Origin of the sequence: Syntrophobacter fumaroxidans MPOB, from assembly GCF_000014965.1 — a bacterium.
In the GTDB taxonomy this organism is placed as follows: domain Bacteria; phylum Desulfobacterota; class Syntrophobacteria; order Syntrophobacterales; family Syntrophobacteraceae; genus Syntrophobacter; species Syntrophobacter fumaroxidans.
In genome coordinates this window covers 4,655,057-4,768,592 of the sequence record NC_008554.1, presented here as the reverse complement: position 1 = coordinate 4,768,592, position 113,536 = coordinate 4,655,057, and the positions used below count along the sequence as shown (strand labels likewise).

Below are 113,536 nucleotides of genomic sequence, written 5' to 3'. Positions count from 1 at the left end.
AGCCGGGCCAGCAACGTTCGAGTCGCCTCGAGCCCCGCTTCGTCCGGAATCGGATGGCCGGCCTCCATGACATGGGTTTTTTTCAGGGAGAGGCCGTGACCGTATTTGACCGTAATCCATCCGGCGGCGAGCCGGTCGCCAAGAACGTCCTCGACCGCTTTGGCCATCGGAGCGGCCCCCTTCCCGGCTCCCACCAGAATGATCCTCTCGAAATCATCCAGGGCGTAGGACCGCTCTCCCACGTGGAGATCGTTACCGGACCGCCGAAGGTGAACTTTCACGGCATTCTCCGGCTCCACGGCCCGAAGCCCCGCAAGGTGGATTTCAGTGAGCGCACGGCGCTGCTTGTCCCTCATCGAAGTGATCCTCGAACCGACCGACGCTTCAGAGCCTTGGAGAAGGGCTCCCGGTCCATTGATCCATGGAGCGGCGCGCGCATCCCGTTCCGGTTTCCCGGAACCGACGCAACCGCCCCCGCCCGCTTCATCTCCCTTTTACGCCCATCACCGAGGACCAGTTCAGGCAATTCGGCGGCTGCTCGCCGCGCAGTCCGACCAGGAGGTTTTCCACGGCCATGAGCGCCATTTTCGTTCGCGTTTCGATGGTGGCGCTCCCCACGTGTGGAAGGAGCACCACGTTTTCCAGCCCGGAGAGTCCCGCCGCCAATTCGGGTTCGTTCTCGTAGACGTCGAGGCCCGCCCCGCCGATTCGCCCCTCCTGCAGCGCCTCGACCAGGGCCGCCTCGTTCACCACCGGGCCGCGCGACGTATTGATCAGGACGGCCGAAGGCTTCATGAGCCGCAATTCCTCGAGGCCGATGAGATGGCGGGTCTCGGTGGTCAGGGGCACGTGAAGGGACACGAAGTCGGCTTCCCGCAGGAGCTCGTGCAAGGGCAGGTATCGTGCCCGCAGTCGCTGCTCGTCGGCCGGGTCGAGCCTGTTCCGGCCGTGGTAGACGATCTTCATGTCGAATCCCGCCGCCCGCCTGGCCACCGCTTCCCCGATGCGCCCCATGCCGACGATCCCCAGCGTCTTCCCGCTCACCTGCCTCCCGAGGAAGTGGAACGGAGCCCAGAACCTGAATCCCCCCTCCCTGGTCATTCGGTCCCCTTCGACCACCCGGCGCGAAACCGCCAGAATCAAGGCAAACGCAATATCGGCCGTCGCGTCGGTGAGAACCCCCGGCGTGTAGGTCACCGGAATCCCGCGCCTGGAAGCGGCGGCAATGTCGATATGATCGAACCCGACTCCGAAGTTCGCGATGATCTTGAGACCCGGGGCGAGCGCCAGGAACTCCTCGTCCACACGGTCCGAAATACTGCACAGAACGCCCTGTTTGCCCGCTATCCCGGCAAGCAGGGCACCCCTCTCCATGGGTCGATTTTCCCGGTTCATTTCAACTTCATGGTCCTGCTCGATGAGCGACACCACATCGTCGGACAGCCGCGCGGTCACCAGGATTTTCATGGGTTCCTCCATCGTCGAGTCAAGAGCGGCAGTCAGGCCGACCGGCCTTTTGCGAACGTTGAGGACTACGACCGGCCTTTCCGGGCGTGAATGCCCGCTTGCGATTCTCCAACGAGAATCGCATCCGGGTTCGATCATACTTCAAGGCGACGGCTTCAGCCAGAGGAATGGCAACCGGACGCCTGCCGGCAAGGGCAAACGAACGGTCCGCGTGCCGTCACAGGGACCGATTGCAGGTCCCGAAACGAACCGGGGACGGCCCTCGATGCGTGCACTGCGGGAAAACCCGACTTTTCATGCGGACTTGCGTTCAAGGTGGTCGTATTGACGGGAGGGCACAAAGCTCTCCCCCCAGTATATTGGCTACGACGGCAGGGGCAAGGGTATTGGGACCGTGGGCTGCGCTGCCGCGCACCCCACCCTACGCGACTCAGATATTGACAAAGAACGCAGTTTCCACTAACGACCGGCACACCTCCGCGGACGATCTTCTCCGGAGAGGGAACATGGCATGTCCCCTTCGCCGCAAAGTCGGGCGAACGGTTGTTGCGCGATCTTAAATGCGACCTGGTATCACGAGGCTCGGTCCATGGACCCTCGGCCCCGGACGAGATCGATTCGAGGCGGGAGAGCACCCGATCTCGGGCGGCCTCGGAGGACGCCCTGCCGGGAGACATCCGCCCGCTCCTCCGAAGTCCTTTGTTTTCAGGAAAAGAGTGGCTGGCGCAGGGCAAAAATGCTAATGTGATTCGGCCGTAAGACCGGCGTTGAGGAAAACGACGAACAGGCAGTTGCAGCGAGTCGACGCAGAGACTTTCTACCGACGATGGTCCCTCGTGGGCTGTTCCTTCAGTTCAGCCGCCCACTTGCGAAGACCGGCGGCGTCTTCGGCCCACCCGCCTTCCTGAAGGATGTTCGCCTGCGCCTCGAAGTGCTCGACGAGCTCGCTGAGATTCGTCGGATTCTTCTGCTTCTGCTGGCCAACCAGTTTGGGGGCGTGACCAATTGCCATGCTTCCATCCTCCACGCAAATGAGGTTCCCTCGCTTCGGGCGGCGCCGTGCGACACGGTCCGGTCCGTCTCGCGGGCTCGCCCACCCGGTCACCGGCGCGACGGGCGTCTCGACCCTGCAGCCGGCGCTCCGATGAGGCAGAATTCATATTAGAGTCACTTTATAATATAGGAAAAGAATAATCAACACTGTAAAACGAATGTCCCGGGGATTCGAGAGCCGCCCCCCGGCGGCGGCATCGGCCCGGGAACACCCTTGTGTCGTCGCGGGCAACGCCCGTGCACGAACCGGTCAAAATGAACGTTCAGCCCAGGAGTCGCGCATGTCTTTACGGGACATCGAAACCAGATTCATCCACGCGCTCAGTCTTCATCGCAGGAAGAAGCACCGCGTGCACCAGGACTTGACGAAAGCCCATGAGCTCTATCAGATCTCGACTATGAGCGTGCTGATGGAAGGCCTCTACGACGGGCACACCACGTATGAAAAACTGGCCGAACACGGGAATTTCGGATTGGGAACTTTCAATTCCCTGGACGGTGAGATGATCGCCTTCGACGGTTCTTTTTACCAGATCCTCGCGGACGGCAAGGCACGGCTGGTCGAACCCTCCATGAAAACCCCCTTCGCCGTGGTCATCTTCTTCGAGCCGGACATTCAACTGGACCTGCCCAACCGCATGCCCTGGCATGAATTCGAAATCCTGCTCAAACAAGTGGCGCCCAGTCACCTGGTTTTCTACGCCATAAGGCTGGAGGGGACTTTCGAATACATCAAGCTTCGCAACGTCACTCGGCAGCAGGAACCGTACGCGCCCCTGGGAGACATCGTGAGAGGCTTCCCGGTGCTCGAGCTGCGGCATGTCAAGGGGACCATGGTCGGTTTCCGGTGTCCGGATTACAGCAGCGGCATCAACGTGCCCGGGTATCACCTGCATTTTCTCGACGAAGAACGGGAAACCGGCGGCCACGTGATGACCTGCACGGCAAACGGCGTCAGGCTTCAAATCGACCACACCTTCAACCTGCGCATGGAGATTCCCGAGATGTTCGTATTCGACGAACAGGCACGCCGGCAGCCCCCCGGGGAGGGCCAGAGCGGCACAGCGGGTCGCTGATCCTTCGCGCGGAAGGGAGCGCGCGGCGGCACGCGCCCTTCCGTTTCCGGGATGGTTGCCCGGACCGTGCGGGGCTCCCTGTCACTTTATGTCCGCGTGGTATTCCTGGAGTGATTTGGCGGCCTTCCAGCCCTTCCGGAACGCTTCGATCCCCCTGGCCGCGGCAACGGCGGCGGCGATGGTCGTGATGTAGGGCACTTTGTAAGTGATAGCCGCCTTGCGGATGTAGGAATCGTCGTGGAGGCTGACCTTGCCGTCGGGTGTGTTGATGACCAGGTGGATCTCCTTGTTCTTGATGGCATCCACGATATTGGGCCGTCCCTCGTGCAGCTTGTCGATGCGCTCCGTCCGGATGCCGTTTTCCCGCATGAATCTGTGGGTGCCGCGCGTGGTCATGAGCTTGAATCCAAGCCCTTCGAAATGCTTGGCCACCTGCAGTGCGGCTTCCTTGTCCTCGTCCGCGACCGTGATGAGCACCGTTCCGGTCGGCGGGAGGCCCTGGAGTGTGGCCTCCTGAGCCTTGAAGTAGGCCAGGCCGAAAGAATCCGCCATTCCGAGGACTTCGCCGGTTGAGCGCATTTCCGGCCCGAGCACGGGATCCACTTCCGGAAACATGTTGAAGGGAAACACCGCTTCCTTGACTCCGAAATGCGGTATGTGCCGGCTCTTGACGCCAAGCTCGCCGAGTTTTCGGCCGAGCATGATCCAGGTGGCCATGCGGGCCATGGGGATATTACACACCTTGGACACCAGGGGAACGGTGCGGGATGCCCTCGGGTTGGCTTCCAAGACGTAGACCGTGTCCCTCGCAATGGCGTACTGAATGTTCATGAGGCCGACCACGTTGAGCTCGACGGCGATCTTGCGCGTGTATTCATAGATGGTTTCGAGGTGACGCGGCGGGATGCTGATGGGTGGAATGACGCACGCCGAATCGCCGGAATGAATCCCCGCCAGCTCGATGTGTTCCATGACGGCGGGCACGAAAGCGTCGGTCCCGTCGGAAATGGCGTCCGCCTCGGCCTCGATGGCGTTCTCGAGGAACTTGTCGATGAGGATGGGCCGATCGGGGGTGACGCCCGTCGCCGCCGCCACGTAACGCTCGAGCATCTCCTCGTCATGGACGATCTCCATGCCGCGTCCGCCGAGCACGTAGGACGGCCTCACCATGAGCGGGTAGCCGATTTTGCGCGCCACCTCCAGGGCTTCTTCCAGGGTGCTCGCCATGCCCGATTCCGGCATCGGTATGCCGAGCTTCTTCATCATCCCGCGGAATCGATCCCGGTCTTCCGCAAGATCGATGGTGTCCACCGTCGTTCCCAGGATGTTCACCCCCTCGTCGCAAAGCTCCCGCGCGATGTTCAACGGGGTCTGCCCGCCGAACTGAACGATGACGCCCTCCGGTTTCTCCTTTTCATAGATCGACAGGACGTCTTCCACGGTCACCGGTTCGAAATACAGTTTGTCCGAGGTGTCGTAGTCGGTGGAAACCGTTTCCGGGTTGCAGTTCACCATGATGGATTCGAAACCTTCGTCTCTGAGGGCGAAGGCGGCGTGCACGCAGCAGTAGTCGAACTCTATTCCCTGGCCGATCCGGTTCGGACCTCCCCCGAGGACCATGATCTTGCGGCGGCTGCTGGTTTCGACCGCATCGGGAGCGTTATAGGTCGAATAGAAGTAAGCGGCGTTCTCGACCCCGCTGACCGGCACCGCCTGCCACCCCTGGACGATTCCAAGCTCTTTTCTTCGATTGCGGATCCGGGCTTCGGGCACTTGCAGCAGTTGCGCCAGGTACTTGTCGGCAAAGCCGTCCCGCTTGGCCCGGGCGAGCAGATCATCGGGCAGCTCGCGCCCCTTGTGGGAAAGGATCGTTTCCTCAAGTTCGACCAGTTCCTTCATCTGTTCGATGAACCAGGGCTTGATGTGGGTCTTGGCGTAGATTGCCCCGACGTCGGCGCCTTTCCTCAAGGCTTCGTACATGAGGAACTGGCGTTCGCTGGTGGCCGTGCAGAGTGCTTCCATCAGTTCTTCCAGCGGCCTGCCACGGAAATCCCCGGCAAAACCGAATCCGTGCCGGCCGATTTCCAGGGAGCGGATGGACTTCTGAAGGGCTTCCTTGTAGTTCTTGCCCAGGCTCATCACCTCTCCCACCGCACGCATCTGCGTGCCGAGGCGGTCCTCGACGCCCTTGAATTTCTCGAACGCCCAGCGGGCGAACTTCACGACCACGTAGTCCCCCCAGGGCGTGTATTTGTCCAGGGTGCCTTCGCGCCAGTAGGGGATTTCATCGAGGGTGAGGCCTCCGGCCAGCATCGAGGAAATCATGGCGATGGGGAAACCGGTCGCCTTGGAGGCGAGTGCCGACGAGCGGGATGTTCTCGGGTTGATCTCGATCACCACCACGCGGCCGGTTTTCGGATCGTGCGCGAACTGGATGTTGGTTCCGCCGATGACCTCGATGGCTTCGACAATGTCATAGGAATACTTCTGCAGCTTCTCCTGCAAAGCAGGGGAGATGGTGAGCATGGGGGCGGTGCAGAACGAATCCCCCGTATGAATCCCCATGGCGTCCACGTTTTCAATGAAACACACGGTGATTCGCCGGTTCTTGGCGTCACGCACCACTTCGAGCTCCAATTCCTCCCACCCGAGCACCGATTCTTCGACGAGCACCTGTCCCACCAGGCTCGCGGAAATGCCCCGGCCGGCAATGGTGCGCAATTCCTCCACGTTGTAGACGAGTCCTCCGCCGGTGCCCCCGAGCGTGTAGGCCGGCCGTATCACCACCGGATATCCCAGCCGGGCGGCGATCTCCTCGGCCTCCTTCACCGACAGAGCCGGCTCGCTCCTCGGCATTTCAATGTTGAGCCGGTTCATGGTCTCCTTGAAGGCGATCCGGTCTTCCCCGCGTTCGATGGCATCCGCCTGGACGCCGATGATTTTGACCCCGCAGGCATCCAGGACGCCCTTGCGGTGAAGCTCGGCCGTGAGGTTCAGCCCGGTCTGACCGCCGAGATTGGGCAGGATGGCGTCCGGGCGTTCCTTTTCGATGATCTTTTTCACCGATTCGAAGGTCAGCGGCTCGATGTACGTCACATCGGCCATTCCCGGATCCGTCATGATGGTCGCCGGGTTGGAGTTGACCAACAGAATGGAATAACCCAGTTTTCGAAGCGCCTTGCACGCCTGGGTTCCCGAATAGTCGAATTCACAGGCCTGGCCGATGATGATCGGCCCCGAGCCGATGATCATCACCTTTTGAATGTCGTTGCGTTTGGGCATACGGGTCTCACCTTTCCTGAACCGGTAAAAGGGGGGGAGCGGCAATGTCGGAACGAATCCGGATCACCGAATGATATCGATCGACAGTTATATTTGTGCTTAATTATTTGGTCAAGCTATAAGATGTGCCATAAATTAGCTGGGATGAACCGGTCCCGATCCGGCCATGACCGGAGGGGGCAAACGAAAAATCTTCTGTGCGAGGGGTTCGTTATCGGGCATTATAGCGAGTTGAGTCGCGATGCGTACCGGGGGCCGGCACATTCCCGGAACGGGACCGGGGCAAAACCGTCCCATACCGGCCGGTTTATCCTCAGTCGGAGAGCGGGCGGGCGGGCCTTTTCGGCCGCGCTTTGCCGCCGATTCGGAGGGCGAATGGCCAAGGGAGCGTGAACCATGGATACGGGTGAGCAAGACATCGTCGAACTGATCGACCGGGCCGATGAGCTCTTCAGAGCCCTGCCGCGCGTTACGGAACAGGCACTGGCCCTGTGGGAACAGGGGCTGGAACGGCTGAGCGGCGCACTCTGGCTCTACGAAAAAACCGTGAAGGAAGAATAGCGCCGGAACGGCCATGGGTGGCGCTTTCCCCGGGTCCGTGCGAACGATCCGTTCGGTCCCATGGCGATTACGCGATGCCGAGCCGACCCGGGAACCGGAGGGGGCGGACTCAGCGCCCTCGCCCACTGCCGCCGTCTTGAACGCAAGCCGGCATGAGACGCCGCGATTCCACAACCGTCAGCGTGTCGATCGGGGACATTTCAAGCCATGAGCGATTCCACATCCGGCCGAAGCATGGCGGCTGAATTTTCTCTTGCCAAGGAATTCCTCGAGCGCCTGGTGGCGCCCGCGCTGATGATCCTGTGCGCCTTTCTGTTCGGGACGATAGGTTTTTACGTCATCGGGGACGGACGCTGGAGTTTCTTCGAGTGCGCGTACATGACGAGCATCACTCTCACCACCGTGGGGTACGGCGAGGTCCTCGACCAGATCAGCTCGGGCGGGAGAGTCTTTGCGATGATTCTGATGTGGTCGGGAATGGGAGTCACACTGTACGCCGTATCGGCCATCACCGGCTTCGTGGTGGAAAAAAACCTCGCGCGTTTGCTGAAGGAGCGGAAGATGGAGAGGCGCATTGCCGCGCTGAAAGGTCACATCCTTGTTTGCGGAGCGGGCAAAACCGGTTTCAACGTGCTTCGAGAGCTGCATTCCACGAACCGATCGTGCGTGGTGATCGAGGAGCTTCCCGACCGGATCGCGTTCGTCCGCAAGCATTTCGAGGACGTGTACTGCCTGCAGGGCAACGCAACCGAGGAGGAGGCGCTGCACAAGGCGGGAATCGATCGGGCATCCGGCATCATCTGCGCTCTCAACAACGACAGCGACAACCTGCTGATCACCGTCCAGGCACGCTACATCAATCCAGGCATCAAGATCGTGGCGCGCTGCGAGGAGAACAACCTTGCCGACAAGTTCTACCGGGCGGGGGCCAATTACGTTGTGAATCCGTCCTTTATCGGCGGCATGAGGATGGCCAGCGAAATGGTTCGTCCCAACGTGGTCTCCTTCCTGGATCGTATGCTTCGCGGCCGGGAACAGGCTTTCCGGGTGGAGGAGGTCGTGGTTGGCGAGTCGTGCGCCCTGATCGGCTCATCCCTCTCGGCCTCGGATATTTTCCGCAAGACCGGGCTGGCGCCGATCTCCATCAGACGACCGGATGCCGAGGAATTCATTTACAACCCCTCCCAGGGGGAAATAATCCAGGCGGGGATGGTGATCATCGTCATCGGAGAGCCCGCCCAGGTGTCGAAACTGAGGCAGCTTTGTTCGGATTAGCGTGATGCGCCGGAACCTTCATCCTGTCGGAGGCCGAACAAACGTTCACCGGCGCGCATCGCGGCCCGGCTCCGCCTTCCCTCCGCATTTCGGACCGTCTCCGGCAAACCCCGGATTCCCGCCATCGCCTGCAAGCGCGCCCTGGGGAACGCGAGGTGCTCCCATCTGCCGAACGGATGAATCGATGCGAACGAAGTGGTGTTTCCCAAGGTTTGAGGCGTGGGCCGCGCTGGTGCTGGTCCTGGTCTTCCTTTCCGGCGCCGCGGCGGCGCAGTCCCGGACCTTTGCCGTCATCGCCGACAGCCGCTCCGAACACTCCCGCCTGCGCAACGTGCTCGAGGAAGTCCGCGACATGAAAAACGGCGCAATTGCGGACATCGCCGGGATCGGAATCGTCATCGCCCTTGGCGACATCGATCCGGTCTCGCAAACCCGCACGCTTTACAGGGAGGTTTTCCAGGCCGATGCCCCTCCACTGCTCCCGGTGCGGGGCAACCACGAGAAACCCGCGGATGTCCGGGTCATTCTCGAAGACATGCTCCCGGCGCTGACGCCGTCCGTCAAGCTCCACGTTCCCGGAACCGTCAACTATGTCTTCGACTGGAACGACGCCCGGTTCATCGTGCTCGACCAGTATTCGGAATTCGCCCGCAATCCGCACGGTTCCGCCGTGCTGGAATGGCTGGAGAACGCCATCGTCACGGCTCCGGACGCCCGGCATGTCTTCGTCTGCCGTCACGAGCCCTACATTCCGGACGATCCCCGCAACGATCCCTTCTGGAGCGTGCTCCTCAGGCACAACGAGAAGGTGCGGGCATTTTTCGCGGGGCACACCCACGTCTACAATCGCCGCAGGATTCCGGATGAGCCGGGCGGCATTCCGTACGTCAACGTTGGAAACGCCGGCCAGAGAAGCCACAACGACCTGAAGCAAACCATCGTGGCCGTCACGATCGGGGAAGACCGGGTTTCCTTCAGAGCGGTTCAAACCCCGACGGGCACGAAGGCGTTCCGGACGACGGACCGGTTTCAGGTGACGATCCCTCGGCGCCCGGAATATGGCCGGCAGTCACCCGCGGAGCAGCCGCGGGAGTACCCCGCCATCGACTGAGGATGTCAGCGCGCAATCGCTTCGAGCGCCGCGGACAGGCGCAGGGTGTTCCTTTCGAGGTTTCTTTCCTCTTGGATGAATCGTTCACCGTTGCGGCCCATCGTCAACCTCGCCTCCCGGTCACCCAGCAGATCGTCCAGGGCCGCGGCCATGGCTTCCCCATCGTCCCTAGGAACGAGCCGGCCGGTTTCCCCCGAGCGCACCACCTGCGGCACGCCGCCGGTATCGAGGGCAACGACGGGAAGACGACACGCCTGGGCCTCCAGGAAAACCATTCCCAGGGATTCGCCGATCCCCGGAAAGGCGAACACGTCAGAGGCTGAATAGTACTCGAACATCTTTTCTCTCGGAACTTTTCCCACGAACAACGCCTGCCCCGGCAGCAATTCCCGGGCCAGTTCCTTCAAACGGCTTTCCATGGGACCGTCCCCGGCCACGAGCAGGCGAAAGCGCGGCCGGCGCAGCCGAAGTTTCGCGAGAGCGTGAAGCAGGTAGACCAGGCTTTCGTACTTGACGTCGGCCCTGAACCTTGCAGCCGTCATGATCACCGGGACATCGGAGCCGATGTGCAGAGCGCGCCTCATCTCGAAACCGAGGTTCTCGTCCCTTGCGAACTGCTTGGGGAAAATACCCGGCGGCAGATAGGTGATGTTCCCGCCGGGAACGATTCTGCGCATCGCTTCGAGGTCGTCGAGGTTGTTCACGAACGAGTGGCATGCCTGTTTCAAGGCGATGCGATTCAAGTAGAACCCGCCCCGCGTGCGCGGGTCTTTTCGTCTTCGGGTCCCGTACATGGGCTGGAAGAGAACGTAAGGGATGCCGAGCGCGCGGCTGACCCAGGGGCCGACGACGTCCGGGGACTTATAGTACGAATGGTACGTCAGCCACACGCGGGGGGCCAGGCGGTAAGCGTTCAGAAAGCCGCGCGTCAGCGCGGCGGCGGCGCGGCACCATCCTTCGGGCGATTTCCAGAACCATCGAGACCGGAACTGCAGCACTTCCTCGCATTGGTGCCCGAACCGGTTGAGCGCGTTGTGCAGCCCCCGGGCGATGATCAGGTCTCCGGAGGGGTTGGGATGCGTCAGCGGTTTGTTCGGACAATAGAGAGCTATCTTCACGGAGCGTCCAGGACCCGCTTGAAGAGCGCATGCAGTTTCAGGATGCAGCGGCGGTTGTCGAAGTCTTCTTCGACGCGTTTCCTGGCCGCCGTCACACTGGGCATCCGCTGTTCCGGGTTCTCCAGCACCCGCCGCAATGCCCGGGCCATGGCCGCCGGATTGCCCGACTCCACCAGCGTTCCGGTTTTCCCGTTTTCAACCAACTCGGGAATGGCCGAGACGGCGGTTGCAACCACCGGCAGCCCCACTGCCATGGCTTCGATCAGGACGTTGGGGATTCCGTCCCGGTCCCCGTTTTCGGCAACCTTGCAGGCCAGGGCAAAACAATGAGCCCGGCGGTACCGATCGATCACGTCCCGGTGGGGCAGTGTCCCCAGCATTCGAACCCGCGGTGACAAACCGAGATCTCGGGTCAGTGTTTTGAGCCGGGGTTTTTCTTCACCGGAACCGATGTGGGTGAACCGGAAATCGAAGCCCTCCCCGTCAAGGATTTTCAATGCCAGAAGGAGGTCGTCATACCCTTTCTTGGGCACCATTCGCCCCACCGACAGGATCTCGTAGGGAGGCCCGGCGGGAGCTTCGGTTCCGAACGCGAAAAGCTCCGGATCGATTCCGTGATAGATCGTGTGGATGGGGGTCCGGATCGCCGCATCGCCCGCGATTTGCGCCAGGTGCGCGGCGTTGTATCGGGTGCAGGTGACCACGAAACGGGCCCTGCGGATTTTTCGGGAAAGCTGTTCGGGATCGGACGTGTAGATGTCCTTGGCGTGCGCCGTAAAGCTGAAGGGAAGACCGGTCAGCCCGGAGGCGAAAAACGCCACCGACGCCGGCGTGTGGCAGAAGTGGGCGTGAATGTGCGAGACCTTCGACCCCGCCAGCCGCGTCGTCGCAAGATGGCCGGCCTGCAGGAAATGCCTGACCGTGGCGACGGCGCGGCGTTCATAAGCCCGCTTGAGCGCATCCCGAAAACATCCCGGGTAGTGAGCGCCGAGCGTGCGCCAGAGCCTCATGTTGCTGCGGAACAGGGTGGCCAGGTTGGGCAGAACGTATTCGGGCAGATAAGTCACGGGAGCCGCGATCTTTGTGACATGATCGTGGCAGAAGGTTTCCCTGGGTTGCCTCAGGGAAAAGATCTCGATGGGAACGCCGAGCGACTCGAGCAGGAGGATTTCCGTGCTGATAAAGGATTCCGATATGCGCGGGTAACCCTTGAGGAGCATCCCCAGGCGGTTGGTTCCGAAGCTCACTCCCGATTCCCTTTTCTGTCCTCCGAAATGCGCTTGCGGATGACATCCAGGGCGGTGAAGGGCAGATCCCCCGCCTGGTGGCATGTTGCGCCGCCGTTGAGCAAATTGAGGATCTTGTCGCGGAGGGATTGCGGGTTCAGTTCCCGCGGGTCCAGGTAGTCGCAGAACCCCAGGCCGCACAGCACCTGGGCCCTGATCAACTGCTCCTCGCGAGGCACCGCCCTGGGCACGATCAGCAGCGGTTTCTTCTGGCTCGCGATTTCACATACCGTATTGTACCCCCCCATGCTGACCACAACCTGGGCGGCGCCGATCAGCCGTTCCATGGAGCGGTGGAATTTCAAGGAGGTGAACCCGAGGGCCTCGCACCGCCTCACAACGTCCTGGTAATCCGCCGAGGAAACGAAGGGGCCCGTCACGATGACCACTCGAGTGCGCGGCGGGACGCCACCCCTTTCATTCTCAAATGCCGAAAGGAACGTATGCACCACCGGATGCCCGTCTCCCCCGCCTCCGGTCGTCACCACGATCAGCTTTTCCTTGGGGCCGATTCCCAGGGATTGCCTCGTGGCCATAATCTTGTCCCTGGTCGGGATCTGCCTGGGAATATACCCGGTGAAATGGATCTTCCGGGCCACAGGCTCCGGGATCTCGTACTCCTTGACGGGGTCGTAGTATTCACGGCAGCCATACACCCAAACCTCGTCGTAGAGCGCTTCCATGGCATCGTATATTCCCTTTTCCGTCCAGTCCTCGATGGTGGACGTGGCGCTGTCCATGATGTCCCGCAACCCGAGGATGGAGGTGCAGGAGGGACAGTCCGTCTTCAGCCAGTGGAGGGTGTCCACGACTTCCTTTTTCAAACCGAGCGGAGCCTTGTCGACAATGAAGAAATCCGGTTGGAAGGCCATGGCGGTGGCAAGGATGATCCGCTTTCTGATCTCGAGCACTTCCGCGGCATCCAGTTTCATGGAAAGCGGCATGTACTCCTCGTTGGTCACCTTGATCATGCCGGGAATCCGCACGAAGTCGATGCGGCTTGGAATCTTGAACCGACCGGCAAGGATGGAACCCGTCAGGATGAGGACGTTCGCCGGGCAGTTACGAAGGCTGCGGGCAATGGCGAGACATCTGCGGATGTGCCCGAGGCCATATGTATCGTGGGAGTAAATCAGGATTTTCAGTGGCTTGACTGCGCTCAATTAAGCTCTTCCATTGGTTCCAGAGCACCTGCACCACAATTCATATATCCACTTCAGCCTGGAAAATCTGTTCGAGACATAATAAATTCAATGATTAGACTTGGCAACAAAGATCTCCGGGAGGACTTCAAGACAAGCCCGGAAGCGGGTGCAGGCGGAAAGGCCCCGCATTTCATGGAGAAAATCCCGCATTGAACCGTCGGGAACCATCGGTTGGACAGGATCATCAAAGGAGAACACCATGAGCTTGAGAGTGATTCGGACGGAACACGCCCCGGCAGCTATCGGACCTTATTCGCAAGCGATTGTGGCAGGCGGCTGGCTGTATGTCAGCGGCCAACTCGGGCTCGATCCCGCGACCGGGCAACTGGCGGCGGGAGGGTTCGCCGCCCAGGCCCGGCAGGCCGTCGAAAACCTGCGGCACATCATCGAAGCGGCCGGATACCGTCTTGCGGATGTGGTCGCCGTGGACGCGTATCTCACGGATATTGCCGAATTCGCCGCTTTCAACGCGCTGTACGAAGGGGTCTTTACGGCGCACAAGCCGGCGCGCGCGGTGGTGGAAGTCAAAGGCCTTCCCCGGGGCGCCCTCGTGGAAATCAAGTGCACCGCCTATCATACCGAGTGAACCCGGGACCGGCACGGCGCCGCCCCCCGGAACTCGAAGCTCCCGCTTTCTTCTTGATACCTCAACGGTCATTTGTTATTGTTGCGCTGCCTCGTCTTCCGAGAATTCTCCAGGTGTGTGAAGCGGTGAGTTACATAGGTTTGCAGCGATCCAGGTTTTCCGGCAACGCAACCCCATCCAGGGAAGGAGAAGCAAATGGGAAAGAAGGTTCTGGTCTGTCTGGTCTGCGCCCTGTCCATGCTGTTGTTTGGAAATGCGCCATCGGGCATGGCCCAGGAGAAAGTCTACGTCAACGGCATCGACGCCAACTTTCCGCCTTTCGCCTTTGTGGATAAGACGGGCAAACCCGACGGTTTCGACGTGGCCGCCCTCGACTGGATCGCCAAGGAGATGGGATTCAAGGTCACTCACAAGCCTATGGACTGGGACGGGATCATCCCCAGCCTCAATGCAAAGAAGATCGACATCATCGCCTCGGGCATGAGCATCACGGAAGCGCGCAGGAAAGAGGTCAATTTCACCGAGCCTTACTGGAAGATCACCCAGGTGCTGGTGGCGAAGAAAGACTCCGCCGCGACACCCGAGACCGCCATGAAGGACGGGCAGAAGATCGGTGTGCAGCGCGGAACGACCGAAGCCAAGTGGATCGAGGAAAACCTGATCAAGGCCCAGGGCAAAAAATTCGAGCTGGTCTACTACGATTCCGCTCCCCTGGCGGTTGAAGACGTGGTCAACGGGCGCATCGTGGCCGCGGCCATGGATGACGCTCCGGCCAAAGACGCCGAGAAGAAGAAGCCCGTGAAAATCATCGGCTCCTTCGGCATGCCCGACGAGACGTTCGGTTACGCGGTTCGCAAGGAAGACACGGAACTGCTGAAGAAACTCAATGAAGGTCTGAAGAAGCTCCAGGCTTCTCCCGAGTGGGATGTGCTGAGGAAGAAGTACGAACTCTAGCCGCCTCTCCCAAAACCCGAAAACCGCGGCATGATCCGGAAGGACTCGGGGCCGCCCGAGCCTTCCGGTTTTTTTGACTTTTTTCCCGGACGCCGCAGGCGCCCCAGATCGAACGGTATCGATGCCCGAAGGTTTGATTGCGGTCATAAATGCTCTGCCTTATATGCTCGAGGGTTCGCTGGTCACCGTGGTCGTGGTCGTCGGCGCGATGGCGCTGGGTCTCGTTCTGGGAATTCCTTTCGCCGTCGGCCAGGTATACGGCGGGCCCGGCGTGCGCCTCGCAATCGCAGCCTATGTCTGGTTCTTTCGCGGAGTTCCCCTGCTCGTTCTGCTCTTCCTGTTTTATTTCGGTCTCTGTTCGCTGCTCGATTTGAACCTGTCCGCTTTCACCGTCGCCATTATCGTTCTGGGCAGCATCAGTTCGGCCTATCAGTCCCAGATTTTTCGCGGCGCGATCCTGTCGCTCCCCGAAGGCCAGCTCAAGGCGGCAAGAGCCCTGGGAATGAGCGATGCGAAGGCGGTCTTTTTCGTGATTCTGCCCCAGGCGCTTCGACTGTCGATCCCGGGCTGGTCCAACGAGTACTCCATCGTTCTGAAGGATTCGGCCGTGACCTATGCTCTCGGAGTGGCCGAAATAATGGCCAGGACCCACTTCGTGGCCACCCGGACCTATCAGCACCTGCCGCTCTACATGGCCGCCGGCGCCATCTATCTTCTGTTGACTTATGCGGGCGTGAAAGGGCTGAGGCTCCTGGAATCCAAAGTGAGGATAAAGGGCTACGGCCGCTGAGGATTTTGACCCTACCATGCAAACGGAAAACGATCCGATCCTCCTGGTTGAAAACGTCCGGAAATCCTACGGAAACCGGGACATTCTGAGAGGCGTCTCCCTTGCCATACGCAAAGGGGAACTGAAGGTGCTCATCGGCCCTTCCGGCGCGGGCAAGAGCACGCTGCTTCAATGCATCAATTTCCTGGTCGTGCCGGATCAAGGGCAGGTGTGGCTCGAAGGGCGGAAGGTGAATTTCTCGCGCAAACGCGAGCTTTACGCCTATCGGCAGCAGGTCGGAATGATCTTCCAGGATTTCAACCTGTTCGACCACCTGACGGCGCTGGACAACGTCGGGATCGGGCTGGTGCACGTCAAGGGGATGAGCAAGAAAGCCGCCGGCGAGAGAGCCATGGCCGAAATCGAACGCGTGGGTCTCAAGGCCCACGCCGGTCATTATCCCGCCCAGCTTTCCGGGGGGCAGAAGCAAAGGATATCCATCGCCAGGGCGCTTGCCATGGACCCGAAGGTGATGCTGCTCGACGAACCGACTTCGGCTCTCGACCCCGAGTTGATCGGAGAAGTGCTCGCGGTCATTAGAGACCTGGTCGCCAACGGCATGACCATGCTCATGGCAACCCATCAGATCGGGTTCTCGCGGGCGATGGCCGACGAAATCATTTTCATGGAGAACGGCGAGATCCTGGAACAGGGTCCGCCGGGCAAGATTTTCTCTTCACCGGAATGCGACAGGACCAGGGAATTCTGTTCGAAAATCACGGAACTTTACGGGGAGGCCCTCTGAGCGCGATGGAAGACCTTCTTTTCGTTCGCACCGATGTCCTGCCCGCCTTCCTGAAGGGATTGAAAGTCAGCCTTCTGCTCATCGCGCCGTCCGCTTTTTTCGGCCTGTGCATCGGCATCCTGGTGGGGGCCTGCAGGGTTTACGGGAGCCGGCTCGTCATCCTGCTGAGCGACCTCTACGTCGCCCTGTTCCGGGGTGTTCCCCTGGTGGTCCAGCTGTTTGTGTGGTACTTCGGGCTGCCGCACCTCAAAATCTATCTTTCTCCCTTTGTGGCCTCCGTGCTGGGGTTTTCATTGTGCAGCGGGGCCTACCACTCGGAATACATCCGCGGCGCCTTGCTGTCCATCCGCAAGGGACAGATGCTCGCCGCCCAGGCCCTCGGCTTTTCGAAGCTGCGCATGGTGCTCTCCGTCATCCTGCCCCAGGCGCTGCGCCGAGCCCTTCCCGGCTGCGGAAACGAAATCATTTACCTCATCAAGTATTCGTCCCTGGCCTACATGGTCACTTGCATCGAGCTGACCGGAGAGGCGAAGATCCTCGCTTCGCACTCGTTCAAATACACCATCGTCTTCTTGAGTGTCGGAATCGTGTACCTGTTCCTCGTGTCCCTGGCGAGCTGGCTGCTCCATCACATCGAGGACAAGGTGTCTCTGCCTGGATTCGAACAGCACAGGACTTGATTTGAACGCCACAGATCTCCCCTATGGCCCCATAACGCCCGAAATCATCGATCTCATCCGCAAGGCGGCCGGGAGCGATGCGCTGGTCGTCGACCCTGAAAAACTGAAGGATTTCGGCAGTGATGCGACGGATTACCGCCGCATCCCGGAACTGGTGGTCGAAGCCACGACCGACCGGCAGGTCCAGGCCGTCATGCGCCTTGCCTCGGAACACCGGTTTCCGGTCACGCCGCGGGGGCTCGGCACCGGGCTGGCCGGGGGCGCCGTGGCTCTCCGGGGAGGCGTCATTCTGTCCCTTGCCAGGATGAACCGCATCCTTTCCATCGACCGCGAAAATCTCATCGCAACCGTCGAGCCGGGCGTGGTCACCATGGATTTGAAGAAGGCCGCGATCGCCCGGGGCCTCTGCTATCCGCCGGACCCGGCCAGCCTCGACACCTGCTCCATCGGGGGCAATGCCGGGACCAATGCCGGCGGCCCATCCTGCATCAAGTACGGAACCACTCGCGATTACGTGCTCGGCCTCGAAGCCGTGCTCGCGTCGGGAGAGAAGATCCGCGCGGGCGTTCAAACCCGCAAGGGAGTGGTAGGATACGACTTGGCCCACCTGCTCGTGGGATCGGAGGGCACCCTGGGGATCATCACCCGCCTGTACTTGAAGCTCATTCCAAATCCTCCGGCCATCACCACCCTCGTTGCCCTCTTCCCGGAACTTTCCGGAGCGATGCACGCCGTCTCCACCGTGCTCGCATCCGGCTACGTTCCGTGCGCGATGGAATTCCTGGATCGGCACTGCATCGAGCTGGTCGGGGATTTGCTTCCTTTCGAGGGAGTGCGTGAGGCCGGAGCTTTCCTGCTGGTGGAAATGGACGGAGCGCCCGGCGTGATCGCCCGCGAAATCGAGGAAGTCGGGGGAATCTGCATGGAGTGCGGGGCGGCCGACGCCCTGCTCGCTCCCGATTCGCAGAAACGCGCGCAGATGTGGGAGGTGCGCAAGCAGGTGTCGCTGCGCATCGAGCACAATTCCCCCCTCTACATCCCCGAGGACGTGGTCGTGCCCATCGGCCGCATCGCGGAATTCGTGGAGGGGCTGCCCGAGATCGAGCGGCTGTACGGCATGAAAATCTATTCCTTCGGTCACGCGGGAGACGGCAACATTCACCTGAACATCACCGCGGATACGCGCGACCGCGCGCAACGGGTGGAGGAAGGAATACGCGCCGCGCTGGAGAGGGTCCTGTCGATGGGGGGAACGATCTCCGGCGAACACGGGATCGGCATCGCCAAGATGCGTTTTCTTCCGATGGAGCTCTCCCCCGAGAGCATCCGGATTCAGGAGGGGATCAAGAAGGTGTTCGATCCCCTGATGATCCTGAATCCGGGAAAAATATTTCCTCAGGAGCGTGAAACGTGATGATGAACAGCGGTTCCAGATCGGCGCTGGTGGCCTCGGGGAAAAAATACCGAACGCGCGGGATCAGCCGGCGGGTGAGCCGGATCACCATATCCGCCATCAAGGAAATGCCGCTTCTCGCCAGCAGGATCGGCGGCTGCGTGTCGCTCGGCCAGGGCATTCCGTCTTTTCCGACTCCCGGGCACATTGTGGAAGCCGTCTGCCGGGCGTTGCGCGACGACCCCGACAGCGGCAAGTACACCCTCGGCCCCGGAATGTCGGAATTGCGCCAAGCGGTGGCGCGCGACCTGGGGGCGCGGGGAATCGAGGCCGATCCGGACCGGGAGATCTGCATCACGGTGGGAGCCATGGAGGCTCTCTCCGAGGCGGTGCTCACCGTGGTGGAGCGCGGCGACGAGGTGATCCTGCCCTCTCCCAACTATGCTTCCCACATCGAACAGGTCCTCCTGGCGGAAGGGGTCCCCGTTTTCGTACCCCTGACCCGGGAGGACTGGCAACTCGACGTGGAATCGATCCGCAATGCGGTCACCCCCCGGACCAAAGCGATCGTCCTTTGCAACCCGCACAATCCGACCGGGGCCAATTTCGCCGAAGCGGATCTGCGCGCCCTGGCACAGATTGCCCTCGAAAACGACCTGTTCGTCATCTCCGACGAAACCTACGACTTCCTGGTCTATGACGGGCAGAGGTGCTTCAGCCTGAGCACCCTGCCGGAGCTCCGGGGTCGGATCATCGCCACTTTCAGTTTCTCCAAGAAATACGCCATGACCGGTTGGAGGGTCGGGTACGTGTATGCGTCGGAGGAAATCCTGGACCAGATGATGAAGATCCACGACGCCATGTCCATCTGCGCTCCCACCGTGTCCCAGTTGGCAGCCCTGGCGGCCTTGCAGGGGCCCCAGGACTGCGTGGAACAAATACGGGCCGCGCTGACCCGGCGCAGGGACCTCATCTGCGCCCGCCTGGACCGTCTCCCGGACGCATTCGGCTACGTGAAACCGCGTGGGGCGTACTACCTCATGGCACGGTACCGATTCCCCGGCACGGATTCCATGACCTTCGCGCTGCGCCTGCTCCACGAGGCCAGGGTCATCGGCATTCCCGGCGCCGCTTTCGGCCCGGACGGGGAAAATCACATCCGCTTTTCGTTTGGAGGCGCCGAAGAGCAGATCGAGGAGGCTTTCGATCGCATGGAACGCTGGTTTGCCGGATCTCCTTTTTCCCGCTGATCGTTTTACTGACCGCTCCTCTTCACCCGATTCGAGCCTGCCTGCCGTATCCGCATGTGCGGCGTCGCCGAAGGTGCCGGACGCATACGCGCCAGAGAAGGCGGAACGGGGCGAACGGTTGCTCGATAAGGCGTTGATGCCGCCCTCATGAATGGAGTCTCACACGGATGACCGAATGGGGCGGACCGGGACAACGAGTATGAATGGAGAATGGATCGGGATAGACGTCGCCTGCGGTCCGGATGTCGCGGACGACGTGGCGGCGGAGCTTGCCGGGACGTTCGGGGTGAGCGTGGAGTTCCGGAGCACGGGCATCCGGTTCTACCTGGACGCCGGCAGTGCGCCGCACGACTGGCGAACCACGCTTGAAGGCATCCTTCGGGAGATGGGTACGCGTCGGTTTCCGGGAGCGTCCTTCCCGTATTCGGTATCCACCCTGGCGGGAGACGACTGGGCGGACGGCTGGAAGGCGTACTTCAAACCGCTCCGAGTGGGAAAGCACCTGGTGGTCTGTCCCACCTGGGAGGAATTCGCGCCGGATGCCGGGGACAGGATCATCCGCATGGATCCCGGCAGGGCATTCGGCACGGGACAGCACGAAACCACGAGATTGTGCCTCGAGTGGCTGGAAGACCGGGCGTTGCAGGCTCTGCCGTCCGCGCCGGGTTCCCTCCTGGACGTGGGAACCGGCTCGGGAATCCTCGCCGTTGCGGCCGCGCTGCTCGGCTTTCATCCCGTGCAGGCCGTTGACGATGATCCCGAAGCCGTCGAAGTGGCCGCGGAAAACATCGCGCTGAACGGAATGGAGTCCGCGATCGAATTGCTCGCAGGCACGGCCCGGCAGGCCAGCGGCGCGTTCGACGTCGTCATCGCCAATATCCAGGCGATTCCGCTCGTCGGAATGGCTTCGGAGCTCGTGAGGCTGACCGCGCCCGCGGGCCTGGCGGCGTTGAGCGGCATCCTGGTCGAACAGGGGGAGGTTGTGAAGAGCGCCTACCGAGACCTGGGGCTCCTGCCGCGAAAGATGCGAACAGCCGGTGAATGGTGTTTGCTGGAATTCAAGAAACCATAAAAGGAATGGAACATGACGGATCACAGGGGAAATGGGACGTGGATCGATTTGGACCGGGATCGTAACCTGGTGGTGCCGCCCGACCCGATCATCGGGTTCATCGAGGGCGACGGCATCGGACCCGATATCTGGGCCGCCACCCGACTGGTGCTGGAGTCCGCGGTCCGGAGGGCCTACGGCGGGTCGAAACGGATCCGCTGGCATGAGCTTGCAGCCGGCGAGAAGGCCCTCGCGGCCGTCGGCGAGCCCCTCCCCCAAATCACGTTCGACGAAATCCGCAAGTGCGTGGTGGCCATCAAGGGGCCGCTCACCACTCCGGTCGGCAAGGGATTTCGCAGCCTCAACGTCACATTGAGGCAGGTGTTGAACCTCTACGCCTGCGTTCGGCCAGTGCGGTATTTCCCGGGATTGCCCTCCCCGGTCAAGCACCCCGAAAAGGTGAACATGATCGTGTTCCGCGAAAACACCGAAGACGTTTACGCCGGAATCGAATGGGCGTCGGGATCGAAGGAGGCCCGCCGCCTGGAAGCCATCCTGAAGGAGGAGTTCAAGGTTTCGCTGCCCCCGGATTCGGGCATCGGCATCAAGCCCATCAGCCGCGCGGGAACCCAGCGTTTGGTACGGCGGGCGATCCGGTACGCCATCGAAAACGGGTTGCCTTCGGTCACGCTGGTCCACAAGGGCAATATCATGAAGTACACCGAAGGGGCGTTCAGGAACTGGGGCTACGAGCTGGCCGCCACGGAATTCGCCGATCTCGCGGTGACCGAGACCGACCTGGAGCAGAAGCACGGCGGGCACGTCCCGGAGGGCAAGGTGGTCATCAAGGACCGCATGGCCGATTCCATGTTCCAGCAGGTGCTCCTGCGCCCCGAGGAATACAGTGTCATCGCGACTCCGAACCTTGACGGCGATTACCTTTCGGACGCTCTGGCCGCGCAGGTCGGAGGGCTCGGCATGGCCCCCGGCGCAAACATCGGCGACGAATGCGCGGTCTTCGAAGCCACGCACGGGAGCGCTCCCAAGTACGCGGGTCTGGACAAGGTCAACCCCGGTTCACTCATCCTTTCGGGCGTCATGATGCTCGAGCACATCGGCTGGCGGGAAGCGGGGAAGCTGATCGAGGATGCGCTTACGCGCACCATCCAGGCGGGTGTGGTGACCTACGACCTCGCCCGACAGATGGACGGGGCCAGGGAAGTCAGGTGCTCGGAGTTCGCCCGGGCCGTCGTGGAGCGCATGGATTAGGGCCGTGGCGGGCATTGGCGTTTTCATTGAGAATCCCGCAACGGAAGGGATGCAGACGGCCTGAGCGACCCCGATTTTGCCGGGGCGGGTTTCACATTCGGGAACCATCCCAGGCTCCAAGGTGGGAAGACCGGAAGCGGACTTGTTGTGCGGCGGGTTCCCCGCCGTCCCCGGCGGATGGAGGGTCGTTCCGGTGCACGGCCATGAGCCGGGGGCACACCGGTGCGGGATGAACATGCGCCGTCGTTCCCGCGAAACCCGGAATCCGGATTCTGTGACCGGTCTTCCGGAAGGTTCGACGGAACACGCCGGACGCCGGACTTCGCCGGCACGGCACCCGGTCGGAACGCATTTGCATGAAAGTGCCCTCGGTGCGAGGGGTCTTCATGCTTCGTTGTGAGCCCCCGGTTCCTGGAGATTTGTGAAAAGTGTAGGTTTGACCCCACTTGGCTTGGCCCTGCTCGACCTTTTCCTGCCGCGCCGCTGCGCCGGATGCCGGAATACCTGGTTGCGCTCCCAGGAAGGCTTCTGGTGCGAACGGTGCCGCGCCGAGCTGCCCTGGATCACCCACCCGCTCTGCCCCCGGTGCGGGCGCCCGTACCCCGGGAGCCCCGCTTCTCCCGATCATCGGTGCGGCGACTGTTTGCTCGGCGCCTATCCTTTTGATTCCGCCCGTTCGGCGACCCTCTACACCGGCGTGGTGCGGGACCGGATCCACCAGCTGAAATTCGGATGCCAGGTCGAATGGGCGCCCGCCCTGACGGAGCTCCTGCTCGATGCCTGGGGCAGAGCGCCGTTGCCGGAGGTCCGGCTCATCCTGCCCGTCCCCCTCCACCTGAAGCGGCTGCAGGAACGAGGATTCAACCAGTCGGGACTCCTCGCCAAGACCCTGGCAAAGCGGCTCGGGTTGCCGTTCTCTCACGATTTGCTGCGCCGAGAGCGCTGGACGGAGCCCCAGACCCGTTTGAGCCGCCAGGAACGGCTGACCAACGTCAAAAACGCTTTCCGCGTGAAGGATGAAACGCGAGTGGAAGGGAAATCGATCCTCATCGTGGACGACGTTTTCACGACGGGCACGACCTTGAGCGAATGCGCGAGGGCGCTCAAGAAGGGCGGCGCGGCGTCGGTGCACGCCCTCACGGTGGCGCGGGCGCTGCCGGACGGGAACTCATCAAGCCAAGGGCTTCACAACGGAGAATGAGAGGGAGACGACGCTGTGGCCGGGGAGTCCTCTGTGAATCCGGTCAATCTGCATCAAAGCCGATCTTGCCCCCAGGGTTGTGCGGGGGCTGGTTGAATACCCCCCGTGGGTGGCGTGCAGCCCCTTCTGCACATTACGTAAAAGGTTTGCACCAGGAGCCTGCCGGTCATCTCCTTCCATGCAAGCAAAGCCAGGCATCATCCCGCGTCAGAGGAGAGAACCGTGCTGTTTGCGAGTGAGACTGCCGGAGAATACTTTTCTCCACGTCCCCCCCGAACGCCGCGTCTCAGCTGCGAAGTGCCGCGAGGGCATCATTGATACGCCAGGCCTGTGCCTCAGTGATCAGGTTTCCCAGAGCGGCCCGGTATCGGGGATGGTCCACGCCGGACAAGATATACTGCCACCGGTACGCATTGAGAACGCCCGCCCTTATAATCTCGGCTTCTTCTGCATGCAGAGTGACCCCGCCTGCTCCAAGGAAGTACTCCAGGTCCGCCGCGCTTTGCGACTGCAGTATGCCGTCCACTGCGCCCACAAGTCCGATCAGTTCATCGATGGAACGCTCCCGCTCCTCCGGGGTCAGTTTCTTATCTTCGCGGGGCCACTCCAGTTCATCCATGATGGCGTGGGTGGTCTCCTCCTTCCAGTGGAACTGGAAGATGTCCCGGTAGAGCTCCGAGAGGTCCTCATCGGGCTCGATGCTCTGTTTGTAGTGCTCCTGGGTGAAGAGCTCGATCTCAAGGATCAGTCCCAGTACGGCCCATGTTGAGTTTTCCAGAACTGCGGCTGCGACCTGGTTCGGATCGGAAAGGAAGCGATACCCGGGGGGCATGCCGGAAGCAATCATCGGCTCAATCCTTCTGAACAGCTCCTGATGTTTGAGCTCCTCGTCACAGAAGCGTATGAGAGCTTCAAGCGCGACCTGATCGTCAAGCCAGTGGTCACGGGTGATCTCAAGGATCTTGGCAACGATGAATCGCTCGACAAATCCAAACATGTTGGCATAGGTCCTGCCCTGGATCTGACTAAGGAACCTCTTTTGGTCCTGGCTCAAAAAATCGAGTCGATCGACCTTGGAGATGCCGTCGGGGAGGAATTTTTTGGAAAAGTCGAACTCTCTCTGCCGGATCACATCCTTGTCTATGTCCCAGCGCACCCGTTTTGAGACTTCGATGCATTTGGCGTAGTCGTGTTGTCGCATCACTGTCTCCTCTATGAAATATTGTTTGGCTGGCTGTCGAAGCCTCCTGAATCCCTGGCACAGCTCCGCTTCTGCAACCCCCTAATCTCCTTCAGGGTGCCACCTGGTCATGTGCTGAGCATGAGTCGACAGATAGGCGCCAGGCTTGTAGAAGGTGTCATAGAACTCCAGATCGAGATGATGCGCCTGAAGGTACACAACAGCAAAGATGGAAGGAGTGGTTCCCGGAAACTTGCCGAAGGTGTTACAGATGTACTGAGCCTGAAAGGCTACGCATTCACGAAATGACTCCGTGTGAACCTCGGCCGCGGAACGGACCTTGGCGGAGTTCTTCCACGGTCCCGGAGTCTGCGGGTTGAAAGGCCCTCCGGGACCGAATTTCCTTTCGCAGATCGCCTCCACAGCAGCGCGCATATCGGGATAATGTGGAGGGCAGAACCCCTCCATCACTCCTTCTAGCCCGGTCGGATTGGGGTAGGGCCAGCGCTCATCCATGTCGTACCGAAATCTCAGGCCCGGCACGGATGGATTGCCGCTTGCTCCAAGGATGCTGAAAGGATCGATTCCATTGAACATCCACCCCCCGAGCCCCATGGCCTGAAGAGTCAGGGCTCCTGCATAGCAACTGGTCGAAAGCTCCGCGGTAAGCTCGGCTAAGGACATCTGCTCTACAAAAGTAAGGGGCCAGCAGTTGTTCACATCGACAATATCTTTGAATTTCTCGATTCCGGGGATAGACTTTTTGTTGATGTCATCAGTTACGACGAGGCCATTCTGAAGCATGTAACAGAGATTGAGGAGAGTGTGCTGGGCAAGGTCCCCTACCGGAATCACGAGAAGTGTTCCCGGATGATTGACCACCCAAGTGTTGTGAGCTTCCACATACGGTACTTCAGGTGGGAGTAGCATGCGCCCATCTTCCAGCCTCCGCACATGGTGTTGAAGCACTTCGAGGAGAACATCGGGCTCCAGAGAGCCATCTTCATCCCGCTCCGCAAAAGCTGGAGTGTCACGGGCGTCGAGAAGATAGACCCCTTCATCATCGGTGAAAAAAGTTCTGCTCGTATGGAACCCCGCCGAGGAAGGAAAGGTGCGCCCCCCGGCAGCGCCGGCGTAGTTTGACAGGTAAGGCGCATAGCGGGCGGCGCGGTATATCATGTAATGCCAGCTGTTGTTTCCCCCGCAGGCCATGACGACCAGGAGCTTTTCAAGCTCGGAGAGCGGCACGGCCTCATGGCGCGATTTGTAGGCAAATAGACCGTCCGGGATCTCTGCTCCCATGAAGAATCGACGGGAGCGGCGTCCAAGAATGGCATCGATCAGGCCAAATCGCTGCATGTCTATATAGCCTGGAGGAAAAGCAAACGTTTTCATCGTGCCTCCAAGTCTTGGGAGTAAAGTCCGGGAAGCCCTGAAACAGTGGCACACGGGCAGCGGCGAATGTGTAAAACGCGCCGGGGCAGGAGGTCTTTCCCGCTCAGTTCAGCGTAATGACAGCCCCGGGAACCGGCAATGGGGGAAAAGGATTAATTCGCCAAGAGTATCACCTTATATTTGGTTCCAGCCAATGATGGGGGTCCGGTAACCCCCTTCTCCGGCGTTTCGACTTCAAGTGAAGTTTGCCTTCCAATGCGCCTCGTGGAACATTCTGCGTCCTCTGGTCCGGGGGGCCGCTTCGGAGCGGGTCTCCCAAGCCCGTCGCCACCCCGGGGAAAAAGGGATATCCCGATCGGCAACCTGTGCAACCTCTCCAACTGAAGGCAGGCTGGAATCGGCGGCTGCACAGGTTCGCGTCTCCACCGCAGGCGTATGAATCTCCACACACCGCCCGTCTCACTGATCGGCATGGCGAGGGTCCGCCGGACCATCACGATGGTGAGTCAAGCGGGGAGGCGTTCAAACTGAGATCATGCTTGACATCCTCCGGCGTTGTTGTTTAATTGCAAGTCATTCTTAATTACATGCGGCATTCGATTAAGCTTCGATTCTCCGATCGTTTGCGGAGACCGTCTACCAGATCGGCGACAACCCCCGAAATGGAGGAAAGCGCAAATCCAATCTTCAGCGGAAATGGAAGAAGATCGAAATCTTCCGCTCCATGTGCGGCAGGAGACACAGGGCAACGATGGAAAGAACTGAACCCGTTACGGAGTTTTCCGTGACAAAGGAGGATATCTCTCATGGCCGAAAGGATGCAGGTTTTTAAATGCGAGTTGTGTGGAAACATCATCGAGGTGCTGCACGGAGGCGCCGGGGAGTTGGTGTGCTGTGGACAGCCGATGAAAGTGTTTGTTGAGAATACGGTGGATGCGGCAAAGGAAAAACACGTTCCGGTGCTGGAGAAATCAGCGGCGGGAATCAAGGTCAAGGTGGGCGGAGTTCCCCATCCGATGGAAGAAAAACACTACATCGAGTGGGTGGAACTGATCGTGGGAGACAAGATTTACCGACAGTTCCTGAAGCCGGGCGCCCCCCCCGAGGCCGTTTTCTCCGTCGACCCGTCCGGGCCTGCTGTGGCCAGGGAATACTGCAATCTGCACGGACTGTGGAAAGGCTAGCGTTCCAGGGTTCGATAACCTGCCGCGGATAAATGCCTTCCTCGGGGCGGCCCCGACATCACATGAAAACGTGTCCACCAAATGCGTAATCATGGCAAGAGTCGGCCGGCCCCGGATCTCGAAGCTTCGGCATTGGTGAACGGGCGGCCTGCGCGTGAACGCCGGCCTTGAAGACATCGGGCTTTTGGATTACCGCGGCAAACGGGTTGTCCGGTGTTTTTTTGCTCAGGCGATTTCACCTTTGTCCGACCGACAGAGTTGACGGCGGTTGCCGTCAACTACCCCGGGCTTCAAGAAACGGGAGTGGAAATTCTCTCAATCAGCGCTAACGGTCGTTTCTCTCAAGGAACGGACAGCCCGGAATTCGGACATGGCCTCGCGGGCTGCAGCCGGTCTTCCCGCCTCGTGCTATTTCTTGACGTAGTCTCTGCAAATCGGGCAGAAATACTGGTTCGTGGAATCCACGTAGGACTTGTCCCTGCTCCTGCACCTGGGACAAAACGCAATGTCATCTTCCGGCTTCTTAAGATTCATTTGCTCTTCAGTGTCCACAGGGTCGAACGCGTGGCCGCAGAAGGGACACTCCCCCGCGTCATGCGGTAACTTTTCAGCACATCCCGGACACTTTTTCATCTTTTCCTCCGTCGAACCGCCACCGCGGGGATTCCATCCGCCCGAGCGTCGGGAATGCGGCTGAGTGCCGGTCAAAAACCTTTGCCCGGACTCCTCCCACTCAAAAGGGTGAGACGGGGCCCCATCGCAGGCGCGCCCCGGTGCCCGGATCGTCTCAACCCATGATAAGAAGACGACATTCCCACGCAGGGTGAATTCGGAGTGGATACTCCCGACCCGGGTTTTCGCCGGGGCGACGGACGCACTTTCACAGGAAAGCCGCAATCCGGGCCCACCTGGATGCCGGCGTTTGCGGGCATCGCGGCCGTATTCTACCACAATCGATGTATCGCTACGGCCAAAATGGAATCGGGAATGGAGAAGTGCGGAAAATGCGGACGGCCCGGACGATCGCGACTCATCCTCAACGCCCCGAACGTTTCCAATCCCCGTCGAATCACCAGAAACACCGTGAATCCATGAGCCGTATTCATGAATCTCCGAATCGTGACCTTTCACTCAATGAACCGCGAGCCGGGCGTCAAGACTGCACTGCAAAGCCAGGATCGACAAATCACCCTATATCTTATTGAAATTTATGATAAATAGATTCCGTTGAGTCAAATTTGGTCCAGGGCGGCTGATTTTTTCTCATTCTTCGGTGACTATTCACACCCCGCGTTTGTATATCCAGACAAGCCGTTCACAAACGGGAACACGGCAACCGGGTCAACCATGTTGAGCAGAAATCCGTGCTGCAGGCCGGTTTTCGTTGCGGCGCGTCAAGAATGTCGAGGCCGTTTGGGGTAATCTGCACTGAACTGTGGAAAGGAGAAGGCGTATGTTGCACAGGAAAGCGGCAAAGAAGTTTGGGTTGGTCCTGATTCTGGGGTTCCTGGTGGGTACCGTTGCGATGGCGGCGCCGGCCCTGGCGGGATGCGTGGTTGTGGACACCGGGACCGGCACCGGAGTGGTGGTGAGCTGTCGCGACGGCCAGGGGCTGACCGTGAAGATCGGCGACGACCTGGTAAAGCTGGTCGGATTGGGCCCGGTCTGGTTCTGGGAGGCGGTCGGTTACGAGCGACCCGACGTCGGGGATGAGGTCACGGTTTGGTGGAACGTGGTGCAGTGCAATGAGGTTAAGCAGAACGTGCTGACGGCCCTGGATTACAATGTAGAGGACGCCATTCCGGCGCTCGAACTGCGCGACGAAAACAATCTGCCCCTCTGGAACCTTGCCAAGCGCCAGATCACGCATCAACAACGATTGGCCTACCAGCACCGGACGGGGCGGACGAAGTAAGCTGCCCCGATTGCATCGTGTTGTTCGAGGTTGATCGAGGGCACCCCGCGGAGGGTGCCCTGTCTTTTCCGGGCGGGGGTGAGGGCCCGGCGCCCCCACTCAGGCCAAGCAGATGCGTAACGGGGGCTTGCCGCATTTCATTGCCCGCGAGGAGAAAAAATCAGCGTTCTATTCCTTTCGAGTGTAAGCTATGATTGACGTCGGCGTAGACGGTCAAGACGGCGTGCCGTCATTTTTCCCGGTGGCTTGAGCGGCCGCCGGGAAGATACCCATTGAGTGATTGGAACCTTCCCGGCTGCGAATATAAAGGTCATTTCCATGCGGAACCGGTTCATCCCGGCGGTGATTGCAGCCCTGTTGCTTCCGGTGTTCCTCGCCCATTGCACTCCTGCATTAGTGCAGAGTGGGCCTGAAAACCAGAATATACCCGTTCGTTTTATCCTCATCGCCCCGGGAGCGGGAAGCGTCTGCGTCGCGGGCAGCTTCAACGGCTGGTCCAGGCAGTCCCACTGCATGAGGCGCGAGGGAAGCGCATGGACGGTTTCGGTCCGATTGCCCCCCGGTCGCTACGAATATGCCTTCGTGCTCGACGGGAAGACCTGGCAGGCGGACCCCGGCGCGACTCTGTCGGAGGAGAGCGGCTTCGGCAGGAAGAATTCCATTTTGATCGTCGAATAACTGGTGACGGGTATGCGACTCGATTTGTATATCTTTATGAACGGCGTCTACCCGGAGGAGAGATCAGGGCCTGACCATGGACCGGGACAGCGACTATCAGGTGGTTGCCTCCGTTCTTGCGGGGGATACGGAAGCCTATGCCGTTCTGGTAAAGCGTTATCAGAAGCCCATATACAACCTGATGTATCGCATGACCGGTTCCTGCGAAGATGCATTGGACCTGGCACAGGAAACTTTCATCAAGGCCTATGCGTCGCTGCACAGGTTTCGGGAAGGGGGCAGGTTTTTCCCCTGGCTGTACAGCATCGGATTGAATCACTCGAGGAACTTCCTGCGTCGCAACAAGGCGCGTCAGACCCTCGACGTTGAAGATTGCGATCCGGGCTCCGGGTTGGACTATCCCGGCCAGGAGGAGGACAGGCTGTGTGCCCGATTGGACAGCATGGGCGTCCGCAGGGCGCTCGACCGGCTCCCCGTTGATTACCGTGAGGCCCTGATGCTCCGGTATCACCAGGAACTCTCGATGGAGGAGATTGCCGCCGCATTGCGGATTTCTTTGAGTGGCGCAAAGATGAGGGTCCATCGGGGATTGGAGAAATTGCGCGAGTTGCTGGAGAATGACCGTGATGGTGAAAGATAGAGGCACCGTTGAGCCGATTGTTCCCGATGACGGCCACGATGTCCGTCTGCGCCGGGAAAGCAGTGACCGGGGAGAGTCCGTTGTGGAGCATCCTCCTGCTGAAGACCGTGTCATGCAGCACCTCAAGGAAGCGATCCGTCGCATGCCGGACATCGATCCTCCGGACCTCCTGCTCGAATCCGTCATGCACTCCGTCAGAACCGGGCGACTCCCTCTTCGGACCCGGATAATGAGATGGGCCGGATCGCCCCGTTCGATCACGTTCACCCCCCTGCGCGTGGCCCCAGTGGCCGCGGTGTTGGTCGCCGTGTGCCTTGCCCTCGCATTTCACGTTTTCAGGAATGAAAAGGCCCCCCTTGCCGTGCGGGGAGATCGAGTGCAGGTAGTGCTGGCCCTGCGGTCCCCGGAGGCACGGAGCGTCGCGGTGATGGGCTCCTTCAACGGGTGGCGCGCCGAACCATGCGAACCGCGGACCGTCGACGGGGAAACACGCTGGACGGTCACGCTGCAGCTTCCGTCCGGTCGGTACGAATACGCCTTCGTGGTGGACGGCAAGAAGATCATCCCCGACCCCGGCGCGGGCCTCCATGAAGAAGACGGCTTTGGAAATCACAACGCAGTCCTGCTCGTAGGATACGGAAATGGGAATTCGATTTAGGAATCTCACCCTGGGCCTGACACTTTTGCTCGTTCTCCTCTGCGGCGCACATCCCGCGAGGGTCCAAGGGGCGGGTATCGACCTCGCGGGCACCCTGCGGGAGGGGGAGGCCGCGGGTGTTCATCCGGCTACATTGAACCGTTTGCTGGCGCTCGGGTATGAGCATGCCTTCGATCCGGCGCAGGTTGAAAAGCTTCTGCGAGTGCTGATCGCAACGCAAAAGGAGGGATTTCCCCCACAGCCGTTCGTGAGCAAGATCGAGGAGGGAATCGCCAAGGGCGTGGCTCCGGCGAGAATCGTACAAGTCCTGGAAAAGAAGCTGGATGATTATCGCTTCAGCCGGTCCCTGATCGCAAGCCGCCCGGAAGGGCGAGAATCTCAGGGGACCCGGGTTTCCATGGAATACCATGTCCGATTGGCGGAGCTTCTCAATGCAGGACTGACCATGGAAGACCTCCGGCAATTGTCCGGCTCCGCTCCCACCGCACCTTTACCCGTGCTGATCCGCAGCGCGGAACTGCTCGCCTCTTTGAAGCAGGTTCGCTTCAATGACGGCCTGGCCGCGCAGATTGTTTCCTCGGGTCTGCAGCGCAATTATTTCACGGCGGAACAGGCCGATTTCGGACGTATCCTCTCCACTGCCAGAAGCAAAGGGACTCCCGACGAGGAGATCACCGCGGCCGCGCTGGCCGTCATCCAAAGCAATGCCCCGGCAAGCCGGCTTTCATCCCTGCTGAGCGTTACAGCAGCTGACCTTGGAGCCAGGGGACCCCAGGTGGGAGGCTCGCGCGCGGGAACCGGTGTCGGCGCTCCGGGGTCCGGGCACGGTCCCGGGGGACCATCGGGCGCTGGACACGGTGGACCTGGTGGCTCCGCCGGTGGCGGTGGCGGCGGCGGTGGCGGTGGCGGCGGCGGTGGCGGTGGCGGCGGCGGTGGCGGTGGCGGCGGCGGCGGCGGTGGCGGTGGCGGTGGCGGCGGCGGCGGCCGTTGAGCAACCGTGTGAGTGCCGCTCTCCTCCCGTGCCTTGTGGCAAGATGCTCCAAACCGGCCCATTTTCGAGCTTCGTTTTTAGCCCTCGGCTCATGGCGGTTTGTGGGCGCAAGCCGTTGAGATGAACCGGCCGTGACCGGTCGGCCTTCAGCAAGACGACGCTTTCAACTGAAGCGACGGCTGGGTGCCCTGAAACCGCAAAAACCACTTCCACCGACCTTTCCTTTGCGTTTCCCATCGGGATATTCGAAGATTGCATCTGACCTTTTGCGCGTCTCAGAAGTTTTTCGGCGGATTGGTGAAAATCATTCGGCCTCCACCCTGAAGCGAACTCCCACCGTCGAGCGCGCGGCGGGAATGTCCGTCGCGAAGCGGGATGTCAAGAAAGCTCCGGGAAATACGCCGTCCCCTGCACTGCAGCCAGTGATTCACAGGCCCGCGATGCGGGTCGGAATCAGAACAGTGGAAGTTGAGACGGCGGTCTGACTCTCTCCACTCCATCCAACTCGTTGCCCCACTGCGACCAGTTCTTTTTGCGGTGCCGGGCGAAGAGCTCAAGGTACGGCCCGGGGCTGCAGCGTTCTATGATGGCGTAGAGCTCCTCGGGCTTTCTCGAATGTTCCCGCTTTCGGCTCTGAATGATGTTGACCTGCGTTCTCCCGGGGGCATGGGTGCGCAGGCTGCCGCGCACGCCGAAAAGCACCAGTTCCGTCACGTTCCGGAAATAGAAGCCGACGCCCCTTCCGTCCGGCCCTCCATCCTTCCTGATCTTGTACCAGACCAGGTTCGTCTTGTAGGCAAATCCCCAGGCCCTCATCACCTCGAGGCCCTCCCCCAGGAGCGCGTTGGGTACCCACAGGTAGAGGTGGCTCTGCAAAAGCGCGATGTCCTTCACGGGCAGTGCCAGGATTTCCGCGAACGTGAGGGTGCCGTAGCGCGACAGCCTTCGATGTTCGGGAGCGACCTTGCCGGTCCTGTTGGTGAAGCGCCAGGGCGGATCTGCCAAAATGGTCCCGAATCCGCCGAGATTGGCGGCGGCAAGATCGCGAGCGGGCGACGGACGGTCGAGATGGGTTTTCATATCCTCTCTCCCCCTCGGTAAGGGTTCTGCCTTCGGTACGACGCTCCCCCGGGCGGGCTCCTCCCGGAGCACTTTTCTCGACCCCGGTCACAATGGAGTCCCGGCGAAGGCCGGCCGCCCCAAAGCCATGAAAGACCCGGATTCCCGCATTGAACGAAAAACAGGGGCGGGAGGTCTCGATCCACGCGGGCACGGAACCGTTTCGCACCGTTCAAATGCTTTCGGGAATGAGCGCCCGCGCGAAGCGGACCACGTCCGACGTCTTTTCATGCTTCGTTGAAAGCGTCCGGCTCATGCCCGTTCGCGGGGATGGATGAAAGGAGCTTACCCCTTCCTGAACGGACTTCGGCGGTGATTCGCATGATATCAGAAAGTCGGAAAAGCGGGGCAACATTTGGAGCTGCCGCGCGACCGGGCCATTGGCCGTGCCGCAAGCGTTCCGGCAGCACGGAAAACGTCGGCCCACCTCTCCGGACCCCGGTGACAAAATTTGTCCATAACCTGCCACATTTTTTACCCGGCCTTGCCATTCAGGGGCGGCATGAAATGGAAACACACGAACTCGAGGTCTTCGACAGGGATTCCCGCGGCCCATTTTTGCACTTTTTGCATGCTGAAATCGGGCCATGCCTAATCCTTTCCCAACCCACGGAAACTGTCCTGATAAGGATGTAGGAACCTTCGAACTTTAGGGTCGGAGAGTCTTGCAGCTTCTCAGGAATAACGTTAACTAAAAAAAATTTAACAAATAGCGTGATTAGGCATGATTCCTGAAAGCGTTGGGAGGCGGGGCGAGAGTCAGGCCCTATACCACTGAATGGGGCGATGCTGTTTGGGGACATTTCTTCCGGGACTTGGAGTGCATCCGATGGAAAAAAAGAAAAGCTTCAGCGAGATGAGAAAATACCGGCGCCACCGTACCAACGGCAGCGCGTTGGTTGCATTTTTTACTCCGACTCATGAATTCCTCAGCCTCGGGCAGATTCTGGACATCAGCCTCGGAGGTCTGGCGATTCGATACATCGCATTGGATGAACAAACCAAGGGCTCGACCCACCTGGAGATATTCGGAGCGGTGGATTCCAACGTCCACATCGGCAAGCTGCCCTGCAAGGTCATGTACGACATCGAGTTGACGAGCGAATCCAGCGGCATGCTGAAAGTGCGCCGGTGCGGCGTGAAGTTCGGGGATCTCAGCAAAGGACAAGTCGCTGAAATCAAGTCTTTTATCGAGATTTTCGGCCTGCCTGAAGACAAATTGGGGATAATGAGCCCGACGCAAGCAAGACAAGTTGCGTCCGCATCCTGACAAAAATTGTCACTGGAAGCTCGTGGGATTGTGTCGGTCCCGGAAGTGCTGAGGTCCGATTCCGTCTCGAGGTCCGTGGAGCAGGTTCTATGGTTTGGGGAAAGAACCAGAAAGACGCAAGAAAAACCAAGAGGTTCCGGATCAACGGCAAGGCATTCGCTGCTTTTTTCAACCCATCCGAGGACTTTGTGAAGATGGGCGAAATCCTGGACATCAGCGAAGCCGGCGTCGGGCTTCGTTACGTGGGGATCAACGAGCAGACGGGTGAATCGTCACAGCTCGAGATTTTCGATTCGGACGAACAGCTGCAGGTTGGCAAGCTCCCCTGCAGGGTCGTCTATGACATGGAGCTGATCGACGAATCCCAGGGCCTGCTGAAAGTGAGGCGATGTGGCGTGCAGTTCTTCAAGCTCTCCGAGGAACAAGTGGCCGCCCTGCGAGCTTTCATCGAGACCCATAAGCTGGAGGAAGGGACCGACCCGCCTGACGGGGATGCGCAGCCCGTCGACCGCTGAATGGTCCTTCACGGCATCGAAAGGTTTGCCCCGTATGGATCGACCCTGCCTGATGCATGGCGGGGCCGCCTCCTGTCGTTTTCATATCCTTCCATTCGGAATCGTGCAATCGATTGTTCTCTTCGGCCTGCCTCCCCGCATTCATCGATAGTTGCGTTGGACATGAGCACACGCTCGTTCTATATTGCAGAAGAAGATATCATTCTTTTTGTCAAACGTTTGTTAAGCAGCTTAATGCAGCGGCGGGAATTGCCGATTACCTGATGGTGATACCAATACCGCCGATGAAAAGACGTCCCGGACCGGCAACGGGCATCCGAGTGCCCGAAGGTTGCCGGTGAAACCCGACACTCCTTAGCCGAAGGATACACTGATGAGAAGAATGATTCCGCTCCTGGTTTTCCTGTTCTTTATCTCGATTGCGGGCGTTGCCCTCGCCGACAGCCAAGTCTCCGATTTCCGTTGCGGAAGCACGCTGATCCGGCTGGGCGACAGCAAGTACAAGGTCGAACACTCGTGCGGACCACCCTTTGGCAGGGAGGAAACCGGCGGAGGATTCCACAGGGGGTTTCCTTCGGGAGACTGGAGTTACACGGAAAAGTGGACCTACAATCTGGGACCTCGGGATTATGTTTATGAGTTGAGCTTTACCGCCGGGGACCTTGTCGAAATACGCCGCGGAGGAAGAGGTTTCTAAGCGGGCATTGTCGATCATGACTGTCGGGACGGCGACTGCTCGCCCTCGGGAAAGGCACCGGACGGAGCCTTGGCCGGGGGCCGGTCGCCGATTCTTTGCACGGGATTCCCGCGATCTGCTCCGCCGCCGAATTCGTCAAAAGCTTTTCGCGGCGGTTTCCTCTTCAGTGCCGCGATGAGCCCAAGGCTCCGTCGGCGCTCGATTCGTTTTCATGCCGCGCGCCGTCCGCTTTCCCCGGTCAACTCGCATCCCCCGCGGATGGGCCGGGAACAAATTCCGCGTCCATCCTCCACTCGTCCCACTTCCCGCGCCCCGGGATGGAGAGACGGCTTTGCTTCAGCAGACTATCTTCTCTGAATCGTGATCCCCCAGGGGCTCATGATGACCCCTCGCTTCTTGGTGGGATAAGGGGAGTAGGTCCCGGTCATTTTGCTCTTCTTGTCTCTTAACTTGCTGAAATAGGTCTTCACCCGTTGAAATCGCTCCTGGCCGAGCAACTTCCGAAGCTCGAGTATATAATGCACTCTTTCGGCGGAGAGCTGCGTCCTGGCTTCCTCGAGCCTGCCGAATTGAGCCATGACCGCCGCCTCGTTGAGCGGTTCGCGTTCCATGACGGCCGAAAACCTGGCCCGTTCGTTTTCCAGCGCTTTTTTCAGAGCCGAAAGGTTCCGGCGGTTCTTGAAATAGAGGTCGTCCAGTTGCAGTTTCTGCTTTTCGGTGAGGCCGAACATCTCTCCCGCCTGAGGCAGGCGCCACCACTGCCCCGGAAACATGTCCTGCCCCGCGGCGAACGACGGCAAGGCCACGAGCACTAACAGCAGCAAGCCGGCGCACACCTTCCTCAGCATACCTCATCCTTCTCGACCGTGATCGTCAAGGAAATTCCGTTCCCGAATCCGGGACCCGTCCGCAGCAGGGAAGTCTCCCCGTCGTCTCCCTCCAGGCCTTCGGACACGTCTCGATAGAATTGCGGAAGCGCGTCGTCTTCGAGACTGGTGATCTCCGAAATCAGCTTTTCATCGTTGGCCATCTCGCGGTACACCATGGCGGTCCTGGTTTCGGGACTCGTTCCGAAGAGATTGAACCCGATAATGACGAGCAGCACGGAAGCGAGCGCAAAACCCACCGTGACGGGACGGCGGAAATCCAGCCAGGAAGGCAGGAAGCGCTTCGCCCGGCGGGGCACCTTCACTTTCCTGTACATCACGGGAGCATACCGCTCCGCCTTCCGGCCGAAATCCGAGAGCTGTCCCCGGATATGCGCCAGGCGGGCCCGGCAGTCGCCGCAGCCGGCCAGATGCCTCCGCGCTTCCTCGGACAGATCGCCCTCATCCACAATGGCCTTGAGGATTTGCTCCTCGTCCACATGGTTTTCTTTCATCACGGACATGTCCTATCCCCTTCCAGAAATTCACCCGCCTCCGAGTGATCCCTGAACTTCTGGAGCGCCCGGTACAGATGGGTTTTGACCGCGCTCTCGCTCTTGTGGAGAGTATGGGATATCTCCTTGATGCTGAGATTGTCGAGGAATCTCAGAAAAAAAACCTCGCGCTCCGCGCCTGAAAATGTCTCCGACAATTGCCTCACCCTCACCCAGAATTCCTCTCTCACAAGCTGCTCCAACGCTCCGGGACCGTGATCGGGCCTGTCCTCGGGAGCTTCGGAACTTCCTTCTTCACCCATCAGACCAAAGAACGAGAGCAATCGCTTCTTTCGATAGAAGTCACGCACCCGGTTCACCGCAATGCTGTACAGCCAGGCCCGGAACCGGTCGAAGTCCTTGAGCTTGCCCAGGTTCTTGAAGGCCTGAAGAAACACGTCCTGCGTCAAATCCTCCGCGTCCGGGCGCGACCGGGTCCGATAATAGACCATCCGGAAAATCTCATCCTGGAACAGATCCACCAGGCGACCGAAGGCCGCCGCGTCCCCGTCCCGAGCTCTTTCCGCGAGCAGCGCGACGTCATCGGTGCCGCCCTGCGCCGGATTGGATTGATCCTGGTCTGACATCGTCTGATGCTTCACCTTGACAGGGCGCCCCTCCGGATTCGCGCCGGCGCCTTCGTCCGGTACTTGCCTTATTCCGTCCCCCCACAACCAAATGGCCTGAGAATATGCCGAACACATACTCAAACAGTCAAGCCTTTCCCGTCAAGAGGAAGGATAGAGAAAACGCGCCCTGTCATGACGAATAACGAAGGGATGTCATCTCCCGTTCGCTCCACGATCTGTCTTCCATCCGGCGTCGAAGCCGCCTCCGCGCCCGCGGTTCGATCCGGAACCGCCCCTGCTCATCCTCGCGCCTGCCGCCCGAAAAGTCGCGCGCGCCCCGTGCCTGCAACGCTCCGGGTCATGTCGCCATCACTTTTCGGAGAAACCCGCGCGCCATTCTTTCGCACCTCGCGCGACGCCCGCGGGAGCCGCGCATTCACCGCTGCCTGGAAACCCGGTCCCGCCGGTTTCCCTAATCTATATAACGAGCATATTGCGAGATTTGTCTACAAAGTCGGCCCTTTTCCACGCGGAGGTCTCCTGAAGAGAGCGCTTTTCTCCGATTATGCCGTTTCACGACCACCCGCCTCCCCGAACACGGCAATCCGGTTCATCCGGTCGATGCGAGTCCGGACGCTCGGGGACGATTCCTATGCGAGGCAAGTGCACGAGCGCTTCAAGACACGGCGCAAAGTCCGGCGAAAAGCGGCAAACCGCCCGTCCCGAGGGCGGAACCGCGGAATGCCGAGGCTCCCTTTCCGCCGGCCCGGTTTTCCGCCTCCCGGTCCTGAAGAGAATCCAAGCACGGCAGGGACTTTCGCCTTCACGGCGAGGGAGCGCCTGAGACTCCCCCGGAATGTCCTGTCGTCAGGAACCGGCGGTTTCGCATCAACCGCGTCTTCTCCCGTTGTCATTCGCGATTCCGGCTGATTACCGCAGGATCATCCGCAAAATGTTCGAAACGGTAAAGAACAACATGTTAAGAACAACATTGCCAAGAAGATCGAAAAATGTCATGCTGGAACTCGGTTCGCTCTTACGAGAGAACCGCCGATATCAAACATCTCGTTACAATGTCAGCAAGGTTGGCCCCCAAGATCATTCGAGCAACAAGGAGCATCAGAAATGCACCGGATATTCAAGCTACCCATCTGTTGTATCCTGGTCGCGTGCTTGCATGCGGCCTTCGCCCTCGCCGCCGATCCGCCCGCCGGCACGGCACCCGCGCAGGAACCGGTCTCCATCGCCGCCGTTCAGGATGGACCTTCGCTGCAGCTGAGCGAGACCAGTTTCGATTTCGGGGAGATGAGCGAATCAAAGAGCTACGTACACGACTTCAAGATAAAGAACGCCGGCACGGCCGAGCTGCAGATCAAGAAAGTGACGCCCGGCTGAGGAACCTCCGTCGCCCATATCGACAAGGCGATCCCTCCCGGTGGTGAGGGAAGAATCTCAATCCGGCTGAATCCGAAGGCTTGCCACTCCGGCTCCAAGAAGACCGCTCTCGTTTTTACCAACGACCGCAGGAATTCCTACTTCACCCTGACGGTCCAGGGACGCGTGGGGGGCGATACGACCACGTCGCGGAGGTTTGACTGATCTTTCCCGTACTGACGGTTCGTTCCCCCATGCGATGCACTCAACCATCGCAAGGGGGAACGGGCACATGCATGGAGCAATCCGCACACACCGTTGACCCGCCTGCATTCACCTCGGAGCCAATCCCCCAAAAAGCCCCGCCGGTGTAGCTTTTCGACCGCATTCAACTTATCTTTGGAATGTATCGACCGACGGACAAATGCGCTTTTTTAGGCAATTAAAACAATAACTTAAAATGAGGTGCACCATGCCGAAGCAAGCAGGCTCATCCACTCCGGGCGAGAGCCAACTCGGCGCGGAAGTCGAGGACCAGTTGAGGGCGGCTTTCAAAGCTTTGCCGCATGACATGCCCGTGTTCCTGTTCACCGACGGCAAGTCCAAAGATCCTTTAGGCGCGGCGGCAAAGCAGATGATGCGGCTGTTCCGGAACCTCTCGGACAGAATCAAGGTGAAGGAATATGATATGGACCACCCGGAAGCCCGGAAATGGAACGTTACCGGCGCTCCGACCTTTCTCTTCGACCCCGAGCGTTATTCGATTCGCTACATGGGAACTCCTTTCGGCGAGGAGGGGCGCACCTTTCTCGGCGCCCTCATTCTCATCGGGAGCGGAACGGGCAGCCTCAGCGAGCAGTCCCGGAAGGTCCTGAAGAAGATCGATTCTCCCAGGGACGTCAAGGTTTTCGTCAGCCCGACCTGCCCGTACTGCCCGGAACAGGCGATAAACGCCATTCGGGCCGCGATTGAAAACCCGGAATTCATATCGCTCGAGATCATCGACATTCAGGCCAATCCCGAGCTTGCAGACAAATACGGCGCCTTCAGCGTTCCCCAGACTTTCGCGAACGATGTCCTGATCGCGCAGGGTGCCCAGACGGAGGAACTGTTTCTCCTGTCCTTGGAGAAGATGGAACAGCAGAACGTTTTCATCCCGGAAAGCGACGCTGCCGTTCTGGACGTCGACCTGGTGATCGTGGGAGGAGGTCCGGCCGGTCTCACGGCAGGAATCTACGCGGTGCGAAGCGGGCTGAGGACCGCGGTGGTGGAAGCGGGCCAGCTGGGGGGGCAGGTGGCCGCAACGCCCATCGTCGAGAACTATCCCGGCTTCACGCGAGTGCCCGGGAAAACCCTTGTGGACATCCTGGTCAGCCACGCGCTGGAGTACACTGAAATCTTTCAAGGCGAGAAGGTGCTGGAAATCATTCGCGGCGACCCCCTCGAAGTGCGGACCACCCGCAGGAAATTCCTGACCCGGGCGGTCATCCTGGCCACCGGAGCCGAGTACAAGAAGTTGGGGGTGCCCGGAGAAGCCCGCCTGGCGGGACGCGGCGTGAGCTATTGCGCAACCTGTGACGGTCCGCTCTTCAAAGGGAAAAAGGTGATCGTGGTGGGCGGCGGAAACAGCGCGGCAACGGAGGCGCTGTATCTTCACAACATCGGGGTCGGCGTCACCATGGTGCATCGCCGGGATACCTTCCGCGCCCAGGAACACCTCACAAGGAACGTGCTCGGCAACAACATCCCCGTCTTCTGGGACACTGAAGTGAAGGAAATCAGGGGAAAGGAGCGGGTTTCCGAGGTCGAGCTTTTCAACGGGAAAACGGGGCGGACTCAGACGGTGCCGACCGATGGCGTGTTCATTGCCGTCGGGTACTCCCCCACGGTGGAGCTGGCCTTGAAAGCGGGGGTCGAGATCACCCCCGACGGCTTTATCAAGCACGATTCCCACCACCGCACCAACATCCCGGGAATTTATTCGGCGGGCGATGTGGAAGGCGGCTACAAGCAGATCGTCACGGCCATGAGCCAGGGGACCGAAGCCGCCCTGTCCGTGTTTGAAGACCTGAAGACGCCGTACTGGTTGTCGGAAGCGGTGGTGAAAGCCGCGGGATAGGATTCCATTCCGACACTGCTTGCCGAAACCTGACTAAGAGCTTAAAATATAAATGGAAAGACACGCTCTTTCCTCCTCAGAGAGAGCCAGGTCCACCCTCCTCCTTCCTGGCTCTCTTTCTTTTCCCGCATGGGCGGTTCATGCCGCGCTCTCATCCGCAGGGGAACAGTATTCGCGGGAAAGAGGCCCGAGGCCGGGAAACAACACGGGGGCGCGTCCAATCAATGGGGCGCCATGCGGTTTCCTACCGTATTTTTCTCACACAAATACAGTCTTCACCCGATAGAAAAACCTTGCGAAACTTGTAACATGCAGCAAGATTCGACATTTCCCGGAGAGCAAGAAGCCGAACGGGATAAGCCGCCTGAAGGCCACGGAACCACTTTCTGATTGACGCTCAATCGTTCCGCCGGATTCGCGTTGAACGCGACGCCCGGGGCTCTGCCCGGCGTCGACGCCTTTCCCCGCTTTTCGATGCGGACAAGGTTCGCGGCCGGGGGCGCACCGGGAACTTCCACGACGGTCTTCCCGCGGAACGGAGAGGCCGTTTCCCGATGCAGAATCCGTGGGACCACGAAAGAGGTGAAGCCATGATGACATCGTGGAAAAAGGGACGACTGCTCAAGAAAGTATTCGACCGCAGGGTGATCTCGCGCAATCGTGGAGTATGGGCACCCGAGCGCCCGGCCGACGGGTCTTCGCTGCCGTTGAGGTTTACTGCGCCCATGGACCGCGACCTGCGTTACGAAATCATATCCGCTTACGGGCAGGTACTCGAGCAGTGCAATTCTCCGGTGCAAAACGAGGCAAAACTCCCGTATCCCAAGGAGACGATCCGCCGCGCCATTTACGAGGAAGTGCACGAAAACCCCGACAACACCGTGCGGAGCACCCTGGAAATCGCTTTCGCCCAACTTGAATCGTTCCTGCCGTCGCAAGAATACGGAACCCTCCAGGCATTCAAGCGAGCGGTCGAACTGGCCCAGCAGACGGCCAGCAGCGGAAATCCCGTGGACATCATCAGGTCCTTGCGCCTGTTGAAGGAAATCGATGGAGAAAAAGCGGTCAGCATCGGGGAACGCATCTCCCGGAAAATGCGGAGCCGTCTCGCCCAGATTCGATCGACGCGCTCCTCGCCTGCCGATGCCGGCCTTTGATCCCGCACCGTCAACGGCCGGGATCATGCCGAGCAAAGCGTTCCCGAAACGTGGTTTGCCTGAACGAGCAGATTTTGGATGCTCGGCGGATGATGCGGGCGTGATGGGCAATCGGGTTCAAAACGGCGATATCGGGGGGCACAAAGCCCCCCCCCGCAGACCGTATCATACGGATTTGCGTTCAAAATGATACTCTAAAAGCGTGGGGGACGTATCCCCCACACCCCCTCGCCGCTTCGCGGCTCCGTGTGGCGCTGCGGCGGCGGCCTTCGGCCAGTCGCCGACAGCGCCGAGCGTTCGGCCTCACGCGCCTGCGCGTGTGGCCGAAACTTGGGGGGTGCGGGGGAATCATTCCCCCGCTCTTTTGTGTTTGAAAAATCCCTCTTGAACGCAATTATCCATGCCCCCTGCGACACCCGCGAAGCATGAAAACAGACTCACCCGGGAATCTATTTTCTAGGTAACTTCGTGTCAGAACAGGCGCCCGGCATCCCTCACCTGCATGACGGGGCGACCGGCGTAGTCGTCCCAATCCAACTGGTAGACCACATCCATCGTTTCGCCGTCTCTCAATCCAGCCGATCGGAAATGCCTTGCCCCGCGCCAGAACACTCCGCCGATGCGCTGGTCGAGCTGGAGGCGCAGGTGGCTTGCGTCCCGGCCGAACGTCTTCTTGACCTGCACTCTGACTCCCCGTGAAGCGAAGGTCGGCGTCGGGTTGCCCAGACCGTGCGGTTCCAGTTTCGTCAGTTCCCGGTAGAGGTCGACGGAAATCAAACCCGTGTCGAGCTCCGCGTCCACCCTGCCGCGGGGCTGGAAGACGTGGGCCGGCCAATGCAGGGCGCTCTCCTCGAACCGGTGTGCGAATTCGTCCATTCGGTCCAGGGCGATGGTCATGCCCGCCGCCATCTTATGGCCTCCCCAACGCAGCATCACGTCGTCACAGGAAGCCAACGCCGAGTGGATATCGAACCCCGGAATACTCCTGGCGGAGCCCCGAGCGATCCCCTCCGCCTCATCGACGGAAAACACGACCACCGGACCGTAGTGAAATTCCTGCTGGACTCTCGATGCGACGATCCCGATGATTCCCGCCGGCCAGCCGGCATCGGCCATCACCAGCGTCCTCCCGAAAACCTTCCGGTCCGCGAGTCGCTGCCTGATTTCGCCCACTACGGCGTCTTCCTGGTTCTGCCTCTGCGTATTGTACCGATTGAGCTGCTCGGCCAGTCGAGCGGCAGCCGAAGGATCGTCCTCGACCAGCAGTTCGTAGGCGGTGCGAGCGTCCGCCATTCGCCCGGCCGCATTGATTCTCGGGCCGATATAATACCCCAGGTGCCCGGCCGTGATGGACTTCCCTGAAAGCCCCGCTTTTTGAACCAGTTGGTCCAGGGGTGGATAGTCAACCTGGTTCGCGCAGTTGAGGCCGCTGCGTACGAGGATTCGATTGCCTTCCACCAGGGGCACCATATCGGCAACCGTCGCTATGGCGGCAAGAATGAGAAATCTTCCGCCCAGCGCAGGCTTGGGGAAACCCCTCAATGCCCGGCGAAGCCTTGCCAGGAAAAGGAGCGTGAGGCCCGATGAGCAGAACTCCTTGAAGGTCGATTCACATTCCGAGTGTTTCGGGTTGATGAGTACCGTCGCCGGGGCCAATCCCTGATCGGGCACTTCATGATGATCGATCACGATGCAATCGGCCCCCCTCTCGCGGGCCATTCCCACGGCCTTGCGATCCAGAGTCCCGCAGTCCATGGCGACGTAGAGCCCCGCGTCGGGGTGGTCGAGAATCGCCCTCTCCGGAATCCCGTAGCCTTCCGAGCGCCGGGGGACCACCGTTTCGAAATTCCCGTAGCCGATCTCTCGCAGGAACAGGGAAACCTGGGCCAGAGAGGTGATCCCGTCGCAATCGTAGTCGCCCACGAGCACGATCCTGGTTCCGGCGGCGAGGTGTTCGGCCATGAGCTCGGCCCCGGCATCCATGCCTCGAATGGCAAGACAGGTCTCCAGCTCTTTGAGGGTCCCGTCGAGAAATGCCGGCCCGGCTCCCCGGTTGGCCAGCAGAATCCGCACCACGTCACGGACCGATTCCGGTTTTTCCTGCGCGGAGATCACCCATTGCGGTCGAATCATCGGAGGCCTGCCTTTTTGAAAGGAATTTCCCACCCGGGTTCGGGACTTTCTCTATATACCACTTGAAGGCATCGATGGTCCAACTCTACCGGCAGGAACAAGCGCGGGGGGGGGCAGGGGCATGATAGCGGGTCGCGCTCAAAATTACGCCACACCTGTTCGGCGGAAGGCAACGCGGGCGGGGATAACCTCGCTCCTGCGGACCGATGTTCCGGTCAGACGTGGCGAGGGGAAAGCTTTATGCCCTCCCACCCAATGCCGTCATCTTGAACGCAAGATTGTATGAGATGGCACCGGATGCCGCGGGCAGGCTTTCCGTTTGAAGAAAGTTTTGCATAATCGCCGATTAGATATTATAGTGCTTTCGATATTCCGGCCACATGTTGCATGTGGATATGCACAGCATTTCAGCAGGATAGTCGCGAGAGAATCTGCCGAGGTGATCGCTCTATACACGGTATTTCAGCTTCAGTCCCGGAGGCTCCTCCGTTCGCGTCCCAGCCGGCCCTCCTGCGGCGATGAGGGCATGAAGCTCGCTCGGCTGCCGACGCGGCGCCGTCGGTGCAGCGGGAAGGACAGTGGGCTTCGCCCCTTTTTTCGGAGGTTCCGTCTGCCGGGAGGTTTTCCCGGCTTGTCCATACGATGAAAACGGGATGTCGCGAAAAGGTGGGAACAGGCACTCGCGAGCGGCCTTCGTCGCTTCCGCGCGGATCGTTCGACAAATCCCCGGTGCCGGCCCCGATCCCGGGAGGTCTTCGTGACCCTTCACGCGATCGTGGGAGGGGGCGGCATGCCGGAGACGCCCGTTGCATCGATCCGTCGTGCGCCTGCCGTCCGTGAAGCACAGCCGTTTTGGGTTCTATGAATCCAAGTCAACTTGTTATCGGGAGCAATCGGAAAATGGATACGATTACGTATTTGAAGAATTTCGTCAAGGACAGGAATGTAGCATCCATCACACCCACCTCTTCGTTCGGCGTGAAAAGAGTCTGCAGCAAAATCGACTTCGAACGGCAGAACGTGATCATCGAATACGGGCCCGGTACCGGCGTGTTCACGCGATATCTCCTCAAGAACATGGATGATGCATCCAGGTTGATCCTGATTGAGCGCAACAAGAACTTCGGGTCCATCCTGAAGAAAAAAATTCACGACCCGCGGGTGGTGATCGTGAACGACAGCGCTGAAAACGTACTGGACACGCTGAGAGCGTGCCGGGAATCCCAGGCGGACTACATCCTGTCGGGCATCCCGTTCATTCTGCTCAACGACGAACTCAAGAATCTCATTCTTTACAATACCCACAGGGCTCTGAAAAAGGGTGGAAAGTTCCTGGTCTATCAAACCTGCTTTCAGACCGACAATCACCTCAAAGTTCATCTGGACCGCTATTTTCCCATCGTAAGGTCAAAATACGAGCTGAGAAACATCCCGCCGCTCCGCGTCTATGAGGCGATCAAATGACGCTCCGCCGTCGCCCCCCGGTGAGTTGCCCCGGAATCGGCCGGTGAATCGCCCTTCGATCGAAACGACGGGGAAATCCCCGGCAACGCGCCGTGGTGTGACCGTCTCCGCAGGGAACGCTCATCTCCCCGGCGCATGGCGACTGCCGCGAGTCTTATACTGAGGTGCGTTCAAGATGACGCAAAACCTGCCCGTCGGGAGGTAACGCGGACGGGGATAAACCCCTACGGACCGATGTGCCCGTCAGACGTAGCAAGGGGAGGGCTTTATCCCCTCCCACCCAATGCACTCATCTTGAACCCAAAGTTGTATTACATAAACGCGGGAAGAACTCCCGGACGACATCGACCGTGAGACGGCTCCTTTCCCACCACCTCAAGGCGGCAATATGACCCCGGGAAACGATTTCGATCCGGCCCGCTATGATTTTCGAGGGCTGCACCCGGACCTGTGCATCGGAACCGCGAGCGATCGCTACGCCGGGTGGATCGGGCAGATCTATTCTGCGGAAAAGTACCGGGGCCGCATCAGCAGGAGGGTCAACAAAGTCGGGGCCGGCTCGTTCAGGGAGGAGGTTCTGCCCGTCGATTCGGTAACGGAATACTTCGAACACTTTCGCGTGCTCGAGCTCGACTTCACCTTCTATTCCATGCTGCTCGACGACGATGGACGTCCGACCCGGTCCTTTCATGTCCTCTCCGAGTACAACGCGTGCATGAAACCGCAGGACCGGGTGTTCCTCAAGGTTCCCCAGGCGATCTGCGCTCAGAAGGTCCGCAGAGCCGCCGGGCTTGTCCCCAACGACGATTACCTCGATGCCGAAAAGTTCCGCACGCAGTTCCTCCAGCCGGCGCAAGACCTGCTCGGCGAAAAGATCAAAGGATTCGTGTTCGAGCAGGAGTACCAGCGCGCCGCCGGTAAAATCCCCGCGCCCCGGCTGGCCGAAAACCTGGATGCCTTTTTCTCGGCCGTCCCCCCGGACAACCGCTACCATTTTGAATTGAGAACGGAAGGATATCTGGTGGAACCGGTATTCGAAGTCTTCGAAAAGCACGGCGTGGGGCAGGTGCTTTCTCACTGGACCTGGCTGCCCACGCTGGAAAAGCAGTTTGCCCGCGCGGGCCGTCGCTTCTTCAACACCGGCGCACAGAGCCTCATCCGGCTGATGACCCCCCTGGGAAAGCGCTACGAAGACGCATACGCCATGGCCCATCCTTTCGACAAAATAGTGGAGGGCATGCTGCAGCCGAGGATGATCGACGAAACGGCACGCCTGGCCATGACCGGGATCGCTCGGGGCATTCATATGAATGTCATCGTCAACAACCGCTCCGGCGGGAATGCGCCCACTATCGCCCGCCAGATCGCCATGTCTTTCCTGGACCTGCTCCGGTCGGGCAAGAGCGGCGCGCCGGCCTGAGCCGACGTCCCCCGCCGGTTTGCCCGGACAGCACCTCCCCGGTCCAAACTGTCCCTCCGGTTCACTCCGCCGGGCACTTCTCCAGGAAGAAGCGAACGCCGAAATCGGGACGGCTGCGGGTCGCGTGGTCCACCGTGACGTCCGCCAGCCGTTCGTAGCGGCTTTCGCGATCCGAGAGAAGAAGGAAGTAGGAGCGGGCCAGCGCCGCGCTTTCGGATTCCCCCGGGAGCCGCCGGAACATCCCCTGCCAGAGGACGGGGCGCGGATTCAGCCGGTAGGCTTCCAGCATCGTCTGCCTGACTTCCGGGGGCGAGGCGAAATGGAATATGGTGGTGAGGCGCTTGAGCTCCCCCAGGAGGTCTTCTCCGGTGTAGATCACGCTGCCCGTGGTATCCACGACGACGTTCCGCTCCGGGGAAATACCGCTCCGAAGCGTCTCGAGCACTTCCGAGAGCACTTCGGCCTCCAGGCTGAGGTACCTCGCTTCCCGCGCCTGGTATCCGGGTTCGAAGGGAAACCCCATCCATGCCCCCATCTCGAGCGCGGTCCCGTCGGATGCTTTCAGCTCGGCGCCCAGCTTGTGCGCGATGCGCTCGTCGCAGGAGAACCGGGTGAACCCGGCTTCGGCCAGCTTGATGGACCAGAACGATTTGCCCGATCCGGACATACCGATCAGCGAAAGGAACATGAGCTGTACTCTCCGGCCCGGCGTCGGTCCCACGGAGTCGGCGCGACGGCGCGGCCCCCGATGCAGGCGCGACGAAACCGGAGCCGGGCGGATGAATCGGTTTCAGCAGGGAAGCGTGCGAACTCGCCCGCCCTTCACTCCCCTTCGAGCTCGAGCCCCGATGCGGTGACGATCACTCTCGTGGCCCCGAGCTCTCTCAAGTGTTCGACGAGGGTGAATTCCTCGAGCGACGGAGCGATTTCGGACACCTGCCGCGTTTCCATGAAAGCCCTGGTGATCACCGCATGATGAACGCCGCCGACCGTGCTGATCTTGTAACACCGCGCGGCTTTCCCGGCTTCCTCCCAGTCTTCGACGGCATACCCCGGGAATTCCCGTTCGAGGTACGTCCGCACTGCCCGTATCTTCTCTTCTTCCGACATGATCATGCCTCACTGAACGGACGAGGAACGTCTGCCGGTCGACACCGCCTTCCGGCACCATCACCTCGGTGAATATAAGATGTGCTCCTGCCGGGGAGTCCATCCGTATCGAACTCCTTGCGTTCTATTGTAACAGAAACCGCATGACCCTCGCCCACCTTTCGCTCAGGAAGCAACCGGAAAAAGCGGTGGGGCCGGCAGGATCGCGACTCGCACACGGGAGACCCCGGTCCGCAGGTTTTCGTGAAAGGGGTGCATGGGGGACCGTTCGACCGAATATTCGCTTTTTGCTGGAAAAGATACGCATTCGGCAATATCCTTTGCCACGTCGGCAGGCGATGCCGGTCCTCCGACCGCGCGCGCGGAAGCCGTCCGTTTCCGCGCGCGGATTCCCCGTTAAACGGGCCGTTCGCATGACTGCGCGGCGGTTTCAAGCAAACCCGGGGAGTCCTTCATGTCGGGGGCGCCGCCATTGCGGCGATTCCCCCGTCTGGCGGAGTCGTGGCGTGGATTGTTCCGGTCGGCCATGGCGGAGTGAGCGACAGACCTTTCCGTGGCGCTATCGACCACCATCGAATCAAAGGAGGATCCCATGCGTCTGTTTCCGCTTCTTGTGCGATTTGCCACCGGCCTCATGACAAAGCGTCCGCAGTGGTCGATCATCCCGATCTCGATCCTCGTCGCCGCGTCGGCTCTTGCATGGTCGTCACCGGCCCGTGCGGAAGAGACGGTCCTGAAAGAATTAACCGTGGCGGGCCATGGCGTCCTCGAATTCAACGCGCCCGGTTCCTGGAAGATGACGATCCGCCCTCCGCAGAAGGATCTGCCGTCCACCGTCGAGTTCACTCCGGCCGCGGGGAGGGAATTCCTGTTGATGATCAGTCCCATGGCGGGTCCCGCGGGGGACAAGGCTTTCAATTCGATGGAGAGAATGAGGCAACTCATGGAGGCCGAGAAGAAGCACCTTGCACCACGTGCCGAGGAGCCCGCACTGATGATCGATTCTTTCGGAGGTCCCCAGGCGAAAGGCCTGTTTCTTGTCGCAAGCGACAAGGCCCCCCGGCCCGGGGAGTACAAGTATCTCATCCGATCGTGCGTGGCGGTTGGAGACCTGATGCTGAGCGTCACTTTCCTGAGCCACAGGAAGGAATCGGAAGCCATGGAGGATGCGCTGGTCCTTCTGCGGGGAGTGAAGATCCGGCCGCAATAGGAACCGGGGAAAACGCTCCATGAAGATTCCCCGTTCTGCACGCTCATTATGCCGGGCTCCCGCGGTGCCCGGCTCGGGGTTTTCCTTCCCACCGCGAGCGTGGTGGCGTTCAAGGTCGAAATTTGGGCACGAAAAGGAACCGGAATGAAAGCAATCAGTATTCCGCAACCGTTTGCGTTCGAGATTCTCAGCGGTCTGAAGACGATTGAGGTCAGGCCCCTGGACACGCTCCATCGCGGGGACCTCCTGGTCTGTTCGGCGGGAAAGCCCGCGTTTTCCACCGAGGAGATGGAGGAGATGGAGGACGAGTACGGCTGCACCTTCCAGTACGGTCAGGCGCTTTGCGTCGTCAACCTGGCGGATGTGCGGCCCGCGGCGAAGGGCGACGAGGAGGAGGCGCTCCTGGATGAAATCGATCCCGAAGCCTATTCCTGGGTGCTGGAGGATGTTCGTCCCGTTCTTCCGTTCCCCGTGAAAGGCAAACAGGGACTGTTCGAGGTCGACGATCGCCTCATCACGCCCTCGCCCTTCCGTTATGATGAAACCGTGGTCGTGAAGGGGGGGACCCTCGCCCTGGAGTTCGGCATCGATTTTTCGGGATGGCACGGAAGGGCCTCGGAAATTCTTCTCACCGAGGACGGAGAACAGCGCGTTCACGTGATGTGGGACAGCGTGTCGCTGAAAAACATGCCGCTCACGGCCATCGAGCAATGCGTCAAAGGCGGTTTCGACTGGACCGGGGTGCTGCTGCGCCTGGACGAGATCGAGCGCGCCGAACCCAGGGATACCTGGGATGACGTCCAGGCTGCCATAGAAGCGATCGAAGAGGGAAACCCCGCCTTGTTCGAGGAATGAGAGGCGGGGGGTGCCGCCGGGCCTGTCGATACCCGCGAGCGCCGGTCGGTCGGGAGACGAGCGAACCGTTCTCCGGAACGGGCGCTCCGCGGGGCCTCATCCGCGGCAAAACCCTTACTTGAACGCATCGAAGCCGGTCCCGCGCTGGCGGGCCCGCTCTTCCATCCACGCCTCCTCGGTCTCGGGCGTCGTTCCCGGTTCCTCGGGTTGCCGGCGCATCAACGCGATGGCTTCTTCCGGGCAGGTGGTGGCGCACAGACCGCAGCCGATGCACCTGTCCCCGACGATTCGGTAGAAGTCCCCTTCGTCCCTGATTGCCTCCACCTGGCACCGTTCGTCGGCGCAGATACCGCAATGGGAGCACTTGTCCGGGTCGATTTCGGCGCAGTAGTGCGAATTGACTATCCGGGGCATCACTTTCACCGCCCGCAATATCCCGCAGCAGCATCCGCAGCAATTGCAGATGAATTGCTGCCCCTTCTGCACGTTGACGGTCAGGTGGACGAGCCCGGCTTCCTCCGCTTTGCGAAGGACTTCGTAGGCTTCCTTCCTGTCGATGACTCTCCCGCCCCACGGATGATCCTCGAAGACGCCCGGCACTGGGGACAGGGCCAGGCAGACTTCCCTGGGCTTGGAGCACGGGTGATCGAGCAGCCCGCGCTGTTTCTTGCAGATGCATTCGTTCACCATGAACGCCCGGGCGTTCTCGATAAGATTTGAAACCTGCTGGTAGGTGAGCGCCTCCTGCTTCACCGGAATCCGCCGCTCGACGGGAACCACCTGCATGATCCGCGGACCGTGCTTCATGAGCTGACGCCCCCAGTACCGGGAGTAATCCTCGCACATTGCCGCGAATTCACGATCCATGCGGTTGATCTGGTACTCGTAAATACCCACGATCCACGGGATCATCTTGAACATCAGGACGCCGCCCAGGTTCACCCCGCCGATTTCACCCCTGCGCCACATGGATGCCAGTTTCTCTTCGAGCCCCTCCGGCGGGCGGCCCGTGCGCTTGGCGATCTGCGCGGCGGTCTCCCGCGTCAATCTCAGATCGCAGAAGAGGTCCGCCTCCTCGGGCGTGAAGATCTTCTTCAGGATTTTGAGCTCGATGCCGGATTTCGTCGCCGGAAAACCGTTGGGCAGCGTGTCGAGCACCCTGGCCAGCTTATGATAGACTTCGTCGTTCATGACGGTTCCTTTCCATTTGAGGCCGACAGGGTGGATTCAGGACCTCGTGGCCGCTTTCTTCGTCCCACCCGGCAAGGACTCGCGGCCGGCCTCATAAACCCGAAGCTCCTTCAGGCCGGAATCCGGTGTTTCCGCTCCGGAGTAGTCGATGCCAAGGTAACGGTGGAAGGCCGGACTTTTCATGTCACAAGCCATGTCGTGAGTTTGTCGCAAGTTATCCACCGCCGTGCTGGGCCATCACCCGACGGCCCTTGTCAGTCAGCCGGTATTTTTGTTTGCTGCTGCGCGGCTTATCGGGGATGGTCATTTCAACCAGACCGGCCTCCAAAGCGGGGAGCAGATAGGCCTTGCGGAAATGCTCATCGTCTTTAAGCGCGAGCGCCTTTTTGAGCTGTTGCCTTGTCATCTCGGAGGTCAAGACCGAAAGCAATCTGACTTCCGGGGTAACTTCCGGTGCGACTTCCGGGGTCGAGGTCGTCACGGTAACCAGAATCATCCGCAACATGAAGGCGATGAAGGGTGCGGAGTCGGTCTGACGGGTACTCTCCTGCAACGCTGCGTAGTACTCGGTCTGGTGCTCAAAGATTAGGCTTTCCACCGGGATGTTGGCGAACAGGGGATTCCAGCGGGCGAGAATCAGGCTCTGCCACAGCCGCCCCATGCGACCGTTGCCATCGGCGAAGGGGTGGATGAATTCGAACTCGTAGTGAAAGACCGAGCCGGCAATGAGTGGGTGTGCGTTGGCGACCGCCAGCCAGCCAAACAGGTCACCCATCAGCTGCGACACCCGCTCGGCGGGCGGTGCCATATGGATCAACTGTTGACCTGCCATTACCCCCACACCGCCATGCCGGTATCTGCCCGCTTCGTCGATCAGGCCGGACATCAGAATCCGATGCGCCTCCAGCAGGTCCGTTTCCGCCTCGGGCCTCCATGTATCGAACCGGTCGTAGGCAGCCAGGGCGTTTTTCACTTCCTGCACCTCGCGGGGCGGAGCGATGACCCGTTTGCCGTCGAGAATCGCGGTGATCTGCGACTCGCTCAGGGTATTGCCCTCGATGGCCAGCGAGCCGTGAATGGTGCGGATACGGTTGATGCGTCGTAGCCGCAAGGCTCTCGCCTGATCGGTGAGCACGGTCAACCGCCCGATAACCTCGCTGATCAAGGCGACCCGGTTCAAAATCTCGGGGGTAATCGTGTAGGGCGGTTGATATTTCATGTTGTCCTTCGCTACTCTCTACGACGCCATGCCGGCGTAATAGGGTGACGGCACCGTGGGGCAAGCCCGAAATACATGAACGAAAACCGCCTCTGTCCTGTCCCTCACTTCCGCCTCTGAATACGTTTCCGGCAACCCGGTTCCTCCGCTCCGGAGATAATCCCGGATCGTCAGACGGACCGCGTCCCGGGTTGATTTCTTGTCGCGCCAATGCTTGATCCGCAATTTTTCCGCCTTGAGGGTTTCGAGCAGATCGACGGCAACACCCTTGATACGCCTTATTCCGCCCGGTGTCAGGTCCGGCCTCTTCAGCAAGTCGAATACCGCGAGGCTTTCCTCATACGCCGTGATCGGCAGCCCCGGGTTCAGTTCCTCGATCTTCGTCCGCGGGGTGCGGGTCAACACCGCCTCACGGTACGATTTACGCCCCGACAGGCCGTCCAGTCCGAAATCCTCGTTGTTGCAGGCATACACCGATTCCCAGCCGAACGCCTGTTCCAGGTACTCGGCGGTCGTCTGCCGTACGAGGGCATCTTCGGCGCTCAATGTCTTTGACAAAGCGCCCGGTGACTTGAAAATAGTCGGCGGTGGTCTGCCGTGCGAGGGCATCTTCGGCGCAGAGCATCAGTCGCCCTCCCATAACTGTGAGATGGGTACGGCATGGAGCCGGTCGCCAAAGCCCGCCACGGCATCGCCATCGTAGAGCACCACCCCGGCGGCGAAATTCTTTTGCACAGCGTCTCTCAGCTTGCGCAAACCCTTGAAATCATCGCCGGTCACGGTTGAGGCCGCCTTCACCTCCACCCCGGCCACGCGCCCTTCCGATTCCAGCACCACATCCACTTCCACCTGGTCCTTGTCGCGGAAATGGCTGAAAGCCACCGCCACCTCCCGCCAACTGGCGTGCCTGCGCAACTCCTGATAGACGAACGTTTCCAGGAGCCGACCGAAAAGCGAACGGTCCGCCCACAAGGTATCGCCGTTCAACCCCAGCAGGGCGCAGGCCAATCCGGTGTCGCCCATATGCAGCTTGGGCGTCTTCACCAGACGCTTCATCCGATTGCCGTGCCAGGGGGACAATTCGTCCAGCAGGAAGATTCTCGACAACAGCGTCAGGTATTCGCGAATGGTCTGACGGCTGATCTGGAACGGAGCCGCCAACTCGGAGACGTTCATCAGACACGCGGTCTGCCCCGCGGCCAGCGCCAGCAGGCGCGGCAGCGCGTCCAGGGCGCTGATACGCGCCAGGTCACGGATATCGCGCTGAATCAGGGTGTCACCGTAATCCCGATACCAGGCGGTACGGCGGCGCTGGTTGGCACGCGCCAGGGCCGCCGGAAAACCGCCGCCGACCACCCGCTCGGAAAGGGCCTTGCCCAGGCGGCGCCCGGACGGCCCAGCCTTTAAACCTGCGGCGAATAACCGGCGCAGAAAATCAGGCGTTTTCCGCTCCACCTCCGCCTGCGACAAGGGATGGAGCCGGAGAATCTCCATCCTGCCGGCAAGCGAATCCGCAAGCTTGGGCACCAGCAGCACATTGGCCGACCCCGTCAGGATAAACCGGCCGGGTTTCCGCCGGGTATCCACAGCTGCCTTGAGCGATGTGAACAGCTCCGGGACCCGCTGTACCTCGTCCAGCACCGCCCGTTCCGGCAGATCGGCCACGTAGCCGACCGGATCCGCTTGTGCCGCCGCCCGCTGCACATCGTCATCAAAGGTGAAGGTGGCAAACCCCGAATCATCCCCCACCAGTCGGGCCAGCGTAGTCTTGCCGCACTGCCGCGGGCCGTGGATCAGCACCACCGGCGAATCCGCCAGGGCCTCCTCAATGCGCGGGCGCAGAAAACGGGGATGCAAGGTCTCTTGACTCATGACGGCTATCCGTAACAGACAATCCGTCTGATTGCAAGTTTTTTATCGTCCAATTGTCAACACACTTCCGTCTACCTGTCGATATGACTGAAACATCATGCCGCCGCCTCCCCTTTCATCAGCCCAAGCAGGAGGAGATCGCGGGCCTTGGCAGGTTGATTGGACTGTTGTACGCGTAGGATAATCTGCTGAACAATGGGTTAGCGGTCTCATCGAGTGGCTCTCGAACGACCGGCTTGGAAAGATCAACGGCAAACGCGTCAAAGCATGCCGTCTGAACTCTTTGTCGGCCCGAGGAACCGATCGTACTTTTGATGGCTGTTTCGCGGAATGTGGGCGTTCTTGCAAGGCAGTAGGTGGAAAATAGGGGTCTTCCAGCAAATGAGTACCTGCAAGGTTATGAAAAAAACCAGGAGTTGTCGCTATTATGAGAAACCAAAACTCCCACGCGGGCGAGCTTACCGTGGTTTTCGACAAAAGCATGAACTCGGAGGGAAGCATCGCCAGTGTGGATGCCATGCCCGGAGTCCATTTTATAACATCACATTCACCCTATCAGGCCGATGATCTGATAAGAGAGCGAGGTTTTTGGAGTTCATCCCGGCCAATTCGCCGGAGCGTTTCCTGCTACGAAAAGCGCTGTAGGTTGAAAGCTGCCATCAATTGCTCCTGTCGTTTTTGCCTTTACTCATTACCTTCTCCATCCTTTTTTAGATCAGGCTTCAACGTTGAACAACAACTGCGGTTCGATACAATATTTTTGAAATCAGAAGATTTCTCATCATTTGAATCAATTTCTTCGATATCTAACGAGCAACAAGCAGATTCCCCGCCAAATATCTTTTTGAAAAAACTAGTTTTCTTTTTGTATTTCATTAATTTTCCCCTTTTTGATTAAAGTATTGTGTTAAATAAATATCCACCCACGACGGCTGTAGCAAATATGACGGCAACGATTGCGCTGACCAGTCGCTTTCTAAAGATACTCGCCAGCATGACCATTTCGGGTATGGCCATGCCTGCGCCTCCAATGATCAAAGCGATAACAGCCCCCATGCTCATGCCTTTTTGAAACAACGCCAATCCAATTGGGATAGCTGTTTCAGCCCGGATATAAAGTGGAATACCAATAATGGCCGCAATCGGAATAGCAAACGGGTTATCAGGCCCGGCAATTTTTGTTAGAAAATCTTGAGGAATGTAGCCGTATATTCCGGCACCGATTCCTACACCAATAAGCAGGTAAATCAATACAGCTCTGAAATCACCCCAAGCAGAAATAAAGGAGGCCTTAAATTTTTCAGAAAAATTTATTGGAAGATTTTCAGACTCGCGGGCAGTACCACAGCAATTAGATTTGATCCTCACCTTTTTCACATAGTGTACACCCCCTATTTTCTCAAGAAAAACACCGAAGAGGATCGATCCCAGAAAAGTGACGCCGAAATAGAGCAAGCAAGCCTTTATCCCCATCAGTGCGAAGATCATGCTGATAATGATTGGGTTCAGCAAAGGTGAAGCGATTACAAATGACATAACCGGTCCGAAAGGTGCCCCGGCGTTCAGCATACCCAGTGTCATTGGTATTGTGGAGCAAGCACAAAAAGGGGTTAGTGAGCCGACAACAGCGCCCAAAAAGTTACCCCATATCCCGCGATGTGAGAGCCACTGTCTGAGTTTGTCTTGCGGTATATACATCAATACTAGTGCCACAACCGTGCTGATCCCTAAAAAGAGGACCGTCAACTCTGCGGTAATAATCAAGAAATATTGAATAGTGTCAACAAGGTTGTTCATCTTGAAATTTTCCTCGATATAGTTGATTATGTCAACTAAAAAGTCAAAAAATTAGCCCTTCAGTGCTCTTGCCATTGAGGTAAGCACATCAACAATATCATCCAAGGAATACTCCGACATTTTTGAGACAAGAGCGTAGAATTGTTCCATATAGCGAGAATTCGCAGATAACAAAACCTGTTCCCCTGCCTTTGTTATCTCCACACAGCATACCCTTGCATCTATATGCGATTTAACTTTTTCGACATATCCTTTTTTTTCAAGCCGATTGACAATCCTGGTTGCACCACTTTTTGTAAATCCAAGCGAATAACCGACATCTTGCACAGGACAATTCGGTGAAGTCGCGACTTTGTCCAATGCTATGAATTCCGGCATTGTAATATTGTCACAGCATTCGCCATTCAATCCTTTTGGACCAAAATGCCAAGCAATCTCAATTAATGATCTGCTTATATCTGAAATCGCAGTTTGCTTCATAAAACCTCCAAATAATTACAGAGGCCCAATTGCCGCAAAGCCATTCTAGACGCCGTCTGCACCATCAGGCGGTAATATAGGTCGAACGGTTGACATAGTCAACCATATTTTCGGACTTTTCTTAAAAGGCTATTTTACGTCTGATTTCGGGCACTTCTACGAGCCTCTCGGCAGGTAATGTTTTCAGGATGCCGCTGCTTAAGCGGATTAGCGGTGTGCCGCCAGACAACCGACCAGAGGCTGAGCTGAGGCTGTTGTGAGCGTCATCGTGCGCGTATCCCAATCGTTGAGCCGACTGGCCCGGCATGCGGAGTTACTGAACGGAGGGCGAGCCGATGACGATCAAACCGACCATTACCGTGGCCGACAACGGCAACCTGCAGCTCCACATCCCGATGCTCATTCCGCGAATGCGTGGATGCAACACGGTCACCGCTCCGCAGGCCCAGGATGCAGAAATCCCCGGGGCGCAGGACCGGTGCAGTCAGCCTGTCAGGCCGGCTTTGTCACCGACTCACGACCGGACCATAGATCGCCCCGGAGTCGATCATCAGCGTCGGCTTCTCTTTTTGCGAAGGCATGAAACCGGAGTTGACAACGCTTTTTTTCGGTGCCGAACAGGCGATTTCGAAAAACACGTCAGGTTACGGCACCGAGCGGCGCCCTGAGACACCCGCCCAAAACGGCAACAGGCCGGAACCCCGCATCAATCGAGGATTTAGCTTTCCGGCCGAGCTTCAGACTTGGTCCGGAGAAAACAGAGAATCAAAGGCCAAACAGAGAAAGAATGGCGGGTGGATATGGAGAGTTGGCGGTGTGGACAGGTGCTTTGGAAAGATGTGAAACGGGCGCAAACCCTTCAAAAATAGGAGGAAAAAGAAAACCCGTCACCCATGATAGTGACTCAGGAGGAACGGGTTGTCGCGTTTCAAATGGTGGAGGGAACGACGACCTACCGCAAAACAGTCTCGAAGCCCGCGCTCCTCGTAACTCATTGATAATAAACGCCGTAATCATCTCCCACAACCATTTCCCGTCAACCCGACCAGAGAAACGATTTTCTCCCCTGATTTCCCGGCACCGGACGAGGGTGACGGGTTTGCAGTAAAACCGGATACCTGGCCTTGAGCCGCAACAACTTCGCATCCGGCTTTCGGACGCCGGTTCGGTTCCCAAACCCGGAATCGAACCGATGCCGCACTGCTTTTCCGCCTGAGTCACCGACGCCACAACAGCCAGCCTGTCATCAATGCAATCCCCAACCAAATGGTTACGATGACAACTGCTGCGAGAAAACTTCGGGGACGTTTCGCCAATCTGAGACTGGCCTCGTTCCGCAACTCAGCGAGAATCTCTTGCGGTATCAACCGCACCGTCAACCAGATCGCAGTCGGCAGTATTATTATGTCGTCCAGATATCCGATTACGGGTATGAAATCCGGAATCAAATCAATGGGGCTGAGCGCATAAGCTGCTGTTGCAGCCGCCAACAACTTTACGTACCAAGGGACCCTTGGATCACGTCCAGCCAGATATAGGGCCAAAATATCCCGTTTCATCGTTTTGGCCCAGCTCTTCAGATGATCAAGCATATTCCAGTTCGAATCACCCAGGTTCACTCCGGCTGCCAGGCGCAATTTGCCCAGTGCGCTTCGTAGCGTTTCACAAAGTCTTTCATCTCCCGGATGTTGGCGACAGGTTCGCGGCAGGCCCGGGCGCAGGTAGAAACGACATCCCGGTAGAACTCCGGTGCGACAGACGTGGTACCGGCATAATTCATAAGCAAATCCGGAAGGCGCTCCGTGATTTTTGCTCCACGAGGTGCCATCACGATGCTCGGGGGCTCTCCATATGTGTTGATCAACACGTATCGCCAGCTTGGGTCTGCTGCTCCCTGGCGAGGGACAATCTCACAGGGGCATGCATCTCCGCCGCCGGAAATACCTTCATAGACTTCCTTGAGGGCCAGTGTTTTGTGGGCCACCAGGACATAAGGTCCGGCCTCTACATATCTGCCGATCCTCTCGTCGTATTCGATGCCGAGCAAGACCTCCAGGTCAAAACGCGCATGCCGGTCAAGGGACGCCTTCCCCGAGGTGAACCATTGAAGTTCCCGCAGGGTGATCCCGGCACACCTGGCAATCTCTGCAGGCGGGTTGGGCCAGCACGCCACAAGGTTCTTGGCGATTTCGGCCGCGTTGTCATAGTCACTGTCGGCCCAGAAATCATCATCCTCGACGATATCCTCCGCTGCCTTCTCACCTGTCAGTAGCCAGGTGCAGCCATCAAACCCATCGTGATTGAAATATCGGGGCTGGTCTGGCGGCAGAGATGTCTCCCAAGATGACAGCCATGGACCGGGTTCCCAGTCGAGTCCACCGGTCACCGTTAACACCGGCACTTGTGTCGGTAAGGTCAGCCACTGCTGGATTCTGTCTTCAACCTCGCGGCTATTGCCGCCTCTGCGGCCATCCCTGACACGGAAATCATGGTCAACTTGAGCGTACCGGCAAATGGCCTGAATGGACCCAGTAAGAGACCGGTCATTTCCGTCGTGCTTCCTCAGCAGCCACCGGCTGGAGTCCTGGGCTGAGCGCAGGGAAGCTGGAAGGGATTTCTCCTTGGCATCGGCGACCTCGACCCGGACTCCGATTTTTGCCATGTCCCCTACCAGTTCAGGGCTGGCCGCCGCGAGATGGCGGTTGATCCGCAGGATGTCCGGTCGGCCACGCAAGCCCTCGGCGTTACGCCACGCCTCCAGAAGAACATCCAGGAAGGGCCTGGGCTGATCGACTGGAGTGAAGGTCATCCACCGAATGGGCAACCCGGCAACGGTCAACCCATAGAGTATGAGTGGGCTGAGCCCGTATCGCTCTGCATCCTTGATCTTGATCGGGTCCCGCACTGATACGATGCCATGCTCCGGATGGTGGAAAAGGAACTTGGCAATCGAAACGTAGAAATGATGCTCTCTTGGCGATGGCTGTGCCTGCTGATTCATGGCTCCTCCTGGGGAAGCGAGATTTCCCTCCGCGAGCTTACGGTCTGAGCATGTTCAGGGATAACCTTGTGCTTCTCGCTCGACACCAACCATTCGCTCACAAGTCTCGCAACCTCATCGGGGTCGGCTCTTTTGCCTTTTAGCGAACACTCCCAGACCACGGCCACCCTCCAACCCGCATCCTGAAGGGCTTCGATGTGCCGTCGGTCTCTGGCGATGTTTTCGTCGAACTTCTTGCGCCAGAAATCCACGTTGGTTCCGGGCGTCGTGGTCGCCTTGCAACCGTGGCGGTGCCAGAAACAGCCATGGACGAACAAAGCCGCCTTGAACCTGGGGAAGACGATATCCGGAGATCCCGGCAACCTCTTGTCGTGAAGCCGATATCGCAATCCGATTTTGTGCAGTGACCTTCGAAGCTTCATCTCCGGGCCGGTGTCCTTTTGACCGACCCTGGACATGATTCTCGAGCGTGTCGTTTTGTCCACGGTATCCACTGCCGCTCATCCTCGGTGACCGCCGCTCATATCCTGTCGACGATTCTTTCCAGCTTGTCGAGCTGCTTGCTCTTTTTCAGGAACTCGGAATACGCCTCCTGTGCTCCTCTGATGAGAGAGTCGTAGTGGACGATTCTGCTGCCCGGCGAAATAGCCGCCATGGAAGATTTCAATCGCTCCGGGTTGCTCCCTTCCTCGTCGATGGGCTCACCGAGAACGAAAACCACCTCGATGTTCGGAGTCGCGTCGCCCTGGGCGAGCAGGATTTTCTTGAGCTTGTCCACATAGGTCTGCCCTTGCTCCTGCAGTTCGAGGAGCTTCATTTTCCGTTTGACCCGCTTCAGCTCGACGATGATGTGCTTTCCGGCCATCGTCCGATAGGCGATGTCGACACGCCCGAGTCTTTCCTTTTCAGTCATGTCCTGCGTGAGCACGCCGTCGGTGGTGAGTCTCGTCTCCATCACCTCGCTGGCGGTCGCTCTTTCCCATGCCGGGTCGAGCAGCCACAGATGATCGAACAGATACTTTTGCAGGACGCTTTCCTTGGCGTTGTCGTCGGCTATTCCCTGAAAATCCTTGATGGCGTCGAGGCGGGACTTCACGATATCCCGGTAAAGCGAAGCCTCGAGGGAGTCCCTGTCCGCGAGAATGGCCAGGAGCTTGTCTATGTCGTGAACATGCGCGGCCAACTCTTCGGCCGAGCCCCGCAACTTCATACGCTCGAACGCCAGGATGCCGTGGCGATACATGAGTTTCCGGTCCTCGTCCTGGTCGACGGGCAACGCGCTGAGCTTCGCGATCAGGGTTTCGGCACTTTTCCGAAAGCCTTCCGGCAGGGACTCCAACCATTCGGCCAGGGCCGGTGACGTCTCCTTGGCCTTTTCCACCTCGTGGAGCCGCCGCCATTCCGTCCAGCGTTTCTCGACCTGCGTTAGTTGCTTTCTGAGGAATGCGATCAATTGAACATATCGTGGATCGTCCTCCTGAACTCGCTGTCTGTCGCTCGTGGCTATATCCGGTTCGTCGTCCGCATCGAGGAAGTCGGCCTCGATTTGCCCGGTGAGGTATTTCGTGTAGAGGCGACCGTCGTTCAACTTGTCGAGGATGTTTTCGTGAAAGAGCCGACCTCTCGCGAAGACGACGATGCTGTTCAGGTTGCCCGCATCGTCGCTGTCGAGCTGTTTCGGCAAACGGGCGGTCCCTATCCAGCCGGTGACCGACCAATCCCCATCCCATGCGTCGAGCCGATCCGAAAGGGCCTCCCGCTCCAACAACTGTCCTGCGGACGAAAGATCCGGCTCTTCGTCTCCGAAACTCCAAAGGAACTGGACCATGGGCAAGTCGCCCCGATCGGCCGTGCTGATCGGATGTCCGTCGATCAGAATCTTGAATCCGTGCGCCTCTCCGACTACGGAAAAGCGACGAGCGAGCCGCTTCCGCAAGGCCGTGGCTCCGCGTCCGAGACGCTGGCGCTTGATATCCTTCAACAGAATCGCGGTCCCGTTGGTGACTTGTATTTCCTCCCGAGGCAGCTTTTCCGGGCTGTAAAAAGGCTCCTTGTCCTGGACCGACTTGTGAATTCCGTCGATCGTCATTCTCAGTCCATGGGACTCGCCGTTCTTTGCCGAGTGAACTTCGATCGTGTTGGCTATGGAGAACAGAGACAGCTTGCCAAGGCCCTTTCTGCCCATGACGGGGCGTCCCTTGGCGGTCGTGCGACCGGTCTCCTGATCCTCGTCCCTGCGACGATAGCCGACCCGGAGGTACTTGGTGTTCATGTCCTCGATGGACATTCCGATACCGTCGTCCTTGATCTCGATGAACTTCCCGTCCGGATCTATACCGATCTCGACGTTCTCCGCGTCGGCATCCCACGCGTTCGCAACCGCTTCGGTCAACACTGCGGCGATGTTGCTGTAGAGATTGATCCCGAGATGATCCAGGACGTTCAAATCCACGGTCATCCTGTAATGGTCGTTGCCCGCCATGCCGGTCGTTCCGATTCCCTCGTTCATTGGTCGTTATCCTCATTTACTCTTTCGATGATCTTCGTGGAAATCAGCGCTTCCAGATGTCGATGGAGCTCGAAGGGCAGCTCTCCGCCCTTAACGAGGACGCCGAGCTCCATGTTGCGCTCCATCGCGGCGGAGGTCAGATTCGCACTGGTGATGAAAGCCAGTTCGCCGTCGGCGACGGCACATTTGGCATGAACGGCTCCCGACAACTGTCCGGGCAGCACCTTCTTGTCCGACGACCAGACGTAAACGTCAATCGAGGGGAGAATGCTTTTCATGGCCTTGACGGAATCGTATGTCACCCGCCCGCCATGCTTGTCGGACGACTCCAGCAACACGTCGATCTGAACCTGGCGGCCAATGGCACCACGGAGAGCCCGGATGATCGAATCGACCTCGTAGGCGACGAAGCTGACGAGAAACAACCGTCTCTTCGCGGCTTCGATGACTTCACAGAGCACCTGCTCGGTGTGCCTGACCGGAACCTGACCCGTCGAGGGGCCGGTCCATACCAATTCCACGGCCCCACGGTTCTCTCTCAGGACCGCCGCCGCAGACGCTCCCCGGAGAGCGAATGCCACGTCACTTGGAGAGGTGTCCTTGCTGTTACGCCACGCCCGATCCAGACGTCCCACCAATTCCTTGTCGGCGTTGGGGCCGAAACTCGAACGAGTCAAGGCGAACTGCTCGACGGAGCCCAGCGTCTCGATCTTCGACGCGACGGTGGAGATACGATCCGGATGCAACTCCAGGCCAAGCTCGGCGATCACTGCCAGAAGGTCATCCATTCGAGCCTCCATTCCCGGCGAAGAAAGCGGTGTCGGAGACCTCGAATGTTTTTACGAGCAGAGCCCTGTCCAGATAACGATTTCCACGTTCACAGGACGTCTCGGCGACGAAGGTGCAGGCATGGCAGGCGGCGGAATGCAACGAACGATCGACACCGGGATTGTGTTCCGAGCAGAGGGGGTCGGAAGAGCAGACGGTGGCGCGATCCAGCGCCTGCTCGATCAAGCGTCCCAGATTCTCGGGTTTTCCGAGCTCGACGAGTCCACCGAGGGTCCCGTCGGAATCGGCCGCCGCCGTGTAGAGCAACACCCCCGCCATGGGAGATTCGCTGTCGCTCTTCGCATAGATGCGTTCCCGGATGCTCGCCGCGTTGTAGCCACATTCGAGAGCCAGCTCCCGAATGAGAAGATGGGCGAACGTGTGCAGCATGGCGTATCTGATGCCCGGATAACCCTCGTCGGGGTCCAGCCCACGTGCGTTCCGCCAGCCCCGATGACCCGCCTCCAGCTTTTGGCTTCTGGCCTGAACGGCTTTTTGCTTTTCCCATTCGGCCACGGCATTCTCGTCGAACCTGATGAATATCCCTTCACCATGCACTTCACTGGCGGGTATCCAATCGGGCTTGTTCCGGCTGAGATCGGCCATCGGCGGTCGCTCGTCTGGATCGGTCGATTCCTCTGGAGCCTCCACCCGGGTGTAGCCAATCAGGGCGTTCACTTCGCGGAGACGTTCCAGTAACAACACGCTGGCCAGACGGTCTCGATAGCCCTCCGGTGTTTCGGTCTTGCTGCTCAGGAAATGCGGCCAGTCCGTCGGAGGATCGTCCGAGGTCAAGACGTCCCACTCGGGGTCCTTGATGTCGCCCTCGGATATGACCGTCGTGCCCGATCTACCTTCCTTTCGGTCTTCGACGGCCTTCCAGATGTCCCTATGATCCCATTTGTCGATTCCCGGCAGGCTGCCGCTCTTGACCAGGGTCTTCACGATCACCTTGATCTCTTCGGCCGATTCCGCATCCGAGAAATATTCCCATCCATCCAGAATCAATTGCCCGAGTTGGTCACGTTCGAGAGGAATCGCGAGAACCGAAAGCGTGATTGGGAACCACCCGTTGGTCGCTCCCAGGAGGATGGTTCTGGGGTCCTCGCCGCATTCCTCGTACTGGTTGAGGTGGGGGTGCCGTCCTCGGCAGGCGGGAAGGTTATCCTGCGCCTCCCGCCCGAAGGCATGAACTAGCGAGCGTGCCGCATCGCAGGTGTCGCATTTGACCCAGAGGTTTTCGGTCTGCAGGGATGCGCCTCGCTCGAAGAAACGCAGCGTCCCTTTGCACTCGGAGGGGCCGCCATGCACGAACCAATGCCACGGAAAATCGTCGAGGTGACCGTTCCTGCAGGCGAGCAGAAAACGGGCGGGAACCGCATCGGCGTTCTTGCCTTTCTCGCAGTTCGAATGAACGAAATGGGTCTGCTCAGGGCGGTACGGGTTGGCCTTGATGTCGAACAGGCCCGAATCGTATTCGGCCAGCAAGCCGCATTTGACGCATCTCAACCAACGCGGAAAGGGGCGGACCGGCACGCCGATCTTGCCTTCGGCGGACATGGGGTCGACGCCGTCCTCCCTTAGAAAGGGGGGCATCCGCAACCGTTCCACTTGAGGGCCGAGCACTCGGCGAACGGCGGCGAGTAGGCGTGCCTCCTCGATCGGAGGGCATCGGTCCGGATTCCAGCGATCGAGACCCATGGTCAACACCGAAAGATTCGGCAGGTCGATCAGGGCTCCGGGACCATAGGTCCAGAGCAATTGACTGGGACGGACTTGTCCGACGAGATAGGAACTCATGCGTCACCTCCGTTCGCTTTCTTGACCTTCGGTTTCCAGGACGGAGGTTCGGTAGAGTGCTTCGAAGCATCCATGATCAGTTGAACTCCGGGTTCCACTTCGCGCATCGACATGGGGACCGTGAATTCGTCCCATGCCAACGCTCCGGGCTTTTTCAGAAGAGCGGCGAGGTCGCCTTGCCCACGCGCCGTCTCGTAACCCAGTCTGCGCCCGGCCTTCACCGCTTCCTTCACCCACCGGTCGATCCGATCGGCGGTCATGGTATCGGCGATAGTTCTCGCCGCCTTGTCTTTCACCTTCCAAGCACGCTCGGACAGCACCTTCCGTGCTCTCAGGGCTTCCGCCTTGCCGGAACTGTCGAGGGATTGCGCCCCGGGATTCGGGTTCATGGAATCGTTTTCGAGCCGGAGGAGACTCACCATCGCGCCGGTCAGGCCACGGTCCAGCGCTCTCGCCGCGAACGGCGTGACGGACTGGGCCTCGACATGCTTGTAGAACGTCGCGTGATAGTGCTCGAACGTTTCGTAGTGGGACAGATCGCGAGGCCGCGACCAGGTGAGCACGGTACAGACGAGTCCCGGGAAGGAACGGCCGACGCGGCTCGTGGCCTGAATGTATTCCGCCGTGTTCTTCGGTTGGCCATTGACGACCATCAGTCCGATACGATTGACGTCGACGCCCACCGACAGCATGTTGGTGGCCAGGACGATGTCGATGGCCCGCGTCTCGCCCTTTTCCCAGGTGGGCTTGAACTTGACCTCCAGTTGGTCGAGCTTCTTGGGAATCTCCTTGTTAGAAACTCGCGAGGTCAACTCGTCGACAATGCGTACCGAACGCTGGCTCAGCCCCGGTCGCTTCACGTCGCTCATCTGGACGCGATAGGCACGGGTCTGCACGTCGTCCTCGGCCAGCCGCCGCATGCCCCCCAACTCGCGCAGGGAGTTGAAATACCCAACCACGGTCATGTACGGGTCGGCCGCCGCGCCGAAGCGCTGGAACAGCGATTGGGCGGCGGTCAGCAGGGCGACGTACACACGGATCAGAACAGCGGGACGGGAGCTGCCCGGCGAACAGATCCCCATGTAGAGACGCCCGGGCTTGTCCTCCACCGAACGCTGCACCGAGAAGAAGTTGTCCTCGACATCGAGGCCGTGAGGCGGGAAGACCGAAACCCTGCGGAGGAAGACGTTGTTCACCTGTTCTTCGGCCTTGCGTACCGTCGCCGTGGAGGCGACGATCTTGGGCCGGATCGCCTTGCCGTCGACCGTCCAGGTCGAAAGTTCGTCCACGGCGGTTTCGTACAGGCCGACCATGGTTCCCAGCGGTCCGCTGATCAGATGGAATTCGTCCTGGATGATCAGATCCGGCGGCCGGATGGGAGTGATCTCTTTGACCTTGACCGCTTCCAGTGACCCTTTCTTGGTGTGATTGCCGTTGCAGTCGGCCTCGGGCCAGAGCAGCCCGTGGCGCGGACATTCGCGGTTCGCCTTGCCGAAGAGTGCTCGCACCTGCCCCCGCCAGGCCATCATGGCGAACTTGTCCACCGTGGCGATCAGCATTGAGGGCGGATGGCGATAGATTTCGTCGTCCACCACCAGGACCGGAAGCCCCAGGTTCTTCGACTTCGCCTGGCTGAATTCGCACCGGCCGTACTTGTCGCCACAGTAGACGAAGGTTCGGCCGAGATCCCTGTCGACCCTTATCTCCCGCCCGGGAGCGATCTCGGAACCGCACCACGGGCAACTGGTCAACTGGGCCGGGGTCGACCCCGTGCCGTACTTGCCGTCCCGTTCCTTTTCGATCGCCGCGTGGCTTTCGTCGGTGGTGTTCGGCGTGACCCGCTGGCCGACCCAGAGGCCGATGGTGAACGGCGCATCGCCCCAGACCTCCGGTTCGGCCCGGCGCAGCACTTCCATGGCGCAGATCAGGGCAGTGGCCCGTTGAAACTGTTGCAGGGTCAGCAACCGCAAGGTGTAGCGCATGATCACGGCCAGGCCGCGTCCTCCATCGAGGCCGCCCATGTCGCCCTGGAGGCGACGGACGCCCATGGTGAAGGCCGCGACACCGAGATAGGCCTCGGTCTTGCCGCCGCCGGTGGGGAACCAGAGCAGGTCGGCGAAAGCCTCCAAGGGTTGGGTGCGGTCCCGGTGAGTCGGGTCGGCGAGTGCCGGAATCGAAAGCAGCATGAACGCCAACTGGAAAGGTCGCCACGAGCGGTTCTTGCGGACGTTCAACGCGTCGAGTGTCACCTCGTCTCCACGGCGCCTGGCGAGCGCGTAGATGCTGTGAATGCGCTGCGAGGCCATGGCCCGGTTGGCGAACCGGAAGGCGGCCAGCGCCCGGTCGTCCGACGCGAGGACCTCGATGCCTTCTCTCAGCCTTTCCAGTATCAGATTGCATCGATCCATCGCTTCGGTGGCGGGGATGTCGTATCCCACGACCTCGCTGCCGATGGCATTCCGGTTTTCGGCGATCCACTCCGCGTAGTCGTCCGTCAACACTTTCAGCCCGGCGACCAGTTCGTCGCGCTTTTCGGGTGTGGCGAGCTCGGCGAGTCGCTCCATGTCGAGCAGGCCGTCCTCAATCATCCGACGCATGGCCGGGCGGTCTTCCGGTTCGAGACCGGGCGTTTCGGTCACCTGGATCTCGTACTCGGGCAGAACGGCGGTCCTGACCTCCGTGGCCCGCTCGCGATCATCCTCCGATACGGTCGCGTGGACCGAAATGCCATGTCCGACGGCGAACTCGACCCGGTCCCGATAGATCATTTCGAGTGCTTCACGCTCCTCGTCGAATTCGTCGGCCCGAAGGATCGGGCGACGCCGGAACACCGCACGCCCCTCCATGTCCCGCACGCTCAGTTCGGGCTGGAATATCCAGGCCTGATCCTGGTTCTGTTCGGGCATGGTCTGGGTGTTGACCAGAAAGAGCGTAACCAGCCTGTCGCCGTTTTCCAGCGGGGCGCTGACCGAGCCCTGCACCACGACCGAAGGGCAGTCCGTGTCGATCCGGATCGGTTCGATGGTCCTCTTCTTCAGGGAGACCACGGCGAAGCCGCCCGAGGGTATGCGCTTCCAGCAACGAGGGGATTTGCCCGTCTCTTCGTTCTCCCGCTCGCTCTGCGTCCGTTCGTAACGCCCCCAGTTGGCGAACAGTTGGACATTTTCCAGTTCGCCGTCGACGCAGAAGGTGAACCCCATGGACGATGGAACCAGGGATTGATTGGTGGAGGTGTCGACTTCATCGTCTCGCTCCTCGGAATCCGGACGTCCCGATTCGCCGAAGGTGTCCGTCTCCGCCGCATCCGGAGCCGTGTCCATCGGAGCCAGCTTGCCGACCAGGTAGCGATCGCGGACGCTCATGCCCACGATCTCCTCGACCGGCCCGTCCGCCGGACCGAGCAGGTCATCGATGACGGCCAACTGGAGAAGTTCCCGCACGTAGTCCTGTTCCTCGGCGGAATCGCCTTCCAGTACGGGCAGGGCATCGAAGGCGATGCCGCAAGCCGTCTTCAGCGCCGCCTCGAATACCGGCCACTCCAGTCGCACCATGGCAGCCTTGGATTCGGGTGCGGTCACACCGAGGTCGGTCAAAGTCTTTCCGCCATTCACGGGAAGGACGCCATCGAAGAAGAATGTCGTTTCGTCGAGCTTGGCGCGAATGCGGTAGATACGGGCGAACGAAACCGCAGCCAACGGGTCGCCACCGGCGATCAGCACGCCGTCACCTTCCTCGACACCCCGAAAGAGTGAAGAGCCGTGATCGACGGTCACAGAAAAGCGCCGGTTGCGTGCTTCGTCACCGAGACGGATGAGCCAGGCGTTTCTGGCGGTGTTGTTCTCGTTTTCGTTCATCCTGTTACCACCCATTGCATGAAATTTCGTTTCGCCTCGTCAGACTGCTTTCGGTGGACATTCTTCGTCGAATATTCACCGACACGAGTTTCCCGGCCGGTCGCCTTGTTCTTCTTGAATGCCGTGAAGTCGAAAAGTTTGGCCCCCTTTGGCTGCTCCTCGAAGCGAAACTCGTAGTTGGCGTTGTGCCCCACAAATCCACCGGAGGGGTCGCAGGTCCAGTATCCCGGATAACCGAGCCGCTCCAGGGCACGACGCATTTCCACGGCGGATTGATAGCGATTCGCGGGGTCGACGTGGACGGCCTTGTTGACGACACTTTTCAAATTCCGTGGGATGAAGGGCAAATAATCCCCGGATTGGACGACCTTGCCCTGCTGAACCAGTTGGTAATAATCGGTTTGCCCGAGGCTGTTGAATTTGTCGCGGACCATCCCGAGACCGTTGAGCAACCGGAAAGCGGTGATCCCGACCTGGTATATGTCGGTTTGCACGCTCACATGCCCGTTTTGTAGAACTTCAGGTGCAGCATGGAGCTTGTAGAAGCCCCGATGTGGCGCGGAGCAGCCGACGGGTGAATGGCACGAAATGCCATAATCCGTGAGGACTCCCTGGTTGCTGGTCCCGACCAGGATGTTCTGAGGCTTGATATCGCTGTGATATAGATTCAGCTCGTGGAGGTACTCCAGCCCGCGCAGGATATCGACCATGAAGCGAATCACGTCCGGAATGGGCATGAAGTTACCGGCATTTACTCCATTCATGATCGAGCCGTTGGCGTGATAGTCCATCGCGATGATGACGATGTCGACGCCGTTGTGCTGGACGACATCGGCGTAATGCATCTTCACCAGGTTCTGATGATCCAGATGATTTCCTATGCGAGCTTCCTGCAGCCGCTCATCGATGGTGACGTTCGTGGCCAGAACCTTGACGGCGACATCCCTGGAAATGCTGTGATCGTGGGCCAACCAAACATCTCCGAAGCCGCCTCCACCCAGCCGCGCTTGCAGCTCGTATTTGTAGAGACGATCTCCCGTGTTGAGCGGAACGTGAGGAGGCATGATCAATCGTTCCTCCCCGACCACGCCGCAGAAACGGCATCTGCCATCTGCTCGTTCCAATAGCGGTTTGTCGCCCCGACGTTGGTCTCCGCGAACGTTTTGACCTCGTTGCGGCGAGTTCCGATCGTCCTGTACAGCTTCACATCCACGGGAAGCTGCCGGGTGCCCGCTGTCATCAATACGACCGCGTCGAAATAGGCGGCTTCCCGGGAGGAAGCCTTCTCACCACCTCGGCCGTATTCGTTCGCTTTGATGACGATCCTTTCGATGCCCGGATATTGGCGCAACACCCGGTCCAGCTCCTGGTGGAGCCAGTGCAGTTTCTGTTCGATGCTTCGGCAATCGGCGGGGAAGTCGAGTTTGTTTTCCGAGTCGGCATTGACCAGGGATACAACCGTTCCGTTGCAATCGAGCACTGCATAGCGAACGGTCGTCGGGGAAGTGCGAATTCCGAGGATCATCATCGGTTGCCTCCATTCTTCACGGCACGATATCGTGCGCCACGTCGTTCGCCTTGACGTTCGATCCTGCCACTTGCCATCAAGTCATCGATGGTTGGCTTCCATTTGGCGTCGCTGATGTGGATGGCAGCTATGATGTCGGCCTTGGTGTGCCAACCTTCGTGGGTGCGCAGGAAGTCAAAAATGGCGCTGACTGAATCTGTGCCATTCAAGGCAGCAATTGATCTCGCTTCGAAATCAAGGACAGGCAGTGAAGGTGCGGCTGAGCTGGAGCGACCAGAGCGAGGGACTCGGGATGATGTTCGCGGTGCGCCCTCGAAAAGCAGCCGTCGGGCGACTTCTTCCTCATAACGCTGACGGTTCAGTGCCGAAAGTCGCTTCAGCACCTCGACACGAGATGCGCCGTCGACGCCAAAGCGGCTTCCACGCTTCGTCTCTACAAACTGGTAATGAGGCTCAACGTCCTGCCATCCGTAGGCAGCAAGGACGGCTCGGTCGAGCTGCACAATCAATTCGCGAAGACGAACGACGTCTTCGGCATTTTCAGTCTGCGAATGCACCAAGTTGTAAACGGCAGTGAATCCCAGCTGCCGCACTTCGCACATGGTGGCACGTTGTTCGAAATAGGCTTTGCCGACGGTCTCAAGACGTGGATCGATCGCCTCGTGCGAGAGAGAGTCGCCAACCAGCATGCTAGACGGAAACGGGAATGTGTCGAAGCAGCTCGTCCCAACGTATGCAGGCGTCTCTCCTGTCGTCGATCCCCAGACAAGTGCCCATTCTGTATGTGCGACCGACTGGAGAACGGCGAAAGCGCTGTAGGTTTTGAAATCGAAGAGTTTTACCTTCTCCGAATAGATGTGCGCCGGGTTGCCGAACGTCAAACAGAAGTGTTTCGACAACTTGGAAGCCACAAGCGCTTTGCCGTGTTGACGGACGCGGTTGTGGAATGCCTCCCGACGGTCCCAGAACTTCCAGAAACAGCTTTCATGCACCTGTCGCGTTAGCTTCTCGCGATACGGACGCACTCGTTCCTCCACAATCGCCCATGGTGTCTTGAATTTTTCGGCCTCGTCTTTCTCTCGTGTCCAGAAGTTGATGACCCATCGAGAACCGGTTTGATGGGGACACTTGTTGATGTCGTCACCGACAACGTATTTCGTGATCACTGCATTAGACGCCGGTTCCGTCGCAAGGATTGAAAGAGCTTCAGTTTCTTCTAAAACGAAACCGATGCCCTGCACCTTCACTCCATCAGAACAAAAACCAGCGTTAGATGAGAGTGGATAAGGAGCTTGTAATTCAGATCCGGGTTCAAGCATTGTCGAGATTGACTCAACCTGCTCGCCATCCAACACTACGGTCCCTTTCCAAGTTCGTAGGCTGAACACTATCACTGAGACGTGGACGCCAGCCTTTCCAGGCCAAGGGAAGGACGAGAGCCCAAAGTAGGTCGTCGCGCTCTCAAAGACACGCGCAAGGGCCTGCGTCCGCGTGTCGCTCTCGGTGATGGAGTCCGTCGCGATGAAGCCAGCGATACCAGTGTTCCGAAGCAGTAGGAGCGAGCGGAGAAAAAAGTAGGCGACCAGGTTCACAGAACCTTTGGCACCGTCCATCAGGAGTCGTTTGATCGCTTTTTCGTAGGACTCGCCTAGGTTCGACGATATCTTGCGCCCACCCATGAAAGGAGGATTACTGACCCATACGTCAAAGCCACCTTGCTTGCTTCCAAAAACCTCCGGAAACTCCAAATTCCAGTGAAAGGGTTTCCTGATCGACTTAGAGCCGGGCAAGTCGACAGCCAAGCCGGATTTCGCCTTACGGACAATCTGCTCACCCATCTTCTCGTTACCGCCCAGGAAATCACCCGCCATGGTCGCGAGTGTGTCAAGCGCGGTATCGAGTGCCCGGGAATTGCCGCCACACCGGAGCGCCTCACCTATCATGGCGTCGGCGATCAGTTCGACGGATTCGAGTTTCCGTCGCGCCTCTCGATCCAGCCGGGCCATGGCTTCGACATCCTTTATGTCCCGAATGGTCGTGGCGCGGAGCCGCTTGCGCAGTTCGATGGCCTCGTTAACGGCCGCCTCGACGTTCTGGCCGAAGATGCGAAGCTGGTACTGCCGCCCGGATTCCGTATCCATGCGCAACCGGGTGAGCTGTTCCAGCCGGTGGATACCCAGCAGACTGTCGCCGGAGCGAAGGTTGTGATCGAGAAAACCGAACGGCCTGCCCTTGGCGAGAGTCACCAGCCAGATGGAGAGTTTGGCCAGCTCCACGGCCAGCGGGTTGATGTCCACGCCGTACAGGCAGCGCTCGGCCACCAGGCGACGGGCGATGGTCAGCCGTTCGTCGAGCTGGGGTGGCAGGGGTTCCTCCGCACCGAGTTGGTCGAGCGCCTCGCCGTCGACGGTGATGGCCTTTCCGGCTGCCTCTTCGTGCAACCAAGCCTCCACCAGCTTCTCGCCGAGATAGCGACAAGCCTGAACGAGGAAGGCCCCCGAACCCATGGCGGGGTCGCAGACCTTGAGGTCGAGAATTTCCCGCGAAGACTTGAGCTTCCATTCCTCCCGGGGCTTGCCCTCGGCCGGGCCGATGTACACCACCGGTTCGAGCGTGGTGGTAACGATGCTCTCGGTGAGGGATTTCGGGGTGTAATGGGTGCCGGTCTCGCGCCGGTCGGCCCCAAGGGTGACCATGAACGAGTTGTCGCGATAGACGATCGGATCGTCCCAGGCGTCAGTGCGGATCAGGTTCGTGAAAGGGCGGATACGCTCGGCCAATTCGGTGTCTCCACCACAGACACCCAACACCCGACCGAAGACCGTGTCGTCGGCGGGCTTGGACAGACCGTTCCTGATGGCCGATTCGCTCCGCCCGGTTACGTCCAGAACCAATTTGACGAGCGCCGCCTCGCCGTCCAGACGGGCCGATTCCAGTTCCGCGAGAGCCACGTTCGGGTTCTTCGCCTTCTGTGATCCCTGCAGGCCCAGGGTCACGCGGGGAACGCGAGCCACGGTGTGTTCGAGGAGGCCTTCGTAGACATGCCCGATCTGCTCGACATCGAGCGCACGGTAGGACAGCAGCAGCGCACCACCGGACTGCTCCAGGATCTGCAGCGAGTTCAAAAGCAGCAGCACGGTGCGGTTGTCGATGGGAAGCGGAGCGGCCGAGGTATCCCGCCAACCGGTGCCCTTGGCCCGGCCCTCCAGGAACGGGAAACGGTCGGGATCGAACAGCGAGCCGCCCAAGGCGGGCATCCGCAGGCTTTCGTGCTCGATGCCACCATAGACGACCCGGAATACGGCGAGCAGTCTGGCCCAGGCATCGTGACGGCGGTCGAGCACCTCCGGTCCGTGACGGTCCGCCTCTTCCGCCAGTTGCCCGCGCAGGGTGGAGACGGCGTAGCACCGGTCGTAGACCGAATCGCCGAGAAGGAGCAGCCCACGCTCTTCGGCACAGAGGACGAACACCAGCCGCATCATCACGGTAAGCCCGGCCTCGTAGAGTTCGACGGGTTTCACGTCGTGGAGGAGTTCCCGGTTGCGGTCCTCGTCGGCCTTGTCGAGACACTGCACGAGCACCTCGACCGCACGACGGACCTGCTCGCCGAGGGTATCCGTGACCTCCTCGTGATGCTTGAGGGATTCGTCCAGAAGCGATTCCAGGGTATCTTCCGCCGGGCCGAAACAGCGCCGGACACCGAGCAAAGACTGGAAGGCCTTCAGGGTGATCGGCTCCTGGAACCACAGGCGGGCGTACCAGGACGCCTGGCTGGAGGTGGAACCCACCGGCGCGTTGACCAGCATCCAACGTTCGCCATCGGTCAAAAGCCCCACGCGCACGCCATGGGCGCGGCAGAGCAGGGTCATACGCTCCTGGAGGGAAACGGGCCAGCCGTCACCTCGCTGGACCGACTCGAGATCGGTGTCCGGCGGCAGAACGGCGATGAACAGGCGTGGCTTTCCGTCTGCGGGAGAGCGGACGATCCAGTCGGGTTTGAACGTCCCGGCGTGTTCCTGCGACGAAACGCTTGGGAGTTCGTCCGGCCAGTCGCCCGCATGGACGAGGGATTCGTGGTCGTATTCGAGCATTTCCGTCAGCACCAGACGGACCCATTCCCGGTGCAATTCCGGCAACAGTTTGTCTTCCTGGTCCACCGCTTCGCGCCATTCCTCGTAGGCGGCCCTGAGTTTCTGACGTCGCGGAGTTTCCACCGCTTCCAGCCCTTGCGGAAACGCCTTGTCCAGCATGGATACGGTCAGGAACGGCCCGGATATCTCAATCAGGGAGAGCCATTCGGCGTGTTTGGATAGATTCTTCATGCCGGATCAGCCCCTCCTTGCCTGTGATTGCGGAACGAGGAACACGACGGCCACCGGGAACGTTCGATCCACCGGCTTGGCGTAGTGTTTTTCGATCGCGGCCTTTTCTTCCTCCCGCTCTTCCGGAATCCGAGCCAAACGGGCTTCCAGGGCATGGACGTCTTTCTTCACCTGCGCCATCTCCTCGGGCGAGAACCCGGGCAGATAGAGCTGGCCGCCTTGGCGATCCGACTTCAGCTCCTTGCGGATGCTGGCCTCAAGTTCGTCCAGAACGGTTCGGACATCGGCGATTTCGCTTTTCATGCGCCGGTCGAGGGTGTTCTCGAGAAACTTCAAGCGGTCCCTGGATCTCGCTTCGACAGCGGCCATGAGAGCGTCTTCGTGGCGCTCGAACCTGTCCTTCAGAACGTCGAACAGCGCCTGGTCGGGTTCGATAGGCGAACCTTGGGCGACCAGAGCTTCCAGTTTGCCGACCTGGGAAATCCGGGCGAACCGTTTGTGTTCGAGTTCGCCACCGGCGAGGGTCAGCTCTTCGTGAAGGCGATGGTGGTCTCCGCCGGTGATCACCAAGCGCGACCAGACCGCCACCGCCGGGACTCGCAATTCACTGTCGGGCACGGTTCGGACCGCCACGCGGTGAAGTCGCTTGACGTCGTCGAGCTTCCAGATCTCCTCCCGAAGCAGGCGCAGACACATCTGCACCAACCGGTGGTTGAGATGGGCCAGGACGACATCGTCTCTACCTTTGGCGACATCGTGGTCGAAGGTGATCGGGCGGCGAACGCCGGTATGGGGGTGTTCCAGTCCGACGGTGGCTCTGCCCCAGGAACCGGGGAGGACGGGCACTTCGAAAACGCTTCCCTTTTCGCCGTGGGTCGATCCGGTGGGCTTGAGCGACGGCTTTTCCGCCAGATCCAAAGCGACCTCGACCGCACGCGAAATGTGCTCGGGCGACAAATGGAAATCGTTCTTCGCTTCCATGAGTCTCTCGTGCAGGCGGGCGATGCGCTCCTGAAGACGCTTTTCCGCCGTGACGAACTTCCTCGCCTTGGCGGCCTTGGCTTCCGCCGAGGCGGTATCCAGGCCGCTACGCCTGCCGAGCATGGCTTCTTCGATCTGCCGGGCGATGACCGGTCCGACGCTGCCGAGGTCCTCCCGGATCGTGTCGATCTTGAGGACGGCACGCATCAAATACTCGTGATCGCCCGCGACATCGCCGGGTTTGACGGATCTGTCGGCAGATCTCGCGGAGAAACCTTTCCCCACCGGATGCCAGATGAAGACGGAGTCTTCCTTCTGCCCGTGTCGGTCGATACGGCCGTTGCGCTGTTCCATGACATTGGGGTTCCACGGAATCTCGACATGGATGAGGTAGTTACAGTGGTTCTGGAGGTCGATACCTTCCGAGGCCGCGTCGGTCGCGAGCAGGATGCGAACCGGTGAAATGTCCGGATGCGCCTGGAACGCGGCTTTGACCGATTCGCGCTCGTCCGGCAGCATGCTTCCGTGCAGGTACATCAAGCGATCGCCGCCATAGCCGTTGGCGGTGAGAATCTGATGGAGCCACGAATGGGTGGCCCGGTATTCGGTGAACAGAATCACTCGTTTTCCGTTCCAGCGTCCATCCGTCTTCAGATGGCTCTCGAGCCAGTCGAGAATGGCCTTGGCTTTCGAGTCGACGCGGTTGCGTGCTTTCTCCCCCCATGCGGAGAGACGGTCGAGCATGTCTCTCTGCTCGCGTGACAGAGGTGGCGCGAGTTCGCCCACCACCTCGACCGCTTCGTGCTGGGCTTCTTCAACCAGTGAATCGTCCGAATATTCCTCTTCGGTTTTCAGGATCGCCTTGCGCAGAATGCGATCGTCCATGGTGTCGCGATCGCCTTTTGGCTTGCCTCGTTCGAGAGTGTCCCGATGTTTCGCCAGCGTGAGCGCGAAAGCCATGGGCGAGGAAAAGAGGCGTTTCTTGAGAAGCATGTGAACGAAATCGGTTCCATATTCGAAGCGCGTGCCCTTGACGCTCTTCGAACGGTCGGCCGTGTACTTTCCGAGCAAGGCGTGGATCTGGCGCTCCTCCTCGGCGTAGTCGATTTCGAGACCTTCGAGCTTGCGCACCGGAAACACCGGCGTGCCGTTCGCGTCGACGATGTCGCTCTTCAGACGGCGAACCATGACGCGATGAAGTTGTTTCTCGTCCGGCATCACCGTCCTGGCGAACCGCTGATCGTCCAGCAACTCCAGCAACGAGGTGAACGACTCCTGATATCCGTTGTGGGGTGTGGCGCTCAAAAACAGCCGATGGGTGAAGTGAGGAGCGAGCGACCGGACCAGCCGCGTTCTCTGGCTTTCCAGGGCATACATGGATGCCGACGCCGGTGCGACGTTGTGCGCCTCGTCGACGACCAGAATGTCGAATTTTCTCGGATAGGTAATGTGAGGAGGAAGTACGTCCTTCAACAACCGGAAACCCTCGCCGCTCTTCATCCAGTCCATTGAGGTGACGAGACGTGGATAGGACGTCCAGGGATTCACGTGGATGCCGCGTTCGCGACGGAGGCGCTTGATGTACTCGGTGTCGACGATCCGAAACTCGAGGCCGAATTTCTCCTGCATCTCGGTCTGCCACTTGACCTGCAGGCTGGCGGGGCAAACGACGAACACGGTCCTGGCGCGATGACGGACGAGCAGCTCCTGGATGACCAGTCCCGCCTCGATCGTTTTACCCAAGCCGACGTCGTCCGCGATGAGGAGATTGACGCGGGCCATCTCGACGGCTCGAACCAACGGATCGAGCTGGTAGTCCTCGATGGTTATCCCGCTCCGGAAAGGTGATTGCAGAAAAGAGCGATCCGCGTTGGTGACGGCTCCCCAGCGAACGGCGTCGAGAAAGGCCTCCAGGCGGTCGTCGCTGTCCCAGCCGGTGATCGACGGCAGACCCGCCTTTTCCAGGACCTGGGCTCCGGCCTCCATCTGCCAGACGACCTGGATTTCTTCGCCCATGGAATCTTCGTCCAGGGAGGACAGGCCGACGAGGTGTTGATCACCGCTGCTCGCCGGTGACAAGGCTCCACTGGAAACATCGGTGACCACCCATTGACGACGTCGGACTTCGACGAGTTGACCGGGCTCGGGAACGGCACCGAAACGAACGACACCGTTCGCCGAACTTGCGTTTGTCGTTGTCATTGTGACCGGCTCCTCCGTCTCGACCGATACGCTTTCTTGGTCGCCTCCGATACGTGCGACAGCAAGCTGGCTCCGATGACCTCTCCGAGCGTGACGGGAACGGCGTTGCCGATCAGCCTGCCGATGGACTTCTGGCAGACCTGTTCTCCCGGTCGAGTGAACTCGTAATCCGGTGGGAAGCTCTGCAGGATCGCGCCTTCTCTGAGTGAAATCGCCCTGTCTTGCTCCGGGTGGCCGAAACGGCCGTTACCGAACCCGAAGAATTGGGTCGTCATCGTCGGGGCGGGATCGTCCCAAGTCATGCGGCCATAGACGCTGGGGTAGGTCTTCCCGGAAGATTTCTTGTGGCAGTCGGCCACCAACTCCCTGGGCCAGTCACGCCATGTCCCCCCGGGCCTGGAAGCCTTTATGCGGCGCATATTGATTTCGGAAAGAGCGGAGCATTGGTGCAGAGGGTCTTTCGGGTGGCTCGTTCCGGCCGATAGAGGAGGCAGGTTGCCGATGGCCTCCTTGACGGTTCTCGGTCTCTTGCCGAACTGCTCGGGAGTCAGAAGTGAGATCGGCCCGAGCTTGGACGCCAGCAACACCAGACGGTTGCGCTGTTGAGGGACGCCGTATTCGGCGCAATTGACGACCCGGTATGCGACCGAGTATCCATTGCCTTCGAGGTTGGCCACGAACTCGTCGAAAACGTTCTGTTCGATCAGTCGCGGAACGTTCTCCATGGTCACAAGATCCGGTGACAGTTCGTCCACGAGTCGCGAAAACTGCAGCAGGAGCCACCAGCGTTTGTCGGATTCCGTCGCCTTCTGGTTGTAGGTGGAAAAAGTCTGGCACGGAGCGCAACCGGCGAGGAGTTTGATCCCGTTCTTTCTGTAGTGGCGCTCCAGCTCGCTGGCTTCCAGCTCCTCCACCGATTTGAGCAGGAATCTGGCGTTGTTGTTGGCGACGTAGGGGTGTTCACAAGCCGGATCGATGTCCACGCCCAGGCGGACATCGACACCGGCCTTCACGAGGCCATGTGTCAGTCCACCCGCCCCGCAGAACAAGTCGACGGCATAGACCTTCCGGCCTGGCGTCGCTCCGATGTTAGCCTGTATCCCGTTTTTCATTTTTTCGAATCCTTGCCTACATCTTCCTTGGACGAGTCGGCGGACGCGCCACCGGCCTCGACCCAGGCGTCGACCTGATCCTTCTTGAACTTCCAGAGTCGGCCCATGCGATGCGCTGGCATACCGAACCGGTCGATCCAGCGATACACGGTGTCACTGCTGACCCCGAGGTATTTGCATATCTCGTCCACCGATAACCAGCGGTCTTCAATCTCGGCCATTTCTTTCAGCTCCTGTCGGACGCTTTCGCTTTTTCGTCATATCCGCCAGCGGCGGAAGCCTGGTCGTCGAGCACAATAATCCCAACTTAACAGGCTCTTAAATTACATTTTCCGGAGTCGATTGTCAACCGCTTTCAGCCGCAAAAAGCCGCAGACAGCAGCTCAAGTGCGCTCCCAGTTGCCGCTGGCGACTCTCTCCCCATAAGCCGGGCATGGCATCCAGTAGATCCAGGCTGGAATCGAGGTGCGCCCGCACAGCACCGCCACCATCACCCGCTGGTACATGCTGTGGCCGCCAGGCCGAAAGTCTTCCAGCCGGTCGATAGGCGGCAAATCCCGCTGCGGGTCGGTGAAGGTCACCAGTTCCCCATGGATCTGATCCCAGTCGCCGGTCGGGCGGCCGAATCGTGGCGTGCCGATCTCCTGCTGCCTGTGGGCGTCGGCCAGTGGATCGGCGGTGCCCCGGGCCAGGATCAAACCTTCCGGCACCTCGATGGCCGGGAACCCGGCGTGGAGGTGGTAGAGCCTGCCCCAGACCACGGCCGGTTCGATGCTGCGGGCCTGGGCGCAGAAGCGTTGATGGTTCCAGTAGCCCCGTTTCAGGGTGCCGTAGACGAAGAGCCGGAGGATGGTCTCGGGACTGTCCTCCGGGTTTGTGTTCAGCTTCGCGGTGTCTCCAATGTTCATGCATTCACTCCTTCGGGCAGTGTCCCTTTGCGCTCCTGGGGTATGAAGCGGAATTCGCTGTTCTTGATGGCCCGCACATCCTCGTGGCGGATGGTGAGCATGGTCATGGGCGGCACTTCCAGCTCGCGCCAGCCCTTCTCGTTGTCCACGGCAAAGTCGATAAAGGCGTCGTCCGAGGCGTAGAGCACCACCCGGTGCTGGCGGTGGATGCGCAGGCAGAGCGGCTTGTTGCCCTTGAGCACGGCGATGGTGCCGGGGTCGAGCTTTGATGCCAGCACGGCGCTCATCTGGCCGCGACAGAGGGCAAGCGCCTTCTTCAGGCACTCCTGGTCGATGGGGCCTTCGGGCGCGAAACGGTCGGCCAGGCGGAAGATCAGCTCGCTGTCCACCTCGGCGTAGCGCGGCAGTCCGAGACGGCGGAACAGGTGGTCGGCGTTGTAGATGGTGCCGTTGTGGGTGCCGATGACGATCCCGGCCCGGATGGGATGGTTGTTGCGGTTGTTGAACTCGTTGCCCCGGGTGCGCCAGCGGGTGTGGCCCATGAGGATGGAGGTCTTGTTGTCGACCTGCCCGAGCAGCTCCTGGAACGGCTTCTCGTAGACCAGCTCGTGCGCCCGCATCGGCCGCTTGAAGATGCGGTGGCTGCCGTCGGTCTTGAGCCAGGCCAGACCGGAGGCGTGCGGGCCGCGCTCCTCGCTGTGCAGCAGCATGCGGATGAAGACCTCGCGCAGGTAATCCCGCTCGTCCGGCCGTCTGCGCTTGCGGCCGAAGATGATGCCTACTTGTCCGCACATGGAGCCGGGTCCTCCTTGCCGCCGAAGTTCTTGCCGAGCGGTCTCGTCCCTTCGAGGACGAAGGCCGCGTATTCGCGCCGGTGGTCCGCCAGCCACTCGGCCACCTCCGGGTAGCCCATCTCGGCGGTCAGCCGGGTCACCTCCAGGTGGTCGAGCATGTTGGTGCGCCCGGAGAGCCGCACCGTCTCCAAGGCTTCGAGGAATCGTTCCGGCCAGGGGTCGCAGGCCTTGTCGTCTGGCAGAAACTCGATCAGGCCGTGCCGGGCCAGACGGGTGAGAAACTCGGCGGCCGCAGCGGCGGCTTCCTCCGGCAGAGGCTGGGTCGGCCCGCCTTCGATGCCGGAAAGCACCTCGGTCATGTAGTCCCGGGGCGCTCGGCTGGCGGTGAACGGCGTCTGGCCGCGCATCAGCTCTACAACTTCGAGGCAGTCGGCGGCCTGGATGGTTTCCCCGCTGCCGGGGATCGGTTCGCCGTCCAGCGTGGTGGAGCGGATCAGAATCTTCATGGGGCACCTCCTTAAACAGTGAGGCCGGGAACTTGCCCGGCCTCGTTGGTGAGAGTGGTGGTTTCGGTTTCGTCCGGCAGAACGTCCTCCGGTTTGGGCCGTCCGTTCTTGAAGGCGGCGTCGCCGGGCATGTTGGCCATCAGATGCTTGCGGGCGGTCTTGAACTCGTCGCCGATCAGGCCGAGGTGGAGCAGGAAGACCCGGAAGTCGTACTTGGCGCTCTGGGGATCGAAATCCCGCTTGCGGCTGGAGGCTGCCCGGCCGTTGAGCGCCTTGGCGGCGACGGCGAGGCAGAACTGCAGGTAGGCCTTGATCCGTCCCGCGTGGAGGGTCGCCTCGAACCAGCGGAACTCCACCGTGCCCCGATACCAGACGTTGTGCAGGTTGACCCCGTGGTAGCGGCTGTTGTCGTAGTGCTGGGGCTGGCGGTTGTGGTAGCCGTACCAGATGCGGTTGAGCTGGTCCTTGGTGCGCGGGCGATGCTGTTCGATGCGTTGGATCAGCTCGTCGCTGACCGGCCGGGTGTAGCGGTTGAGCCGGTCGCGGCTGATGCCGAGGGCGTGGAGAATCAGCGGTTCCTGCTTGTAGATGATCTTGGCCAGGTTCCCCAAGTGCCTGCCGTCGAAGGGTGCGGCGTCGATATGGATGTGAATGCCGCACTGGCTGTTGATCTTGCCTCCGGCGCGGCGGATGGCCCGGACCGCCTCCTGCAGTTGCGGGATGTCGTCGTAGCTGAGCACCGGGCTGATCACCTCGGCCCGCAGATGGGCCGGGACGCTGGTCAGGGAGGCGTCCCCCACCACCTTCCAGACGCGGCCGCGCAGGTCCTCGACCTCCCAGGGGTCATAGCTGCTGGGGATGCCGACATGGCGGACCGTGCCGCCCACCACCGAGTGGATGGCCCAGGCGATCTGTTCCCGGGTGCGTTTTACGGTCTCGATCTCGATCCCGTAGTGGATCTCTTTCAGGTTCATGCGTGCCTCCGTCGTTCATGGCGCTTCTAAGTCGTTGTCTTGCAAGGCTTTTTAGCCTCCGCTCACACCATGAATGAATGCTTCTTTCCGGACACAAATCAAGTAGAAGAACAGCCGAAGCCGACATTTAACACGTTTATTTTCAATGACTTGCGAGTTTGCCGGATTGGGCGGCGCACAGGCGGCAGAAACCCCGGAACGGGCTGGCCGTATCCGGGGTTTCTGGGTTGGCGGTGGCAGTGAGCGGGTCAGCCGGAGGCGGTATCAGAGGTGATCAGGCTGGCGTTCAGCTCGAGGTTGCGCGACTCATCGGCTCGCATCCGCGCCAGCAGCGCCGTGAAGGCCTCCGCTTCGGCGGCCGGGAGCTTTGACGTCCGTTCCAGCCGCGCCAGGCGCTGGTGAAGATTTTCCATCAGGCCCAGGGCGTGGTCGCGGATCAGGCCGTCGCGCTTCTCCTGCGGCGTGGGAATGAACTCGGTCAGGCCGCCTTTGCGTCGAACGATCATGGCCGTGCCTCCTTAGCTCAGGGTCGCGCCCAGCGAATGGATGCGTGGGTAGATCAGCGGCGTGCCGGTCATCTCGGCCTTGTAGCGGACCTTGTTGCCGGTGTTGTCGGTGAAGGTGCGCACCAGGGTGTACTCGGTCCAGTTCTCGTCGATGGGCCGGGTCTCCTGGATGGTCATCGCCTCCCAGGTCAGGCCGCCGTCGTTGCTGGCGAACCATTGCAGGGTGGTGCCGCTGGGGATTTGCATCTGCACATAGGCCTTGGTCGATTCCACCCCCTGGGTCAGCTCGTTCTCGCGGGTCAGGTAGGCCCCGGTGGTCTTGTTGAGATAGCCCACCAGGTTGACGTCGCGGAAGTTGATGGCCGGGGTGTCGTTGGCAAGCGAGCTGCTCAGGCGCACGCGGATCTGGACCCGGGTAGCGAGGTTGGGCAGTCGTTCCTCCTCGGCGGGAACCATGGCGTCCCAGGTCACGCCGCCGTCGGTGGAGTATTCCCAGTCGAGGCCGGTGCCCTGCGGGATGGCCGAGTATTCGTCGAGGTTGATATCGGAAAACTGCACGCCGGTGATCGGCTGGAAGCGGATCATCCCCTCGGATTGGAAGTTGTAGCCGTAGATCTTCATCGCCAGGTCGGAGCCGTTGAGCGGCGTCCAAGTTTCGGCGTTGGAGCTCTCCAGCAGCACGCCTTCCATGTAGGTCTGCCGGGTGATGATGCCCCAGCGGCCCATCTTGCCCAGGGTGGCGGTGCGCACCTTGTAATTGGTGCTGTTGGTCAGCAGCACCACGGAATAGCTGGTGTTGGCCTCGGCGTAGAACGGGTCGTCGAAGCGAATGCGGGTTTCGCCGCTCAGGCTGATCTCGTTCGGGGCCAGCACCTTCTCGGCGAACACCACGCCGTTGGGCAGACCGGTGGTGACACCGCGAATCTGCACGGTGACCGGGATGCTCGGGTCCCTGGCGGTGAACTGCAGGCCGATGCTTGAGATCACCTGGTTTTGGGTGAAGCTGAAGGTCTGGGCCAGCGGATCGCGGGGCACGAAGATGGTCTGAGTGCGCCAGACCACCTGCACCACGGGTACGCGAATGATGCGGTTCTCGATGATGCGCTCGATGCGGGTGATGACCAGCGGATCGTTGATCTGCAGGCTGGCCCGGGCCGAGTAGACGCCGTCGGCCATCTCCACGATGCGGTTGCCGTTGCGGGCGTTGGTCGGAATGGTGAAGGAGGCGCTGACCCGACCGGCCTCGTCGCTGATCAGGTTGCTGGCCATCACCTGGCCGTCGCAGCGCAGCACGATGCCGGACTTGCTCGGGGTGAAGTTGATACCGGTGACGGCGATGCCGGTCTGGCCGCGCCGCCCGAGGTTGGGCGTGATCTGCAGCATGGCCGGAGGCTTGTCGAACACGGCGTAGGGGTTGATGTTGCGCTCTTCGGACCAGTCGTTCTGTTCCACCAGCACGGTCTCGTTGCCCGGCAGCAGCGCCAGGCTGCCGAAGAAGCTGGCGTTGCTGCCCGCCTGATCGACCGAGAGCGCGTTGGAGTGCGGAATGCGGTCCGGCGCGACGAAGCGGGCGATCTCGTTCACCCGGGCGTCCCATTCGGCGTGGTAAATGTCCGACTGGGCGGTGTTCGAGAAGTCGTCCGAGTAGATGCCTTTCTTGGTCTGGGCGTCCCGGTTCTGCAGCTCGTTGTTCATCTGGTACTGGGCGTCGTTGTACTTCAGGTCCTCGACGTCCTGGATGATGTCGTGGATCTGGTCCATGGTGATGCGGGTCAGGCCGAAGTTGCGGATCTCCATGTCGGTGGAGTTGGGCGGGCAGTCGATGCTGCACAGCCCCAGGGCGTTTTCCGGGACGATGGGCAGCTTCGGAAAATCCGCCGGAGCCCCTTCCAGCCGCTTGATCTCGGTGGTGGTGGCGTAAACGATGTCGCGGCGGCCGAGGTAATAGTCATAATCCAGGCTGCAGTTGGAGCCGTTCACCGGCTGGTCGCCGAGGCTGCCACGCCCGAAGTTGATCACGTTGAGATTGCCCAGCTCGAGCTGGACCGGCGACATGGTGAGTCCGGCCGTGTTGGTAGCCGGAGGCGAAGCGGTGCCGATCTCCTCGACGCCGTCGTCGACGTAGGAGAGCGCCTCGCTGCCCAGCTCCATCAGGCGCTTGTAGTCGGTGCGTGCGCCGTTGGTGGCGGCCCGGTAGACGCGATAGCCGGTCGCGCCACTGACCGGCAACCAGGAGAGCTTGTTCATCTCCCCGGCGGCGGTGGCCCGGGCAATGACCGCAGCGGCGTTGAAGGCCGTCTCTCCGGTGGCGTTGTAGGCGGTGACCAGATAGAAGTAGTTTCCGGCCGCCGGATGGTTGGCCTGTCCGAACCAGCCGCTGTCCACGTAGTCGGTGCCCTTGACCATCTGCTTGGTGTAGGTCCAGCGCACCGTGTAGGTGGTGCCGATGGCCGGTTCGTTGCCGGAGCCGAGCCAGTCGACATGGTTGCCCGACTGCTGCCAGTCCACGCCTTCCTGGAAGATGGTCGCCCCCTGGCTGACCTCGAGGATGTCCACGACGGGATTGGGATCGAGCAGGTCTTCGCCGCCGCCCACCGAGCCGCGAGTGACGTTGCGGGTGATCTCGACGATGGCTTCCACCTGGGTCGTCTCCTTGAGCGGCGTGGAGTTGACCGGATAGCGGCGCTTGTTGATATCGAAGGTCTTCTGCTCGCCGCGCACCGACTTGGTGGCGATGGATTTTGGCACCAGGGTCGAGGTGGGCAGATCGCGCTGATGCCGGAAGCCCTGGATGTAGGCGCGTCCGGCGTTGGTGATCGCCTCCACGCTGTCGTCGTCGACGCCGCCGATGAAGGTGTCAAAGCCACGCACCAGGTAGCTTCCGGCCTGGTCGAAGGTGCGCTCGGCCAGGTTCTGAATCAGTGAGTTGAGACCCTCGGCGGCGGCGAATGAGAGCTGGTCCTCGGTGATCGAGGAGACGGTAATCCGGCTGCCCGGCAGCGTGCCCAGCAGATCCCGCAGGTAGAGGTTGGACTTCTCCTGCACCGTGGGCGTGACATCGCCGCTCTCGCGGTCGAACTTGTAGATCGGGATCACCCGGCGCTCGGCCACGTTGTTGGGCAGCGTCTGGCCGCTGGTGTCTGTCGCCTTGAGAGAAAGAACCCATTTTTCCCGTTCGGCGGTGGGCTCGCCGGTGGCCGGATTGATCAGGGCCGGGTCCTGGGTGTAGCCGTAGTTGTACTTCAGCAGCTCCACATAGACGTAATCGGCCCCGCTGGTGGTGGCCGGATCATAGGTCAGGGTCGCGCCGCTCACCTGTTCCAGATGGCCGTCGATGTAGACCACGCCCGGGGCCATGGTCAGGACGTTGGCGGCCGCGCTGACCTCGAGGCCCATGATGATGGAGCCTTCCTTGAACAGGATGTCGGCGATCTTGCGCCGCTCCAGGTTGATGATGTCCTGCTGCTCATTGAGTTCGGAATCCAGCAGGTCGCGATCCTGATGGTAGCGGATGCGCTTGTAGTTCTTGGTCGGGTCGAATGTCTCGCGTGAGATGCTCATGTTTGAATCCTCCAGTTAGATCTTGATGATCCCGACCAGCTCCACGCGGGTGTCGGAAATCTTGTTGAAGTCGGGAATGTTCTTCACCTCGTACAGGTAGCCCGGGCGCAGCACCTCGCCGGTCGGATTGGTGTCCTGATGGAACACGCCGCCCATGGCGAGATCCCCGGTGACGCTTTGCACGTACTGCACGTCGCCGCCGAAGAAGCCGTATTCGCGGATGGTGATGCCGTTGGCTTCTGCCTCGTCGAAGCGGAAGAAAATGCCGATGGTGTTGGTCTCCTCGCCGGTTTCGAGGTAGCGCACGCCGTTGACCAGCAGCGCCCCTTCGGCGTCCTCCTTGAGGAAAGTCCGCTTGTAGTAGCGCTTGCGGGCGCGTTCGTTTCTGAGCCCGGTCTGGCCGATGTCCGGCGCGGGCGGATTCTGCGGGTCGGTGAAGCTGGCATCCCCGTCGCCGATGGCGCAGTGGGTGATGCCGTCCACGGCCTGGCCGAGGAGGAGTTTGGCCGTCAGTATCCGGCCGGTTTTGACGATGAGTCCCAGTGCCATTGCTGTTCTCCTTTAGGTCTGAATTTCGTGGTCTTGATCGATGAGCACCGCGAACAGGATCTGGCGCGTGTCGGCCAGCAGCCCGGCCGGGATCGCGATGCGCTGGACGGTGTCGGATCGGCTGATGTGTGCGCCGGAAGTCCGGACGCTGGTGTCGATGCTCCGCTGCCAGGGACTCGTCACCCGCACCGCCGCGTCGGCATCGACGCCCAGACGGCCATGGACGACGAGCCACAGGTCGGCGCTCCGGTTCAAGCGGTTGTTCACGCGAAGTGCGAGGTCGGATCGACGTTCGAGCCGATGGGCGACCCGCATTGCGCTGTCGGCCCGAACCATCACCGTGCGCCTGGCCGGTGCCCCGGAAAACAGCTCGAAAAGCGCTCCGGGTTGCGCCGCTCCAATGGCGAGCAGTTCCGGCCGCCGTGTGCCTCTGCGGGTGGTGATGGATGCCAGTTGTCCCTTATGCACGGCCACGGCGAATCCTCCCGCTGAGCTTGAGTGCCTGGCCACGGTTCATGGACAGGAGCGTTTCCGGACGACGCTGGCCGGTGATCGTGCTGATGGGTTTGAGCTTTCCGCTATGCATTGCCATGGCTTTATTCCTTCACCGCGCACCAGCCGCCGGTGGTCAGGTTGAACACGCGGTAGCTGTCCGTTCCGATTTGAATGGTGTCTTCCGAGGCGACGTTGCCGCCGCCCACGGAGAAGATCTCGATGAGTTCGCCGCGCAGTTCCTGGTAGGCAGCGGAACCGGACATCGAGGCGAGCCAGGGAAAAAGGATGGTGGTGCCGTAGCGCATCTCCGGATCGGTTTCGCCCTGGAGACCGCCGTTGGCCGCGCCGCAGCGGCCCTGCTGGCCGGAGGCGGAAGTCCAGCCGTCGAACTTGTTCACGGCGTAGAAGGTGCCCGGCGCGTTGTAGTAACTGTTGATGACCGGCTGCGGGTCCTCGCCGATCTTGGCCCCCGAGGCGTAATCCCGAACGAGGGTCTCGACGGTAATGGTGTTCGGCGTGACGGCGGTGTCGATGGCGCTCACCCGCACGCGTTCGATGCCCGCGTCGTCCTTGATCACATAGTCCTGTCCGGGCGTGACCACGGTGGCGTCGTTGACCTGAAGCACCACGCCGCTTCCGGCGGTGGCCGCCGCCTGCGTGAGCGCGACGGCCCCGGACCAGAAGCGTTTCAGCAGTCCGCTGTAATGGCCGTAGTAGGTGGAGACGAGCTTGGTCACCACGAAGACGTGGTCCAGGTCGGCAAACAGCCAGAAGATGAAGTCGGCGCTGTCCTCCACCCGCAGGTAGGTGTAACTGGTGTGCGAAGCCTCGTTGATGCCGGTGTGGGTGGCCGCGTCCCAATACTGGAATGCGGCGACGTGAATCCGCCCGGAGGTGGTGCTGATACGGAACTGCAGATAGACGTCCTCGGCTCCGGATTCCCCGTGCGATTTGAAGACGAAATACGGCTGCGGGTCGGCCGACTGATCGTCGTGCAGGGTCCATCCGGTGGTGGTCACCAGAAAGGTCCGCAGTTGATTGAGCAGGTCGAGCCGACCGTGGGCGAGTCCTTGAATGCTGTGGTATGCCATGGCGGCCTCCTTAAAGAATCGGGTTTTCCGTGCCGGTCAGGCGCAGTTTGATGTCGAGTTTGTTTTGCACCGGCGTGCCCGGGAGCACGGTGCAGCGCCGCCAGAAAGACAGCGTCTGCTGGAAGGCCTTGTCACCGAGGTTGAGCGGTGCGCCCTGGGTGGCGGTGTCGAGTTCGGCCTGGGTCAGGGCCAGGCGGTACCAGACCGATTCGTCGGTACCGGTCTCGTCGATGGGATCGAGCACCAGCCCGGTGTAGTCGTAGCCGGAATAGACGGTCGTTCCGGCGTCGTGCGCGGCCGGAGCGGTGTTGGCAACGCCCCGCTGCACGGTGAGATTGGCGGTGCCGCCGCCGCTTTCGATGAGCATCTGCTCGCCGTCGATGATGATGAGTTCGCCGTCGGCAAAGCGCGGTTCGGCCAGGGCGATGGAGGTCTGCGCCGCGTCGATGGCCGAGGGGAGGCTCGTCTGCTCGTTGGCGACGTAGAGCTGTCGATCCTTGATGTCGCCGTCGGTGCCGTTGTAACTCTCGGCCTCGGGGCGGCTGAAATCCCCCTCGGAAATCTGCTGAGTCAGCGCTTCGTCAAGATAGAGGTGAATCGCCATGGGTTCTCCTTCAGGTGGGCCACTGGGTGGCGCGATAGTTGTTGGTGGCGGCCTCGAACCCGGCCTGCGTGGGCGCGTGCAGGTCCTGCTGACGGAACAGCCAGCGGTAGGACGGCCGCGACCAGCGGAATCCGGCCTGGTTGAGGCGCATGCGGCTGACGCGCATCGGGCGGGTCCGATCCACGGAGAGACGCAGGCCGGTGGTGTTGAGCGGGCTCGCGCCCAGCTTCATGGTCTCGACCCGATGGCGCTGGAGAGAACCTGTGTCCACGTAGACTTCAAGCGAGGCCCGTTCGCCGGTCAGATTCGCATTGCTCAGATACCGGGTGTTCAGGGTGTTCGCGTTGAGCCGGAACACAGGCCCTCTCCGCCGCCATCGGTCGATCCGGTCGACGGCCAGGGTGACGTCCGCGTCGCAGCCAGCGGTGGAGGCGAGCAGCAGATTGCTGATGCCGCCCTGGTTGGCGGTGAGGTCGAGACCAGCGTTGAGCCTGGCGCGGCCAAGCTGGAAGCAGAAACGGTGTCGAGATTCCAAGGGCAGGCGCAGGTCGTACTTGGCCTCCGCCCGCTCGACCGGTTCCGCCTGCGTGTCGAAAAAGAAATCCTTCTGCCGGAAGCAGTAGCGCAGCGCGGTCTCGCCATGGGTCAGCGGCTTGCGGTTGAGATGGCTCTCGCCCAGCCCGAAGCCGCTTTCCAGCACATCCCCTTCGAAGTCGCGGCCGGTGTAGATGGGCGTGCAGAAGGAAACCCGGCCCTCGCCGACGCGGGTGTATGGAAGCCGCCAATCGTTGAGAGCCTTGTGGTTCAGGCGCATCCGGTTCTGGCGGCCGTGAAAACGGGAAACCTTCACGGCGGCCCGGTCGATTTCCGGGAGCATCTCCGTGGTGCTGGTGAGCTGCAGCAGCTCCCAGGCCCTCTGCTTGTTGGTCAGGTGACGGCAGGAACCAAGCGAGGAGCGGCCAAGGACGAAGGTCTCGTCGAGAAACGCCAGCACGATCCGGCGCACAGCGTTGGCGTGCCCGAAGTCGAGCATCGCGCCGCCTTCGATCCATTCGAGTAAAAATTGGAGCCAGAAACAGCGGGTGCCAGCCGGGTGGTGAAACACCAGGGCGTCGCGCAGTCCCTCGGTCTGGTTGAGACACAGCACGCGAAATACGCCGAGGCTGAACACCAGCCCGGGCAGCTTGGCTTTGCTGAGACTGGAACGGGCATTGAGACGCAGAGCCGAGCGGAAGGTCTCCTGCAGTTCTCCCTGCCAACCAAGCGCGTCGAAGTCGCGTTCGATGGCCGGGATGGTGCCCTTGCGGCGATAGATTTCGACCGCCTCCCGCACGCGGCGGCGCTGGCAGTCCGGCGAACAGGTGCCGTCCACTTCGAGGCCGACCAGTCTCGCCAGCAGCGGCAGGAAGCGTTCGTCGCAGTGATCGACGTCGAAGATGGCCGGAAAATCGTCGATAGCCTGCTTGAGTTCGTCGAGCGTTCCGGCGGGAAGGCTCAGAAAGGTGCGCAGGTCACCGGCCTCGTCGTTGTGCTCGTAAAGCGGCGGCAGCAGGCCGAGCAGATTGTCCTTGAACCAATCCGACATCAACCGGCCCTCCGCAGATCGAGGTTGACGGTGCCGAGAACCGGGATTTCGCCGTGGCGCAGCTCGATGTCCTGCTGCGGCGCGTAGAGGTGCATGTGACTGACCCCGCGCACACCGTCGATCAGGGCCACCAGGTCGGAGAAGTGAATGGTCTGACCGAAGGAGACTTGGTCGAAGGAAAAGAAATCGGAGAGCGCGGCTTCGATGCGGCTGCGCACATTTTCCAGCGGTTCACCTGGCCAGATGTAGACCTCGGCGTCGATGGAAACGGGCCGGTAGATCGGGTCGAACAGGTTGATCTCGACCGTGATGACCTTGCGGCGTTCGAGAAACTCCGCGAGGTCCCGCTTGAGCAGCGCCGAAGGCATGCCGCCGCCGTTGGGGGCGATGGCCAGTTGGACGTTGTAATAGCGGATGTTCTGGCAGGCATTGGTGTCGAGCACCTTGGCCTTGGCGACGCCGGGGTAACCTTCGGCGAGCGCCTGATAATCCTCCAGGGTGACGGCCTTCCAGAGACTGCGCAGCTCCGCCGGTGCCTGTCGGCGAGCGTGTTCGAGGGCTTCCCGCGAAGCGCCGCCGGTGGCGGGCACCGGGTTGGTGACGGTCAGGGAGACCTGGCCGCCGTTCAGGTAGATCGGACTCAGCAGTTGGGTGATCCGGTTCGGACCGAGATTTCCCTGGTCCCCGATGGTCTGCAGATAGCTGACGGCGATGGCGCTTCCCTGAGCGGGTACAGCGCCGCTTTGCCCGTCGCCGAAAATCAGTGTGGAGATGTCGAGGGCGTCCAGATCGGCCATGAAATGGCGGCTGTCGGCCAGGCTGTCCTGGAAATGATCGACCTCGCTCCAGGCGTCGTCCCCCACCGTAACGGTGATGGTGCCCTGGGCGATGGCGTCGCCGGTCAGGCGGATGCGCTGGAATGGCAGCCCCGTCGACGTGAAGGTCTCGGTGCGGCGCACGCCTTGCCGGGCCGGAATATCCACCGAGAGCACGCCTCGCGGTAGCAGGCCGTCCTCGACCGTCTCGAAATCCGCCTCGCCGTCATTCAGCAAGGCGCGGCAGGCCGTTCCCGCCGGAATGGTCAGGTCTTTATCAAGCGGAGCGGAGAGCCGGAAACGCAGCGTGGTGGTGGAGGCCACCGGCGAGTCCAGCCGGTAGCCGATGAGCTTGCAGAGGTTGATGACGTTCTGGCGCTGGCGGGCCGTGGGCAGAAAGGCCTCCGCCGCCTGGGCGTCCAGGTAGTAGGCCAGCATGTCGCCCACGCCGCAGAACAGATCGAGCAGGACGACGCCGAGATCGGAGTGGTTGAAATCGGTCCAGCGGTCGGTGAGCTGCGGGATCTTCGCCAGCAGCTCCTGGCGAATCGATTCGTAATCCTTGTTGATGTATCCGATGCTTGCGCGGCCCATGGTCTCTCCGGTTTTCGGCGGTTATGCGAGAGCGCCTGATGCTCTCGCCACGCCGGTTACTTACCGGAAGGGGCCTGGATGTGTCGGAGGCGGGATGCCTCAGAGCGGGCCGCGCAGTTGCCAGACGGGATTGGGCTGCCCGGAGGTGTTGTTGAGGTAGTGGGATTCCTTCTTGCCCTCGAAATAGAACAGTCCGATGCGGCCAGGCTCCGACGTGGTAATCCGGTGAACGGTGCCAGCGGCGTTGTCTTCCGCCTGACTCTGTGTGTCGAAGCCCAGACCGCTCGCGGCCAGATAGAGGCCGTGCTCGGCCTGGGGCGCTTCCGTTTCTGGCGCTCCCTCGAATGTCAGGTAATGGCCGTGGTTGTCACCCGGATCGCTGACGATCCACTTGCCGTTGCGGTCCTGAAAGGCTCCCTCGATGTAGGCGACTTCGTATTCCCCGGCTGGCCAGATCAAGGAATCCGCCGGATCGGGGCTCATCTCGGCCGCGTCGAACCAGAGCAGATTGAACAGTGAGCGCACGTCCGGCGACAGGCGCACGCTGCGCACCGGCGGTGGTTCCGGATCGGGTTCGGGCTCTGGGGGTATTTCAGGCTGGGGATAGCTGGGCGCGGGATTGTTCGGGTCTTCTCTGTAGAAGGGATAGACCAGGTTGCCGTCCACCTGGCTCTGGATCACCCGGTAGGCGATATGTACCAGCAGCAGGTTGCCGTCGATGTTCAGCGGCCGGTCGTCGAAGCGCACCTCCGTGATGATCACCCGCTTTTCCCAGCGCTTGATGGCGTCGATCACGTAATGGCGCAGCAGGCCCTTGAGCACCTCGTCGTTCTGTTCGAACACCAGATCCTTCAGCCTGGAGCCAAACTCCGGATTCATGAACCGTTCGCCGATCCGGGTGCCGAGGATCTGCAGGATGCTTTCGCGGATGTGCTCGTGCTCCCGCGAGGTGGCGGTCGAGATCTGGGTGCCGCCGGATACCGACTGAAACCGGAACGGGTAGCGCAATCCCTTGCCGAGAAAGTCGAAGCTCATCAGGTACGCTCCTCGCAGTCGATGCCGCACTGTCCCGAGCAGCCATTTTCCGAAGTGTCGTCGTCAATGGCTTCTCCCTGGAACCGGATCACCAGATCCACACCGCTCTTGAGCCCCAGGTGGATGGTTCCGTCCGCCTCGATCAACCCGCCGTGGCCGGACTGGCCGCACTGGAATCCCTTGGCTCCGCCGGAGAGCAGACGGACGACGATGGTTTCACCGATGCCCTCGATGCGGCCGATGCCGATGATGTCGATAGGTCCGGCCGGATTGATCAGGGTGATGAACCGCTCCCGGTGATCGACGTCGAGACGGATGCCCTCGGGCAGATCCACCGCGAAGCGTTCCGCGCCCATGGCGGTCGGATCGATCCCGGCGGGCAGTCCGCTGATACCGGCTGCCTCCTGGGTCGCGCTCAGATAGGACTCGACCAGTGTGTAAAGACGTCCCGGGGCGACCTCGACGGCCGTGTCGGGTCCGGGGGTGACGACCTGCTGCTCCCCGGCGTCGATGACGCAGATTCGCTGATCGTCAGTGGTCCGCAGGATCATGCCGTCGGGCAAGGTGAAGAGCCGGTTGCCGTCCGGCAGATCCCGGGGTTCGGTGCCCGCAGGCAGTTCGACGAAGGGATAGAAATCGGGCTCCGGCTCGACCTGTACCTGATTCAGATACTCTTGCGTCCTGGCCTGCTGGGCTTCCAGATAGGCCTGGGCCTGGCCGCGCATCGCCTCCGAGGCGGCGTGACCGGCCTCCAGCAGCGTGCGGATGCCGGAAAGCTCCTCACGGATGCCGGACAGGTGATCGCAGAGCGCCCGCAGCACATACTGCTGCTCGCCGGAATCGGTCTGCTCGATAGTGGCCTGCAAGTCGGCGGGTTCTTCGGAAATCATGGAAAACCTCCATTACATGCCGACATTGGCGGGTTGGGATTGATAGCTCATGGCGTTGACCGCCGTCACTGTTCCGGTCGCGCCGTCGATTTCGAACACGGTCCAGACCGTGCCCGGGGCGTTGGGAACGGTGAAGGTCTGCTCACGGCCATCGCTCATGAACACTTTCACCGATGCTCCGGACTGCGCCAGGCCGGTGCTCGGATTGGCGTTGCGGTTGGTGTAGTCGTGGACCGCGTAACGGTAGACGCCGGGGATGAGCCGATGGATGGTGATGGTCTCCGGCCCGTAGGAACTGGTGTCGTCCACGTCCAATTCCGCCGCCTCGTTTTCGATGGTGTGGGAATAGAACACATGGAAGCGACTGCCCGATGGCGTCGGTCCGGTGAGATGGGAATCGAGATCCCGGGGGTTGAGGCCCCACTGCAAAACGATGCGAGCGACCTGGCCGTCGAGCTCGGGCGAGAGAACGATCTGGATGTCGCCGGAGGTGTTGGGGTCGGCGTTCACCCAGCCGTGCCAGGCGATGTATCCCGGCGCGGTGACCTCCACGTAATAGAACCCCTCGGGTACGGACAGCTCGAACCCGCCATAGGCGTTGGCGAAGGCCTGGTACGCAGCCGGGCCGGTTTCCGAGCGGCGGAATTCGATCAGCGCGTTGCCGACACCGCTGGTGTTGAGGGCGTTGACCACCGTGCCACTGAGGAAAACCGATGCTCCGCTGGCAAAGTCCGGGTGGTCGGCGAACCAGGACGGATCGCGGACCTCCACCAGTACATGGCGGAGGCTGTCCCGGACCGAGGATCGCCAGACCATGAGCACGGCGTTGCCGATGGTCCAGCCGCAGCGAATGACGCCATCCGGCCCGATCTCCGCGACTTCCGGGTTGCTGGAGACAAAGACCGGAGCGTCAACGTCGCCGCGCAGGGAGAGTGGTACCCGTTGCTGGAACTCGCCAGCGGAGAGGCGGATGGAGCGAGGCTGTACCTCCCAGTGGTTATAGGCTGACGCGGTATCCGTCATGAAGGAACCTCCACCGGTGCGGAGACGCCGCCGCCATAGACCTCGACCTGGACGTGACGCAGGCTGAGCCGCTCGGGCGAATCCCAGACCAGGATCATGGCTGCCCCGGGAACGAAGCCGCACTCGACATTGCCGTCCTCATCGACACTGGCCACGTCGGGATTGGACGATTCGAACACCGGCGCTTCTGGTAGACCCCGGATCGAGAGCGGAATGCGCTGGGCGAATGGGGATCGCGAGACCCGGATCAGCTTCGGGAAGACATCCCAGTAGTGCGGTTCCTGCGGCTGTTCGAGATTGTTCATGGCATCCCCCTCAGTTGTCGATGGTGTCGGGACTGCCGGTGACGATGATGGCTCCGCAGGCGGTGATGTCGCCGATGCGGGCGTTGGGCAATCCTTCGGTGATGGTGTCGAAGCTGCCGGTCACGATGGGCGTCACGCCATGCCCAGGGATGGGACAGACGTGCAGATCCCCCATACGGGCCACCGGCATGCCGTTGTCCAGCGTCCGGCTCGCCCCGGTGATGATGACGCCGCCGTGGCTGCTGATGTCGCCGAGTCGCGCCTGGGAGCTCATGGGTTCACCTTCAGCAACAGATGGATCAGAAAGCCGACGAGTCCGCCGATGGTGCTGCCGATGGTCAACACCAGGCCGACGATCTTCCACATGGTCTCGGTTCCCATCTTGGAGCCGACCCGGGCATGCAGCCGGTCGATCTCCTCGGCGTGCCGGTGCAGATCGGAATAGATCGAGCGGACCAGCACCTCGACGTTTTCCTTGTCCGATTTCTTCTCGATTTCGCGCTCGATCTTCTCGAGGCGATCCTGGATTTCCCGGCGGTGGTTTTCGAGGATGCTGCGGAATTCTTCCCGCCAATGATCGAAGGTCCGGGCCAGCAATTCCTCGCTGGCCGAAAGTCCGGAGGGCGTTGTTGTTCTTTCTCCCATGCAATGATTCCTTCAGGTGTTGATCAAGACGGTGTTCGTCGAGCGAATGATGATGTTTCCGGCCACCCCATCCATAAACACGAGGCTGCCGGACTTGTCGGTGGCGCTGATGCTCTCCTGGCCGGGCGCGGCGTTCATGCGCACCACCTGACCGGCCTTGTCGGTGAGGCGGATCTGTTCGGCGGCGGCGGTGGAATCGACGAGGATTTCCTGAGTGCCGTTGAGCCCCCAGATGTGAACCTTCTCCCGGCCCTTGGTGGTGTCGATGAGGATCTTCTGCCAGCGGGAGCGGCCCTTGTCGCACGAGAGGATGTGGACCTTCTCCTTGTCCTGCCAGGCTTCGAGGATTACCTGCTGGCGGCAGAGGTCGGTGAGCTGGATTCGGGCGCGGGAGCCGACGATCTGCGAGGCGATGTCGAGCTGGTCGCCTTTCTCGGCGTCCTTCGTGCCGCGCCGCAGGGCGTTGCCGCTCTGCATTTCCGGCTTCACCTTCCCTTCCATGGTGAGGATCTGACCGGCGCGGTCGATGATCCGTAGCAGCTCGTCGCCGTCGCGGTCATCGGCCAGGATGGTGTGGCCGGTTTCGGTCTTGAGCAGGACCTTCAGGCGCGGACAGTAATACGGCGGATGGCCGTGGTACTTCTTGTGTTCGAGATCGTCGTGCCGGTTGGCCTGATGCTCGACCTTGTCCTCACAGTCATGGCAGAAGGCATTCGCGCAGGTGCGCTTGGATTCCTCGGGTTGTTCGCCGGGATTGCTCTTGGCCAGCCAGACCCCGGTCCAGATCGGATACTGGACGACGCCGCCCTCGAACTCGGCCCAGACCGAGGCCCCTTCCTCGGGGACCAGGAACATGCCGGTGTCGTCGTTGCCTCCGTAGGGGAAACAGGGAGCGGCCCATTCGGACCAGTTCTCCCGCCCGCTGCCGAGCACGGCGGGGATTTCCAGGCGGACCCGGCCGAGGCGTTCGGGGTCGTTGTTGTCACGCACGAAGGCCCGGTACTTGCCGTACCAGCGGTTGCGGTAGCGCTCCTCGGATTGACGGTCGCGGGTTTCAAGCATGCTCCGTCTCCCGCTTTCGACTGGCGTCCCAGGCCAGCCAGCCGCCAAAGCGAACCGCCCAATACATGACCTGGCGTTTCCACAGAGGCACGCCCAGGGCCGCCATCAGTTCGAGAAAGAGGCGGTCGGCCGCAAGCCGCGAAACCTTGCCGGTGTGGTAGAGGTAGTCGTGAACGACGGCCGCCGGGGAATATCGGCCCCACGGCGGCACCACGCGCCAGAACAGGCGCGGCACCGAGGCGAAGTCGGTCTCGAACCCGGCGGGCACTTCGATGATGCGGCCAGTGCCGGTGCGGACACGGAACGGCTGGGTCAGCCTCGCGGTCATTCCATTGGGCAAAATCTCCACCCGAAGCGGTCCGGAGAGACCCAGCGCAGTGCCGGAAAACAGGGGCTTGGCTTCGGCGCTCATGACCGCCACCTCGCCTTGCCCGACTGACGCACGTCGAGATGGACCCAAGAGGCATAGACGCCGATGCCGCCCTCGTGGAAGAGAGGGATCTCCTCGGCGATGACCGCCAGTTCCTCGGGCGAAACGCCAGCGGGACAGCTCACGTCGGCCGCCATGCCCAGCGTGTGGAAACTCTGCTCCGCGCCGCCCACCGCCTTGTTGTGCCTGTTGCAGCGAAAGCCGCTGGTGATGGACAGCGGTTTGCCGATGCGGTCGCGCAGCGTCTGCAAGGCGTCGACCAGGTCGGGATGGACCGCAGCCGAATGGCCGCAGCAGTTCGTGCCTTTGCAGGCGAATTCCGAGCGGTTGAAATTCTTGCTGAGATCACCCATTGCCGCCTCCTTGTGTGACCGCGCCGGAGTCCGCGTCGATGGTCACCATGGCTGGCGGCTCGTTTTGCGGCGTGGGCGGGGCCTCCTTGTCGTTGGGTTTGCCCTGGGACTCGGCGGACTTGTCGCCCGCGCCCTTGCCGAGGGCGTTCTTCTTGAGTTTGAGTTCGCAGAGATAGCCTGCGCCGCTGATGCTGTGGCGCACCGAGTGGCAGTAGTAGATGCCGGAAAACTTCCGGCCCACGCCCTTGATCTCGATGTTCTTCTTGGCGCGTAGCTGGGGAATGCCGATGGTGGCGGCGTCCGCCTCGACCTGGCGCAGCTCGGCCTCGCGGAACTTGCCCTCGGCGCTGTCCTGGGCAGGCTCCTGGCGCGGCTCTTCGTGAAAGCCTTCGGCACGGTCGAAGCTGGGCACGATCTGCCCCGTCTCCTGTTCCTTGAAGCTGCCTTCGCCGGTGTTGCCGTCGACCAGATAGGTCTGCTTGCCCAGGGCGGTCCGCTCGGCCGTGGTGGCGTTGTTGGCCTTGTGCTCGACCACGTCCTTCTTGCGCGGGTCGACGCCGACCGTCTTGGTCTCGACACCCGCGCCCTTAGCTCCCTGGGATTGGGTGCTGGGGCGGAACGAGCGCAACAGGCCCTTGGTGTCGGTGAAATATTCGAGGGTCAGAAGCGGCGTCTGGTCGAGCTCGCGGGGATGGAAATGGAGTTCGTCGTCCTGGATGTAGAAGACATAGCCGCTCACGCCCTCGCCATCGCGGTCACGGGCCTTTTCCGCCAGCTCCTTGAGGAACTGGGCGTCCGAGATGTTGCTCTGGGTGACGCGGAGATGGGTCCCCTTGGTGGCCGTGACCACCGGCGTGAAGCCGTTGGCTGCGGCGACTTGTTCGGCGATTTCCGAATAGAGGATGCCGGGAGCGGGTTTCTGCCAGACCTTCTGGTTTTCCTTGCCCGCCAGTTTGAAGCCCTTGTCGTAGGCCTTGATGCGGATGGTCGGATCACCGTTTTCCGGAAAATCGTAATCGATGTCCTTGATGACCGCCTTCTTGCGCGGGGAGAGGTTTCCCACGTAGCCGAAGCGGGCCACGATCTCGTTGCCTTCCTGGAACAGCGGATCGTCGACGAACTGCAGGTTGCGGTCGGTCACCGACAGCTCGAGAACATCCAGCTCTTCCTCGTTGTCGGTGAAGACGAACGAGGTGATCTCCTGGGTGATGTCCTTCGAGAGGTCTTGCCCCTCGATCTGAATCAGAAATGTCGGTTTGAAGGTATCCAGATCCATGCGTATCTCCGGCGGTTCGCAGTTCCCTGCTTACTTACCGGAAGGCATGGCGAGGTGTCGGAGGTCTCAGTTGAGCAGGCGCATCTGGACGTGTTCGCGGGAGGGAATGCGCAGCGCCAGACCCGGCTCGAGCGCCAACGGGAAAAAGAGGTCGTTGTAGTCGCAGATGATCCACCAGAGCCTGGCGTCACCCAGATAGCGGTGCGCGAGCAGATCCAGGAGGTCGCCCTCGACCACAGTGTGTAGGCGGTCGTCGTGTCTGGGGGTATTGTCGATGCGCTGGCGCATGCCGAGGGAGGTGCCGTCGCTGTCCCGGTAGAGAAGGCAGCGGGCGTATCGGGAATCGCGGCCGATCATGAACGTACCTCCGACCAGTTGATGGAGCGGTCCACGTATTCTTCGAGGACGATGTCCACCTCGGCCCGTTGCGGTAGCAGGTTGTCCCGGTCGAACAGGCCGAAGAAACGCGCCTTCACCTGCCGGACGATGCAGGTCACGCCGGGGTAGAGATCGCCGAAGATGAGCAGCACACGGTGCGGCGCGTTCTTGAGCATGGTTCCGGCGTGTTCCGGATATTGCAGCGAGCGGAGCCAGTCGACCTTCTGCTTCACCGGCCCCTTGAACAGCTCGACCTTGAAGGCGATCCGGCGCGGTTCCCCGGCGACATACTGGTAGCGCGGGTGGCTCATGCCGGGGATCTTGATCGTCGCGTAGTCGGTCGACTTCTCGTCGCTGATGGAGTTGGGGTTGTACTGGAATTCGAGCCGCTCCCCCGTGTCGGCGTCCACCAGATATCCCTTGATGGGCTGTTGATCCCAGGCCATTGCTTACACCTCGGCGATCTCGAGGATCGGCTTGCCCAGTTGTCCGGCCCGGTCGAGTTCCAGCCGCATGCCGCTGGAAATGCCGTTGCCGGTGAACGCCCACACCTCGTCGCAACATTCCATGTAGGCCAGGCCGCAGGCGATGCCCGTCTCCCGCTGCTCGGGAACGCTGTCATCGGTAAAGGTTGGATACAACAGGTGCGGCGCGAACGGCGCGTGACCGTTTCTCATGACCCGTCGGCAAAGCGCCTCGGCTACCTTGACGTTTCGGGCTATGTCACCCGCGAACGGGCTGCAGACAAAGATGCGTTTCATCGGTCCTCTCAAAGTGTTTCGTAATTTCTGATCTTCCGCTCGCGAAGGTCCTTGTAGACTGCCTCGGCCACCTTCCGGCCATCGATGTTGGTGGTCACGCTCAGTTCCACCGGGCGGTCGGCCAGGCCATCGAGGCGCGAGAGCAGCGATTCCAGCAGCTCGCGCAGACCCGGACCGGCGTCCTCTCCGCGCAGGGGTATCGCGGGAGCGGTGCGGGCCGGAGCAATCAACCGTTCGGAAGGCACCGTCTCGGCGAGTCCGGATTGCAGGGGCTTCGCTATCGGAGTCGGAGCGGCCGTTATGGGCCGCTCGATCCCGGCCGGAGCCGGAGAGGCACTTCCGACTTCCATTGCCGGTTCCACCGCGAACGGCTGGATATAGCTCTTACTTACCGGCTCGACGGCCGCCGCAACGGTCTGCACTGTGCCGTTTATCGGTTGCGGAGGCGGCGCGGCCGTGGCCATGACCGGCTGGAGCATCAGCATGGCGCTCAGAGCCTTGGGCACCAGGCGCTCGTCCAGACGCGGCACGAGACTGAGCACGCTTTCGATGATGCGTTGCCCAATCGATTCGGCGGGCGGCGTAGCTCCGAGCGGTTGTTTCTGCTCGGCCACCTGCGGAATCGGGGTCTGGACTCCCAGCATGGCGCGAGCGGAGGAGAGCAAACCGTTGGCGATCCCGGTGCTTCGATCCTTGAGTGCCTGGATGCCCGCGCTCGCGCCGCTGGAAAGCCTTTGCCAGAGGGATTGCCCCTCGGTACCGGCACTGGCAAAGATTCGGCCGACAGCCCCGGGGACGGCAGACAGCGTGGCAACGATCCGGTCGCGGAGATTGACGGCTCCTGTGGCCAGCGCGTCCCAGGCATTGACCTGGGGCGGCGTGAGCGCCAGTTCGGGCGTGTTGCCAAACAGGGATTGTTTGAGACCGCCGAAGATGGCACCGGCCTTGGCCGCGACGGTTTGAGCGCCGGAGGTCAACCCATCCCAGAGTTTTCCGGCCATCCGGAAGGGAGCCGAGGCGGCGTCCATGAGGTTGCCGCCTGCCGTTTTGATCTGCTGCCAGGCTCCCGCAGCGGCCGAGAGAATCCCGCGAGCGGCGAAACCGAACACTTTCGCGGGCAGTGTCTGGGTAAGGCTCATGCCGTCGGCGAGGGTCTTGAGCAGCGCGGAACCGGAGGCGGTCAGGCTGGCGAGTGGTCCCTCGCGGGCATCGGAGAACGGCAGCAGATTGCGCAGCTTGCCGAGGGCGTTCTTGAGCATGGTGAATGGATAGGTCACCGCCGACCAGATCCCTTCTCCCAGGGTGATCAGTAGCTTCTTGCCCGCCTCGAAGAAGGTGGTATCCCCGGCGAAGAAGGAGCGCACGGTGGCAAACATATCCCGCAGGGTGCTGATGATCGGCAGATTCAGAATCGCCTGGCCGATCTGTCCGGCGGCGTCAGCCACCAGGCGGCCGATGGAGGTGAAGATGCCGGAAATGAAATTCCAGACACCGACCACCACATCCCGCGCCCAGCGGAACGGGGTGGCGAGAAAATCGTAGACCGCGCCGCCGATGGCCTTGAGACCGTCCAGCAGGGAAATGTCGCCGGTCAGCACTTGCCAGACCGCATAGACGATCTTCCCGGCGGCCACGAAGGCCTCGCCGATCATGCGCACGGGCAGCAGGAACTTGTAGATGAACTTGGTCGCTCCGACCAGGGACCCGACGATGACCTTGCCGACCCAGACCACGCTGCGCACCACCACCGCCAGGGCTCGAACGATGAGCGACAGGTTCCAGGCCACGATCTTCAGCGCGAATGCCAGCCCCTGCAGAAGCACACCGGCGACGGTGCCGATAACCGTGCCGAAGGTGCGCCAGGACGACCCATCGGTGGCGCTGGCGGCCACGCCAAAGATCTCCACCACTGAAAAGACCGCGCTGGCCAATGTCGCGTAAGCGCTCATCAGGGTGCGGACGGTCGGTTCGAGGATGGCGCGGATGCGGCCAAAGGCATGGGAAAAAGCGCCCCACAATCCAGCCATGGCTTCGCGAACGCGGTAATAGGCCTTGAAGACGGTGACCACGAAGCCCAGCAGTCCGGCGGATTGGAGCTTCTGGGCCAGTTCGGCCGACATCTGCCCGACGCCGCCGCTGAGCGAACCCACCAGCTCCCTGATCCCCCGGAAGACCAGCGAGACCTTGTTCCAGGCCCCGGTGATGATCTTCTGAATGCCGCCGAAGTTGGTTTCCCAGGCGCGTTTGAGCAGATATACCGACAAGATCACGCCCGCGATGATCGCGGTGACGGGCAAAAAATAGGTCGCAACCGCCGAACCCACCCCGGCGAGCGCGGCGCTGATGGCCACGAACCCGGCCTTGATGGCTGGAAGCATGAGTCCCACCATGCCCACGGCTGCGGTGACGGCTCCGGCCACGACCAGAATGGTGCCGAGGGCCATGGATAGTCCAAGGACCACCCGGGTCACGCCCGGCATCGATTTGGCCATGCGTTGCAGGAACAGAATGACGCGGGAGACGCCGTTGATCACCGGCGTGACCACCGGCAACAAGGTGCGACCCAGGATTTCGCTGAGGTTGGCCATCTGCTGGCGCAGGAGCAGGAACCGGGCTCCGATGTCCTGGTTCATGGCGTCGGCCATCTGTTCGGTGACCGCCGTGCCGGTCTTCATGGCTCGGCCCACCGACTGGATATTGCCTTCGAGGCTCTCCATGCCCGCCGACATCTGCAGCAGGAACTTGACCGCCTCGTCGGAGCCGAAGGCCTTCTTCAGCTTCACCTGGGCGGCGGCGTTGGAGAGATCGGGGAACTGGCGCTTGATCTCCTGCAGAATGGGAACCACGCCCTTGAGACGGCCGCTGGTGTCGGTGAAGGACAGGCCAAGCTCGTCACCGGCCTCGGCCGCCTTCATGATGAACGCCTTGTACAGCGTGCCAGCCTCTGAGCCGGGCATGGTGGTCTGGAGCTGACCGAGCACGGCGAGCTGCTCGTTCAGCGGAATATTGCTCGCGGCCGCCACCGCGCCGATGTTCTTGATGGCGTCGGCCATCTGGGTGCCGTTGGTCTTGAACGAGGCCACGGTCTGCGCCATGGCTCCGGAAAAGGCGGTCGCCCATTCCATGTCGTTCATGTCGGCCATGATGGGCTTGAAGATCCCGTAGGCCGTGGTGAAGGTGCCGACCATCTCCTGGGTGGTGGCCTTGGTCGCCTTGGCCGTCATGGCGGCCATGGAGGTGAAGACGCCCACCGCCTCGTCGCTGAGGTTGGACAGGGCCGATTTCACGTCGTAGGTGGCGGTGATGAACGCTGCCTTGTCGGCACCGGACCACTGGTTGGTGAAGGATTCTGCGGCGTCCTCGATGGCCCGGAGGTCCTGCACGCCGAGGGACGCCAGCTCTCCCAGGGCCTTCTGGGTCGCGGCGGTGGAGGCGACCAGGGCGGCGGGTACTGCCATCAGGGCCAGTCCCGCCCCCAGCATCATGGTCCCTTGCTGGATGCGTTCCAGGTTGCGGGTCATCCGCTCGCTGGCATCCGCCACGGTGGAATCGAGGTCCATCATGGAACCACGGATGCGCTGCGCGTTCTGCGAGAACGCATCCTTCATCGATACCACTATGCCCAGTCCGAGATCGCCGTTCATCTATCGCCGTTCCGTTTGCTCACGTTCAAAATCAAGTTGCCGCTCGAGGGCCTCGACGAACTGACGCCGGACCCTGAGCGGCAGCGAGCGGGTTTCCGACCAGCCCCAGTGCAGTCCGCCGTAAGCGAGAAAGAATGCGTCGCTTACAAGCGAACTCCGGGGAACAAAAAAGCCGGTTCGGCCTCCAGGCGGGTACGGATCTTGGTGCCGCAGCCATCGCATTCGGTCTCGACCGAGGTGTCGATTCCCGCGTCGACCCGCGACATCTCCTGCCGCAGCGCGTTGCGGTCGCGCATCGACATTTCCGCCAGGCTCTTCTTGGAGGGAGCCTTGCCGTCGATGTCGAGGATACGGATGAGCATGGCCGAGCTGATGTTGGGCTCGCGCAGGCTGGCCAGGCGCTTTTCCTTGTGGCCGTCGAGATATCCGAAGCGCACGGCTTTCTTCGAGCCGGGCAGCTTGAAGGCGAACTCGCGCTCCTCGCCGTAGGGGGTGACCTTGAGGTCCTCGAGATTGATGGTCACGAAGTTGGTCATGCGGCAGGCGCTGTTCGGGCAGCTCAGCTCCAGCTCCACCTCGTCCCCAAGGGAAATCTGGCGCAGGCGGACCAGAGCGAACAGCCGGTCACCCGAGAGCAGGTTCATCACCTCGGAAAGATCGGGGTCGGTCTTCTCGCCCAGCCGGACGAAACAGTTGCGGAGCACCTGGTTGATCGCCTCTCCGGAACGGATCAGGCGCTGGTTGGTGAGCAGTTCTTCCTCGGCCCCGGTCATTTCCCGAAGCTCGAGTTCAGTGCCGCTTGGCAGTTCAAAGCTGTACATGGTCGATCCTCCGGTTTAGGTCCAGTATTGGAAGCAGATGGTGAGCTTCTCGATGGTGTTCTCGGTGTTGCCGCCTTCGAGCTCGTCGTATTCGAGCGCCTTCACCCAGGCCCCGTGCAGGGTCCAGCGGCGGGTCTCATTGCCGGTGCGGTCGTAGCGGACAACGTCGATGTCGCGCATGTAGTCGGCCGGAAGGCCGCCGGTGACGGCGTTCACGTCCACCTGTTTCTTGATCCATTCGCGGGCCGCCTCGTCGGAGCCGTCCTGCAGGTTGCCTTTCTCGAGGGTGATGTCCTCGAACTTGACCCGTCCCGCCACCTTCTGGTCGAACATCGAACCGGCCGGGGCAAAGGCCACTTCCTCGAATTCGGTTTTGGGCTCCTGTCCCTTGTGGAACAGGGCCACGTCGAAGCCGTTTACCTCGATGGCGAACTGCCAGTTCTGGTAAAGGCTCTTGGGCATATTTCCGCTTCTCATAGCCGTGTTCTCCCGTTAGATGATTTCTTTGAAGTCCGCGCCGGTGCTGGTCAGGATGAAGTTCAGCTCGATGAACTCCGCCGTCTTGGTCGGCTTGACGAACACGCGGGCCACCATTTCGTTGCGGTCGATGACCGCCGGGGTGTTGGTCTCCTCGTCGCACTGGAAGGCGAAGTCGTAGAGGCCACCCTTGTCCTTGATGTCCTGAAGGAAGGGATTGATCAGGCGGCCGAGGGCACGCCAGGTCTGGGGATGGTTCGGTTCGAACACCACGAAGCGGGAGGATTCCGAGATAGCTTCCTCCATGTACATCATCAGGCGGCGGACGTTGATGCGGTCCACGGCCGAGGGCTGGCTCTGCAGCGTTTTCTGGCCCCAGATGTTGATGCCGGTGTCGGGGAACACGGCGATGACGTTGATCCCCTCCGGATAGAGCACATCGCGCTCGCCACGGCTGGTCTTGTAGGCCAGGGAGAGCGTGTTGAAGATGCGGCCACGGTCGATACCGGCGGGCGCGTTCCAGACGTTGGTCTTCTGGTCGCTGCGGGCGATGCAGCCCGCCACCGCGCCGCAGGGCGGCACCAGCTTCTTGCGCGAGTTGACCGGATCGCTGATCTCCAGCCAGGGGTAGTAGAGCGCCGCGTAGGAGGAGTTGAAGGCCGCATGGCTGTACATCCCTTGTCCCTTGCGGAAATCTACCGCTTCGAGCGGCTCCAGGTGCATGGGCGTGTCGGCGATGAACAGCAGATCCTTGCGCCCCTCGGCATAGGCGATTCCGGCGTTGATCACCGGCACCGTCGTGACGCCGGGGACCATCAGCAGGTTCAGTGCGTCGATCTCGTCAAAGCCATAGAGGCCGGTATGCTGCGAGGGATCGCCGATGAAGTCCGCATCGGCCAGATCGGTCAGACCATTGTCGCCGCCGCTGAGCGTGAACACGTCCAATGCTGGACGGTCGCCGGGCGTTCCCGTTGCTGCGGCCAGATCCTGGACCAGGATGAAATCCGAGCGGTCGTTGATCGCCAGCTCCACATGGTTGGGCAGCGTCTCGTCCATGCTCAGATCCTTGAACACCTCGACCACATCGCCTTTGTGCCGGACCACCAGGTTGAAATGGTTGGCCGGATCGAGAGAGCCGTCCTCGATGGAGATGGAGAGCCGGTCGCCCCAGACGCCTTCGTTCACTGCTTCTATTCGCAGGGTGTCGGCGGGCGTGGCCTCCCGGTTCTGGAGGACGACGGATGACTTGAGCGCCGTCAGTGTGTCCCGGTCGGTGGGGTCGGTGAGATGGGCGATGCGGGTGACGTAGAGGACCGATCCGCCGTTGTCGAAAAACGCCCGTGCGGCGTAGGCCAGATAGCTCTCGTTGATATAGGAGCCGAAACGGTTGATGAACTGCTCCCAGCTCGTTACCAGTACGGGCTTGTTGATCGGGCCTTTCTCGGCCACCCCGACCATGGCGGCCGACGAGGTCGAGATCTGCTTCACATAGAAACTGAAGTCCGTTTCCCGGGTGTAAATCCCGGGCGATAGATAGGTCGGCATGATTATTTCCTCCGCTTGCTGGTGGTCTTGGCCTCATCGGTTCCGGCGTCCTCGGTCGCCGTGGGCTTTTCCGGCTCCGGTTCCGCGCCGCCGGTCAGGTCGATGATGCGCACCAGTCCGCGTTTTCCGGCGGTCTTGATCTCGGCGGAGAGGTCCTTGCGGGCGATGCTCTTGCGTTCTCGCGGCCCGAGGTGGAGGGTTCCCTGGCCGGAGAGGTTGAACGTCAGGGGCTGGAACTGCAGGTTTCTGATCTCGATCACGGTTGTTCTCCTTTACGGTTGAATGGTTCGTTGCTCTGTCACGTCGCCGTGAAACTGGAAGGTCCGGTCCCGGATCAGCCGACCGTCGCGCAGGTCGCCGTCGTACACCGGGCAGGATTCGATGCGGATGCGTCCGGAGCTCTGCCGGAGATTGGAGAGGTTCACCCGGGCCAGACCGCCCAGAGGAACCAGTTCGGTGAGGTTCAGGCTGCCCTGGTCGGCGATGGCGATCTCCGGGTAAAGCTGAAGGAACCGCGATACCGACTCGTGAAACCCGAGCAGTTCGGCCTCCCGGTCCACGGTCACCACCAGGTCGAAATCGAGGTGATAGAGCCTGGGAAATCGGCACTCCTCGAAACTCAGCTCCGCGACATTCTTCTCGAACAGGCGGCTCTGGCTGCGGCGGAAGCGGTCTTCCGTCAGCTTCGGTCCCTGGAGGATGACGCTGGGGGTACGCTGGACCTCGAACAGGTCATCCGGGAACACCAGCACGGTGTCCGGGTGGATGGCATGTTTGGCCAGGCGGATCAGGATTTCTGTGACGGTCTGTATCGTGCTCAAGGGACGCCTCCGGTTTCTGCCTGGTTACTTACCGGAAGCGCTGGCGATGTGTCGGAGGCTCAAAGCGCGGAGCGGATAGCCTCGCGATAGTTCTGGAGGATTTGCTCGCGGTACTTCTCCATCACCGGATGCAGAAAGGGTCTGGCGGGGATGACGATGGTCGCGCCGTTCGGATGTTTGATGGTGGCTCCGTACTCCATGACGGCACCGATGTTCACCATGTCTTCCCCGTCCTTGTTGACGGTGCCGCGCAGCAGGCCGACAAACGCCTTGTCGGCCATGATCTTCTGGGTGATGGCGTTGACGAGAAAGCCGGTGTCGATGAGCGCCTTGCTGGAACCTTTGCGCTCGATGGTGCTTTCGGCGAGTTTCACGAAGGCCTGTCCGCCCGGGGCCTGGGAGCGAATCCCCCGCTGGATCTCGCGCACCAGAAAAAGGGCGTTGCGGATCGTGGCCTGACGCAGGGCCGTGGCCAGGCGCGGCCCCATGCCGGTGGTCAGCTTGGCGCGGGCCTTGTCCCAGTCACCGGTTCGCCTAACGCCCATTGAGCTTCACCAGTTGCAGGTTCTTATGGGTGACGGTGCCGAAGAAGTGTTCTTCTTCCACACTCTGTATGCGATAGGTTTCCCTGTCTGCGGCCAGGCGGTCTTCACCCTGGACATCGGCATCCGGAAGGACGCAGGCGAGCGCGTCGATCTTGCCGCTCAGCTCCTCCGGCGGGGTTTCGTTCAGTTCGAGGGGGATGACAGAGACTTCCGCGTATTCGGCATCGTCGGTGCCGTAGAGCCGCTCGCCGGGAACCACGCGCAGAATGCGTGCGGTCTGGCCGGAGGAGAGGATCAGCCGGGCGACGTCGGCCACGGCTTCGGCGCGTTCCCGGTCATTCAACAACATCGAGATCGATCCCTTGTTCGTAGATGACCGGCATAAGGCCGCTCGGGGTCAGGATGTAGGCTTCCTGGTCGAGCTGGGTGGCCGGACGCAACTCGGTGAGCCGCTGGCGGTAGTCGGCGAGCAGATCGGCTTCGAGCTTGGCCCAGTGGCCGGGCTGGCCGGTTTTGTCCACCCGCTTGTCGCCGCTGGAAAAGGAGAATGCGTTGGCGGTGGCCGAACGCATGACCTGGCAGGCGTGGATCTGCGCCATGATCACCAGGAGCTCGCGGACCTCGCCGGTGGGATCGGGGGTAATCTCTCCGGCCGTGATCGTCAGCGATTGGTCGAGGTCACGGCCGACCCGGAAAACGGCTTTCCGGACGCATCTCTCCAGGGTCTGATCCTCGAAGAGAGATGCGCCCGGATCGGACAGGTCGAGCCGCAGGTCGGCGATCAGGTCACTCAGCAGCACCTTGCAGGCCCTCCAGACGGCTCTTGAGCGCGTCGATCACCGTGCGGCGTTTCTCGGTGTCCATGTAGCCTTTGAGGGTTTCCGGATTGGCTTCCTCGTTGACCTTGGAGATGGCGTCGGTGGCGGAGAGTTTGCTCAGGTCCACCGGTTCCGCGTCCTGGTCGGGCTCTGGAGAAGCGACCGGTTCCTGCTTCGGTTTGTCGGCCATGGCCAGGCGACCATTCTTGAGAGCCGCCTGGATCTGCTTGGTGAGGCGTTCCACCTCGACCACCTGGCCGGGCTTGAGTTTCAGCCCGGCGTCGGGGATCACCAGAACGCCGGGACGGATGTTCTTGATTCGATTCATGTCACATCACCTCCCGGATTACGGAACCAGTTTGACCTTGGCCATGATGTCGGGGCGAGTAATGCCCTGACCGATCTCGGACCACACCAGCCAGCCGGTCTTGAAGCGGGTCTTCTGATCGATGGACTCCGTCTTCAGGTTTTCGCGCACCGGCATCTTTCCGACCTCTTCATCCGGGACGATGATGATCTCGTCCAGCGGCATGGAGGCGGTCAACAGAATGCCGCCGGTGCCGTAGTTCTTGATGACACCCTTCTGACGCAGCTCGAGCTTGGTCTGGGGATCGAGGTTCCAGCCGCGCATGTCGTTGAAACGGCGGCCGCGCATGACGATGTACTTCACCGACAGCTCCAGGTCCTCGATGATCGAGATGGCCTCGTTCAGTGCATCCTCGGTGAGCAGGTCGCCGGTGACCTCGATGGTGTTGGTCGCCGGGATGGCCGAGGAGAGCACCGAGATGGTGCGTCGGTCCATCTCCTTGCGAATGGCGTCGGCGGCGCTGGTCTGAATGTCCATCAGCGTGCCGATGTTGCCGTTTTTGAGGACGGAAACGTCCACCATCGGGTTGGAGTGGATGCGGTTGGTGGGGAACTCGACCTCGTCCTTGCCCACCTCCTGCTCCTGGGCGTCACCGTCCTTGCTGATCCAGTGGGCCTTGACGGTCGGTTTCTTCTGGTAGACCGGACGTTCGCCCTTGGGCAACGTGTGCTTGGTGAGCAGCAGCGAGGAGATCTCCTTGCGCTTGATCTCTTGTTCGATAGGCGCGGCGATGGCGGCGGCAAGCGCCCGCATGCCTTCGGGCGACTCGAGAGCCTCGCTCATGAGCCGCGCCATGGTTTCCATGTATTCCTGGGAATGGATCTTCAACTGATTGGTTTTCATGTGCGTTGGCTCCTTGGGTTAGACGAGCAGTCGGAATTTGAGGACGCCGCTCTGTACGGAAATGGCGTGGGCGACGACGTGCTCTCCGGCCGCGACGCCGTTGGTCAGCCGACCGCTCGCCGAAACTTTCAGGTCTTCTCCGGCGACGACGGTCCCTTCGAAGGCGTCGGTCTCGTAAACGCCGCCGTCGCAGTAGATGCCGGGCATTTCGCCACCGGCGTAATCCTTGATCAGGATGCCGAAGGAGCGTTTGGTGGGATCGGTGTTGACGGCGAACAGGTCGTCGCCGACCACGCGGACCACCTGGCCGAGCTGGCCGTCGCCCTGGATGTGGCCGTCGCCATAGGCGAGGCTGCGGTGACACGGATTGATGAATGACATGGTGTTTCCTCCTTATGCGTTGATTTGCGAGTGTTCGGGAGAGTCCTCGCCGACACGGTTGCGGTAAGCGGCCATGAACCCGTCGCGCAGACGGTCCTCGAGCGACACCTTGCGGTCGTCCACATCGTGGGGCCTGACACCGGCGTCGCTGCGCAGCGGGGTTTCCGTCGATGCCTTGGCGGCGGGCTTGCCGCCCTGGTCGCTGTCAGCGGGTTTCTCTTCCTTGTCCTTGTCCGCCTTGGCCGATTTGGGCAGGCGCTCGTAAGCGGCCTCGGTGGCGGCGAAGGCTTCGTCGGACAGTTCGGCCAGGCGTTTCAGCTCGGCTTCCCGGTCCTCATCGGACGCAAAGGAGAGACCCTGCTTCTCCAGCCGGGTGAGCAGTTTCTTGGCGCGTGAGCGGCAAGCGGCCGCCTTTTGTTCGGCTTCCAGTTCCTGGACGCGTTTCTGCAGCTCGGCCACCTGGGCCTTGAGCTGCCGGTTTTCCTTTTCCAGGTCGGAAACGCGGGCAGGATCGCCTTCCTGCTGGGCCGGTTTCTTCTTGGCCGCTTCGACGGCCGGGTCATCGGTAGGTTTGGTTTTGTCTTCCATCGTGGAATCTCCTTCGGGTTGGGATTGGTCGGGCTGGCTCTGAAGGGACGCCACCTGCAGAATCCTGGCGTTCTCGTCCGCGCCTTTGCGGTCGAGCAGTCCCAGTCCGGTGAAAGTGACGCCGTGCAGAATCTCGAAAACGGGTTGGCCGTTGAAATCACGGCCCTTGAATTTGCGCAGGTGTGTGCAGTAGTCGGCCTTGTTCTGGAAGCGCTTGTGGCAGACCGAGCATTCGCCCTCCTGGTAGTCGCACTCCATGGAGACCTGGGAGATGATCCCGCGCTTCATCAGCTTGTAGGCCAGCCGGGCGGCCGGGGTGTCGTGGACGTACAGCTCGCCGACGCATTCCACGCGGCCGCCGTTGTCGTCCTCCAGGTAGTCGGCGGCGACGATGCCGCCCACGATGTCGTTGAACTCCTGCGAATGCTGCAGATCGACCTTCTTGTTCACGGCCGTCATGTGCCGACCGGACAACTCCTCGGCGGTGAAGTGGTCGCCGTTCTTGTTGGTCCCGGTGCGGCAGAGCACGAAGCTGAACTGGGGGTCGCCCGCCGAGCCGACATCCATGGCCTCGGTCGCGAGGCGTTCACTGTCGCCCAGCCGGATATCCACGGGGATGCTGGTGTGGAAGTTCGCGGCGGCGGCCATCGGAACGGGTTTTTCCTCCCGCTCGGCGCTGGCCTTGGCCCCGGGAGCGCAGACGAACAGACGCTCCTTGGCGTTGGATGCCTCGCCGTGCTTGGAGGTGATGGCGTAGTGGTGATCCTTGGACTTCATCCGGCTCTGCTTGCCGAAGGAGCCGATGATCCGCTTCATCTCCTGCTCGTTTGGATAGGCGTGATCGCGGTAGGAAATCAGCCAGTGCGGGATGTGCTTGGCGTTGCCGAGAAAGGTCTGGAAGAACTCGTTGGCGTTGGCCTTGGTGACGGTCTTGTGGTCGGTCTCGTAATACTTGACCTTGGTGTCGGCCTTGATTTCGAGCCCTTCCCAATAGGTCATGAGCCCCTCCACGAAGTGGTAGGCTCGCTCGTAGTTGGTGGTCGAAAACTCGGTGGCGTAGGGCGGATCGAAGTAGGCCAGATCCGCCTTGGCTTTCGGCAGCAGGTCGTTGATGTCCTGCCGGTATGCCTTGTTCTCCTTGTCGTTGTCGAAAACCAGGGCGTTGATACGCTGCAGGTTCTTGCGCAGGCGATCCTTGAACTCGTCGGGGGTGTCTTGGCGGCGGCCATAATCGGTGGACGACGAGAAGTGGCCGAAGCCACCCTTGCCGCTCATGCAGGTCTTGCCGAGGCCGAACAGGGCGATGTCTTTCTTGAAGCCGGAGAGCTTGTCGCAGTTGGCGCGGATGGTGTCGATCAGCGCATGGACGCCCTTGGCGAAAAAAATGCCCTTGAAGTTGTCCTGTACGAAGCTGCCCGCCTTGGCGTTGTCGGCCAGGAGTGCCTCGATCTCGTCCTCGCTCAGGCGAACCGAGTTGTTCTCGATGATCGCCTTGGCGGCATGGTGACAGTAGCGGAGCCGGTCGTTGGCGATGACCTGGAGGCCCTTGGTCTTGTACATGTAGGCCACGACCGCAGACCCCGAAAAGGCATCCAGCACCGTGCCAGTGCCCTCCGGGGTATGCTTCCAGATCCAGTCGACGAGCTTCTGCTTACTGCCGATGTAGTTGGTGATGTACTTGGGGCGCTTCTCGGGAGGAAGCTCTTCAGGAGCGGACTGTTCGGCGGCCTCGGACCCGAGCGTGTCGGGATCGAGAGTCAGCGCCGCATCGGCCTCCAGTAGAAACGCCAGCCTTTCCAGGTCTGTGGCGAACAGTTCCATCAACGTCTCCGGTCAGTTTGCTGTGCTCTCCGCGACCTGCGGGGAGCGTTCAGCGGTTACTTACCGGAAACGTCGGCGATGTGTCGGAGGGTGAGGCGAATTTCAGCGGTCGGGGTTCAGCCGGGCCAGAACGGCCTTGCCGCAGGCGTCGATGGAGGGGTATTCGTCGGTCTCGGTGATCTCCGAAAAGCCCCCGTCGTAGGGAGAGCGGGACAGCCGATGGTATTCGAGAAAATCCGCCGGAAGCGAGGTGGCCCCGGCCTCGACCAGACGGTTGACCACCCAGGCAGCCTCATCCTTGCGGTCGGCAAGCCCGTTCGGCCCCCGGTCGAGGTAATACATCTCCACATCCAGGCCGGGTCCCGGCCCCTGAACCCAGACGCCCACGGGCACGTATTCCGGGACGGTGGCTTGCCGGTCGGCGAGTATCGAGTCGATCATATAGCGCAGTTTCATGACCAGTCCTCCGCGATCCGGAGATGTTCGTCCAGAAGCTGATCGTCAATCCGGCGGAATCTCTCGGCGTTTTTCTGGCGGTAAGCGATCCAGCGTTGCCAGTCCGCC

The 113,536-nt window shown here is 60.9% G+C and carries 108 protein-coding genes and 1 pseudogene (2 of these 109 cut by a window edge); 30 read left to right on the top strand and 79 right to left on the bottom strand.

Annotated features, from left to right (window positions below):
• The 3 genes from SFUM_RS20200 to SFUM_RS20190 form a co-directional block, all read right to left on the bottom strand.
• Positions 1–356: the 5' portion of a glycerate kinase type-2 family protein gene (locus tag SFUM_RS20200; RefSeq protein ID WP_011700700.1), read on the bottom strand. The gene continues 976 nt to the left of window position 1, outside the view; the window shows 356 of its 1,332 coding nt (coding positions 1–356); its start codon is at positions 354–356; the stop codon falls past the left edge of the window.
• A gap of 127 nt (positions 357–483) precedes the next feature.
• Complete coding sequence (locus SFUM_RS20195) at positions 484–1,467, bottom strand: 2-hydroxyacid dehydrogenase (protein WP_011700699.1); 984 nt, start codon at positions 1,465–1,467, stop codon at positions 484–486.
• An 817-nt stretch (positions 1,468–2,284) separates the two neighbouring features.
• Positions 2,285–2,479 (bottom strand): hypothetical protein, encoded by a 195-nt coding sequence (locus SFUM_RS20190; protein WP_041441118.1) that lies wholly within the window; start codon positions 2,477–2,479, stop codon positions 2,285–2,287.
• A gap of 322 nt (positions 2,480–2,801) precedes the next feature.
• On the opposite strand from SFUM_RS20190, the gene budA reads away from it, so the two are divergent.
• Entirely contained in the window at positions 2,802–3,596 is a 795-nt protein-coding gene (budA, locus tag SFUM_RS20185) for an acetolactate decarboxylase (RefSeq protein WP_011700697.1), read from the top strand.
• 81 nt (positions 3,597–3,677) lie between these two features.
• Here budA and carB read toward each other — a convergent pair whose 3' ends face one another.
• Positions 3,678–6,878: a carbamoyl-phosphate synthase large subunit gene (gene carB, locus SFUM_RS20180; protein WP_011700696.1), complete on the bottom strand. Its 3,201-nt coding sequence runs from the start codon at positions 6,876–6,878 to the stop codon at positions 3,678–3,680.
• Between the two features lie 396 nt (positions 6,879–7,274).
• Between carB and SFUM_RS23205 the strand changes: the two genes are divergently transcribed.
• The 3 genes from SFUM_RS23205 to SFUM_RS20170 all read left to right on the top strand — a co-directional run bounded on the left by SFUM_RS23205 (position 7,275) and on the right by SFUM_RS20170 (position 9,825).
• Positions 7,275–7,439 (top strand): hypothetical protein, encoded by a 165-nt coding sequence (locus tag SFUM_RS23205; protein WP_153307225.1) that lies wholly within the window; start codon positions 7,275–7,277, stop codon positions 7,437–7,439.
• Positions 7,440–7,646: 207 nt separating this feature from the next.
• Positions 7,647–8,714, top strand: coding sequence for a potassium channel family protein (locus SFUM_RS20175; protein WP_011700694.1), 1,068 nt, complete (start codon positions 7,647–7,649; stop codon positions 8,712–8,714).
• A 184-nt stretch (positions 8,715–8,898) separates the two neighbouring features.
• Positions 8,899–9,825, top strand: a complete 927-nt coding sequence (locus tag SFUM_RS20170) for a metallophosphoesterase family protein (RefSeq protein WP_041441115.1) — start codon at positions 8,899–8,901, stop codon at positions 9,823–9,825.
• A gap of 5 nt (positions 9,826–9,830) precedes the next feature.
• Here the strand turns inward: SFUM_RS20170 and SFUM_RS20165 are convergent, their stop codons facing one another.
• From SFUM_RS20165 to SFUM_RS20155, 3 genes are read right to left on the bottom strand one after another with little or no spacing between them, the layout of a single operon-like run.
• Complete coding sequence (locus SFUM_RS20165; protein ID WP_011700692.1) at positions 9,831–10,943, bottom strand: glycosyltransferase family 4 protein; 1,113 nt, start codon at positions 10,941–10,943, stop codon at positions 9,831–9,833.
• On the bottom strand, positions 10,940–12,190 hold the full coding sequence (locus tag SFUM_RS20160) for a glycosyltransferase (RefSeq protein ID WP_011700691.1): 1,251 nt from the start codon (positions 12,188–12,190) through the stop codon (positions 10,940–10,942). Before SFUM_RS20160 ends, SFUM_RS20165 begins: the two co-directional genes overlap by 4 nt.
• The gene (locus SFUM_RS20155) at positions 12,187–13,392 is read right to left on the bottom strand and encodes a glycosyltransferase family protein (protein WP_011700690.1); all 1,206 of its coding nucleotides are present in this window, start codon (positions 13,390–13,392) and stop codon (positions 12,187–12,189) included. Before SFUM_RS20155 ends, SFUM_RS20160 begins: the two co-directional genes overlap by 4 nt.
• A 241-nt stretch (positions 13,393–13,633) precedes the next feature.
• Between SFUM_RS20155 and SFUM_RS20150 the strand changes: the two genes are divergently transcribed.
• The 10 genes from SFUM_RS20150 to SFUM_RS20100 all read left to right on the top strand — a co-directional run bounded on the left by SFUM_RS20150 (position 13,634) and on the right by SFUM_RS20100 (position 23,392).
• Positions 13,634–14,020 carry a Rid family detoxifying hydrolase gene (locus tag SFUM_RS20150; protein ID WP_011700689.1) on the top strand — a complete coding sequence of 129 codons (387 nt, stop codon included), beginning with the start codon at positions 13,634–13,636 and terminating at the stop codon, positions 14,018–14,020.
• Positions 14,021–14,215: 195 nt separating this feature from the next.
• Entirely contained in the window at positions 14,216–14,974 is a 759-nt protein-coding gene (locus tag SFUM_RS20145) for an ABC transporter substrate-binding protein (RefSeq protein ID WP_011700688.1), read from the top strand.
• A 121-nt stretch (positions 14,975–15,095) separates the two neighbouring features.
• Positions 15,096–15,764: an amino acid ABC transporter permease gene (locus SFUM_RS20140; RefSeq protein WP_011700687.1), complete on the top strand. Its 669-nt coding sequence runs from the start codon at positions 15,096–15,098 to the stop codon at positions 15,762–15,764.
• A 16-nt stretch (positions 15,765–15,780) separates the two neighbouring features.
• The gene (locus SFUM_RS20135; protein ID WP_011700686.1) at positions 15,781–16,548 is read left to right on the top strand and encodes an amino acid ABC transporter ATP-binding protein; all 768 of its coding nucleotides are present in this window, start codon (positions 15,781–15,783) and stop codon (positions 16,546–16,548) included.
• Positions 16,549–16,553: 5 nt separating this feature from the next.
• Positions 16,554–17,228, top strand: coding sequence for an amino acid ABC transporter permease (locus SFUM_RS20130; RefSeq protein ID WP_011700685.1), 675 nt, complete (start codon positions 16,554–16,556; stop codon positions 17,226–17,228).
• Position 17,229: 1 nt separating this feature from the next.
• Complete coding sequence (locus SFUM_RS20125; protein ID WP_011700684.1) at positions 17,230–18,642, top strand: FAD-binding oxidoreductase; 1,413 nt, start codon at positions 17,230–17,232, stop codon at positions 18,640–18,642.
• Between the two features lie 2 nt (positions 18,643–18,644).
• Entirely contained in the window at positions 18,645–19,871 is a 1,227-nt protein-coding gene (locus SFUM_RS20120; protein ID WP_049766476.1) for a pyridoxal phosphate-dependent aminotransferase, read from the top strand.
• Positions 19,872–20,070: 199 nt separating this feature from the next.
• Positions 20,071–20,943 (top strand): 50S ribosomal protein L11 methyltransferase, encoded by an 873-nt coding sequence (gene prmA, locus SFUM_RS20115; protein WP_011700682.1) that lies wholly within the window; start codon positions 20,071–20,073, stop codon positions 20,941–20,943.
• Positions 20,944–20,955: 12 nt separating this feature from the next.
• On the top strand, positions 20,956–22,191 hold the full coding sequence (icd, locus tag SFUM_RS20110; protein ID WP_011700681.1) for an isocitrate dehydrogenase (NADP(+)): 1,236 nt from the start codon (positions 20,956–20,958) through the stop codon (positions 22,189–22,191).
• Positions 22,192–22,612: 421 nt separating this feature from the next.
• Positions 22,613–23,392 (top strand): ComFC family protein, encoded by a 780-nt coding sequence (locus tag SFUM_RS20100; protein ID WP_011700679.1) that lies wholly within the window; start codon positions 22,613–22,615, stop codon positions 23,390–23,392.
• 286 nt (positions 23,393–23,678) lie between these two features.
• On the opposite strand, the gene SFUM_RS20095 is transcribed toward SFUM_RS20100, so the two are convergent.
• Together SFUM_RS20095 and SFUM_RS20090 are read right to left on the bottom strand one after the other, a co-directional pair.
• The gene (locus SFUM_RS20095; RefSeq protein ID WP_011700678.1) at positions 23,679–24,593 is read right to left on the bottom strand and encodes a hypothetical protein; all 915 of its coding nucleotides are present in this window, start codon (positions 24,591–24,593) and stop codon (positions 23,679–23,681) included.
• Positions 24,594–24,674: 81 nt separating this feature from the next.
• Positions 24,675–25,967 (bottom strand): hypothetical protein, encoded by a 1,293-nt coding sequence (locus SFUM_RS20090; protein ID WP_011700677.1) that lies wholly within the window; start codon positions 25,965–25,967, stop codon positions 24,675–24,677.
• An 806-nt stretch (positions 25,968–26,773) separates the two neighbouring features.
• Between SFUM_RS20090 and SFUM_RS20085 the strand changes: the two genes are divergently transcribed.
• A complete protein-coding gene (locus SFUM_RS20085) occupies positions 26,774–27,151 on the top strand; it encodes a desulfoferrodoxin (RefSeq protein WP_011700676.1) in 378 nt (125 codons plus the stop codon).
• A 408-nt stretch (positions 27,152–27,559) separates the two neighbouring features.
• On the opposite strand, the gene SFUM_RS24035 is transcribed toward SFUM_RS20085, so the two are convergent.
• Together SFUM_RS24035 and SFUM_RS24175 are read right to left on the bottom strand one after the other, a co-directional pair.
• Positions 27,560–27,685: a hypothetical protein gene (locus SFUM_RS24035; RefSeq protein WP_279614593.1), complete on the bottom strand. Its 126-nt coding sequence runs from the start codon at positions 27,683–27,685 to the stop codon at positions 27,560–27,562.
• Positions 27,686–27,715: 30 nt separating this feature from the next.
• Positions 27,716–27,784: pseudogene (locus SFUM_RS24175) on the bottom strand (zinc ribbon domain-containing protein); the annotation flags it as partial.
• A gap of 820 nt (positions 27,785–28,604) precedes the next feature.
• On the opposite strand from SFUM_RS24175, the gene SFUM_RS20070 reads away from it, so the two are divergent.
• The 5 genes from SFUM_RS20070 to SFUM_RS23655 all read left to right on the top strand — a co-directional run bounded on the left by SFUM_RS20070 (position 28,605) and on the right by SFUM_RS23655 (position 32,033).
• Complete coding sequence (locus tag SFUM_RS20070) at positions 28,605–29,066, top strand: hypothetical protein (RefSeq protein ID WP_011700674.1); 462 nt, start codon at positions 28,605–28,607, stop codon at positions 29,064–29,066.
• Positions 29,067–29,384: 318 nt separating this feature from the next.
• Complete coding sequence (locus tag SFUM_RS22185; RefSeq protein ID WP_011700673.1) at positions 29,385–29,744, top strand: isoamylase early set domain-containing protein; 360 nt, start codon at positions 29,385–29,387, stop codon at positions 29,742–29,744.
• Between the two features lie 76 nt (positions 29,745–29,820).
• Positions 29,821–30,384, top strand: coding sequence for an RNA polymerase sigma factor (locus tag SFUM_RS20060; RefSeq protein WP_011700672.1), 564 nt, complete (start codon positions 29,821–29,823; stop codon positions 30,382–30,384).
• Positions 30,371–31,042: a glycogen-binding domain-containing protein gene (locus SFUM_RS22180; RefSeq protein WP_011700671.1), complete on the top strand. Its 672-nt coding sequence runs from the start codon at positions 30,371–30,373 to the stop codon at positions 31,040–31,042. Before SFUM_RS20060 ends, SFUM_RS22180 begins: the two co-directional genes overlap by 14 nt.
• Positions 31,026–32,033 (top strand): hypothetical protein, encoded by a 1,008-nt coding sequence (locus tag SFUM_RS23655; RefSeq protein WP_011700670.1) that lies wholly within the window; start codon positions 31,026–31,028, stop codon positions 32,031–32,033. Before SFUM_RS22180 ends, SFUM_RS23655 begins: the two co-directional genes overlap by 17 nt.
• 453 nt (positions 32,034–32,486) lie before the next feature.
• On the opposite strand, the gene SFUM_RS20045 is transcribed toward SFUM_RS23655, so the two are convergent.
• Positions 32,487–33,113: an MT-A70 family methyltransferase gene (locus SFUM_RS20045; RefSeq protein WP_011700669.1), complete on the bottom strand. Its 627-nt coding sequence runs from the start codon at positions 33,111–33,113 to the stop codon at positions 32,487–32,489.
• Positions 33,114–33,981: 868 nt separating this feature from the next.
• Here SFUM_RS20045 and SFUM_RS20040 point away from each other — a divergent pair.
• From SFUM_RS20040 to SFUM_RS20030, 3 genes are all read left to right on the top strand, one after another.
• A complete protein-coding gene (locus SFUM_RS20040; RefSeq protein ID WP_011700667.1) occupies positions 33,982–34,422 on the top strand; it encodes a PilZ domain-containing protein in 441 nt (146 codons plus the stop codon).
• A gap of 89 nt (positions 34,423–34,511) precedes the next feature.
• The gene (locus SFUM_RS20035; RefSeq protein WP_011700666.1) at positions 34,512–34,937 is read left to right on the top strand and encodes a PilZ domain-containing protein; all 426 of its coding nucleotides are present in this window, start codon (positions 34,512–34,514) and stop codon (positions 34,935–34,937) included.
• A gap of 373 nt (positions 34,938–35,310) precedes the next feature.
• Positions 35,311–35,634 (top strand): DUF2845 domain-containing protein, encoded by a 324-nt coding sequence (locus tag SFUM_RS20030; protein ID WP_011700665.1) that lies wholly within the window; start codon positions 35,311–35,313, stop codon positions 35,632–35,634.
• 344 nt (positions 35,635–35,978) lie between these two features.
• Here the strand turns inward: SFUM_RS20030 and SFUM_RS20025 are convergent, their stop codons facing one another.
• Genes SFUM_RS20025 through SFUM_RS20015 form a run of 3 tightly spaced genes read right to left on the bottom strand, consistent with a single transcriptional unit; the run spans position 35,979 to position 37,641 of the window.
• Positions 35,979–36,482 (bottom strand): Spy/CpxP family protein refolding chaperone, encoded by a 504-nt coding sequence (locus tag SFUM_RS20025; RefSeq protein WP_011700664.1) that lies wholly within the window; start codon positions 36,480–36,482, stop codon positions 35,979–35,981.
• Positions 36,476–37,024 carry an anti-sigma factor family protein gene (locus SFUM_RS20020; RefSeq protein ID WP_011700663.1) on the bottom strand — a complete coding sequence of 183 codons (549 nt, stop codon included), beginning with the start codon at positions 37,022–37,024 and terminating at the stop codon, positions 36,476–36,478. Before SFUM_RS20020 ends, SFUM_RS20025 begins: the two co-directional genes overlap by 7 nt.
• A complete protein-coding gene (locus SFUM_RS20015; RefSeq protein WP_011700662.1) occupies positions 37,015–37,641 on the bottom strand; it encodes an RNA polymerase sigma factor in 627 nt (208 codons plus the stop codon). Before SFUM_RS20015 ends, SFUM_RS20020 begins: the two co-directional genes overlap by 10 nt.
• A 1,107-nt stretch (positions 37,642–38,748) precedes the next feature.
• On the opposite strand from SFUM_RS20015, the gene SFUM_RS24030 reads away from it, so the two are divergent.
• The 3 genes from SFUM_RS24030 (at position 38,749) to SFUM_RS20000 (ending at position 42,273) form a co-directional block, all read left to right on the top strand.
• Entirely contained in the window at positions 38,749–39,222 is a 474-nt protein-coding gene (locus SFUM_RS24030; protein WP_268815342.1) for a DUF1573 domain-containing protein, read from the top strand.
• A gap of 247 nt (positions 39,223–39,469) precedes the next feature.
• Positions 39,470–41,116, top strand: coding sequence for an FAD-dependent oxidoreductase (locus SFUM_RS20005; RefSeq protein WP_011700659.1), 1,647 nt, complete (start codon positions 39,470–39,472; stop codon positions 41,114–41,116).
• A gap of 590 nt (positions 41,117–41,706) precedes the next feature.
• Complete coding sequence (locus SFUM_RS20000; protein WP_150109580.1) at positions 41,707–42,273, top strand: hypothetical protein; 567 nt, start codon at positions 41,707–41,709, stop codon at positions 42,271–42,273.
• Positions 42,274–42,744: 471 nt separating this feature from the next.
• On the opposite strand, the gene recJ is transcribed toward SFUM_RS20000, so the two are convergent.
• Entirely contained in the window at positions 42,745–44,406 is a 1,662-nt protein-coding gene (gene recJ, locus SFUM_RS19995) for a single-stranded-DNA-specific exonuclease RecJ (protein ID WP_011700657.1), read from the bottom strand.
• A gap of 900 nt (positions 44,407–45,306) precedes the next feature.
• Here recJ and SFUM_RS19990 point away from each other — a divergent pair.
• Together SFUM_RS19990 and SFUM_RS19985 are read left to right on the top strand one after the other, a co-directional pair.
• Entirely contained in the window at positions 45,307–45,870 is a 564-nt protein-coding gene (locus SFUM_RS19990) for a class I SAM-dependent methyltransferase (RefSeq protein WP_011700655.1), read from the top strand.
• 388 nt (positions 45,871–46,258) lie between these two features.
• The gene (locus tag SFUM_RS19985) at positions 46,259–47,290 is read left to right on the top strand and encodes a DUF72 domain-containing protein (RefSeq protein ID WP_011700654.1); all 1,032 of its coding nucleotides are present in this window, start codon (positions 46,259–46,261) and stop codon (positions 47,288–47,290) included.
• Between the two features lie 61 nt (positions 47,291–47,351).
• On the opposite strand, the gene SFUM_RS19980 is transcribed toward SFUM_RS19985, so the two are convergent.
• Both SFUM_RS19980 and SFUM_RS19975 read right to left on the bottom strand, forming a co-directional pair.
• Positions 47,352–47,978, bottom strand: a complete 627-nt coding sequence (locus SFUM_RS19980; protein ID WP_011700653.1) for an AAA family ATPase — start codon at positions 47,976–47,978, stop codon at positions 47,352–47,354.
• Positions 47,979–48,112: 134 nt separating this feature from the next.
• A complete protein-coding gene (locus SFUM_RS19975) occupies positions 48,113–48,400 on the bottom strand; it encodes a hypothetical protein (RefSeq protein ID WP_011700652.1) in 288 nt (95 codons plus the stop codon).
• Positions 48,401–48,992: 592 nt separating this feature from the next.
• On the opposite strand from SFUM_RS19975, the gene SFUM_RS19965 reads away from it, so the two are divergent.
• Both SFUM_RS19965 and SFUM_RS22175 read left to right on the top strand, forming a co-directional pair.
• A complete protein-coding gene (locus SFUM_RS19965) occupies positions 48,993–49,610 on the top strand; it encodes a hypothetical protein (RefSeq protein WP_011700651.1) in 618 nt (205 codons plus the stop codon).
• Positions 49,611–49,754: 144 nt separating this feature from the next.
• Positions 49,755–50,465, top strand: a complete 711-nt coding sequence (locus SFUM_RS22175; protein ID WP_011700650.1) for an ASCH domain-containing protein — start codon at positions 49,755–49,757, stop codon at positions 50,463–50,465.
• A gap of 114 nt (positions 50,466–50,579) precedes the next feature.
• Here SFUM_RS22175 and SFUM_RS23855 read toward each other — a convergent pair whose 3' ends face one another.
• From SFUM_RS23855 to SFUM_RS19665, 61 genes are all read right to left on the bottom strand, one after another.
• Positions 50,580–51,656, bottom strand: coding sequence for an ATP-binding protein (locus SFUM_RS23855; RefSeq protein WP_011700649.1), 1,077 nt, complete (start codon positions 51,654–51,656; stop codon positions 50,580–50,582).
• Positions 51,657–51,870: 214 nt separating this feature from the next.
• On the bottom strand, positions 51,871–52,875 hold the full coding sequence (locus tag SFUM_RS19950) for a Fic family protein (protein ID WP_011700648.1): 1,005 nt from the start codon (positions 52,873–52,875) through the stop codon (positions 51,871–51,873).
• Between the two features lie 18 nt (positions 52,876–52,893).
• Complete coding sequence (locus tag SFUM_RS19945) at positions 52,894–53,433, bottom strand: hypothetical protein (protein ID WP_150109578.1); 540 nt, start codon at positions 53,431–53,433, stop codon at positions 52,894–52,896.
• 66 nt (positions 53,434–53,499) lie between these two features.
• Positions 53,500–54,747, bottom strand: a complete 1,248-nt coding sequence (locus SFUM_RS19940; RefSeq protein WP_011700646.1) for an ATP-binding protein — start codon at positions 54,745–54,747, stop codon at positions 53,500–53,502.
• A gap of 684 nt (positions 54,748–55,431) precedes the next feature.
• Complete coding sequence (locus SFUM_RS23035) at positions 55,432–55,623, bottom strand: hypothetical protein (RefSeq protein WP_150109577.1); 192 nt, start codon at positions 55,621–55,623, stop codon at positions 55,432–55,434.
• Positions 55,624–55,641: 18 nt separating this feature from the next.
• Positions 55,642–56,544, bottom strand: coding sequence for a permease (locus tag SFUM_RS19935; protein WP_011700644.1), 903 nt, complete (start codon positions 56,542–56,544; stop codon positions 55,642–55,644).
• A 51-nt stretch (positions 56,545–56,595) separates the two neighbouring features.
• Positions 56,596–57,024, bottom strand: a complete 429-nt coding sequence (locus SFUM_RS22720) for a MarR family winged helix-turn-helix transcriptional regulator (RefSeq protein ID WP_011700643.1) — start codon at positions 57,022–57,024, stop codon at positions 56,596–56,598.
• A 1,217-nt stretch (positions 57,025–58,241) separates the two neighbouring features.
• Positions 58,242–58,616 (bottom strand): YkvA family protein, encoded by a 375-nt coding sequence (locus tag SFUM_RS19925; protein ID WP_011700641.1) that lies wholly within the window; start codon positions 58,614–58,616, stop codon positions 58,242–58,244.
• Between the two features lie 23 nt (positions 58,617–58,639).
• Positions 58,640–60,025 (bottom strand): hypothetical protein, encoded by a 1,386-nt coding sequence (locus SFUM_RS19920; RefSeq protein WP_011700640.1) that lies wholly within the window; start codon positions 60,023–60,025, stop codon positions 58,640–58,642.
• Positions 60,022–60,519 (bottom strand): very short patch repair endonuclease, encoded by a 498-nt coding sequence (locus tag SFUM_RS19915; RefSeq protein ID WP_011700639.1) that lies wholly within the window; start codon positions 60,517–60,519, stop codon positions 60,022–60,024. Before SFUM_RS19915 ends, SFUM_RS19920 begins: the two co-directional genes overlap by 4 nt.
• 26 nt (positions 60,520–60,545) lie before the next feature.
• Positions 60,546–62,534, bottom strand: coding sequence for a BbrUII/HgiDII family restriction enzyme (locus SFUM_RS19910; protein WP_011700638.1), 1,989 nt, complete (start codon positions 62,532–62,534; stop codon positions 60,546–60,548).
• Positions 62,531–63,322 carry a DISARM system phospholipase D-like protein DrmC gene (drmC, locus tag SFUM_RS19905; RefSeq protein WP_011700637.1) on the bottom strand — a complete coding sequence of 264 codons (792 nt, stop codon included), beginning with the start codon at positions 63,320–63,322 and terminating at the stop codon, positions 62,531–62,533. Before drmC ends, SFUM_RS19910 begins: the two co-directional genes overlap by 4 nt.
• The gene (gene drmB / locus SFUM_RS19900) at positions 63,315–65,162 is read right to left on the bottom strand and encodes a DUF1998 domain-containing protein (protein WP_011700636.1); all 1,848 of its coding nucleotides are present in this window, start codon (positions 65,160–65,162) and stop codon (positions 63,315–63,317) included. The genes drmC and drmB overlap by 8 nt, the downstream gene beginning before the upstream one ends.
• On the bottom strand, positions 65,159–69,031 hold the full coding sequence (gene drmA, locus SFUM_RS19895) for a DISARM system helicase DrmA (RefSeq protein WP_167321382.1): 3,873 nt from the start codon (positions 69,029–69,031) through the stop codon (positions 65,159–65,161). Before drmA ends, drmB begins: the two co-directional genes overlap by 4 nt.
• Positions 69,013–70,080 carry a serine/threonine-protein kinase gene (locus tag SFUM_RS19890; RefSeq protein WP_011700634.1) on the bottom strand — a complete coding sequence of 356 codons (1,068 nt, stop codon included), beginning with the start codon at positions 70,078–70,080 and terminating at the stop codon, positions 69,013–69,015. The genes drmA and SFUM_RS19890 overlap by 19 nt, the downstream gene beginning before the upstream one ends.
• A gap of 2 nt (positions 70,081–70,082) precedes the next feature.
• Positions 70,083–70,544, bottom strand: coding sequence for a hypothetical protein (locus SFUM_RS19885; RefSeq protein ID WP_011700633.1), 462 nt, complete (start codon positions 70,542–70,544; stop codon positions 70,083–70,085).
• Complete coding sequence (locus tag SFUM_RS19880) at positions 70,541–74,866, bottom strand: Eco57I restriction-modification methylase domain-containing protein (RefSeq protein WP_011700632.1); 4,326 nt, start codon at positions 74,864–74,866, stop codon at positions 70,541–70,543. Before SFUM_RS19880 ends, SFUM_RS19885 begins: the two co-directional genes overlap by 4 nt.
• Before the next feature lie 6 nt (positions 74,867–74,872).
• A complete protein-coding gene (drmD, locus tag SFUM_RS19875) occupies positions 74,873–78,049 on the bottom strand; it encodes a DISARM system SNF2-like helicase DrmD (protein ID WP_011700631.1) in 3,177 nt (1,058 codons plus the stop codon).
• A complete protein-coding gene (locus tag SFUM_RS19870; RefSeq protein ID WP_011700630.1) occupies positions 78,046–79,161 on the bottom strand; it encodes a DNA cytosine methyltransferase in 1,116 nt (371 codons plus the stop codon). Before SFUM_RS19870 ends, drmD begins: the two co-directional genes overlap by 4 nt.
• Complete coding sequence (locus SFUM_RS19865) at positions 79,158–79,382, bottom strand: helix-turn-helix domain-containing protein (RefSeq protein ID WP_011700629.1); 225 nt, start codon at positions 79,380–79,382, stop codon at positions 79,158–79,160. Before SFUM_RS19865 ends, SFUM_RS19870 begins: the two co-directional genes overlap by 4 nt.
• Before the next feature lie 162 nt (positions 79,383–79,544).
• Positions 79,545–80,069 (bottom strand): gamma-glutamylcyclotransferase family protein, encoded by a 525-nt coding sequence (locus SFUM_RS19860; RefSeq protein WP_011700628.1) that lies wholly within the window; start codon positions 80,067–80,069, stop codon positions 79,545–79,547.
• Complete coding sequence (locus SFUM_RS19855; protein WP_011700627.1) at positions 80,066–80,863, bottom strand: class II glutamine amidotransferase; 798 nt, start codon at positions 80,861–80,863, stop codon at positions 80,066–80,068. Before SFUM_RS19855 ends, SFUM_RS19860 begins: the two co-directional genes overlap by 4 nt.
• Entirely contained in the window at positions 80,848–81,369 is a 522-nt protein-coding gene (locus SFUM_RS19850; protein WP_011700626.1) for a DUF5049 domain-containing protein, read from the bottom strand. Before SFUM_RS19850 ends, SFUM_RS19855 begins: the two co-directional genes overlap by 16 nt.
• 11 nt (positions 81,370–81,380) lie before the next feature.
• Positions 81,381–82,343, bottom strand: coding sequence for an amidoligase family protein (locus SFUM_RS19845; protein ID WP_011700625.1), 963 nt, complete (start codon positions 82,341–82,343; stop codon positions 81,381–81,383).
• A 248-nt stretch (positions 82,344–82,591) separates the two neighbouring features.
• Complete coding sequence (locus SFUM_RS19840; protein WP_011700624.1) at positions 82,592–82,849, bottom strand: hypothetical protein; 258 nt, start codon at positions 82,847–82,849, stop codon at positions 82,592–82,594.
• A 12-nt stretch (positions 82,850–82,861) separates the two neighbouring features.
• Positions 82,862–86,410, bottom strand: a complete 3,549-nt coding sequence (locus SFUM_RS19835; protein ID WP_011700623.1) for a DUF4815 domain-containing protein — start codon at positions 86,408–86,410, stop codon at positions 82,862–82,864.
• Between the two features lie 15 nt (positions 86,411–86,425).
• Positions 86,426–86,959, bottom strand: coding sequence for a BW3TFN family phage tail fiber component (locus tag SFUM_RS19830; protein ID WP_011700622.1), 534 nt, complete (start codon positions 86,957–86,959; stop codon positions 86,426–86,428).
• Positions 86,960–86,971: 12 nt separating this feature from the next.
• Complete coding sequence (locus SFUM_RS19825) at positions 86,972–87,433, bottom strand: hypothetical protein (RefSeq protein ID WP_011700621.1); 462 nt, start codon at positions 87,431–87,433, stop codon at positions 86,972–86,974.
• A complete protein-coding gene (locus tag SFUM_RS24025; RefSeq protein ID WP_279614592.1) occupies positions 87,420–87,551 on the bottom strand; it encodes a hypothetical protein in 132 nt (43 codons plus the stop codon). Before SFUM_RS24025 ends, SFUM_RS19825 begins: the two co-directional genes overlap by 14 nt.
• A 4-nt stretch (positions 87,552–87,555) precedes the next feature.
• Positions 87,556–88,545 (bottom strand): hypothetical protein, encoded by a 990-nt coding sequence (locus SFUM_RS19820; RefSeq protein ID WP_011700620.1) that lies wholly within the window; start codon positions 88,543–88,545, stop codon positions 87,556–87,558.
• A 10-nt stretch (positions 88,546–88,555) separates the two neighbouring features.
• Positions 88,556–89,149, bottom strand: a complete 594-nt coding sequence (locus tag SFUM_RS19815) for a hypothetical protein (RefSeq protein ID WP_011700619.1) — start codon at positions 89,147–89,149, stop codon at positions 88,556–88,558.
• Positions 89,150–89,159: 10 nt separating this feature from the next.
• Complete coding sequence (locus SFUM_RS19810; RefSeq protein WP_011700618.1) at positions 89,160–90,734, bottom strand: phage tail protein; 1,575 nt, start codon at positions 90,732–90,734, stop codon at positions 89,160–89,162.
• A complete protein-coding gene (locus SFUM_RS19805) occupies positions 90,734–92,143 on the bottom strand; it encodes a baseplate J/gp47 family protein (RefSeq protein ID WP_011700617.1) in 1,410 nt (469 codons plus the stop codon). The genes SFUM_RS19810 and SFUM_RS19805 overlap by 1 nt, the downstream gene beginning before the upstream one ends.
• A gap of 99 nt (positions 92,144–92,242) precedes the next feature.
• The gene (locus SFUM_RS19800) at positions 92,243–93,178 is read right to left on the bottom strand and encodes a GPW/gp25 family protein (protein ID WP_011700616.1); all 936 of its coding nucleotides are present in this window, start codon (positions 93,176–93,178) and stop codon (positions 92,243–92,245) included.
• Positions 93,178–94,068, bottom strand: a complete 891-nt coding sequence (locus SFUM_RS19795; RefSeq protein WP_011700615.1) for a hypothetical protein — start codon at positions 94,066–94,068, stop codon at positions 93,178–93,180. Before SFUM_RS19795 ends, SFUM_RS19800 begins: the two co-directional genes overlap by 1 nt.
• A gap of 12 nt (positions 94,069–94,080) precedes the next feature.
• A complete protein-coding gene (locus SFUM_RS19790) occupies positions 94,081–95,091 on the bottom strand; it encodes a DUF2135 domain-containing protein (protein WP_011700614.1) in 1,011 nt (336 codons plus the stop codon).
• Positions 95,088–95,396 (bottom strand): hypothetical protein, encoded by a 309-nt coding sequence (locus tag SFUM_RS19785; protein WP_011700613.1) that lies wholly within the window; start codon positions 95,394–95,396, stop codon positions 95,088–95,090. The genes SFUM_RS19790 and SFUM_RS19785 overlap by 4 nt, the downstream gene beginning before the upstream one ends.
• A gap of 10 nt (positions 95,397–95,406) precedes the next feature.
• Positions 95,407–95,670: a PAAR domain-containing protein gene (locus tag SFUM_RS19780; RefSeq protein WP_011366988.1), complete on the bottom strand. Its 264-nt coding sequence runs from the start codon at positions 95,668–95,670 to the stop codon at positions 95,407–95,409.
• Complete coding sequence (locus SFUM_RS19775; protein ID WP_011700612.1) at positions 95,667–96,041, bottom strand: hypothetical protein; 375 nt, start codon at positions 96,039–96,041, stop codon at positions 95,667–95,669. Before SFUM_RS19775 ends, SFUM_RS19780 begins: the two co-directional genes overlap by 4 nt.
• Positions 96,042–96,053: 12 nt before the next feature.
• Positions 96,054–97,103, bottom strand: coding sequence for a phage baseplate assembly protein V (locus SFUM_RS19770; protein WP_011700611.1), 1,050 nt, complete (start codon positions 97,101–97,103; stop codon positions 96,054–96,056).
• Positions 97,096–97,515: a DUF1353 domain-containing protein gene (locus SFUM_RS19765; protein WP_011700610.1), complete on the bottom strand. Its 420-nt coding sequence runs from the start codon at positions 97,513–97,515 to the stop codon at positions 97,096–97,098. Before SFUM_RS19765 ends, SFUM_RS19770 begins: the two co-directional genes overlap by 8 nt.
• Entirely contained in the window at positions 97,512–97,886 is a 375-nt protein-coding gene (locus SFUM_RS19760; RefSeq protein WP_011700609.1) for a YcbK family protein, read from the bottom strand. The genes SFUM_RS19765 and SFUM_RS19760 overlap by 4 nt, the downstream gene beginning before the upstream one ends.
• Positions 97,879–99,162, bottom strand: a complete 1,284-nt coding sequence (locus SFUM_RS19755) for a phage late control D family protein (protein WP_011700608.1) — start codon at positions 99,160–99,162, stop codon at positions 97,879–97,881. The genes SFUM_RS19760 and SFUM_RS19755 overlap by 8 nt, the downstream gene beginning before the upstream one ends.
• A 66-nt stretch (positions 99,163–99,228) precedes the next feature.
• On the bottom strand, positions 99,229–99,519 hold the full coding sequence (locus SFUM_RS19750) for a LysM peptidoglycan-binding domain-containing protein (protein ID WP_011700607.1): 291 nt from the start codon (positions 99,517–99,519) through the stop codon (positions 99,229–99,231).
• On the bottom strand, positions 99,516–99,986 hold the full coding sequence (locus tag SFUM_RS19745; RefSeq protein WP_011366981.1) for a CIS tube protein: 471 nt from the start codon (positions 99,984–99,986) through the stop codon (positions 99,516–99,518). The genes SFUM_RS19750 and SFUM_RS19745 overlap by 4 nt, the downstream gene beginning before the upstream one ends.
• Positions 99,987–99,989: 3 nt before the next feature.
• On the bottom strand, positions 99,990–100,301 hold the full coding sequence (locus SFUM_RS19740) for a DUF7768 domain-containing protein (protein ID WP_011700606.1): 312 nt from the start codon (positions 100,299–100,301) through the stop codon (positions 99,990–99,992).
• Between the two features lie 8 nt (positions 100,302–100,309).
• The gene (locus tag SFUM_RS19735; RefSeq protein WP_011700605.1) at positions 100,310–103,945 is read right to left on the bottom strand and encodes a phage tail tape measure protein; all 3,636 of its coding nucleotides are present in this window, start codon (positions 103,943–103,945) and stop codon (positions 100,310–100,312) included.
• Positions 103,946–104,088: 143 nt separating this feature from the next.
• A complete protein-coding gene (locus SFUM_RS19730) occupies positions 104,089–104,766 on the bottom strand; it encodes a T4 family baseplate hub assembly chaperone (RefSeq protein ID WP_011700604.1) in 678 nt (225 codons plus the stop codon).
• A 15-nt stretch (positions 104,767–104,781) separates the two neighbouring features.
• Positions 104,782–105,243, bottom strand: a complete 462-nt coding sequence (locus tag SFUM_RS19725; protein ID WP_011366977.1) for a phage tail protein — start codon at positions 105,241–105,243, stop codon at positions 104,782–104,784.
• Positions 105,244–105,258: 15 nt separating this feature from the next.
• The gene (locus tag SFUM_RS19720) at positions 105,259–106,788 is read right to left on the bottom strand and encodes a phage tail sheath C-terminal domain-containing protein (protein ID WP_011700603.1); all 1,530 of its coding nucleotides are present in this window, start codon (positions 106,786–106,788) and stop codon (positions 105,259–105,261) included.
• 2 nt (positions 106,789–106,790) lie between these two features.
• Positions 106,791–107,048, bottom strand: coding sequence for a hypothetical protein (locus tag SFUM_RS19715; RefSeq protein WP_011700602.1), 258 nt, complete (start codon positions 107,046–107,048; stop codon positions 106,791–106,793).
• Between the two features lie 12 nt (positions 107,049–107,060).
• A complete protein-coding gene (locus SFUM_RS19710) occupies positions 107,061–107,609 on the bottom strand; it encodes a hypothetical protein (protein WP_011700601.1) in 549 nt (182 codons plus the stop codon).
• A 59-nt stretch (positions 107,610–107,668) separates the two neighbouring features.
• Positions 107,669–108,154, bottom strand: a complete 486-nt coding sequence (locus tag SFUM_RS19705; protein ID WP_011700600.1) for a phage virion morphogenesis protein — start codon at positions 108,152–108,154, stop codon at positions 107,669–107,671.
• A complete protein-coding gene (locus SFUM_RS19700; protein ID WP_011700599.1) occupies positions 108,144–108,503 on the bottom strand; it encodes a hypothetical protein in 360 nt (119 codons plus the stop codon). The genes SFUM_RS19705 and SFUM_RS19700 overlap by 11 nt, the downstream gene beginning before the upstream one ends.
• Positions 108,490–108,954 carry a hypothetical protein gene (locus SFUM_RS19695; RefSeq protein ID WP_011700598.1) on the bottom strand — a complete coding sequence of 155 codons (465 nt, stop codon included), beginning with the start codon at positions 108,952–108,954 and terminating at the stop codon, positions 108,490–108,492. Before SFUM_RS19695 ends, SFUM_RS19700 begins: the two co-directional genes overlap by 14 nt.
• The gene (locus SFUM_RS19690; protein WP_011700597.1) at positions 108,941–109,300 is read right to left on the bottom strand and encodes a hypothetical protein; all 360 of its coding nucleotides are present in this window, start codon (positions 109,298–109,300) and stop codon (positions 108,941–108,943) included. The genes SFUM_RS19695 and SFUM_RS19690 overlap by 14 nt, the downstream gene beginning before the upstream one ends.
• Positions 109,301–109,318: 18 nt before the next feature.
• Entirely contained in the window at positions 109,319–110,182 is an 864-nt protein-coding gene (locus SFUM_RS19685) for an HK97-fold major capsid protein (RefSeq protein WP_011700596.1), read from the bottom strand.
• A gap of 18 nt (positions 110,183–110,200) precedes the next feature.
• A complete protein-coding gene (locus tag SFUM_RS19680) occupies positions 110,201–110,563 on the bottom strand; it encodes a hypothetical protein (RefSeq protein WP_011700595.1) in 363 nt (120 codons plus the stop codon).
• 12 nt (positions 110,564–110,575) lie between these two features.
• Positions 110,576–112,972: a DNA adenine methylase gene (locus SFUM_RS19675; protein WP_011700594.1), complete on the bottom strand. Its 2,397-nt coding sequence runs from the start codon at positions 112,970–112,972 to the stop codon at positions 110,576–110,578.
• A 102-nt stretch (positions 112,973–113,074) separates the two neighbouring features.
• On the bottom strand, positions 113,075–113,428 hold the full coding sequence (locus SFUM_RS19670; RefSeq protein ID WP_011700593.1) for a hypothetical protein: 354 nt from the start codon (positions 113,426–113,428) through the stop codon (positions 113,075–113,077).
• Positions 113,425–113,536 carry the end of a hypothetical protein gene (locus SFUM_RS19665; RefSeq protein WP_011700592.1) on the bottom strand. The gene runs 401 nt beyond the window's last position, so 112 of the gene's 513 nt are visible here — the last part of the coding sequence; the start codon falls outside the window, past its right edge; the stop codon is at positions 113,425–113,427. Before SFUM_RS19665 ends, SFUM_RS19670 begins: the two co-directional genes overlap by 4 nt.

What these genes read in the sequence shown, in the direction of transcription:
- SFUM_RS20195 (WP_011700699.1), bottom strand. Translation starts at nt 1,467, where the DNA reads ATGAAAATCCTGGTGACCGCGCGGCTGTCCGACGATGTGGTGTCGCTC.
- SFUM_RS20190 (WP_041441118.1), bottom strand. Translation starts at nt 2,479, where the DNA reads ATGGCAATTGGTCACGCCCCCAAACTGGTTGGCCAGCAGAAGCAGAAG.
- budA (WP_011700697.1), top strand. Translation starts at nt 2,802, where the DNA reads ATGTCTTTACGGGACATCGAAACCAGATTCATCCACGCGCTCAGTCTT.
- carB (WP_011700696.1), bottom strand. Translation starts at nt 6,878, where the DNA reads ATGCCCAAACGCAACGACATTCAAAAGGTGATGATCATCGGCTCGGGG.
- SFUM_RS23205 (WP_153307225.1), top strand. Translation starts at nt 7,275, where the DNA reads ATGGATACGGGTGAGCAAGACATCGTCGAACTGATCGACCGGGCCGAT.
- SFUM_RS20175 (WP_011700694.1), top strand. Translation starts at nt 7,647, where the DNA reads ATGAGCGATTCCACATCCGGCCGAAGCATGGCGGCTGAATTTTCTCTT.
- SFUM_RS20170 (WP_041441115.1), top strand. Translation starts at nt 8,899, where the DNA reads ATGCGAACGAAGTGGTGTTTCCCAAGGTTTGAGGCGTGGGCCGCGCTG.
- SFUM_RS20150 (WP_011700689.1), top strand. Translation starts at nt 13,634, where the DNA reads ATGAGCTTGAGAGTGATTCGGACGGAACACGCCCCGGCAGCTATCGGA.
- SFUM_RS20145 (WP_011700688.1), top strand. Translation starts at nt 14,216, where the DNA reads ATGGGAAAGAAGGTTCTGGTCTGTCTGGTCTGCGCCCTGTCCATGCTG.
- SFUM_RS20140 (WP_011700687.1), top strand. Translation starts at nt 15,096, where the DNA reads ATGCCCGAAGGTTTGATTGCGGTCATAAATGCTCTGCCTTATATGCTC.
- SFUM_RS20135 (WP_011700686.1), top strand. Translation starts at nt 15,781, where the DNA reads ATGCAAACGGAAAACGATCCGATCCTCCTGGTTGAAAACGTCCGGAAA.
- SFUM_RS20130 (WP_011700685.1), top strand. Translation starts at nt 16,554, where the DNA reads ATGGAAGACCTTCTTTTCGTTCGCACCGATGTCCTGCCCGCCTTCCTG.
- SFUM_RS20120 (WP_049766476.1), top strand. Translation starts at nt 18,645, where the DNA reads ATGAACAGCGGTTCCAGATCGGCGCTGGTGGCCTCGGGGAAAAAATAC.
- prmA (WP_011700682.1), top strand. Translation starts at nt 20,071, where the DNA reads ATGAATGGAGAATGGATCGGGATAGACGTCGCCTGCGGTCCGGATGTC.
- icd (WP_011700681.1), top strand. Translation starts at nt 20,956, where the DNA reads ATGACGGATCACAGGGGAAATGGGACGTGGATCGATTTGGACCGGGAT.
- SFUM_RS20095 (WP_011700678.1), bottom strand. Translation starts at nt 24,593, where the DNA reads ATGCGACAACACGACTACGCCAAATGCATCGAAGTCTCAAAACGGGTG.
- SFUM_RS20090 (WP_011700677.1), bottom strand. Translation starts at nt 25,967, where the DNA reads ATGAAAACGTTTGCTTTTCCTCCAGGCTATATAGACATGCAGCGATTT.
- SFUM_RS20085 (WP_011700676.1), top strand. Translation starts at nt 26,774, where the DNA reads ATGGCCGAAAGGATGCAGGTTTTTAAATGCGAGTTGTGTGGAAACATC.
- SFUM_RS24035 (WP_279614593.1), bottom strand. Translation starts at nt 27,685, where the DNA reads ATGAATCTTAAGAAGCCGGAAGATGACATTGCGTTTTGTCCCAGGTGC.
- SFUM_RS20070 (WP_011700674.1), top strand. Translation starts at nt 28,605, where the DNA reads ATGTTGCACAGGAAAGCGGCAAAGAAGTTTGGGTTGGTCCTGATTCTG.
- SFUM_RS22185 (WP_011700673.1), top strand. Translation starts at nt 29,385, where the DNA reads ATGCGGAACCGGTTCATCCCGGCGGTGATTGCAGCCCTGTTGCTTCCG.
- SFUM_RS20060 (WP_011700672.1), top strand. Translation starts at nt 29,821, where the DNA reads ATGGACCGGGACAGCGACTATCAGGTGGTTGCCTCCGTTCTTGCGGGG.
- SFUM_RS22180 (WP_011700671.1), top strand. Translation starts at nt 30,371, where the DNA reads ATGGTGAAAGATAGAGGCACCGTTGAGCCGATTGTTCCCGATGACGGC.
- SFUM_RS23655 (WP_011700670.1), top strand. Translation starts at nt 31,026, where the DNA reads ATGGGAATTCGATTTAGGAATCTCACCCTGGGCCTGACACTTTTGCTC.
- SFUM_RS20045 (WP_011700669.1), bottom strand. Translation starts at nt 33,113, where the DNA reads ATGAAAACCCATCTCGACCGTCCGTCGCCCGCTCGCGATCTTGCCGCC.
- SFUM_RS20040 (WP_011700667.1), top strand. Translation starts at nt 33,982, where the DNA reads ATGGAAAAAAAGAAAAGCTTCAGCGAGATGAGAAAATACCGGCGCCAC.
- SFUM_RS20035 (WP_011700666.1), top strand. Translation starts at nt 34,512, where the DNA reads ATGGTTTGGGGAAAGAACCAGAAAGACGCAAGAAAAACCAAGAGGTTC.
- SFUM_RS20030 (WP_011700665.1), top strand. Translation starts at nt 35,311, where the DNA reads ATGAGAAGAATGATTCCGCTCCTGGTTTTCCTGTTCTTTATCTCGATT.
- SFUM_RS20025 (WP_011700664.1), bottom strand. Translation starts at nt 36,482, where the DNA reads ATGCTGAGGAAGGTGTGCGCCGGCTTGCTGCTGTTAGTGCTCGTGGCC.
- SFUM_RS20020 (WP_011700663.1), bottom strand. Translation starts at nt 37,024, where the DNA reads ATGTCCGTGATGAAAGAAAACCATGTGGACGAGGAGCAAATCCTCAAG.
- SFUM_RS20015 (WP_011700662.1), bottom strand. Translation starts at nt 37,641, where the DNA reads ATGTCAGACCAGGATCAATCCAATCCGGCGCAGGGCGGCACCGATGAC.
- SFUM_RS20005 (WP_011700659.1), top strand. Translation starts at nt 39,470, where the DNA reads ATGCCGAAGCAAGCAGGCTCATCCACTCCGGGCGAGAGCCAACTCGGC.
- SFUM_RS20000 (WP_150109580.1), top strand. Translation starts at nt 41,707, where the DNA reads ATGATGACATCGTGGAAAAAGGGACGACTGCTCAAGAAAGTATTCGAC.
- recJ (WP_011700657.1), bottom strand. Translation starts at nt 44,406, where the DNA reads ATGATTCGACCGCAATGGGTGATCTCCGCGCAGGAAAAACCGGAATCG.
- SFUM_RS19990 (WP_011700655.1), top strand. Translation starts at nt 45,307, where the DNA reads ATGGATACGATTACGTATTTGAAGAATTTCGTCAAGGACAGGAATGTA.
- SFUM_RS19985 (WP_011700654.1), top strand. Translation starts at nt 46,259, where the DNA reads ATGACCCCGGGAAACGATTTCGATCCGGCCCGCTATGATTTTCGAGGG.
- SFUM_RS19980 (WP_011700653.1), bottom strand. Translation starts at nt 47,978, where the DNA reads ATGTTCCTTTCGCTGATCGGTATGTCCGGATCGGGCAAATCGTTCTGG.
- SFUM_RS19975 (WP_011700652.1), bottom strand. Translation starts at nt 48,400, where the DNA reads ATGTCGGAAGAAGAGAAGATACGGGCAGTGCGGACGTACCTCGAACGG.
- SFUM_RS19965 (WP_011700651.1), top strand. Translation starts at nt 48,993, where the DNA reads ATGCGTCTGTTTCCGCTTCTTGTGCGATTTGCCACCGGCCTCATGACA.
- SFUM_RS22175 (WP_011700650.1), top strand. Translation starts at nt 49,755, where the DNA reads ATGAAAGCAATCAGTATTCCGCAACCGTTTGCGTTCGAGATTCTCAGC.
- SFUM_RS23855 (WP_011700649.1), bottom strand. Translation starts at nt 51,656, where the DNA reads ATGAACGACGAAGTCTATCATAAGCTGGCCAGGGTGCTCGACACGCTG.
- SFUM_RS19950 (WP_011700648.1), bottom strand. Translation starts at nt 52,875, where the DNA reads ATGAAATATCAACCGCCCTACACGATTACCCCCGAGATTTTGAACCGG.
- SFUM_RS19940 (WP_011700646.1), bottom strand. Translation starts at nt 54,747, where the DNA reads ATGAGTCAAGAGACCTTGCATCCCCGTTTTCTGCGCCCGCGCATTGAG.
- SFUM_RS23035 (WP_150109577.1), bottom strand. Translation starts at nt 55,623, where the DNA reads ATGAAATACAAAAAGAAAACTAGTTTTTTCAAAAAGATATTTGGCGGG.
- SFUM_RS19935 (WP_011700644.1), bottom strand. Translation starts at nt 56,544, where the DNA reads ATGAACAACCTTGTTGACACTATTCAATATTTCTTGATTATTACCGCA.
- SFUM_RS22720 (WP_011700643.1), bottom strand. Translation starts at nt 57,024, where the DNA reads ATGAAGCAAACTGCGATTTCAGATATAAGCAGATCATTAATTGAGATT.
- SFUM_RS19925 (WP_011700641.1), bottom strand. Translation starts at nt 58,616, where the DNA reads ATGCTTGATCATCTGAAGAGCTGGGCCAAAACGATGAAACGGGATATT.
- SFUM_RS19920 (WP_011700640.1), bottom strand. Translation starts at nt 60,025, where the DNA reads ATGAATCAGCAGGCACAGCCATCGCCAAGAGAGCATCATTTCTACGTT.
- SFUM_RS19910 (WP_011700638.1), bottom strand. Translation starts at nt 62,534, where the DNA reads ATGAACGAGGGAATCGGAACGACCGGCATGGCGGGCAACGACCATTAC.
- drmC (WP_011700637.1), bottom strand. Translation starts at nt 63,322, where the DNA reads ATGGATGACCTTCTGGCAGTGATCGCCGAGCTTGGCCTGGAGTTGCAT.
- drmB (WP_011700636.1), bottom strand. Translation starts at nt 65,162, where the DNA reads ATGAGTTCCTATCTCGTCGGACAAGTCCGTCCCAGTCAATTGCTCTGG.
- drmA (WP_167321382.1), bottom strand. Translation starts at nt 69,031, where the DNA reads ATGGGTGGTAACAGGATGAACGAAAACGAGAACAACACCGCCAGAAAC.
- SFUM_RS19890 (WP_011700634.1), bottom strand. Translation starts at nt 70,080, where the DNA reads ATGCCTCCTCACGTTCCGCTCAACACGGGAGATCGTCTCTACAAATAC.
- SFUM_RS19885 (WP_011700633.1), bottom strand. Translation starts at nt 70,544, where the DNA reads ATGATGATCCTCGGAATTCGCACTTCCCCGACGACCGTTCGCTATGCA.
- SFUM_RS19880 (WP_011700632.1), bottom strand. Translation starts at nt 74,866, where the DNA reads ATGAAGAATCTATCCAAACACGCCGAATGGCTCTCCCTGATTGAGATA.
- drmD (WP_011700631.1), bottom strand. Translation starts at nt 78,049, where the DNA reads ATGACAACGACAAACGCAAGTTCGGCGAACGGTGTCGTTCGTTTCGGT.
- SFUM_RS19870 (WP_011700630.1), bottom strand. Translation starts at nt 79,161, where the DNA reads ATGAAAAACGGGATACAGGCTAACATCGGAGCGACGCCAGGCCGGAAG.
- SFUM_RS19865 (WP_011700629.1), bottom strand. Translation starts at nt 79,382, where the DNA reads ATGGCCGAGATTGAAGACCGCTGGTTATCGGTGGACGAGATATGCAAA.
- SFUM_RS19860 (WP_011700628.1), bottom strand. Translation starts at nt 80,069, where the DNA reads ATGAACATTGGAGACACCGCGAAGCTGAACACAAACCCGGAGGACAGT.
- SFUM_RS19855 (WP_011700627.1), bottom strand. Translation starts at nt 80,863, where the DNA reads ATGTGCGGACAAGTAGGCATCATCTTCGGCCGCAAGCGCAGACGGCCG.
- SFUM_RS19850 (WP_011700626.1), bottom strand. Translation starts at nt 81,369, where the DNA reads ATGAAGATTCTGATCCGCTCCACCACGCTGGACGGCGAACCGATCCCC.
- SFUM_RS19845 (WP_011700625.1), bottom strand. Translation starts at nt 82,343, where the DNA reads ATGAACCTGAAAGAGATCCACTACGGGATCGAGATCGAGACCGTAAAA.
- SFUM_RS19840 (WP_011700624.1), bottom strand. Translation starts at nt 82,849, where the DNA reads ATGATCGTTCGACGCAAAGGCGGCCTGACCGAGTTCATTCCCACGCCG.
- SFUM_RS19835 (WP_011700623.1), bottom strand. Translation starts at nt 86,410, where the DNA reads ATGAGCATCTCACGCGAGACATTCGACCCGACCAAGAACTACAAGCGC.
- SFUM_RS19830 (WP_011700622.1), bottom strand. Translation starts at nt 86,959, where the DNA reads ATGGCACTGGGACTCATCGTCAAAACCGGCCGGATACTGACGGCCAAA.
- SFUM_RS24025 (WP_279614592.1), bottom strand. Translation starts at nt 87,551, where the DNA reads ATGGCAATGCATAGCGGAAAGCTCAAACCCATCAGCACGATCACCGGC.
- SFUM_RS19820 (WP_011700620.1), bottom strand. Translation starts at nt 88,545, where the DNA reads ATGGCATACCACAGCATTCAAGGACTCGCCCACGGTCGGCTCGACCTG.
- SFUM_RS19815 (WP_011700619.1), bottom strand. Translation starts at nt 89,149, where the DNA reads ATGGCGATTCACCTCTATCTTGACGAAGCGCTGACTCAGCAGATTTCC.
- SFUM_RS19810 (WP_011700618.1), bottom strand. Translation starts at nt 90,734, where the DNA reads ATGTCGGATTGGTTCAAGGACAATCTGCTCGGCCTGCTGCCGCCGCTT.
- SFUM_RS19805 (WP_011700617.1), bottom strand. Translation starts at nt 92,143, where the DNA reads ATGGGCCGCGCAAGCATCGGATACATCAACAAGGATTACGAATCGATT.
- SFUM_RS19800 (WP_011700616.1), bottom strand. Translation starts at nt 93,178, where the DNA reads ATGAGCTTCGACTTTCTCGGCAAGGGATTGCGCTACCCGTTCCGGTTT.
- SFUM_RS19795 (WP_011700615.1), bottom strand. Translation starts at nt 94,068, where the DNA reads ATGATTTCCGAAGAACCCGCCGACTTGCAGGCCACTATCGAGCAGACC.
- SFUM_RS19790 (WP_011700614.1), bottom strand. Translation starts at nt 95,091, where the DNA reads ATGACGGATACCGCGTCAGCCTATAACCACTGGGAGGTACAGCCTCGC.
- SFUM_RS19785 (WP_011700613.1), bottom strand. Translation starts at nt 95,396, where the DNA reads ATGAACAATCTCGAACAGCCGCAGGAACCGCACTACTGGGATGTCTTC.
- SFUM_RS19780 (WP_011366988.1), bottom strand. Translation starts at nt 95,670, where the DNA reads ATGAGCTCCCAGGCGCGACTCGGCGACATCAGCAGCCACGGCGGCGTC.
- SFUM_RS19775 (WP_011700612.1), bottom strand. Translation starts at nt 96,041, where the DNA reads ATGGGAGAAAGAACAACAACGCCCTCCGGACTTTCGGCCAGCGAGGAA.
- SFUM_RS19770 (WP_011700611.1), bottom strand. Translation starts at nt 97,103, where the DNA reads ATGCTTGAAACCCGCGACCGTCAATCCGAGGAGCGCTACCGCAACCGC.
- SFUM_RS19765 (WP_011700610.1), bottom strand. Translation starts at nt 97,515, where the DNA reads ATGAGCGCCGAAGCCAAGCCCCTGTTTTCCGGCACTGCGCTGGGTCTC.
- SFUM_RS19760 (WP_011700609.1), bottom strand. Translation starts at nt 97,886, where the DNA reads ATGGGTGATCTCAGCAAGAATTTCAACCGCTCGGAATTCGCCTGCAAA.
- SFUM_RS19755 (WP_011700608.1), bottom strand. Translation starts at nt 99,162, where the DNA reads ATGGATCTGGATACCTTCAAACCGACATTTCTGATTCAGATCGAGGGG.
- SFUM_RS19750 (WP_011700607.1), bottom strand. Translation starts at nt 99,519, where the DNA reads ATGATCGGCCGCGATTCCCGATACGCCCGCTGCCTTCTCTACCGGGAC.
- SFUM_RS19745 (WP_011366981.1), bottom strand. Translation starts at nt 99,986, where the DNA reads ATGGCCTGGGATCAACAGCCCATCAAGGGATATCTGGTGGACGCCGAC.
- SFUM_RS19740 (WP_011700606.1), bottom strand. Translation starts at nt 100,301, where the DNA reads ATGAAACGCATCTTTGTCTGCAGCCCGTTCGCGGGTGACATAGCCCGA.
- SFUM_RS19735 (WP_011700605.1), bottom strand. Translation starts at nt 103,945, where the DNA reads ATGAACGGCGATCTCGGACTGGGCATAGTGGTATCGATGAAGGATGCG.
- SFUM_RS19730 (WP_011700604.1), bottom strand. Translation starts at nt 104,766, where the DNA reads ATGTACAGCTTTGAACTGCCAAGCGGCACTGAACTCGAGCTTCGGGAA.
- SFUM_RS19725 (WP_011366977.1), bottom strand. Translation starts at nt 105,243, where the DNA reads ATGAGAAGCGGAAATATGCCCAAGAGCCTTTACCAGAACTGGCAGTTC.
- SFUM_RS19720 (WP_011700603.1), bottom strand. Translation starts at nt 106,788, where the DNA reads ATGCCGACCTATCTATCGCCCGGGATTTACACCCGGGAAACGGACTTC.
- SFUM_RS19705 (WP_011700600.1), bottom strand. Translation starts at nt 108,154, where the DNA reads ATGGGCGTTAGGCGAACCGGTGACTGGGACAAGGCCCGCGCCAAGCTG.
- SFUM_RS19700 (WP_011700599.1), bottom strand. Translation starts at nt 108,503, where the DNA reads ATGTTGTTGAATGACCGGGAACGCGCCGAAGCCGTGGCCGACGTCGCC.
- SFUM_RS19690 (WP_011700597.1), bottom strand. Translation starts at nt 109,300, where the DNA reads ATGAATCGAATCAAGAACATCCGTCCCGGCGTTCTGGTGATCCCCGAC.
- SFUM_RS19685 (WP_011700596.1), bottom strand. Translation starts at nt 110,182, where the DNA reads ATGAAAACCAATCAGTTGAAGATCCATTCCCAGGAATACATGGAAACC.
- SFUM_RS19680 (WP_011700595.1), bottom strand. Translation starts at nt 110,563, where the DNA reads ATGTCATTCATCAATCCGTGTCACCGCAGCCTCGCCTATGGCGACGGC.
- SFUM_RS19675 (WP_011700594.1), bottom strand. Translation starts at nt 112,972, where the DNA reads ATGGAACTGTTCGCCACAGACCTGGAAAGGCTGGCGTTTCTACTGGAG.
- SFUM_RS19670 (WP_011700593.1), bottom strand. Translation starts at nt 113,428, where the DNA reads ATGAAACTGCGCTATATGATCGACTCGATACTCGCCGACCGGCAAGCC.